The sequence below is a fragment of the Pseudomonas sp. TR47 genome, assembly GCF_044143025.1.
GTDB lineage: Bacteria > Pseudomonadota > Gammaproteobacteria > Pseudomonadales > Pseudomonadaceae > Aquipseudomonas > Aquipseudomonas putida_E.
The window spans coordinates 56,877-167,944 of record NZ_JBHFCS010000005.1; the positions used below are offsets into that span (position 1 = coordinate 56,877).

The 111,068-nt window shown below is 62.4% G+C and carries 112 protein-coding genes and 1 tRNA gene (2 of these 113 cut by a window edge); 44 read left to right on the plus strand and 69 right to left on the minus strand.

Features of this window, described 5'->3' with window-relative positions; translation table 11 throughout:
• Positions 1–1,193, plus strand: partial view of a class I SAM-dependent rRNA methyltransferase gene (locus tag ACEWE8_RS07240; RefSeq protein WP_046787023.1) — the 3' portion only. It extends 4 nt beyond the left edge of the window; only the last 1,193 of its 1,197 coding nucleotides appear in the window; its start codon lies beyond the left edge, outside the window; its stop codon occupies positions 1,191–1,193.
• A gap of 39 nt (positions 1,194–1,232) precedes the next feature.
• On the opposite strand, the gene mgtE is transcribed toward ACEWE8_RS07240, so the two are convergent.
• Entirely contained in the window at positions 1,233–2,288 is a 1,056-nt protein-coding gene (gene mgtE, locus ACEWE8_RS07245) for a magnesium transporter (protein ID WP_046787022.1), read from the minus strand.
• Positions 2,289–2,767: 479 nt separating this feature from the next.
• Between mgtE and ilvD the strand changes: the two genes are divergently transcribed.
• Positions 2,768–4,609 carry a dihydroxy-acid dehydratase gene (ilvD, locus tag ACEWE8_RS07250; protein ID WP_046787021.1) on the plus strand — a complete coding sequence of 614 codons (1,842 nt, stop codon included), beginning with the start codon at positions 2,768–2,770 and terminating at the stop codon, positions 4,607–4,609.
• A gap of 164 nt (positions 4,610–4,773) precedes the next feature.
• On the opposite strand, the gene ACEWE8_RS07255 is transcribed toward ilvD, so the two are convergent.
• The gene (locus ACEWE8_RS07255) at positions 4,774–5,829 is read right to left on the minus strand and encodes a phosphorylcholine phosphatase (RefSeq protein WP_046787020.1); all 1,056 of its coding nucleotides are present in this window, start codon (positions 5,827–5,829) and stop codon (positions 4,774–4,776) included.
• Positions 5,830–6,070: 241 nt separating this feature from the next.
• Here ACEWE8_RS07255 and ACEWE8_RS07260 point away from each other — a divergent pair, with 241 nt between their 5' ends.
• Positions 6,071–7,462, plus strand: a complete 1,392-nt coding sequence (locus ACEWE8_RS07260; protein ID WP_046787019.1) for an L-cystine transporter — start codon at positions 6,071–6,073, stop codon at positions 7,460–7,462.
• Between the two features lie 34 nt (positions 7,463–7,496).
• On the opposite strand, the gene ACEWE8_RS07265 is transcribed toward ACEWE8_RS07260, so the two are convergent.
• Positions 7,497–8,012 (minus strand): dihydrofolate reductase, encoded by a 516-nt coding sequence (locus ACEWE8_RS07265; RefSeq protein ID WP_046787018.1) that lies wholly within the window; start codon positions 8,010–8,012, stop codon positions 7,497–7,499.
• A gap of 56 nt (positions 8,013–8,068) precedes the next feature.
• Here ACEWE8_RS07265 and ACEWE8_RS07270 point away from each other — a divergent pair, with 56 nt between their 5' ends.
• Entirely contained in the window at positions 8,069–9,460 is a 1,392-nt protein-coding gene (locus ACEWE8_RS07270) for a DUF2868 domain-containing protein (protein ID WP_046787017.1), read from the plus strand.
• On the plus strand, positions 9,453–10,817 hold the full coding sequence (locus tag ACEWE8_RS07275; RefSeq protein WP_046787016.1) for a GTPase/DUF3482 domain-containing protein: 1,365 nt from the start codon (positions 9,453–9,455) through the stop codon (positions 10,815–10,817). Before ACEWE8_RS07270 ends, ACEWE8_RS07275 begins: the two co-directional genes overlap by 8 nt.
• Positions 10,818–10,891: 74 nt before the next feature.
• On the opposite strand, the gene ACEWE8_RS07280 is transcribed toward ACEWE8_RS07275, so the two are convergent.
• From ACEWE8_RS07280 to ACEWE8_RS07300, 5 genes are all read right to left on the minus strand, one after another.
• Positions 10,892–11,917 (minus strand): putative 2-aminoethylphosphonate ABC transporter substrate-binding protein, encoded by a 1,026-nt coding sequence (locus ACEWE8_RS07280; protein ID WP_046787015.1) that lies wholly within the window; start codon positions 11,915–11,917, stop codon positions 10,892–10,894.
• Between the two features lie 30 nt (positions 11,918–11,947).
• Positions 11,948–13,672 carry a putative 2-aminoethylphosphonate ABC transporter permease subunit gene (locus ACEWE8_RS07285; protein ID WP_046787014.1) on the minus strand — a complete coding sequence of 575 codons (1,725 nt, stop codon included), beginning with the start codon at positions 13,670–13,672 and terminating at the stop codon, positions 11,948–11,950.
• Between the two features lies 1 nt (position 13,673).
• Positions 13,674–14,732: a putative 2-aminoethylphosphonate ABC transporter ATP-binding protein gene (locus ACEWE8_RS07290; protein WP_046787013.1), complete on the minus strand. Its 1,059-nt coding sequence runs from the start codon at positions 14,730–14,732 to the stop codon at positions 13,674–13,676.
• A gap of 117 nt (positions 14,733–14,849) precedes the next feature.
• Positions 14,850–15,719, minus strand: coding sequence for a LysR substrate-binding domain-containing protein (locus ACEWE8_RS07295; protein WP_046787012.1), 870 nt, complete (start codon positions 15,717–15,719; stop codon positions 14,850–14,852).
• A gap of 100 nt (positions 15,720–15,819) precedes the next feature.
• Positions 15,820–18,072, minus strand: a complete 2,253-nt coding sequence (locus ACEWE8_RS07300; RefSeq protein WP_046787011.1) for a heavy metal translocating P-type ATPase — start codon at positions 18,070–18,072, stop codon at positions 15,820–15,822.
• Positions 18,073–18,154: 82 nt separating this feature from the next.
• Between ACEWE8_RS07300 and cadR the strand changes: the two genes are divergently transcribed.
• Positions 18,155–18,598: a cadmium resistance transcriptional regulator CadR gene (gene cadR / locus ACEWE8_RS07305; protein ID WP_046787010.1), complete on the plus strand. Its 444-nt coding sequence runs from the start codon at positions 18,155–18,157 to the stop codon at positions 18,596–18,598.
• A 41-nt stretch (positions 18,599–18,639) separates the two neighbouring features.
• On the opposite strand, the gene ACEWE8_RS07310 is transcribed toward cadR, so the two are convergent.
• The 3 genes from ACEWE8_RS07310 to ACEWE8_RS07320 are packed head-to-tail and all read right to left on the minus strand — an operon-like array spanning position 18,640 to position 21,269.
• On the minus strand, positions 18,640–19,611 hold the full coding sequence (locus tag ACEWE8_RS07310; protein WP_046787009.1) for a thymidylate synthase: 972 nt from the start codon (positions 19,609–19,611) through the stop codon (positions 18,640–18,642).
• A gap of 49 nt (positions 19,612–19,660) precedes the next feature.
• Positions 19,661–20,470, minus strand: a complete 810-nt coding sequence (gene lgt, locus ACEWE8_RS07315) for a prolipoprotein diacylglyceryl transferase (protein WP_046787008.1) — start codon at positions 20,468–20,470, stop codon at positions 19,661–19,663.
• 16 nt (positions 20,471–20,486) lie between these two features.
• The gene (locus ACEWE8_RS07320) at positions 20,487–21,269 is read right to left on the minus strand and encodes a sulfite exporter TauE/SafE family protein (RefSeq protein WP_046787007.1); all 783 of its coding nucleotides are present in this window, start codon (positions 21,267–21,269) and stop codon (positions 20,487–20,489) included.
• Between the two features lie 129 nt (positions 21,270–21,398).
• Between ACEWE8_RS07320 and ACEWE8_RS07325 the strand changes: the two genes are divergently transcribed.
• A complete protein-coding gene (locus ACEWE8_RS07325) occupies positions 21,399–22,145 on the plus strand; it encodes an NRDE family protein (protein WP_046787006.1) in 747 nt (248 codons plus the stop codon).
• Between the two features lie 110 nt (positions 22,146–22,255).
• Here ACEWE8_RS07325 and ptsP read toward each other — a convergent pair whose 3' ends face one another.
• Both ptsP and ACEWE8_RS07335 read right to left on the minus strand, forming a co-directional pair.
• Positions 22,256–24,535: a phosphoenolpyruvate--protein phosphotransferase gene (gene ptsP / locus ACEWE8_RS07330; protein ID WP_046787005.1), complete on the minus strand. Its 2,280-nt coding sequence runs from the start codon at positions 24,533–24,535 to the stop codon at positions 22,256–22,258.
• A gap of 22 nt (positions 24,536–24,557) precedes the next feature.
• A complete protein-coding gene (locus ACEWE8_RS07335; protein ID WP_003249017.1) occupies positions 24,558–25,037 on the minus strand; it encodes an RNA pyrophosphohydrolase in 480 nt (159 codons plus the stop codon).
• A gap of 141 nt (positions 25,038–25,178) precedes the next feature.
• Here ACEWE8_RS07335 and ACEWE8_RS07340 point away from each other — a divergent pair, with 141 nt between their 5' ends.
• Positions 25,179–25,835 (plus strand): HAD family phosphatase, encoded by a 657-nt coding sequence (locus ACEWE8_RS07340; RefSeq protein ID WP_046787004.1) that lies wholly within the window; start codon positions 25,179–25,181, stop codon positions 25,833–25,835.
• Between the two features lie 34 nt (positions 25,836–25,869).
• Here the strand turns inward: ACEWE8_RS07340 and ACEWE8_RS07345 are convergent, their stop codons facing one another.
• Together ACEWE8_RS07345 and ilvA are read right to left on the minus strand one after the other, a co-directional pair.
• A complete protein-coding gene (locus ACEWE8_RS07345; RefSeq protein ID WP_046787003.1) occupies positions 25,870–26,295 on the minus strand; it encodes a DUF2269 family protein in 426 nt (141 codons plus the stop codon).
• Between the two features lie 38 nt (positions 26,296–26,333).
• Positions 26,334–27,848, minus strand: a complete 1,515-nt coding sequence (gene ilvA / locus ACEWE8_RS07350) for a threonine ammonia-lyase, biosynthetic (protein WP_046787002.1) — start codon at positions 27,846–27,848, stop codon at positions 26,334–26,336.
• A gap of 134 nt (positions 27,849–27,982) precedes the next feature.
• Here ilvA and rpiA point away from each other — a divergent pair, with 134 nt between their 5' ends.
• On the plus strand, positions 27,983–28,657 hold the full coding sequence (rpiA, locus tag ACEWE8_RS07355; protein WP_012312262.1) for a ribose-5-phosphate isomerase RpiA: 675 nt from the start codon (positions 27,983–27,985) through the stop codon (positions 28,655–28,657).
• A gap of 93 nt (positions 28,658–28,750) precedes the next feature.
• Here rpiA and ACEWE8_RS07360 read toward each other — a convergent pair whose 3' ends face one another.
• From ACEWE8_RS07360 to ACEWE8_RS07375, 4 genes are all read right to left on the minus strand, one after another.
• Entirely contained in the window at positions 28,751–29,662 is a 912-nt protein-coding gene (locus tag ACEWE8_RS07360) for an SdiA-regulated domain-containing protein (protein ID WP_046787001.1), read from the minus strand.
• Between the two features lie 89 nt (positions 29,663–29,751).
• The gene (locus tag ACEWE8_RS07365; RefSeq protein ID WP_046787000.1) at positions 29,752–30,672 is read right to left on the minus strand and encodes an SdiA-regulated domain-containing protein; all 921 of its coding nucleotides are present in this window, start codon (positions 30,670–30,672) and stop codon (positions 29,752–29,754) included.
• A gap of 106 nt (positions 30,673–30,778) precedes the next feature.
• Complete coding sequence (locus tag ACEWE8_RS07370) at positions 30,779–31,444, minus strand: fumarylacetoacetate hydrolase family protein (RefSeq protein ID WP_012312259.1); 666 nt, start codon at positions 31,442–31,444, stop codon at positions 30,779–30,781.
• 24 nt (positions 31,445–31,468) lie between these two features.
• Positions 31,469–32,866 carry an FAD-binding oxidoreductase gene (locus ACEWE8_RS07375; RefSeq protein WP_046786999.1) on the minus strand — a complete coding sequence of 466 codons (1,398 nt, stop codon included), beginning with the start codon at positions 32,864–32,866 and terminating at the stop codon, positions 31,469–31,471.
• A 171-nt stretch (positions 32,867–33,037) separates the two neighbouring features.
• On the opposite strand from ACEWE8_RS07375, the gene serA reads away from it, so the two are divergent.
• Entirely contained in the window at positions 33,038–34,267 is a 1,230-nt protein-coding gene (serA, locus tag ACEWE8_RS07380) for a phosphoglycerate dehydrogenase (protein ID WP_039602651.1), read from the plus strand.
• A gap of 127 nt (positions 34,268–34,394) precedes the next feature.
• On the opposite strand, the gene ACEWE8_RS07385 is transcribed toward serA, so the two are convergent.
• The gene (locus tag ACEWE8_RS07385; protein ID WP_046786998.1) at positions 34,395–34,871 is read right to left on the minus strand and encodes a DUF4399 domain-containing protein; all 477 of its coding nucleotides are present in this window, start codon (positions 34,869–34,871) and stop codon (positions 34,395–34,397) included.
• Between the two features lie 197 nt (positions 34,872–35,068).
• Here ACEWE8_RS07385 and ACEWE8_RS07390 point away from each other — a divergent pair, with 197 nt between their 5' ends.
• On the plus strand, positions 35,069–35,557 hold the full coding sequence (locus ACEWE8_RS07390; RefSeq protein ID WP_046786997.1) for an ABC transporter substrate-binding protein: 489 nt from the start codon (positions 35,069–35,071) through the stop codon (positions 35,555–35,557).
• A 59-nt stretch (positions 35,558–35,616) separates the two neighbouring features.
• Here ACEWE8_RS07390 and ACEWE8_RS07395 read toward each other — a convergent pair whose 3' ends face one another.
• Positions 35,617–36,120, minus strand: a complete 504-nt coding sequence (locus ACEWE8_RS07395) for a DUF523 domain-containing protein (RefSeq protein WP_046786996.1) — start codon at positions 36,118–36,120, stop codon at positions 35,617–35,619.
• On the minus strand, positions 36,107–36,739 hold the full coding sequence (locus ACEWE8_RS07400; RefSeq protein ID WP_046787080.1) for a 2OG-Fe(II) oxygenase: 633 nt from the start codon (positions 36,737–36,739) through the stop codon (positions 36,107–36,109). Before ACEWE8_RS07400 ends, ACEWE8_RS07395 begins: the two co-directional genes overlap by 14 nt.
• 113 nt (positions 36,740–36,852) lie before the next feature.
• On the opposite strand from ACEWE8_RS07400, the gene ACEWE8_RS07405 reads away from it, so the two are divergent.
• Positions 36,853–37,605 carry a DUF2059 domain-containing protein gene (locus ACEWE8_RS07405; RefSeq protein ID WP_046786995.1) on the plus strand — a complete coding sequence of 251 codons (753 nt, stop codon included), beginning with the start codon at positions 36,853–36,855 and terminating at the stop codon, positions 37,603–37,605.
• On the opposite strand, the gene ACEWE8_RS07410 is transcribed toward ACEWE8_RS07405, so the two are convergent.
• Positions 37,606–38,532: an alpha/beta hydrolase gene (locus ACEWE8_RS07410; RefSeq protein ID WP_046786994.1), complete on the minus strand. Its 927-nt coding sequence runs from the start codon at positions 38,530–38,532 to the stop codon at positions 37,606–37,608.
• 120 nt (positions 38,533–38,652) lie between these two features.
• Here ACEWE8_RS07410 and ACEWE8_RS07415 point away from each other — a divergent pair, with 120 nt between their 5' ends.
• Positions 38,653–39,222 carry a DUF6436 domain-containing protein gene (locus ACEWE8_RS07415; RefSeq protein ID WP_046786993.1) on the plus strand — a complete coding sequence of 190 codons (570 nt, stop codon included), beginning with the start codon at positions 38,653–38,655 and terminating at the stop codon, positions 39,220–39,222.
• Here the strand turns inward: ACEWE8_RS07415 and ACEWE8_RS07420 are convergent.
• A complete protein-coding gene (locus ACEWE8_RS07420) occupies positions 39,201–39,767 on the minus strand; it encodes a sugar O-acetyltransferase (protein WP_046786992.1) in 567 nt (188 codons plus the stop codon). The two genes, ACEWE8_RS07415 and ACEWE8_RS07420, sit on opposite strands and share 22 nt — an antisense overlap.
• A gap of 86 nt (positions 39,768–39,853) precedes the next feature.
• Here ACEWE8_RS07420 and ACEWE8_RS07425 point away from each other — a divergent pair, with 86 nt between their 5' ends.
• A complete protein-coding gene (locus ACEWE8_RS07425) occupies positions 39,854–42,217 on the plus strand; it encodes a penicillin acylase family protein (RefSeq protein WP_046786991.1) in 2,364 nt (787 codons plus the stop codon).
• 237 nt (positions 42,218–42,454) lie between these two features.
• Here the strand turns inward: ACEWE8_RS07425 and ACEWE8_RS07430 are convergent, their stop codons facing one another.
• The 18 genes from ACEWE8_RS07430 to ACEWE8_RS07515 form a co-directional block, all read right to left on the minus strand.
• Positions 42,455–43,240, minus strand: a complete 786-nt coding sequence (locus tag ACEWE8_RS07430; protein WP_046786990.1) for a MetQ/NlpA family ABC transporter substrate-binding protein — start codon at positions 43,238–43,240, stop codon at positions 42,455–42,457.
• 176 nt (positions 43,241–43,416) lie between these two features.
• A complete protein-coding gene (locus tag ACEWE8_RS07435) occupies positions 43,417–44,247 on the minus strand; it encodes a sigma 54-interacting transcriptional regulator (protein ID WP_046786989.1) in 831 nt (276 codons plus the stop codon).
• A gap of 63 nt (positions 44,248–44,310) precedes the next feature.
• Positions 44,311–44,892 carry an alpha/beta hydrolase gene (locus ACEWE8_RS07440; protein WP_046786988.1) on the minus strand — a complete coding sequence of 194 codons (582 nt, stop codon included), beginning with the start codon at positions 44,890–44,892 and terminating at the stop codon, positions 44,311–44,313.
• A gap of 206 nt (positions 44,893–45,098) precedes the next feature.
• A complete protein-coding gene (locus ACEWE8_RS07445) occupies positions 45,099–46,088 on the minus strand; it encodes a sulfate/molybdate ABC transporter ATP-binding protein (RefSeq protein WP_046786987.1) in 990 nt (329 codons plus the stop codon).
• Between the two features lie 3 nt (positions 46,089–46,091).
• The gene (gene cysW / locus ACEWE8_RS07450; RefSeq protein ID WP_046786986.1) at positions 46,092–46,964 is read right to left on the minus strand and encodes a sulfate ABC transporter permease subunit CysW; all 873 of its coding nucleotides are present in this window, start codon (positions 46,962–46,964) and stop codon (positions 46,092–46,094) included.
• A gap of 11 nt (positions 46,965–46,975) precedes the next feature.
• Positions 46,976–47,794, minus strand: a complete 819-nt coding sequence (cysT, locus tag ACEWE8_RS07455; RefSeq protein WP_046786985.1) for a sulfate ABC transporter permease subunit CysT — start codon at positions 47,792–47,794, stop codon at positions 46,976–46,978.
• 167 nt (positions 47,795–47,961) lie between these two features.
• Positions 47,962–48,969: a sulfate ABC transporter substrate-binding protein gene (locus ACEWE8_RS07460; RefSeq protein WP_046786984.1), complete on the minus strand. Its 1,008-nt coding sequence runs from the start codon at positions 48,967–48,969 to the stop codon at positions 47,962–47,964.
• Between the two features lie 48 nt (positions 48,970–49,017).
• Positions 49,018–49,200, minus strand: coding sequence for a sulfur starvation response protein OscA (gene oscA, locus ACEWE8_RS07465; RefSeq protein ID WP_046786983.1), 183 nt, complete (start codon positions 49,198–49,200; stop codon positions 49,018–49,020).
• A gap of 185 nt (positions 49,201–49,385) precedes the next feature.
• On the minus strand, positions 49,386–52,439 hold the full coding sequence (locus tag ACEWE8_RS07470) for an efflux RND transporter permease subunit (RefSeq protein WP_046786982.1): 3,054 nt from the start codon (positions 52,437–52,439) through the stop codon (positions 49,386–49,388).
• The gene (locus ACEWE8_RS07475; protein WP_046786981.1) at positions 52,436–53,503 is read right to left on the minus strand and encodes an efflux RND transporter periplasmic adaptor subunit; all 1,068 of its coding nucleotides are present in this window, start codon (positions 53,501–53,503) and stop codon (positions 52,436–52,438) included. The genes ACEWE8_RS07470 and ACEWE8_RS07475 overlap by 4 nt, the downstream gene beginning before the upstream one ends.
• Complete coding sequence (locus ACEWE8_RS07480) at positions 53,500–54,588, minus strand: efflux RND transporter periplasmic adaptor subunit (protein ID WP_046786980.1); 1,089 nt, start codon at positions 54,586–54,588, stop codon at positions 53,500–53,502. Before ACEWE8_RS07480 ends, ACEWE8_RS07475 begins: the two co-directional genes overlap by 4 nt.
• A gap of 207 nt (positions 54,589–54,795) precedes the next feature.
• Positions 54,796–55,689, minus strand: a complete 894-nt coding sequence (locus tag ACEWE8_RS07485) for an ABC transporter permease subunit (protein WP_046786979.1) — start codon at positions 55,687–55,689, stop codon at positions 54,796–54,798.
• On the minus strand, positions 55,686–56,567 hold the full coding sequence (locus ACEWE8_RS07490) for an ABC transporter permease subunit (protein WP_172655290.1): 882 nt from the start codon (positions 56,565–56,567) through the stop codon (positions 55,686–55,688). The genes ACEWE8_RS07485 and ACEWE8_RS07490 overlap by 4 nt, the downstream gene beginning before the upstream one ends.
• A 35-nt stretch (positions 56,568–56,602) precedes the next feature.
• Positions 56,603–57,745 (minus strand): polyamine ABC transporter ATP-binding protein, encoded by a 1,143-nt coding sequence (gene potA, locus ACEWE8_RS07495; RefSeq protein ID WP_012312231.1) that lies wholly within the window; start codon positions 57,743–57,745, stop codon positions 56,603–56,605.
• Positions 57,746–57,805: 60 nt separating this feature from the next.
• Entirely contained in the window at positions 57,806–58,900 is a 1,095-nt protein-coding gene (locus tag ACEWE8_RS07500; protein ID WP_046787079.1) for a polyamine ABC transporter substrate-binding protein, read from the minus strand.
• A 160-nt stretch (positions 58,901–59,060) separates the two neighbouring features.
• Entirely contained in the window at positions 59,061–60,158 is a 1,098-nt protein-coding gene (locus ACEWE8_RS07505) for a polyamine ABC transporter substrate-binding protein (protein ID WP_046786978.1), read from the minus strand.
• A gap of 170 nt (positions 60,159–60,328) precedes the next feature.
• Positions 60,329–61,690: an aspartate aminotransferase family protein gene (locus tag ACEWE8_RS07510; RefSeq protein WP_367903849.1), complete on the minus strand. Its 1,362-nt coding sequence runs from the start codon at positions 61,688–61,690 to the stop codon at positions 60,329–60,331.
• A 49-nt stretch (positions 61,691–61,739) separates the two neighbouring features.
• Entirely contained in the window at positions 61,740–63,098 is a 1,359-nt protein-coding gene (locus ACEWE8_RS07515; protein WP_012312227.1) for a glutamine synthetase family protein, read from the minus strand.
• 41 nt (positions 63,099–63,139) lie between these two features.
• On the opposite strand from ACEWE8_RS07515, the gene ACEWE8_RS07520 reads away from it, so the two are divergent.
• The gene (locus tag ACEWE8_RS07520) at positions 63,140–63,400 is read left to right on the plus strand and encodes a hypothetical protein (protein ID WP_046786976.1); all 261 of its coding nucleotides are present in this window, start codon (positions 63,140–63,142) and stop codon (positions 63,398–63,400) included.
• A 272-nt stretch (positions 63,401–63,672) separates the two neighbouring features.
• Positions 63,673–65,049, plus strand: coding sequence for a glutamine synthetase family protein (locus tag ACEWE8_RS07525; protein WP_012312226.1), 1,377 nt, complete (start codon positions 63,673–63,675; stop codon positions 65,047–65,049).
• A 63-nt stretch (positions 65,050–65,112) separates the two neighbouring features.
• Here ACEWE8_RS07525 and argA read toward each other — a convergent pair whose 3' ends face one another.
• On the minus strand, positions 65,113–66,411 hold the full coding sequence (gene argA, locus ACEWE8_RS07530; RefSeq protein WP_012312225.1) for an amino-acid N-acetyltransferase: 1,299 nt from the start codon (positions 66,409–66,411) through the stop codon (positions 65,113–65,115).
• Positions 66,412–66,536: 125 nt separating this feature from the next.
• Positions 66,537–67,679 (minus strand): acetylornithine deacetylase, encoded by a 1,143-nt coding sequence (argE, locus tag ACEWE8_RS07535; protein WP_046786975.1) that lies wholly within the window; start codon positions 67,677–67,679, stop codon positions 66,537–66,539.
• 114 nt (positions 67,680–67,793) lie between these two features.
• Here argE and ACEWE8_RS07540 point away from each other — a divergent pair, with 114 nt between their 5' ends.
• Complete coding sequence (locus tag ACEWE8_RS07540) at positions 67,794–69,170, plus strand: inorganic triphosphatase (protein ID WP_046786974.1); 1,377 nt, start codon at positions 67,794–67,796, stop codon at positions 69,168–69,170.
• A 95-nt stretch (positions 69,171–69,265) separates the two neighbouring features.
• Here ACEWE8_RS07540 and ACEWE8_RS07545 read toward each other — a convergent pair whose 3' ends face one another.
• A complete protein-coding gene (locus ACEWE8_RS07545; RefSeq protein ID WP_046786973.1) occupies positions 69,266–69,736 on the minus strand; it encodes an Lrp/AsnC family transcriptional regulator in 471 nt (156 codons plus the stop codon).
• A 126-nt stretch (positions 69,737–69,862) separates the two neighbouring features.
• On the opposite strand from ACEWE8_RS07545, the gene ACEWE8_RS07550 reads away from it, so the two are divergent.
• The 6 genes from ACEWE8_RS07550 (at position 69,863) to ACEWE8_RS07575 (ending at position 72,566) form a co-directional block, all read left to right on the plus strand.
• Entirely contained in the window at positions 69,863–70,225 is a 363-nt protein-coding gene (locus ACEWE8_RS07550) for a hypothetical protein (RefSeq protein WP_069974020.1), read from the plus strand.
• A tRNA-Arg gene (locus ACEWE8_RS07555) sits at positions 70,216–70,292 on the plus strand. Before ACEWE8_RS07550 ends, ACEWE8_RS07555 begins: the two co-directional genes overlap by 10 nt.
• Before the next feature lie 210 nt (positions 70,293–70,502).
• On the plus strand, positions 70,503–71,012 hold the full coding sequence (locus ACEWE8_RS07560; protein ID WP_046786971.1) for a hypothetical protein: 510 nt from the start codon (positions 70,503–70,505) through the stop codon (positions 71,010–71,012).
• A gap of 11 nt (positions 71,013–71,023) precedes the next feature.
• Positions 71,024–71,554 carry a DUF5384 family protein gene (locus tag ACEWE8_RS07565; protein WP_046786970.1) on the plus strand — a complete coding sequence of 177 codons (531 nt, stop codon included), beginning with the start codon at positions 71,024–71,026 and terminating at the stop codon, positions 71,552–71,554.
• Between the two features lie 58 nt (positions 71,555–71,612).
• Positions 71,613–71,936, plus strand: a complete 324-nt coding sequence (locus tag ACEWE8_RS07570; RefSeq protein WP_046786969.1) for a hypothetical protein — start codon at positions 71,613–71,615, stop codon at positions 71,934–71,936.
• A gap of 192 nt (positions 71,937–72,128) precedes the next feature.
• Positions 72,129–72,566, plus strand: a complete 438-nt coding sequence (locus ACEWE8_RS07575; RefSeq protein ID WP_012312219.1) for a CBS domain-containing protein — start codon at positions 72,129–72,131, stop codon at positions 72,564–72,566.
• 6 nt (positions 72,567–72,572) lie between these two features.
• On the opposite strand, the gene ACEWE8_RS07580 is transcribed toward ACEWE8_RS07575, so the two are convergent.
• From ACEWE8_RS07580 to ACEWE8_RS07590, 3 genes are all read right to left on the minus strand, one after another.
• Entirely contained in the window at positions 72,573–73,211 is a 639-nt protein-coding gene (locus ACEWE8_RS07580; protein WP_046786968.1) for a hypothetical protein, read from the minus strand.
• Positions 73,212–73,281: 70 nt separating this feature from the next.
• Positions 73,282–73,524, minus strand: a complete 243-nt coding sequence (locus ACEWE8_RS07585) for a DUF2789 domain-containing protein (RefSeq protein WP_012312217.1) — start codon at positions 73,522–73,524, stop codon at positions 73,282–73,284.
• Positions 73,525–73,585: 61 nt separating this feature from the next.
• Positions 73,586–74,044: an aminoacyl-tRNA deacylase gene (locus ACEWE8_RS07590; protein WP_039601719.1), complete on the minus strand. Its 459-nt coding sequence runs from the start codon at positions 74,042–74,044 to the stop codon at positions 73,586–73,588.
• 96 nt (positions 74,045–74,140) lie between these two features.
• Between ACEWE8_RS07590 and ACEWE8_RS07595 the strand changes: the two genes are divergently transcribed.
• On the plus strand, positions 74,141–75,490 hold the full coding sequence (locus tag ACEWE8_RS07595) for a nodulation protein NfeD (protein ID WP_046786967.1): 1,350 nt from the start codon (positions 74,141–74,143) through the stop codon (positions 75,488–75,490).
• Between the two features lie 2 nt (positions 75,491–75,492).
• Positions 75,493–76,245, plus strand: coding sequence for a slipin family protein (locus ACEWE8_RS07600; protein ID WP_012312214.1), 753 nt, complete (start codon positions 75,493–75,495; stop codon positions 76,243–76,245).
• Positions 76,246–76,273: 28 nt separating this feature from the next.
• Here the strand turns inward: ACEWE8_RS07600 and ACEWE8_RS07605 are convergent, their stop codons facing one another.
• Positions 76,274–76,906, minus strand: a complete 633-nt coding sequence (locus tag ACEWE8_RS07605; protein ID WP_012312213.1) for a LysE family transporter — start codon at positions 76,904–76,906, stop codon at positions 76,274–76,276.
• A 180-nt stretch (positions 76,907–77,086) separates the two neighbouring features.
• Entirely contained in the window at positions 77,087–78,997 is a 1,911-nt protein-coding gene (locus ACEWE8_RS07610; protein WP_046786966.1) for an ATP-binding cassette domain-containing protein, read from the minus strand.
• Positions 78,998–79,047: 50 nt separating this feature from the next.
• Here ACEWE8_RS07610 and ACEWE8_RS07615 point away from each other — a divergent pair, with 50 nt between their 5' ends.
• The gene (locus ACEWE8_RS07615; protein ID WP_046786965.1) at positions 79,048–79,530 is read left to right on the plus strand and encodes a TIGR02444 family protein; all 483 of its coding nucleotides are present in this window, start codon (positions 79,048–79,050) and stop codon (positions 79,528–79,530) included.
• Here the strand turns inward: ACEWE8_RS07615 and ACEWE8_RS07620 are convergent.
• Entirely contained in the window at positions 79,506–80,579 is a 1,074-nt protein-coding gene (locus ACEWE8_RS07620; protein ID WP_395589239.1) for an AlgP family protein, read from the minus strand. The genes ACEWE8_RS07615 and ACEWE8_RS07620 overlap by 25 nt on opposite strands.
• 224 nt (positions 80,580–80,803) lie before the next feature.
• Here ACEWE8_RS07620 and ACEWE8_RS07625 point away from each other — a divergent pair, with 224 nt between their 5' ends.
• Positions 80,804–81,469: an FKBP-type peptidyl-prolyl cis-trans isomerase gene (locus tag ACEWE8_RS07625; protein WP_046786963.1), complete on the plus strand. Its 666-nt coding sequence runs from the start codon at positions 80,804–80,806 to the stop codon at positions 81,467–81,469.
• Positions 81,470–81,478: 9 nt separating this feature from the next.
• Here the strand turns inward: ACEWE8_RS07625 and ACEWE8_RS07630 are convergent, their stop codons facing one another.
• From ACEWE8_RS07630 to ACEWE8_RS07660, 7 genes are all read right to left on the minus strand, one after another.
• Positions 81,479–81,949, minus strand: coding sequence for an Rsd/AlgQ family anti-sigma factor (locus ACEWE8_RS07630; RefSeq protein ID WP_046786962.1), 471 nt, complete (start codon positions 81,947–81,949; stop codon positions 81,479–81,481).
• 230 nt (positions 81,950–82,179) lie between these two features.
• Positions 82,180–82,686: a disulfide bond formation protein B gene (locus tag ACEWE8_RS07635; RefSeq protein WP_046786961.1), complete on the minus strand. Its 507-nt coding sequence runs from the start codon at positions 82,684–82,686 to the stop codon at positions 82,180–82,182.
• A gap of 223 nt (positions 82,687–82,909) precedes the next feature.
• Positions 82,910–84,148: a heme biosynthesis protein HemY gene (locus ACEWE8_RS07640; protein ID WP_046786960.1), complete on the minus strand. Its 1,239-nt coding sequence runs from the start codon at positions 84,146–84,148 to the stop codon at positions 82,910–82,912.
• Positions 84,145–85,245, minus strand: a complete 1,101-nt coding sequence (locus ACEWE8_RS07645; RefSeq protein WP_046786959.1) for a uroporphyrinogen-III C-methyltransferase — start codon at positions 85,243–85,245, stop codon at positions 84,145–84,147. Before ACEWE8_RS07645 ends, ACEWE8_RS07640 begins: the two co-directional genes overlap by 4 nt.
• A 45-nt stretch (positions 85,246–85,290) precedes the next feature.
• Positions 85,291–86,058 (minus strand): uroporphyrinogen-III synthase, encoded by a 768-nt coding sequence (locus ACEWE8_RS07650; RefSeq protein WP_046786958.1) that lies wholly within the window; start codon positions 86,056–86,058, stop codon positions 85,291–85,293.
• Positions 86,055–86,996 (minus strand): hydroxymethylbilane synthase, encoded by a 942-nt coding sequence (gene hemC, locus ACEWE8_RS07655; RefSeq protein WP_046786957.1) that lies wholly within the window; start codon positions 86,994–86,996, stop codon positions 86,055–86,057. Before hemC ends, ACEWE8_RS07650 begins: the two co-directional genes overlap by 4 nt.
• Before the next feature lie 133 nt (positions 86,997–87,129).
• Positions 87,130–87,873, minus strand: coding sequence for a LytTR family DNA-binding domain-containing protein (locus ACEWE8_RS07660; RefSeq protein WP_046786956.1), 744 nt, complete (start codon positions 87,871–87,873; stop codon positions 87,130–87,132).
• 309 nt (positions 87,874–88,182) lie between these two features.
• Between ACEWE8_RS07660 and argH the strand changes: the two genes are divergently transcribed.
• Positions 88,183–89,577, plus strand: coding sequence for an argininosuccinate lyase (argH, locus tag ACEWE8_RS07665; protein WP_395589240.1), 1,395 nt, complete (start codon positions 88,183–88,185; stop codon positions 89,575–89,577).
• A 131-nt stretch (positions 89,578–89,708) separates the two neighbouring features.
• Here the strand turns inward: argH and ACEWE8_RS07670 are convergent, their stop codons facing one another.
• Complete coding sequence (locus tag ACEWE8_RS07670) at positions 89,709–90,371, minus strand: glutathione S-transferase (RefSeq protein WP_046786955.1); 663 nt, start codon at positions 90,369–90,371, stop codon at positions 89,709–89,711.
• A gap of 148 nt (positions 90,372–90,519) precedes the next feature.
• Between ACEWE8_RS07670 and ACEWE8_RS07675 the strand changes: the two genes are divergently transcribed.
• The 3 genes from ACEWE8_RS07675 (at position 90,520) to ACEWE8_RS07685 (ending at position 94,145) form a co-directional block, all read left to right on the plus strand.
• Positions 90,520–90,819, plus strand: a complete 300-nt coding sequence (locus ACEWE8_RS07675; protein ID WP_046786954.1) for a hypothetical protein — start codon at positions 90,520–90,522, stop codon at positions 90,817–90,819.
• 69 nt (positions 90,820–90,888) lie between these two features.
• Entirely contained in the window at positions 90,889–91,134 is a 246-nt protein-coding gene (locus tag ACEWE8_RS07680; RefSeq protein ID WP_012312198.1) for a TIGR02647 family protein, read from the plus strand.
• A 146-nt stretch (positions 91,135–91,280) separates the two neighbouring features.
• Positions 91,281–94,145: a class I adenylate cyclase gene (locus ACEWE8_RS07685; protein ID WP_046786953.1), complete on the plus strand. Its 2,865-nt coding sequence runs from the start codon at positions 91,281–91,283 to the stop codon at positions 94,143–94,145.
• 4 nt (positions 94,146–94,149) lie between these two features.
• Here the strand turns inward: ACEWE8_RS07685 and rnk are convergent, their stop codons facing one another.
• The 3 genes from rnk to cyaY all read right to left on the minus strand — a co-directional run bounded on the left by rnk (position 94,150) and on the right by cyaY (position 95,241).
• Positions 94,150–94,560: a nucleoside diphosphate kinase regulator gene (gene rnk, locus ACEWE8_RS07690; RefSeq protein ID WP_012312196.1), complete on the minus strand. Its 411-nt coding sequence runs from the start codon at positions 94,558–94,560 to the stop codon at positions 94,150–94,152.
• 134 nt (positions 94,561–94,694) lie between these two features.
• Positions 94,695–94,907, minus strand: a complete 213-nt coding sequence (locus ACEWE8_RS07695) for a DUF1289 domain-containing protein (protein ID WP_039601412.1) — start codon at positions 94,905–94,907, stop codon at positions 94,695–94,697.
• A 1-nt stretch (position 94,908) separates the two neighbouring features.
• Positions 94,909–95,241, minus strand: a complete 333-nt coding sequence (cyaY, locus tag ACEWE8_RS07700; protein WP_012312194.1) for an iron donor protein CyaY — start codon at positions 95,239–95,241, stop codon at positions 94,909–94,911.
• A gap of 252 nt (positions 95,242–95,493) precedes the next feature.
• Between cyaY and ACEWE8_RS07705 the strand changes: the two genes are divergently transcribed.
• The 6 genes from ACEWE8_RS07705 to ACEWE8_RS07730 are packed head-to-tail and all read left to right on the plus strand — an operon-like array spanning position 95,494 to position 100,104.
• The gene (locus tag ACEWE8_RS07705; RefSeq protein ID WP_012312193.1) at positions 95,494–95,697 is read left to right on the plus strand and encodes a lipoprotein; all 204 of its coding nucleotides are present in this window, start codon (positions 95,494–95,496) and stop codon (positions 95,695–95,697) included.
• A gap of 9 nt (positions 95,698–95,706) precedes the next feature.
• Positions 95,707–96,954, plus strand: coding sequence for a diaminopimelate decarboxylase (lysA, locus tag ACEWE8_RS07710; protein ID WP_046786952.1), 1,248 nt, complete (start codon positions 95,707–95,709; stop codon positions 96,952–96,954).
• Positions 96,955–96,958: 4 nt separating this feature from the next.
• Complete coding sequence (dapF, locus tag ACEWE8_RS07715; protein ID WP_046786951.1) at positions 96,959–97,789, plus strand: diaminopimelate epimerase; 831 nt, start codon at positions 96,959–96,961, stop codon at positions 97,787–97,789.
• 13 nt (positions 97,790–97,802) lie between these two features.
• On the plus strand, positions 97,803–98,513 hold the full coding sequence (locus ACEWE8_RS07720; RefSeq protein WP_046786950.1) for a DUF484 family protein: 711 nt from the start codon (positions 97,803–97,805) through the stop codon (positions 98,511–98,513).
• Positions 98,513–99,412 carry a tyrosine recombinase XerC gene (gene xerC / locus ACEWE8_RS07725; RefSeq protein WP_012312189.1) on the plus strand — a complete coding sequence of 300 codons (900 nt, stop codon included), beginning with the start codon at positions 98,513–98,515 and terminating at the stop codon, positions 99,410–99,412. Before ACEWE8_RS07720 ends, xerC begins: the two co-directional genes overlap by 1 nt.
• Positions 99,409–100,104 (plus strand): HAD family hydrolase, encoded by a 696-nt coding sequence (locus ACEWE8_RS07730; RefSeq protein WP_046786949.1) that lies wholly within the window; start codon positions 99,409–99,411, stop codon positions 100,102–100,104. The genes xerC and ACEWE8_RS07730 overlap by 4 nt, the downstream gene beginning before the upstream one ends.
• An 80-nt stretch (positions 100,105–100,184) precedes the next feature.
• Here the strand turns inward: ACEWE8_RS07730 and sutA are convergent, their stop codons facing one another.
• The 3 genes from sutA to glnK form a co-directional block, all read right to left on the minus strand.
• A complete protein-coding gene (gene sutA, locus ACEWE8_RS07735; protein ID WP_046786948.1) occupies positions 100,185–100,514 on the minus strand; it encodes a transcriptional regulator SutA in 330 nt (109 codons plus the stop codon).
• Positions 100,515–100,943: 429 nt separating this feature from the next.
• On the minus strand, positions 100,944–102,278 hold the full coding sequence (locus ACEWE8_RS07740) for an ammonium transporter (protein WP_046786947.1): 1,335 nt from the start codon (positions 102,276–102,278) through the stop codon (positions 100,944–100,946).
• A 48-nt stretch (positions 102,279–102,326) separates the two neighbouring features.
• The gene (gene glnK / locus ACEWE8_RS07745) at positions 102,327–102,665 is read right to left on the minus strand and encodes a P-II family nitrogen regulator (protein WP_002555808.1); all 339 of its coding nucleotides are present in this window, start codon (positions 102,663–102,665) and stop codon (positions 102,327–102,329) included.
• A 365-nt stretch (positions 102,666–103,030) separates the two neighbouring features.
• Here glnK and ACEWE8_RS07750 point away from each other — a divergent pair, with 365 nt between their 5' ends.
• Positions 103,031–103,294, plus strand: coding sequence for an accessory factor UbiK family protein (locus tag ACEWE8_RS07750; RefSeq protein WP_012312185.1), 264 nt, complete (start codon positions 103,031–103,033; stop codon positions 103,292–103,294).
• A 20-nt stretch (positions 103,295–103,314) separates the two neighbouring features.
• On the opposite strand, the gene ACEWE8_RS07755 is transcribed toward ACEWE8_RS07750, so the two are convergent.
• The 4 genes from ACEWE8_RS07755 to flgA form a co-directional block, all read right to left on the minus strand.
• Positions 103,315–105,342, minus strand: coding sequence for a DUF4034 domain-containing protein (locus tag ACEWE8_RS07755; RefSeq protein ID WP_046786946.1), 2,028 nt, complete (start codon positions 105,340–105,342; stop codon positions 103,315–103,317).
• Between the two features lie 187 nt (positions 105,343–105,529).
• Positions 105,530–105,961: a flagellar export chaperone FlgN gene (gene flgN / locus ACEWE8_RS07760; RefSeq protein WP_046786945.1), complete on the minus strand. Its 432-nt coding sequence runs from the start codon at positions 105,959–105,961 to the stop codon at positions 105,530–105,532.
• Between the two features lie 39 nt (positions 105,962–106,000).
• Positions 106,001–106,297, minus strand: coding sequence for a flagellar biosynthesis anti-sigma factor FlgM (gene flgM / locus ACEWE8_RS07765; RefSeq protein ID WP_196997316.1), 297 nt, complete (start codon positions 106,295–106,297; stop codon positions 106,001–106,003).
• 85 nt (positions 106,298–106,382) lie between these two features.
• A complete protein-coding gene (gene flgA / locus ACEWE8_RS07770; RefSeq protein WP_223255141.1) occupies positions 106,383–107,093 on the minus strand; it encodes a flagellar basal body P-ring formation chaperone FlgA in 711 nt (236 codons plus the stop codon).
• Positions 107,094–107,255: 162 nt separating this feature from the next.
• Here flgA and flgB point away from each other — a divergent pair, with 162 nt between their 5' ends.
• The 6 genes in view from flgB to flgG are tightly spaced (at most 31 nt apart) and all read left to right on the plus strand, a layout consistent with a single transcriptional unit that may run on beyond the window.
• On the plus strand, positions 107,256–107,666 hold the full coding sequence (flgB, locus tag ACEWE8_RS07775; RefSeq protein WP_046786944.1) for a flagellar basal body rod protein FlgB: 411 nt from the start codon (positions 107,256–107,258) through the stop codon (positions 107,664–107,666).
• Between the two features lie 15 nt (positions 107,667–107,681).
• Positions 107,682–108,089: a flagellar basal body rod protein FlgC gene (gene flgC / locus ACEWE8_RS07780; protein ID WP_046786943.1), complete on the plus strand. Its 408-nt coding sequence runs from the start codon at positions 107,682–107,684 to the stop codon at positions 108,087–108,089.
• 2 nt (positions 108,090–108,091) lie between these two features.
• Positions 108,092–108,778 (plus strand): flagellar hook assembly protein FlgD, encoded by a 687-nt coding sequence (locus tag ACEWE8_RS07785; protein ID WP_395589241.1) that lies wholly within the window; start codon positions 108,092–108,094, stop codon positions 108,776–108,778.
• Positions 108,779–108,800: 22 nt separating this feature from the next.
• The gene (gene flgE, locus ACEWE8_RS07790) at positions 108,801–109,949 is read left to right on the plus strand and encodes a flagellar hook protein FlgE (RefSeq protein ID WP_046786941.1); all 1,149 of its coding nucleotides are present in this window, start codon (positions 108,801–108,803) and stop codon (positions 109,947–109,949) included.
• Between the two features lie 4 nt (positions 109,950–109,953).
• Entirely contained in the window at positions 109,954–110,709 is a 756-nt protein-coding gene (locus ACEWE8_RS07795) for a flagellar basal body rod protein FlgF (protein ID WP_046786940.1), read from the plus strand.
• A 31-nt stretch (positions 110,710–110,740) separates the two neighbouring features.
• Positions 110,741–111,068, plus strand: partial view of a flagellar basal-body rod protein FlgG gene (gene flgG, locus ACEWE8_RS07800; protein ID WP_046786939.1) — the start only. Its footprint extends 455 nt past the window's final position; 328 of the gene's 783 nt are visible here — the first part of the coding sequence; its start codon is at positions 110,741–110,743; its stop codon lies beyond the right edge, outside the window.

The window sequence follows — 111,068 nt, forward strand, 5'->3', positions numbered from 1 at the left end:
CCCTGCCCAGCCTTCGCCTCAAAGCCAATGCCGACCGCCGCCTGCGCGCCGGCCACCTGTGGGTCTACAGCAACGAAGTCGATGTCACCGCGACGCCGCTGCAGGGCTTTCAGGCCGGCCAACAGGCGATCCTCGAGGCCGCCAACGGCAAGCCGCTGGGTATCGTGGCGCTGAGCCCGAACAACCTGATCTGCGCCCGCCTGCTGTCACGCGATGCCAAGCTGCCGCTGGACAAGTCGCTGCTGGTACACCGCCTCAACGTCGCCCTGTCCCTGCGCCAGCGCCTGTTCGACCAGCCGTGCTACCGCCTGGTCTATGGTGATTCCGACCTGCTGCCGGGCCTGGTGGTCGACCGCTTCTTCGACATTCTCGTGGTGCAACTGGCCTCGGCCACCATGGAACTGCACAAGGACGACGTGATCGCCGCCCTGGTCCAGGTCCTCAAGCCCAGCGGCATCCTGTTCAAGAACGATTCCGCCGCCCGTGACGCCGAAGGCTTGCAGCGTTACGTCGAAACCGTCTACGGCGAAGTGCCGGACTGGGTCCCGCTGGAAGAAAACGGCGTGAAGTTCGAAGCGCCGGTACGCGAAGGCCAGAAGACCGGCTGGTTCTATGACCACCGCATGAACCGCGCGCGCCTGGCGCCCTACGTCAAAGGCAAGCGTGTGCTCGACCTGTTCAGCTACATCGGTGGTTGGGGCGTGCAGGCCGGCGCATTCGGCGCCAGCGAAGTGTTCTGCGTGGATGCCTCGGGCTTTGCACTGGATGGCGTGGAGCGTAACGCCGCGCTCAATGGCATCAGCGAAAAACTGACCTGCATCGAAGGCGACGTGTTCGAGGCACTGCGCGAACTGAAGGCCGCTGAAGAGCGCTTCGATGTGATCATTGCCGACCCACCCGCGTTCATCAAGCGCAAGAAAGACCTGAAAAACGGCGAAGCCGCCTACCGCCGCCTCAACGAACAGGCCATGCGCATGCTGACCAAGGACGGCATCCTGGTCAGTGCTTCGTGCTCGATGCACCTGCCCGAAGACGACCTGAACAACATCCTGCTGACCAGCGCCCGCCACCTGGACCGCAACCTGCAAATGCTCGAACGCGGCGGCCAGGGCCCGGACCACCCGGTTCACCCGGCCATCGCTGAAACCCGCTATATCAAGAGCATTACCTGCCGGTTGCTGCCCAACAGCTGATTCACGTCCAAGGGGCCGCGCTGCGGCCCCTTGGGTGCCTCAGATGCCCAGCACGTAAGAAGCAATACCGAAATACACCAGCACCCCTGCCGCATCGGCGATAGAAGTCACCAGCGGCCCGCTGGCAGTGGCCGGGTCGAGCTTGAGCCTGGTGAACATGAAGGGCAGGCTCATGCCAATCAGGCTGCCCAGCAGGACGATCACCAGCATGCTGCTGGCAACGATCAAGGCGACATCCGCCCCTCCGCGCAGCGCCCCCAGCGATGCCACCGCCACTGCCATGGTGCCGCCCAGCGCCAGCGCCACAGCGCATTCACGTGCCAGCATGCGCAACCAGTCGCGCATCACCACCTCACCCGTTGCCAAGCCACGCACCATCAATGTTGCCGACTGCGCGCCCGCGTTGCCACCGCTGTCCACCAACAGCGGCAGGAAGAACACCAGGACGATATGCGCGGCAATGGTTTCCTCGAATGCCGCGATCCCCGCCCCCGAAAACAGATTGCCGAACACCAGCAGCACCAGCCACAGCACCCGCTTGCGGTACAGCAGGCTGACAGTGGCGTCCCTGAGATTGCCCACGTGGTTGGTGATGGATGCGCCCTTGTGGAAGTCCTCGGTAGCCTCTTCGACGACCACATCGAGTGCGTCATCGCAGGTCACCAGGCCGACCAAACGGCCGGCCTCATCCAGCACCGGCACCGCCAGCAGGTCGTGCTCGCGGATCAACCGCGCCACTTCCTCCTGGCGGGTCGAGGTACAGACGCAGATGACCTTGCGCACCATGAGCTGCTCGATCGGCTGTTCACGCGCCGCAAGGATAAGCTCGCGCAGGGAAAGCGAACCCAGCAGGTTGCGTTTCTCGTCGAGCACATAGGACTGATAGATGGTTTCGGCATCTGCGGCCTCGCGGCGCAGCATGTCGATCGCCTGGCTGGCAGTGAGGCCGGCATCCAGACACGAATACTCGCTGGTCATCAGGTAACCGGCTGTGCCCTCGGGGTAGCCTTCAGGATGAAGCAGGCCATCACGACGCGCCTGTGCAGCCTGACGCAGGTCGAACGGGGAAACGACGAAATCGGAAGTGTGTTGCATGAGATTCTCCAGGCGCCGACGCAGGCACCCGTAAACCTCAGCCACACGAGCTCAAGCCTTCGGAAGCCCTGGCGACGGCGCGCTCAGTGCCAATTTGCAGGTTCTGTATGAACTGAAACTGGGAAGGTCCATTGAGGTGTTGTCTCGTGATACCGCACATGCGGCGCGGCGGATAATAAGCAGCCAATGCGCACCTGTCAGCTGCGCACCGGGCTTTTCAGATCGGTCCTACAAAGTGCCGGTCATGCTCCCCAAGCCACCGCCCAGACACATCGCCATTCCCTCGCCGCGCCAGCGGTGTAGAATCGGGCTATTCATCGCCAGTCATCCCCGGCGGGTTTATGAGCTCTGGTCGAGCACGCGGCGATCCCGTTGTGTCTTCGGCCCCATCCGTGCCAGTGGCAACCGGCCTAAGGCGCATAGGAAAAGAGAAGCTCACTCCCCTTTTTGTGACCTGATTAAGCCGCCAGGAGTGCTTCATGCCTGATTATCGTTCCAAGACTTCCACCCAAGGCCGCAACATGGCCGGCGCCCGTGCCCTGTGGCGCGCCACCGGGATGAAGGACGAAGATTTCAAGAAACCGATCATCGCCATCGCCAACTCGTTCACCCAGTTCGTCCCGGGCCATGTGCACCTGAAGGACCTGGGCCAGCTGGTCGCCCGCGAGATCGAACGCGCCGGTGGCGTGGCCAAAGAGTTCAACACCATTGCGGTCGATGACGGCATCGCCATGGGCCATGACGGCATGCTGTACTCCCTGCCCAGCCGCGAGATCATCGCCGACGCCGTGGAATACATGGTCAACGCCCACTGCGCCGACGCCATCGTGTGCATTTCCAACTGCGACAAGATCACCCCCGGCATGCTGATGGCCGCCCTGCGCCTGAACATCCCGGTGATCTTCGTGTCCGGCGGCCCGATGGAAGCGGGCAAGACCAAACTGGCCAGCCACGGCCTGGACCTGGTCGACGCCATGGTCATTGCTGCAGACTCCTCGGCCTCCGACGAAAAGGTTGCCGAGTACGAGCGCAGCGCCTGCCCGACCTGCGGTTCCTGCTCCGGCATGTTCACCGCCAACTCCATGAACTGCCTGACCGAAGCACTCGGCCTGGCCTTGCCTGGCAACGGTTCGACCCTGGCCACCCACGCCGACCGTGAGCAGCTGTTCCTCACCGCCGGCCGTACGATCGTCGAGTTGTGCAAGCGCTACTACGGCGAGAACGACGAGTCGGTCCTGCCGCGCAGCATCGCCAACTTCAAGGCGTTCGAAAACGCCATGATGCTCGACATCGCCATGGGCGGTTCGACCAACACCATCCTGCACCTGCTGGCCGCAGCGCAGGAAGGCGAGGTGGCATTCGACCTGCGTGACATCGACCGCCTGTCGCGCAAAGTGCCGCAGCTGTGCAAAGTGGCGCCGAACATCCAGAAGTACCACATGGAAGACGTCCACCGCGCCGGCGGCATCTTCAGCATCCTCGGTTCGCTGGCCCGCGGCGGCCTGCTGCACACCGACCTGCCTACGGTACACAGCCGCAGCATGGAAGAGGCCATCGCCAAGTGGGATATCACCCAGACCGACGATGAGGCGGTGCACACCTTCTTCAAAGCCGGCCCGGCGGGTATTCCGACCCAGACGGCCTTCAGCCAGTCGACCCGTTGGGAAACCCTGGACGACGACCGTGAAAACGGCTGCATCCGCAGCTTCGAACATGCCTACTCACAGGAAGGCGGCCTGGCCGTGCTGTACGGCAACATCGCCCTGGACGGCTGCGTGGTGAAAACCGCAGGTGTCGATGAGTCGATCCACGTGTTCGAAGGCAACGCAAAGATCTTCGAAAGCCAGGACAGCGCGGTGCGCGGCATCCTCGCCGACGAAGTGAAGGCCGGTGACATCGTCATCATCCGCTACGAAGGCCCGAAAGGCGGCCCGGGCATGCAAGAAATGCTCTACCCGACTTCGTACCTGAAATCCAAAGGCCTGGGCAAAGCTTGCGCGTTGCTCACCGATGGCCGCTTCTCGGGTGGTACTTCGGGCCTGTCGATCGGCCATGCCTCGCCAGAAGCCGCCGCTGGTGGCGCCATCGGCCTGGTACGTGACGGCGACAAGGTATTGATCGACATCCCCAACCGTTCGATCAACCTGCAGGTCAGTGATGAAGAGCTGGCTGCACGCCGCGTGGAGCAGGACAAGAAAGGCTGGAAACCGGCCGAAGTGCGCCCACGCAAGGTGACCACCGCGCTGAAAGCCTACGCCCTGCTGGCGACCAGTGCCGACAAGGGTGCTGTGCGCAACAAGGCGATGCTTGAAGGGCTGTGAGGCCTTGATGACGTGAAGAAACCGGCGCCCTGAGCGCTAGTGCCAGGTAGGCAAGTGCTTTGGGGCCGCTTTGCGGCCCATCGCCGGCAAGCCGGCTCCCACATGTACAGCGCAGACCTCAGGAACTGCGCGGTCCATGTGGGCCTGCACAGGCACCCAGTGGCCTACTGAATCTGCTCCGGCGTGACGATCACCCAGTTCTTGTCCGCTGTCACCGGCAACCCCGCCTTGGCCTGGGCCACCGCGTTCCTGGCGATCATCCCGTTCAACTGGTCCATGTATTTGGCCTTGCGGTTTATCCACAGGTGGATACCGCCCTTGCCAATGTCCACACCATGAAACTGCATGTAGCCATCACTGGTCGGGGTATCACCGCCCACCAGCACCGGCTTCTTCCACTCATCGATATAGGTGAGGATCGCCGCCTGCTTACCTGCCATCCACGTTGCTGGCGTCCACAGGTAAGGGGTCAGTTCCAGGCCAGCGTTGGCCGTCGCATCATACTTGCCTTCACTGATCTGCTTGCGTGCGGTGGTCAAGTGACCGCTGGTGCGGTCCTTTAGCAACAGGCTGACGCCTATGACGTTCTGCGGCTTCACGTTGTAGCCGTACTTGGGGTCGGACGCGACCATGCGTACCAGCTCTTCGGAGGCTGCTGAAATGACATACACCTCGATGCCATTTTCCATCAGTTTGGTGTACAGCTCGGCCTGGCCGGTGAAGACCTTGGGTGGCTGCACCTCGATGGCTTTTACCTTATCCCCTTCAAAGTAGGTGGCAGGGATAGGCGTGGCAGAAGCCATCAGCTCATCGACCTGCACTTTCAGCTCCTTGAGGGTGAAGCCCGAAAACACCTGGGCCACCCACGGGTAGCAGACCATGTCGTCGATTTCGCACAGGCGGTAGTAGTAACTGAACAGGCTTTCCTTGTGCTCGGCGGTGTCTTTAAACGGGATCAGCTTGAGTGATGGGTCGAGCTTTTCGCGGGTCAGCAGGCCCTTGTTCTCCATGAACGGCAGCAAGGCTTCTTCAAGGTCGTAGCGGTAGCTGGTGTTGTCCATGTCGAACACCGCGTAATTTCCCTTGTTGGCATTGGCGGCAATCATCGCGTCGAGCTGCTTGGCCGCCTCAGTTGGCCAGTGCTTAAGCTCAGTGGCTCCGCTTTCGATACTGAACAGCAGGGACAAACCGATGGCCAAGGCTTTCGGAGCAAACTTCATGTACGAATCTCCTGAATTGATCGGGAAAAACTAGACCACCCACTCACCCGAGCCCCCCTCCACTGCGACGCTCATACAATTGTAAACGTCGTGTTCATTGCTATTTGCGACCACCTGTTATTCCATAAACGACTAAGCAAATTACCTTTGGGTATAAATTCGTTTGTTTTCAGGCTGTTAGCATTTCCGTTCGCAATCGCTCACAGAGGCGATGCCTCTTCTGCTTTTTCCTGGAGCTTCAATGAACCTGCCGCTGTCTCTCAACCTGCTGGTGTTCCTGGCCTTGCTGCTGGGCCTGGCGCAAACTCGCCATACCGACTGGAGCCTGGCCAAGAAAGTCCTGCTCGGCCTGGCATTGGGTGTGGGCTTCGGCCTGGTGCTGCACACCCTCTACGGTGCTGGCCACCCGGTACTGAAAGCCACCATCGGCTGGCTGGATCTGGTCGGCAACGGCTATGTCGGCTTGCTGCAGATGATCGTCATGCCGCTGATCTTCGCCTCGATCCTCAGCGCCGTGGCCCGCCTGCACAACGCCTCCGCGCTTGGCCGCATCAGCGTCCTGACCATCGGCACACTGCTGCTGACCACTGCCATCGCTGCGCTGATCGGTATCGCCCTGACCAATCTGTTCGGCCTGAGCGCCGAGGGGCTGGTGGCAGGCGTACAGGAAAGCGCACGCCTGCAGGCCATCCACAGTGACTATGCCGGCAAGGTCGCCGACCTCAACATCCCGCAACTGCTGCTTTCGTTCATCCCAAGCAATCCGGTAGGCGACCTGGCACGGGCCAAGCCGACCTCGATCATCAGCGTGGTGATCTTCGCAGTGTTCGTCGGGCTGGCCGCGCTGCAGCTGATCAAGGATGACTCCGAGAAGGGCGCACGCGCCCTCTCGGCCATCGATACCCTGCAGGCTTGGGTAATGCGCCTGGTGCGCCTGGTGATGAAGCTGACCCCGTACGGCGTGCTGGCGCTGATGACCAAAGTGGTGGCCAGCTCTAACCTGGACGACATCCTCAAGCTCGGCAGTTTCGTCGTCGTGTCGTACATCGGCCTGGGCCTGATGTTCGTGGTGCACGGCATCATCCTGGCCGCAACCGGCGTCAGCCCGCTGCGCTTCTTGCGCAAGGTATGGCCGGTGCTGACCTTCGCCTTCACCAGCCGCTCCAGCGCGGCGAGCATCCCGTTGAACATCGAGGCGCAGACCCGTCGCCTGGGCGTACCACAGTCGATCGCCAGCTTCAGCGCCTCGTTCGGTGCAACCATTGGCCAGAATGGCTGCGCCGGGCTCTACCCTGCCATGTTGGCGGTGATGGTGGCCCCGGCAGTGGGTATCGACACCTTCGACCCGCTGTGGATCGCGACCTTGGTGGCCATCGTGACCTTGAGTTCCGCTGGCGTTGCCGGCGTGGGCGGCGGTGCGACCTTCGCAGCGCTGATCGTGCTGCCAGCGATGGGGCTGCCGGTCGAGCTGGTGGCACTGCTGATTTCGGTTGAGCCGCTGATCGACATGGGCCGAACGGCCTTGAACGTGAACGGCTCGATGACGGCGGGCGTGGTGACCAGCCAGTTGTTGAAAGAAACCGACAAGGATGTGCTGGCCGGCGAAGAGCATGCCGAGCTGAGCCAATCCTGATATAGACGGGGCTGCGTGCGCAGCCCCAACCACTTCAAGACTTGTCCCACACCTCGAAGTGGTACGCAGGCTTGTCCGCTTCTGCCTGCGGCTCACTCGATGCCAGCTGCCACTGCGCCTTGTCGAACTCCGGGAACCACGCATCCCCTTGCGGCGAAAGCTCCACCCGGGTCAGATACATACGGCTCACCAAGCCCTTTTCCAGGGCCTGAGCGTACAACTGCGCCCCGCCGATCAGCATCAGTTCGTCAACACCCTGCTCACGTGCCCACTGCTCAGCGCGCTCCAGCGCATCTTCGAGCGAAGCGAACACTTCGGCGCCGGCCAGCACCAAGCCGGCCTGACGGCTGACCACGATGTTCAGGCGCCCCGGCAGCGGCCTGCCCAGCGAGTCCCAGGTCTTGCGGCCCATGATGATCGGCTTGCCCAGGGTGGTGGCCTTGAAATATTTGAAATCCCCCGGCAAGTGCCAGGGCATGGTGTTGTCGATGCCGATGACGCGGTTCTCGGCGAGGGCCGCAATCAGGCTGAGGGGGAGTGAAGTAGTCATGCCGGCGAGGATAGCAAACCCATGGTGGGTTATGCTTGCGCCCTGAACCGTGTGCAATGGAATACCCTGTGACTGGACATACTCCACTGGACAAGCGCTGGCTCACCGAAGCGGTGCGCCTGCGCGAGGAACACGCCGGCCCCCTGGAGGATCAGGAAGCCAACCGCCACGCCCGCCAGCAGGGCGGCGACCTGGCAGCCCGCATCGAAGCGCGCGCACTGTTCCTGGCCGAACGGGATGGCATGACCACTGCCCTGCAGCACTGGAAACAAGGCGCACGCCTGGCCCTGCTGGCGTTGCTGCTGTTGGCCATACTCAGCGGCGCGGGCCTTGCCTTTGCCGCCCTCGGCGATGGCCTGCGCCCGGTCAACGTGTTCTGGGCGCTGGGCAGCCTGCTCGGGCTCAACCTGCTGATGCTTCTGGGCTGGGCCGCCGGGCTGGCCTTGAGTGGCGAACATGGCGCCAGCCTCGGACGGCTGTGGCTCTGGCTGAGCGAACGCTTCGCGCGCGACGCCAAGGCCGTACACCTGGCGCCAGCACTGCTGGTGCTACTGCAGCGCCAGCGCCTCAACCGCTGGTTGCTTGGCCTGCTCGTGCACAGCTTGTGGCTGGCGGCCATGCTCAGTGCGCTGACACTACTGCTGGTGTTGCTTGCCACCCGGCGCTACGGCTTCGTCTGGGAAACCACCCTGCTCGCCCCCGAGCCCTTCATCACCCTTACCCAAACGCTTGGTGCCCTGCCCTCATTGCTCGGCTTTGCCGTGCCGGACGAGGGCATGATCCGCGCCAGCGGCGACACCCAGCTTGCCGTTGATATCGCCCGCCAGGCCTGGGCCAGCTGGCTGCTGGGCGTAGTGTTGGTTTATGGCCTGCTGCCGCGCCTGCTGTTGGCTGGCTTGTGCCTTTGGCGCTGGTACCAAGGTCGCCGACGCCTGGCCCTGGACCTCAGCCTGCCCGGCTATGCCCAACTGCGCGATGCACTGATGCCCCGCAGCGAACGGATTGGTGTGCAGGACAGCGCCCCCGAAGCGTTGCCACAGTTCCAGGCAGGTCAACTGGAAGCCGGCAGCAGTGGAGCCTTGCTGGTCGGCCTCGAACTGGACGACCAGCGCCCATGGCCGCCTGCGCTGGCCAAAGGGGTTACCGACGCCGGCGTACTCGACAGCCGTGAATCGCGCAACCGGCTGCTCGAGCAACTGAGCCGCTTCCCTCCGGCACGCCTGGCCATCGCCTGCGACCCCCGCCGCTCACCTGACCGCGGCAGCCTGGCACTTCTGGCAGAGTTGGCACGCAATGCCGGTGCCACGCGCATCTGGTTGTTGCAGGCTGCCCCAGGCCAGGTCCTGGACGCCGAGCGCCTGGGGGACTGGCATGAAGCCCTCGACCGCCTGGGCCTGCCCCACGCCGACACCGCCCCCATGAGCTGGCTGGAGCATGGCCATGACTGAGCCCCTGAAACTGGCCGTGGTCGGCCACACCAATGTCGGCAAGACCTCGCTGCTGCGCACCCTGACCCGCGATGTCGGCTTCGGTGAGGTGTCTCATCGCCCGAGCACCACCCGCCACGTCGAGGGCGCGCGCCTTTCGGTGGACGGTGAGCCGCTGCTTGAGCTCTACGATACCCCCGGGCTGGAAGATGCCATTGCCTTGCTCGACTACCTGGAACGCCTCGAACGGCCGGGCGAGCGCCTGGACGGCCCGGCACGGCTGGAGCGCTTTCTGCAGGGCAGCGAAGCACGCCAGCGCTTCGAGCAGGAAGCCAAGGTGCTGCGCCAGTTGCTGGCAAGCAATGCCGGCCTGTATGTGATCGACGCGCGCGAGCCGGTGCTGGCCAAATACCGCGACGAACTGGAGGTGCTGGCCAGTTGCGGCAAGCCATTGCTGCCGGTGCTCAACTTCGTCGCCACCAGCCAGCATCGCGAACCTGAATGGCGCGAGGCCCTGGCCCGCCTCGGGCTGCATGCGCTGGTAAGGTTCGACAGCGTTGCGCCCCCTGAAGACGGCGAGCGCCGCCTTTACGAGAGCTTGGCATTGCTGCTGGAAGACGCCCGCCCCGCCCTGCAGCGGCTGATCGACGACCAGCAGGCACAGCGGCTGGCCCGCCAGCACAGCGGTAAACGGCTGATCGCTGAGCTGCTGCTCGACTGCGCTGCGTGTCGGCGCAGCGTCGAAGCTGAACCAGCGGCTGAAGCCAAGGCCATCGAGGCCTTGCGCCAGGAGGTGCGCCAGCGAGAACAGCGCTGCGTCGAAGCGCTTCTGAAGCTCTACGGTTTCCGTCGCGAAGATGCCAATGCCGGTGACCTGCCGCTGTTGAACGGGCGCTGGGGCGATGACCTGTTCAACCCCGAAACCTTGAAGCTATTGGGCGTACGCCTTGGCAGCGGCGTGGCGGCAGGGGCTGCGGCCGGCGCGGGGGTCGACTTGCTGGTCGGTGGCCTTACGCTCGGTGCTGCCGCCTTGGCCGGAGCCATTGCCGGCGGAGCCCTGCAGACTGCACGCAACTATGGCGCACGGTTGATGGGCAAACTGAAGGGCCAGCGCGAGCTGACGGTGGACGATACGGTGTTGCGGCTATTGGCGTTGCGTCAGCAACAGTTGATGGCAGCACTGGATAGCCGCGGGCATGCAGCACAGAACAGTATTCGCCTGAATGAGCCGGACGAGAAAACCTGGCGTGAAGGCAAGCTTCCCGAGGCGCTGAGCAAAGCGCGGGCGCATCCGCAGTGGTCGACGCTCAATCCGGGAGCGCGAGTGAACCAGACTGAGCGGCAGGAACAGCTGGAAGCACTGGTATTGCAGATTTGAGCTATCCGTTCCAGCCTGATCGCGGGTAAACCCGCGCCCTCAGGTTTGGCGTTGCCAACCTGAGGGCGCAGGCCTTACTGCTGCGCCACCTTCTCCGACTTGCCGTCATAACGCTTGCGCCACTCGGCCAGGATCTGGTCGCGGTTCTTCGAAGCCCAGGCAAAGTCGTTCTTGATCAGGCGCTGCTCGTAGTCCGCAGGCAGCTCGGTTTGCGGTTTGGCAATGCCCGGGGCAGCAAGTACAGCGAAGTTCTCTTTGTACAGTTCCATGGCCGCAGGGCTTGCCGAGAAATCCGCCAGCCGCTTGGCGGCATCAGCCTTTGGTGAACCTTTGATCACTGCAGTCGCCTCGATCTCCCAACCCAGGCCTTCCTTGGGCAGTACGATATCCAGAGGCGCGCCCTGGCGCTTAAGCTGCACCGCCGGGTACTCGAAGGAGATACCGATCGGGAACTCCCCTGCCGCAGCCAGCTTGCAAGGCTTGGAGCCGGAATGGACGTACTGGCCGATGTTCTGGTGCAGCGCGTCCATATAGGCCCAGCCCTGAGGCTCGCCAAAGGTCTGCAGCCACGCGCTCACATCCAGGAAACCGGTACCGGACGACGCCGGGTTCGGCATCACGATCTTGCCCTTGTACTCCGGCTTGGTCAGGTCCTGCCAGCTCACCGGTTTGCTCAGGCCCTGCTTCTGGGCCTCGATGGTATTGAAGCAGATCGTCGCGGCCCAAACGTCCATGCCGACCCACGCCGGAGGGTTGGCGGCGTCACGGTAGTTGGCGGAGATCTTGCCCAGGTCTTTCGGTGCATAGGCTTCGAGCATGCCGTTCTGGTCGAGGATGGCCAGGCTGGAAGCCGCCAGCCCCCACACCGCATCGGCCTGCGGGCGCTCTTTCTCGGCCAGCAGCTTGGCAGTGATGATGCCGGTGGAGTCACGCACCCACTTGATTTCGATGTCCGGGTTGGCCTTTTCGAAGGCCTGCTTGTAGGTCTTGAGCTGCTCGGCTTCCAAGGCGGTGTAGACGGTCAGCTGCGTAGTGGCGGCCGAAGCCTGCAGGCTGAATACAGCGGTCACGGCAGCGGCAAGTGCGAGGGGCTTGAACATGATGCGTTTCCTGTCAGTGTGGGCAGTCGGTCAATGGCCGGGAGCGCGCTGGCGCCAGGCCTGTGAGCGGCGCAGCAGGCCGCGGGAAGCGCCGGCCAGCAGCAGCGATGCAGCCGCACTGGTCAGCAGGATCAAGGTCGACATGGCGGCAGCGCCGCCGACATTGCCGGCATCGTCCATGTTCAGCACGGCGACGGCGGCCAGGATGGTGTCGGGGCTGTAAAGGAAGATTGCCGCCGATACCGTGGTCATGGCCGAGACGAACAGATAACGGATGATGTCCAGCAGTGCGGGCAGGCAGATCGGCACGGTCACCCGCACGAAGTGCTTGTACAACGGCGCCTTGAGCGACAGCGCGGCGGCCTCGAACTCGCCATCGAGCTGGCGCAACGCCGTGGTTGCGGTCATCTGCGCAGTGGTCAGGTAGTGGGCGATGGTGCACACCACCAACAGCCCCATGCCGCCGTAGAACACGTGCAGTGGGTTGCCATTGAGGTTGAAGAAGAAGACATAGCCCAGGCCCAGCACCAACCCCGGTACCGCCATGGGGATGAAGCTGAGCAGGCGCAGGGCCTGGTTGAGCAAACGCTGGCCCTGGGTTTTCTCCATCAGGTAGGCACCGGCAAAGATCACCATGCTGCCGATCAGCGCGGTGCCGATGGCCATGGTCACACTGTTGCGATAGGCCAGCCAGCCACCGCCGGCGGTGTCTTCGAACATGTAGTGCTTGAACGACAAGGTCAGGTTGTAGGGCCAGAAGGTCACCAGTGACGAGTACACCGCCATGCCGATCACGCCCACCAGCACCGTGCATACCAGCATGACGATCACCAGATAACAGGCATCACGCCCGGGCGACGGCTTGGGTTCGAATACCTGGGCACGACCACTCATGGCCTCGCCCTGACGGCGACGCAGCCAGGCATCGACCGCAAAGCTCAGCAATGCCGGCACCAGCAGCACCATGCCGATCAATGCACCCCGGCCGAACTGCTGCTGGCCGACGACCGCCTTGTAGGCCTCGAGCGCCAGCACCTGGTAGTCGCCACCGACAACCACCGGTACACCGAAATCGGTGATGGTCAGGGTGAACACCAGGCAGAACGCCGCGAACACCGCCTGGCGCGTTGCCGGCCAGGTAATGCTGCGAAACGCCCGCGACGCCCCGGCCCCCATGCTGGAGGCGGCATCGAACAACCGTGCATCGGCCAGCGACAAGGCCGACAGCAGGATCATCAGCGCATGCGGGAAGGTGTAGATGGCCTCCCCCAGGACAATGCCCCAGAAGCCATAGATGTTGTCACTGAGCAACCCGCGCAGCAGGCCTTGGTTACCGAACAGGTAGACCAGGGCAATCGCCGGCAACATCGACGGTGCCAGCAGTGGCAGCAGCGAGATACCCCGCCACAGCCCCTTGGCCGGGATCAGCGTGCGCTGCAAGGCATAAGCGAACAGGTATGCCAGGGGGACCACGATCGCGGCAACCGTGAAGGCAACCGACAAGCTGTTGCCAAGCAGCCAGTGGAAGTTGTCGCTGGCAAACAGTTCACGGGCCGCCAGCAGACCGCCACCCTGGCCGGCATCGCCGCTGAAGCCGCGCCAGAAGATCGCCAGCAACGGCATCAGCACCGCCAGCAACAGCAAGGCCAGCAGCAGGCACTTGCCACCGACGACGAACAGCCGATCACCGAATGCAACATCATTGCGCGCTGTGTGCTTGGGCTGGGCCAGCGGCAAAGGCATGGGCGCGGCCATCTCAGGCAAACACCTGCAGGCTCTGCGGCGGCAGGGCCACCCAGATGTCCTGCGAGCCCAAGTGTGGCATGGCTTCTGGCGCCAGTTCGGCGAGCAGCGGATGGCCCGGCAGGGCCTTGAATTCAAAGCTCATGCGGCAGCGGTTGCCGAGGAATGTGATTTCGCGGACCTTGGCCGGGAACAGGTTTTCTTCATGCACCACCGGGTTGACAGTGATGGCCTCCGGGCGGCAGAACAACCGGCCGCTGCTGGCCCGCGGCGCACCCGCTGCCAGGCGCATGCTCATGGCGCCCACCTGGGCATGGCTGTCGCCAGTACGCTGAAACGGCAGCCAGTTGCCCTGGCCAACGAACTCGGCAACGAACGGCGTGGACGGCTGATCGTAGATTTCCTGAGGGGTGGCGTACTGCTCGACCTGGCCGTTGTTCATCACCGCAATGCGGTCGGCCATCAGCATGGCTTCGTCCTGGTTGTGGGTGACCATCAGCGTGGTGATACCCAGTTGACGCTGCAGCTGTCGAAGTTCGGTACACAGGTGCTCACGCACACGCGCATCCAGCGCCGACATAGGCTCGTCGAGCAACAGCAGCGAAGGCGACGGGGCCAGGGCACGGGCCAACGCAACCCGCTGCTGTTGCCCCCCGGACAATTGCCCGGGGTATTTCTTTTCACTGCCGGCCAGGCCTACCAGGTCCAGCATCTCGGCTACGCGCTGACGGCTTTCTTCACGGCCACTGCGGTTCAGGCCATAGGCAATGTTGGCTTCGACGGTGAGGTTGGGGAACAGCGCGTAAGATTGAAAGAGGATGCCGTAGTCACGCGCCTGTGGGGGCAATTCGCTGATGTCACGCTCACCGATGTACAACTCGCCACGGTCTTGGCGTTCCAGCCCTGCGATGCAGCGCAGCAGGGTGGTCTTGCCGCAGCCGGAAGGGCCGAGCAGGCAAACCAGCTCGCCGGCGGCGATGTCCAGGGAGACATCGTTCAACGCCGTGAAGGCGCCGAAACGCTTGTGGATACCGCGCACTTTCATTTGTGCGCCCGGGGTGGCGTGGTTCATGGCAAAGCCTCATCGAGCAGATGTGGCCATGCTAGAAAGGCTGTGCGAAGGTTCTGTGGCGGCGAGGCAAAAGCGGGCGATAGTGGTATAGGCAGATTTTGTAGTGACGTTGCAGGTTCAGAACTGCGACCCCACCACTTCCTGCGCCACCCCGAGGAAGGCTGCCGGCAACCGGGCCTGGCGTCTTTCCTTAAGGCAGTACAGGTACTCATGCATCACCGGCGCGTCTTCCAGTGTCAGCACCCGCAGCTCCGAGTTGTGCGGCACCTCGTGCCGGGCAATCACGCTGATGCCGATATTGCGCAGCACCGCCTCACGGATCGACTCGCGGCTGCCGATTTCCAGCACCGCTTCGGCCTTCACTCCAGCGCCGTGCATCATTTCTTCGGTGAGTTTGCGCGTGGTCGAACCTTTCTCGCGCATCAGCAGGCATTGCCCTGCCACCACCTCGATAGACACCACCTGACGCTGCGCCAGCGGGTGATTGCGGTGCACCGCCACCACCAGCGGGTCAGTGCCCAGCACGCGCCTCACCAGGCGAGCATCCTCCACCAACTGTGACGAGGCGGCGAGATCGACGCGGTAGTCCTCCAGCATCTCCAGCACCTGCTGCGAATTACCGATCTCCACGGCCACCCCCACCTGTGGCAAGCGCTCACGGAAGATCTTCACCAGATCGAGGATGTAATACGGCGCGGTGGCAGCGATGCGCAGGTTGCCTTGGGCATGGCCGCTGTTGCGCAGCTCGAACTCGATGTCGGCTTCCTGTTGCAGCAGCGCCTTGACCATCGGCAGCAGGCGCACACCCTCCTCGCTCAGCACCAGGCGCCGGCCGCCGCGGTAGAACAGCTCCACCGCGTACTGGCTTTCGAGGTTGCGGATCTGGGTGGTCACCGTCGGCTGGCTGAGGCCAAGCTTCTTCGCCGCCAGGGTGATGCTGCCCAGGCGGGCCACCATGTAGAAGGCTTTGAGCTCGGCACTCAGCATTGCTGGGCTCCGCAGCCGCAAAAGCAGCCGTAAGCAGAGGCAGCGCTGTGTAGTTTCATAAGTCTCGATTCCACCTCGATCAGCTTGTAGCTTGCGGCTGCTACTTGCGCAAAAGGCGCAGGCCGTTGAACACCACCAGCAGGCTTACGCCCATGTCGGCGAACACCGCCATCCACAGCGTGGCCATGCCGGCAAAGGTGATTGCCAGGAAGATGGCCTTGATGCCCAACGCCAGCACGATGTTCTGCTTAAGGATCGCCGCACTTTGCCGCGACAGCCTGACGAAGGCCGGGATTTTGCGCAAGTCGTCATCCATCAGCGCCACATCGGCGGTCTCGATGGCGGTGTCGGTACCGGCAGCCGCCATGGCGAAACCGATCTCGGCACGGGCCAGCGCCGGCGCATCGTTGATGCCATCACCGACCATGCCAACCCGGTGCCCCTGGGCGTAGAGCTGCTCGATCGTGCTCAGCTTGTCGGCAGGGAGCAGGTTGCCTTCGGCGCGGTCGATACCGACCTGGGCAGCGATGGCCTGTGCGGTATGGGGATTGTCGCCGGTAAGCATGACAGTCTTGATGCCCAGCGCGTGCAGCTCGGCGATGGCCTCACGGCTGCTGTCCTTGACCGTGTCGGCAACGGCAAACAGCGCCAGCGGGCCAGAGCGGTCGAGCAACAGCACCACGGTCCTGCCTTGGCGCTCGAGTTGGTCCAACTGTGCTTCGAGCTGCGGTGAGCACAAGCCCAGCTCTTCGACCAGACGATGGTTGCCCAGGTGATAGGTTTCGCCATCGATGTCACCACGCACACCGCGCCCCGCCAAGGCAGCGAACGCGCTGACCTCACTCAGGGCCAGCCCCTGCGCCCTGGCCAACTGGGCGATGGCAGCCGATACCGGGTGGTCTGAGCGCTCGGCCAGGCTTGCCGCCAGTGCCTGGGCGCGGCCTTCGAACAATGGCTCTAGCACCTTGGTATCGGTCTGCACCGGCTTGCCGTGGGTGAGAGTTCCAGTCTTGTCCAGGGCCAGGAAGTCCAGCTTGCGGCCCCCTTCCAGGTACACACCCCCCTTGATCAGGATGCCCTTGCGCGCCGCAGCCGCCAGGCCACTGACAATGGTCACCGGGGTGGAAATCACCAGGGCACATGGGCAGGCCACCACCAACAGCACCAAGGCGCGGTAGACCCAGTCGAACCAGGCGCCGGCCATGAACAGCGGCGGGATGAGCGCTACGGCCAAAGCCAGGGCGAACACCACAGGCGTGTAGATGCGCGAGAAGGTATCGACGAAACGCTGGGTAGGCGCTCGAGCGCCCTGCGCCTGCTCCACGGCCTTGATGATACGGGCCAATGTGGAATGCCCTGCCACTGCAGTTACCCGGTACTCCAGAGCGCCGGCCTGGTTGATGGTGCCGGCGAACAGCTTGTCGCCAGGGGCCTTGTCCACAGGCAGGCTCTCGCCGGTGATCGGTGCCTGATCGACGCTGGATTGCCCACTGACCACTTCACCGTCCAGGCCGATACGCTCACCGGGGCGTACCCGCACGAGCGCACCGATCGACACGTGGCGCACCTCGGCCTCACGCCATTGGCCGTCGGCCTGCTGCACCGTGGCCATGTCCGGCGTAAGCTGCATCAGGCCACTGATGGCATGGCGCGCACGGTCAAGTGAACGTGCCTCGATCAGTTCGGCGATGGTGAACAGCACCATGACCATGGCCGCCTCAGGCCACTGGCCGATCAGCACGGCACCGGTCACGGCAATGCTCATCAGCGCGTTGATGTTCAGGTTGCGGTTTTTAAGGGCAATCCAGCCCTTCTTGTAGGTGCCCAGGCCACAGCCAAGGATCGCTGCCAGCGCCAGCGCGGCTACCACCCACTCGGGCGCCAGCGCGCTGAAATGGATGATTTCGGCGGCGATCGCCGCGATGCCGGACAATGCCAATGGCCACCAGCGAGTCTTGGCTGGCGCGGGTGCGATCACGCCACCCTCATCCTCTACAGCCAGCGGTTCTGCCTTCATGCCCAGGCTTTCGATGGCCCGCTCGATCTCAGCAGTGCCATCCAAGGTATGGCGCACGCCCAGCACGCGGTTGATCAGGTTGAACTCCAGCTGCTCGATGCCGGCCAGCTTGCCGAGCTTGTCCTGGATCAAGGTCTGTTCTGTCGGGCAGTCCATGGCTTGTATGCGAAAACGGCTGAGCCGGGCCTGGGCACTGGCCTTTTCGCTCAATTGCACAAACGCAGGCGCCGCACTGGAACCGCAGCAACTGTGCGCATGTGCGTCGTGGCAATGGCTTTTACCGGCGTTGACGTGGTCATGGTCATGCACGTGTTCGTGGCTGACAGGCTGGTTCATGGGGTCATCCTTAGTGAGCACCTGTTGCCAAGTGAACACCCTGTAGCCACTATAGGGTCAAGCCACCTGATGGAGAATCGCCATGAAAATCGGAGAACTGGCCAAAGCCACCGACTGTGCGGTGGAGACCATTCGTTATTACGAGCGTGAGCAGCTACTGCCAGAGCCAGCGCGTACCGACGGTAATTACCGGCTGTACACCCAGGCCCATGTCGAGCGGCTGACCTTTATCCGCAACTGCCGCACCCTGGACATGACCCTGGACGAAATACGCAGCCTTTTGCGCCTGCGCGATAGCCCGGCGGGCTCATGTGGCACCGTCAATGCGTTGATAGACGAACATATCGAACACGTGCAGGCACGGATCGATGGCCTGGTGGCATTGCAGGAGCAACTGGTGGAGTTACGCAGACGGTGCAGTGCGCAGGGAGAGGAATGCGCGATCTTGCAGCGTTTGGAGGTGAACGGAGCAGTATCCGTGCCGGATACCGAGCCTTCGCACGTGGGGCGTAGCCACGGGCATTGAAGCCGCTGGGGCTGCTGCGCAGCCCTGGGCATTTGCGTGAATCAGACCGCCATCGGCGCCGTCATCGGTGCATGGTGCTCATAGCCTTCCAGGCTGAAATCGCTCGGTTCGATCTTCTCCAGCCACTCCGGCTCGTACTTGCCCGTCTCGGCGAACGCAGGCACGCGGTCGCTGATCACCAGCTTCGGCGCTTCCAGCGGCTCGCGCTTGAGTTGCTCGTTAAGCATGTCCAGATGGTTTTCGTACACATGGGCATCGCCAATGAAGTACGTGAACCAGCGCGGCGTGTAGCCCGTCAGGCGGCCGAACAGCGACAGCAGCGCCGCACCTTCGGTGAGGTTGAACGGTGTGCCCAGGCCCAAGTCATTGGAGCGGATGTAGAGCGTCAGGGAGATTTCCCTGGTCTGGACATTGGGGTGGAACTGGTACAGCAGGTGGCACGGCGGCAGCGCCATTTCGTCCAGCTGCGCGCAGTTCCAGCCATGGAACAGGATGCGCCGGCTGCCTGGGTCGTTGGCTATGGTGTCCAGGCACTGACGCACTTGGTCGATGGCCTTGTACAGCACGACGAACGCCTGGCCATCTTCCTCGTCCTGGGCAATCCTGCGAAAGCCCGCTTTTTCGGCCATTTCGATCGCTGCCGGGTTGCTCAGCGGGATGCGCTTGTAGCCCGGCCACTGGCGCCACTGCACACCGTAAATCTCGCCGAGGTCGTCATGGCCCTGGCGGAACGGGTTGGCCAGCCACTGGGCGTTCTCGTTGGCGTTCCGATCCCACACCTTGCAGCCCAGTTCGCGGAATTCACCCGCGTTCTTCACGCCACGCAGGAAGCCGACCATCTCGCCGATGGCAGACTTGAATGCCAGCTTGCGCGTGGTGATGGCCGGAAAGCCCTTTTGCAGATCGAAGCGCAGCATGGCGCCCGGCAGGCTGATGGTGCGGATGCCCGTGCGGTTTTCCTGCAGAGTGCCGTTTTCGATGACGTCACGGACCAGGTCCAGATACTGTTTCATGGCTTACCTGTAGCAAGAACGGCAGGGGGATCGCCCCTGCCGTTGGGAATCAGATGGCGGGTTTCGCCGTGGGTTTGCGATTATAAGCCCACCAGATCAATCCGAGGCCGGCCAGAATCATCGGGATGCAGAGTATCTGACCCATGGTCAGCCAGCCCCAGGCAATGTAGCCCAGCTGGGCATCCGGCACGCGGACGAATTCGACGATGAAGCGGAAGATGCCGTAGAACAGGGCGAACATCCCGGAAACCGCCATGGTCGGGCGCGGCTTGCGCGAGAACAGCCAAAGGATCGCGAACAACGCCACGCCTTCCAGGGCGAACTGGTACAGCTGCGATGGGTGGCGCGGCAGTTGGGCCGGGTCGCTGAACGGCGGGAAGATCATCGCCCACGGCACGTCGGTCGGCTTGCCCCACAGTTCGGCGTTGATGAAGTTGCCGATACGCCCTGCCCCCAGGCCAATCGGCACCAGCGGTGCGACGAAGTCCATCAGTTCGAAGAATGACTTGTTGTTGCGCTTGCCGAACCACAAGGCCGCCAGCATCACGCCGATGAAGCCGCCGTGGAACGACATGCCACCCTTCCATACCTCGAAGATCAACGTCGGGTTGGCCAGGTAGGCGTGCAGGTCGTAGAACAGCACATAACCCAAGCGCCCGCCGACGATCACCCCCATCGACAACCAGAACACCAGGTCAGAGAGCTTTTCACGCGACCAGGTGGGGTCGAAACGGTTGAGCCGGCGCGAGGCGAGCAGCCACGCGCCACCAATGCCGATCAGGTACATCAGGCCGTACCAATGGATTTTCAGCGGCCCGAGCGCAACGGCCACGGGGTCTATCTGCGGGTAAGGCAGCATGGATATTCCTCTGGTTTCAAATCAAAAAGCTCAGGCCTACGCAAAACAGCAGCGCGGCGAACAAGCGCTTGAGCAGGCGGGGCGACAACTTGTGCGCCAGCCGCGCGCCGAAGCGGGCGAAAAACATGCTGGTCACGGCAATGCCGACCAGCGCTGGCAGGTACACGAAGCCCACGCTATGGGCTGGCAGATGCTCATCGTGCCAACCCAGCCACATGAAACTCAGGGCGCTGGCCACGGCAATCGGCAGGCCGCAGGCCGAAGACGTGGCCACCGCCTGCTGCATCGGCAGGCTGCGCCAGGTCAGGAATGGCACGGTCAACGACCCACCGCCGATGCCGAAGATCGCCGAGGCCCAACCGATCACGCCACCGGCACCGATCAGTGCGGGCTTGCCAGGAATGCCGCGGCTGGCCTTGGGCTTGAGGTCCAGTGCCATCTGCGCGGCAATGATCAGCGCGAATACGCCGATGATCTTCTGCAACAGCGGGCCCTGGATAAGCGAAGCCGTCTTCGCGCCCACCCCGGCGCCCAGCAGGATACCCACGGTCATCCAGGCGAAGATCGGCCACTGCACCGCGCCCCGACGATGGTGCTCGCGCACGGCATTGATCGATGTGAAGACGATGGTTGCCAGCGAGGTACCGACTGCCAGGTGAGTGAGCACCGAAGCGTCGAAGCCCTGCAGGGTGAAGCTGAACACCAGCACCGGCACGATGATGATGCCGCCGCCCACGCCGAACAGCCCGGCCAGCACGCCGGCACAGGCGCCCAGAAGCAGATAGAGTGCGAACTCCATTCGTCGTCCCCGAAAAAACAATCCGGCATGGTAACGGAAGCCGGGCTCGGGGCTCTAGTGAACTCTGTGACAGGATGGATCGGCGCCGCCGCAGTGGGTAGAGTGGCAAAAAACCCAGAGGCCCAACCTATGTGCCTGATCGTATTCGCCTGGCGGCCAGGGCATGCCCTGCCGCTGATCGTGGCGGCCAACCGCGACGAGTTCTATGCCCGGCCCACGCAGGCGCTGGCAGCCTGGGAAGATGCGCCCGGCGTGCATGCAGGGCGTGACCTGGAGGCCGGTGGTACCTGGCTGGGCGTGGGGCCGCAGGGGCGGTTCGCCGCGCTGACCAACATTCGCGACCCAGGGCAGCCGTTGGGCCCCCGCTCACGCGGCGAGCTGGTGGCGGCATACCTGCAGGGTGAACTTGGGGTCGAGGCCTATCTGGACCAGGTCGCCAGCCGCAGCAAGCAGTATTCGGGGTTCAACCTGCTGGTGGGCGATGGTGTGCGCCTGGGGTATCTGCACGCTCGAGACGCGGCGCCGCGCTTGCTGGCGGCTGGGGTGTATGGGCTTTCCAATGCCGGGCTGGATACGCCGTGGCCCAAGCTGGTCAAGGCGCGCGACGGGCTGGAACGGTTACTGGATTCAGCGGACCCGCAGCGTTTGATGGCATTGCTGGCCGATGGTGAGACGGCGCCTGAGGCAGAGCTGCCGGAAACTGGCGTGGGCGTGGCGACCGAGAAGCTGCTGTCGAGTGTGTTCATTGCCAGCCAGAATTATGGGACGCGGGCCAGTACGGTGCTGATCGTGGATGATCAGGGTGCAAGACGGCTTGTCGAGCGCAGTTTCGGGCCTTTTGGGGGGCACTTGGGGGAGGTTGAGCTTCGGGTTTGAGGGCCATGGGGCTGCTTTGCAGCCCTTTCGCGACACAAGGCCGCTCCTACCAGGGTCGCGTCGCCTGAGCGGCCTTGTGTCGCGAAAGGGCCGCAAAGCGGCCCCAGAATTCACAGGGTCTTGTTGGCCTCTGGCCCGATCATCCGCGCCAGCCCCAGGTTCTTCAGCGCCAATTGCAACGAGCTGTGGATAACCTGCGGGTTGTCATGGCTCAGGGCATCGGCCAGCAGCTCCTTGGCCTTGCTCATGTTTATCTGGCGCAGCATCCACTTCACCTTCGGCAGGTTGGTGGCGTTCATCGACAAGCTGTCGAAGCCCATGGCCATCAACAGGACCGCTGCTGCCGGGTCACCGGCCATCTCGCCGCAGATACTGACTGGCTTGCCCTCGCCATGGGCATCACGCACCACGGTGTTCAAGGCTTGCAGCACTGCCGGGTGCAGGTAGTCGTACAGGTCGGCAACCCGCGGGTTGTTGCGGTCTACTGCCAGCAGGTACTGGGTCAGGTCGTTGGAGCCTACCGAAAGGAAATCCACCTGACGCGCCAGCTCCTTGGTCTGGTAAACCGCGGCCGGGATCTCGACCATCACGCCAACCGGTGGCATCGGCACGTCCGTGCCTTCGTCACGCACCTCGCCCCAGGCGCGGTGAATCAGGTGCAGCGCCTCTTCCAGTTCGTGAATGCCGGAGATCATCGGCAGCAGAATGCGCAGGTTGTTCAGGCCTTCGCTGGCTTTGAGCATGGCGCGGGTCTGGACCAGGAAGATTTCCGGGTGGTCGAGGGTCACGCGGATGCCACGCCACCCCAGGAACGGGTTTTCTTCCTTGATCGGGAAGTAGGACAGCGCCTTGTCCCCGCCGATGTCGAGGGTACGCATGGTCACCGGCAGCGGGTGAAACGCCGCCAACTGCTCGCGATAGATGGCCAACTGCTCTTTTTCGCTGGGGAAGCGCTGGTTGATCATGAACGGCACTTCTGTGCGGTACAGGCCCACCCCTTCGGCGCCCCGCTGCTGGGCACGGGCCACGTCGGCAAGCAGGCCGGTGTTGACCCACAGCGGCATGCGATGACCGTCCGGGGTGATGCAAGGCAGTTCGCGCAACGCATCCAGGCCCTGGGCCAGCTGACGCTCTTCTTCGACCACCTCACTGTATTGCTTGCGCAGCACGTCGCTGGGGTTGGTGAACACCTCGCCCTTGTAGCCATCGACGATCAGCTCGATACCATCGACCTTGGAATACGGCAGGTCGACCAGGCCCATCACCGTCGGGATACCCATGGCACGGGCCAGGATGGCGACGTGGGAGTTGCCCGAGCCCAGCACCGAGACCAGGCCCACCAGCTTGCCTTCCGGCACCTCACCCAGCATCGCCGGGGTCAGCTCCTCGCTGACCAGGATGGTGTTGTCGGCATACACCAGCGATTGCGAACGGGCTTGCTGGAGGTAGGCCAGCAGACGGCGACCGAGGTCTTTCACGTCCGAGGCGCGCTCGCGCAGGTAGTCGTCGTCCATCAGCTCGAACCGGCTGACGTGCTCGCCGACCACCTGGCGCAGGGCGCCCTGGGCCCACTGGCCAGTCTTGATGACGTCAGTCACCTCACCGCCGAGGGCTGCGTCCTCAAGCATCATCAGGTACACGTCGAACAGCGCGCGTTCTTCCGGGCGCAACTGGGTGGCCAGCTTGGCCGAAAGCTTGCGCATGTCGGCGCGCACGCCCTCAAGGGCGTTGTGGAACAGTTTGAGTTCAGCGTCGATGTCTTCGACCGTCTTGTCCGGCACCACCTCAAGGTCGGCAGGCGGCAACATGACCACGGCTCGGCCGACGGCAGCGCCCGGCGAGCCTGGTACGCCGACGAAGCGCGCTTCCTGGATGCCCTTGCCCTGGCGGCCCAGGCCACGAATCGAGCCGGTGGCCTCGGCGTGAGCGATAACCCCGGCGAGTTGAGCGCTCATGGTGACCAGGAAGGCTTCTTCACCCTCGTCGAACTGGCGGCGTTCTTTTTGCTGAATGACCAGCACGCCGACCACACGACGGTGGTGGATGATCGGTGCACCCAGGAAGGACGCGAAACGCTCCTCGCCTGTTTCAGCGAAGTAGCGGTAACGTGGGTGATCAGCGGCGTTTTCCAGGTTCAGCGGCTCTTCCCGGGTACCGACCAGACCAACCAGGCCTTCGTTGGGGGCCATGCTGACCTTGCCGATGGATCGCTTGTTGAGGCCTTCGCTGGCCATCAGCACGAAGCGGTTGGTTTCCGGGTCGAGCAGGTAGACCGAGCAGACCTGGCTGCCCATGGCCTCCTTGACGCGCAAGACAATGATCCCCAACGCCGTCTTGAGATCTTTGGCGGAGTTCACTTCCTGGACGATCTTGCGCAGCGTATTGAGCATGGCTCGGGGTCGAACTCCGTCGTCAGTCGCGCGTCAAAAGACGCGGTGCTAGCTCTTTCAGGGCGCGGCGATACACTTCACGCTTGAAGGTCACCACCTGGCCCAGCGGGTACCAATAGCTGACCCAGCGCCAGCCATCGAATTCAGGCTTGCCGGTCAGGTCCATCCGCACCCGTTGCTCATTGCTCACCAGGCGCAGCAAAAACCATTTCTGCTTCTGGCCGATACACAGCGGTTGGCTGTGGGTACGTACCAGACGCTGGGGTAAACGATAACGCAACCAGCCGCGGGTGCAGGCAAGAATTTCCACATCATCGCGTTCAAGGCCAACTTCTTCGTTCAGCTCGCGGTACAGGGCATCTTCCGGCGTCTCGTCAGGGTTGATACCACCCTGAGGGAATTGCCAGGCATCCTGGTTGATCCGCCGAGCCCATAGCACCTGCCCGGCATCATTCGTGAGAATGATCCCGACATTTGGGCGAAAACCATCCGGGTCGATCACGGCAGCAACCTCGCAAACGCATGTCACCGCATTGTTCCACAAAGCCTGCGAGCGCAGCAACGCGCCCGCCACGCTTATGTGCAGCGAGGTGAAAACTCCGTATTCTGCGGGCCTTCCCTATGGCTGACGCGAGTAACCGCAATGCGCCTGGCTTTATTCGACCTGGACAATACCCTCCTCGGTGGCGACAGTGACCACGCGTGGGGTGATTACCTGTGCGAACGGGGGATTCTTGACCCGATCGCGTACAAACAACGCAACGATGCCTTCTACCAGGAGTACCTGAACGGCACCCTCGACCTGCAGGCCTACCTGGCCTTTTCCATGGAAATCCTCGCAGCCACCGAACCCGCCCAGCTCGACCAATGGCACCGCGAGTTCATGCGCGACTGCATCGAGCCGATCATCCTGCCCAAGGCCCTGGCCCTGCTGCAGCAACACCGTGAGGCAGGCGACCAACTGGTGATCATCACCGCCACCAACCGTTTCGTCACCGCGCCGATTGCCCGCCGTCTGGGCGTTCGCACGCTATTGGCGACCGAATGCGAAACACGCGATGGCCGCTATACCGGGCGCAGTACCGATATACCGTGCTTCCGTGAAGGCAAGGTGACGAGGCTGGAACGCTGGATGCTGGAGAACGGGTTCGACCTGCAAGACAGCTACTTCTATAGCGACTCGATGAATGACTTGCCGCTGTTGCAGCAGGTTTCACATGCTGTAGCGGTGGACCCGGACCCTAACCTGCAGGCTGAGGCTGAGCGGCGCGGGTGGCCGGTGATTTCGCTTAGGGACTGAGCCTTTTTGGGGCTGCAGAGCGGCCCGGCCAGCTTCAGACCGGCTTGGCGCCCATCAACCCGGCGATGGACAGGAAGCAGACACCGCTGAAGACCGCCAGGGCCAGGGTAAACCGCATACCCACCGCCTCAGCCTTGCGCAGCCGGTTCAGACGCACCAGCAGCCACCACGCGGCGAACGCACCGAGGGTATAGATGACGCTGGACGCCAGCACCCAGGTCTGCCCCAGCGGCCAACCCACCAGGTGAACCAGCCACCAACCGGTGAACGGCATGCTCAGCAGGCTCACGCCCATCACCAGCCAGACGAACACCAAAGGCCGACGCAGCAGCTTGCCATAAGCCTGGGCGTCGCCTTGACGTCGGGCGCGCACGGTCCAGATCGCCAAGCCCAGTGCGCCCAGCAATAACAGGGCGGTGGCAATGAGGTGCAGGGCCTTGAGGGTGGTCAGGTGTTCCATGTCTTCACATCCTTGGAGGGTTAGCCAAGCTTAGTCGCTCAACCCAGGAACAGCCGGTAAGCGGGATTGTCGGTCTCATCCCAGTACGGATACCCAATCTTGGCCAGCGCCGCCGGCACCAGGTGGCGTTCGTCCTCCGGCACCTGCAACCCCGCCACCACACGCCCGTCGGCGGCGCCGTGGTTGCGGTAGTGGAACATCGAGATGTTCCAGCGCCCGCCCAGCTTGTTGAGGAAGTTGAACAGCGCCCCCGGCCGCTCAGGGAACTCGAAGCGCAGCACGATCTCGTCGCGTGCACCGGCCGAATGGCCACCCACCATGTGGCGGATGTGCATCTTGGCCAGCTCGTTGTCAGTCAGGTCGGTAACAGGGAAACCCTGCTCGGTCAGTTGCTGCACCAACGCAGCGCGTGGGTCGTTCTCCGGATGGGTCTGCACGCCAACGAAGATATGGGCTTCGTCGGATGTGTGCTTGCGGTAGTTGAATTCGGTGATCTGGCGCTTGCCGATGGCCTCGCAGAACGCCTTGAAGCTGCCCGGCCGCTCGGGGATGGTCACGGCGATGATCGCTTCACGCTTCTCGCCCAGCTCGGCACGCTCGGCGACGTGACGCAGGCGGTCGAAGTTGACGTTGGCGCCCGAGTCGATAGCCACCAGCGTTTGCCCGCTGACGCCGTTGAGCTCCACATATTTCTTGATGCCAGCGACACCCAAGGCACCTGCAGGTTCGGTGATCGAGCGGGTATCGTCGTAGATATCCTTGATTGCTGCACAGATCTCGTCAGTGTTGACGGTGATCACTTCATCCACATGCAAGCGGCAGATGTCGAAGGTATGCTGACCGATCTGGGCCACGGCCACGCCATCGGCGAACAGCCCAACCTGCGGCAGCACCACGCGCTCGCCAGCGGCCATGGCTGCCTGCAGGCAATTGGAGTCATCCGGTTCGACGCCAATCACCTTGATTTCCGGGCGCAGGTATTTCACGTAGGCGGCGATGCCGGCGATCAGCCCACCGCCGCCCACCGGCACGAAGATCGCATCCAGCCGGCCTGGGTGCTGGCGCAGGATTTCCATGGCCACGGTGCCTTGCCCGGCAATGGTGTGCGGGTCGTCATAAGGGTGGATATAGACGAAGCCCTTCTCATCGACCAGTTTCAGCGAGTAGGCCAGCGCCTCGGGGAACGAATCGCCATGCAATACCACCTTGCCGCCACGCGAGCGTACGCCTTCGATCTTGATCTCCGGGGTGGTCTTGGGCATCACGATGGTGGCCTTGATGCCCAGCTCGCGGGCTGCCAGGGCCAGCCCCTGTGCATGGTTGCCGGCCGAGGCGGTGACCACGCCGCGGGCCAGTTCTTCCGGGCTCAGTTGCGCCAGCTTGTTGTACGCCCCACGGATCTTGAAGGAGAACACCGGCTGCAGGTCTTCACGCTTGAGCAGAATCTGGTTGCCCAGGCGCTTGCTCAGTTGCCCGGCGCTGTGCAGCGGGGTTTCGACAGCGACGTCGTAGACGCGCGAGGTGAGGATCTTCTTGACGTACTGTTCGAGCATCGGGAAAGCATCACTGGCCGCGGGACAAGGGCTGCGAGTCTACCCCAGCGCTACGTCGGGCGACCACAGCAAAGCCGCCCGAGCCGTTATACTAGCCTCCTTTCATTACCGCCCTGCCCCTTTCCGGAGCCCGCATGACCCAGGACCAACTCAAACAGGCCGTCGCCCAGGCCGCTGTCGACTTCATTCTGCCCAAGCTGGATGAAAAGAGCGTCGTCGGCGTCGGCACCGGTTCGACTGCCAACTTTTTCATTGACGCCCTGGCCCAGCACAAGACGGCGTTCGACGGCGCGGTCGCCAGCTCCGAGGCCACGGCACAGCGTCTGAAGGGCCATGGCATCCCGGTCTATGAGCTGAACAGCGTCAGCGAGCTGGAGTTCTATGTCGACGGCGCCGACGAGAGCGATGCACACCTGAACCTGATCAAAGGCGGTGGCGCGGCACTGACGCGCGAAAAAATCGTCGCGGCCGTGGCCAAGACCTTCATCTGCATCGCCGATGCCAGCAAGCTGGTGCCGGTGCTGGGCGCCTTCCCGCTGCCGGTCGAGGTGATCCCGATGGCCCGCAGCCACGTGGCGCGCCAACTGGTCAAGCTGGGTGGCGACCCGGTGTACCGTGAGGGTGTGGTCACCGATAACGGCAACGTGATCCTGGATGTGTACAACCTGCAGATCACCAACCCCGTAGAGCTGGAGGCGCAGATCAATGCGATCGTCGGCGTGGTGACCAATGGCCTGTTTGCCGCACGGCCGGCAGACCTGCTGTTGCTGGGCACCCCGGAAGGCGTGAAGAGCCTGAAAGCCGAGTGATGCCATTGCCGGCAAGCTGGCTCCCCCAGGCAATCCACAGCAGTGGTGACCGCGTGGGAGGCGGCTTGCCGGCAATTACGCTCAAAAGCCCAATCAATCCGTGGGCTGTTTGAACACATAGAACAGGTTCGGCTCACTGACCAGATAAATGGTCCCCGCTTCATCCATGGCAATCCCCTCCGCCTGCGGCACCGTCTGCTTGAGCCCCTGGTACCCCTTGCGCAGCGACAGCGTGCTCAACGGTTTACCTTTCACATCCAGCTCCAGCACCAGGCGTGATTCATCCGACAACGCCAGCAGATGCCCGCTGCGCTCGTCGAACTGCAGGCTGGAAAGATCCCTCACGAACAGCCGCGCATCGCGCTTGCGGTCCTGCACCACATGCACTGCATAGGGCTGCTCCGGGTTTTCATGGGGAAACCCGTGAATTTCGTAGATCACCATCGGGTCTCGCTCCTTGGCCACGAACAGGCGTTTGCCCGCCGAGTCGTAGGCCAGCCCCTCGAACCCCTTGTTGCCGTTCAGGCCGATACCAAGGCTCAACTGCTCGGCATCGTGGGCATCCAGGAACATCGTGTCGTCCTCAAGGCGCACGCGAATCAGCCGTTGCTGGCGCTCATCGGTGATCACGTAACTGTTGGGCCCTACGTATTCGACCGCCTCGGGGTCGCCGAAACCGGTCAACGGCACCCGCCGCAGGATACGACCGTCGAGGGACAACTCGATCAGTTCGGAGCGCTTGTTGGTCACCGTGAACAGGGTCTTGCGGTCGGGGTCGTAAGTCAGTGCCGAAACATCATCGTCCAGCCCGTCTATAGGCTGCGCCTCGGTCACTACCCGATAGCGATCCAGGCCCATGCTTTGCTCAGCGGGCTGCCACCAGGTCTTGAAGTTGAACCAGCCACGCTCGAGCAAACGGAACTGCTGCTCCGCCACGCCCAGCAAGAGCACGGCGAGCAGGCCAATGACAGCCAGGACCAGGGGCATACGAACATAGCGACGCATAGGGCAGACTCGGTTTGAGGATGACGAATCTAACCACGAACAACTGAAGTAAAGCTTAATGCCAGCATGCGAAAAATCTGAAATGGCCGTCAGTTTTTCTTGAACCGATAGAACAGCGCCGGCTCACTGACCATGTACAGGTTGCCCTGGTCGTCCATCGCCACCCCTTCAGCACGCGGAATGGTGTCCTTGAGGCCGTTGAAACCGCCCAGCAAGGTCATGAAACTCACCTGCTGACCTTGCTCGTCGAGCTCCAGCAGCATGTTGGAGTCCGCCGACAGCACCAACAGATGGCCCGTACGCGGGTCGACACCCAAGCCTGAGAGGTTGCGCAGGTCGAGTTCGTTGCTGGCCAGCGGCTGCTTGTCACCTTTGAGCGGGCTGCGCCCATCGGTGCTCCAGGTATACAGCTTTGGCGGCCGCTCCTCGCCGATCACCAGACGCTGGCGCATCGGGTCCCATGCCACGGCTTCGAAGCCCTTGTTGCTTTTCACCGACTCGCCCAGGTCGTGGCTCTGAAAATCTGCATGGTTCAGCGACTTGGTTTGTGCGTCCACCTTGACCACGGTCAGGTCGTGCAGACGTTCATCGGTAATGGCCAAGCGGCCATCTTCCAGCACGGCAACCCCTTCGGGGTTGTTCCACCCCTGCAAGGGGATCTGCCTCAGCACATCACCATCCAGGCTCAGCTCGACCAGGAACGGGTTCTTGCCCATGACCACAAACAACGTGCGGGTATGCGGATTGAACGCTACGTCCGAGGCTTCATCATCTTCCATGCCCGGCATAGGCTTGGCATCGATATCGACCTTATAGTCCGGCAACCAGACGCTTTCGCTACGCTCGGCGCTGCTCTCGAAGCCTTCCTGGACCCACAGTCGGCCACGGTCATCCCAGTGCATCGCCACGGCCACGCCATAGCCGATCACCGCAGCCACAGCCAGGCCGAACGGCCAGCGCAGGTAGAAGCGACGCTTGGTGGATACGGGAGCGCTGGAAGACAGGGCCATACAGAGTATTCCTGGGTAAATAGGCGGAGATTCGCGCATTATCCAGATAGGTTGTGAAAAAAACGGTAAATCGCGTCGCCCGCTTCGCGGGCGACACAGTCTCTGCTCAGAGTACCCGGCTTTCGAAGCGGCTCACGCCCGGCAACTCCAGCACCAGCTCATCACCCACTTCGAAGGGGCCGACGCCAGCCGGGGTACCGGTCAGGATCACATCCCCCGGCAGCAGCGAAAAGTGCGAGGCCATGTGCTGGATGATCGGCACGATCGGGTTGAGCATCATCGCGCTGTTACCGTCCTGGCGAACGTCACCATTGATGGTCAGGCGCACCGGGATGTCGGCCAGGTCTTCGAACGTGCCGGCAGCGACGAAAGGCGGCAGTACGCAGGCACCGTCGAAGCTCTTGCAGGTCTCCCACGGCATGCCCTTTTCCTTGAGCTTGGCCTGCACGTCACGCAGGGTCAGGTCCAGTGCCGGGGCAAAGCCGGAGATGGCATCCAGCACTTCCTCTTCAGATGGATGTGCCGACAGCGGCTTGCCCAGCAACACCGCGATTTCGGCTTCGTAATGCACCGAACCACGGTCGGTAGGAATCTTGAAACCACCCTCCAGCGGCACCACGCAACTGCCCGGCTTGATGAACAGCAACGGCTCGGTCGGAATGGGATTGCCCAGTTCCTTGGCGTGCTCGGCATAGTTGCGGCCAACGCACACCACCTTGCCCAGCGGGAAGTGGATACGGGTGCCGTCTACGTACTGGTGCTGGTAACTCATGGCCGACTCCTTTGATTACTGCTTTTATTCAGGAGCGAAGATCTTACCCGGATTCATGATGCCGTTAGGGTCGAAGACGGCCTTTATCGCCTTCATGCAGGCGATTTCCTGTGGTGAGCGGCTATAGCCAAGGTAATCGCGCTTGGTCATGCCCACACCGTGCTCGGCGGAGATCGAGCCGTTATAGCGCTGGACGATCTCGAACACCCACTTGTTGACCTTGGTGCATGAAGCGAAGAAATCGTCTTTGCTCATGGACTCGGGCTTGAGGATGTTCAGGTGCAGGTTGCCGTCGCCGATGTGCCCGTACCAGACCACCTCATAGTCGGGATAGTGCTCGCTGACGATGGCATCGATGTCGCGCAGGAACGCCGGCACCTTGGAAACCGTGACAGAGATATCGTTCTTGTACGGCGTCCAGTGGGAGATGGTTTCGGACAGGTACTCGCGCAGCTTCCAGAGGTTTCTCAACTGAGCTTCGCTCTGGCTCATAACCCCGTCCAGTACCCAGCCTTGCTCGACGCAGTGCTCGAAGGTGGCCAGCGCATCGTTGGCCACCTCCTCGGTACTGGCCTCGAACTCCAGCAGGGCATAGAACGGGCAGTCGGTGGCGAACGGCGCAGGCACATCGCCACGTGCCATGATCTTGGCCAGGCCCTTGTCGGAAAAGAACTCGAATGCCGTGAGGTCAAGCTTGCCCTGGAAGGCATGCAACACCGGCATGATCGAATCGAAGTCCGGCGTGCCCAGCACCATCGCAGTGAGGTTGCGCGGGGCGCGGTCCAGGCGCATGGTGGCCTCGACCACGAAGCCCAGGGTACCTTCGGCGCCGATGAACAACTGGCGCAGGTCATAGCCCGTGGCGTTCTTGATGAGGTCCTTGTTCAGCTCGAGCAGCTCGCCCTTGCCAGTGACAACTTTCAGGCCGGCAACCCAGTTACGGGTCATGCCGTAGCGAATGACCTTGATGCCGCCGGCGTTTGTGCCGATGTTGCCGCCGATCTGGCTGGAGCCACTCGAGGCGAAATCCACCGGGTAATAAAGCCCCTGTTCTTCGGCGAATGCCTGCAGCTGGCGAGTGATGACCCCTGGCTGGCAGACCACCGTGCGGTCGAAGGCATTGAAATCGAGAATCTGGTTCATGTAGTCGAAGGCGACTACCACTTCACCATTGGCTGCCACCGCACCGGCGGAGAGCCCGGTCCGACCGCCGGAAGGCACCAGCGCCACCTGATGGCGATTGGCCCAGCCAACGATGGCCTGAACCTGTTCCACGCTTTTGGGGAACACGATGGCAGTGGGCGCGGGCGGAAAATGCTTGGTCCAATCCTTGCCGTACGTTTCCAGGGAAGCGGCATCGGTCAGGACCTTGCCAGGGTCTACCAAGGTCATCAGTTCATCAATTACCGCGGGGTGCGTCATCGCCGGAACTCTCGACTTATTCATAGTCACCCTGAGTACTCTTCACCTGTCGGGATAAGCTCAGATTGTGTCGCGTATGCTAGCATAGCGCCCCCGCTGTTCGTGCTAAGGCCCGCGCTGCGCCTAGCATCATTTCTCGCCATTTTTTCTCCGGGATACAGGTTTACGCAGATGAGCAAGACTTCTCTCGACAAGAGCAAGATCAGGTTCCTTCTTCTTGAAGGTGTGCACCAGAACGCGGTGGATACCCTCAAGGCCGCCGGGTACACCAACATCGAGTACCTCACTGGCTCGCTGCCGGAAGCAGAACTCAAGGAAAAGATCGCTGATGCCCACTTCATCGGCATCCGTTCGCGTACCCAGCTGACCGAAGAGATCTTCGACTGTGCCAAGAAACTGGTCGCCGTCGGTTGCTTCTGCATCGGCACCAACCAGGTCGACCTGGACGCTGCACGCGAGCGCGGCATTGCCGTGTTCAACGCGCCATACTCCAACACCCGTTCGGTGGCGGAACTGGTACTGGCCGAAGCCATCCTGCTGTTGCGCGGCATCCCCGAGAAAAACGCCTCCTGCCACCGTGGCGGCTGGATCAAGAGCGCGGCCAACTCGTTCGAAATCCGCGGCAAGAAGCTGGGCATCGTCGGCTATGGCTCGATCGGTACCCAGCTGTCGGTACTGGCCGAGAGCCTGGGCATGCAGGTCTACTTCTACGACCCGCTGACCAAGCTGCCGCTGGGCAACGCCGTACAAGTCACCAGCCTGCACGAACTGCTGGGCCTGGCCGACATCGTCTCGCTGCACGTGCCTGAGCTGCCATCCACTCAGTGGATGATCGGTGAGAAAGAAATCCGCGCGATGAAGAAGGGCTCGATCCTGATCAACGCCGCCCGTGGCACCGTGGTAGAACTGGACCACCTGGCCGCAGCCATCAAGGACAAGCACCTGATCGGCGCCGCCATCGACGTGTTCCCGGTCGAGCCGCGCTCCAACGACGAAGAGTTCGAAAGCCCGCTGCGCGGCCTGGACAACGTGATCCTGACCCCGCACATCGGCGGCTCCACCGCCGAGGCCCAGGCCAACATCGGCCTGGAAGTGGCCGAGAAACTGGTCAAGTACAGCGACAACGGCACCTCGGTATCGTCGGTCAACTTCCCTGAAGTCGCCCTGCCGGCACACCCGGGCAAGCACCGCCTGCTGCACATCCACGAAAACATTCCGGGCGTGCTCAGCGAGATCAACAAAGTCTTTGCCGAGAACGGTATCAACATCTCCGGTCAGTTCCTGCAGACCAACGAGAAAGTGGGTTACGTGGTAATCGACGTTGACGCCGAGTACTCGGACCTTGCGCAAGAGAAGCTGCAGCACGTCAAGGGCACCATCCGCTCGCGCGTACTGTTCTGAGCTTGATTGCGGTATGAAAAAGGGAGGCCTTGGTGGCCTCCCTTTTTTGTTTCGCCAACAAGCCAGCTCACCCAACGATGCCAGTGGGGATCGACTTGCCAGCTTAAGGGCTGCGTGATGGCTCGGCTTACTTCACTTCAACCGTGATCTTCTTCGACTCAACGCTTGGCTTGAACGGCACGTGATACTGGTCACCCAGTACCAGCTGCAGGGTATGCTTGCCCGGCGTCAGGGTAAGAGTGGTTTCGGTCTGGGCCTTGCCGAAGTGCAGCACCTGCGGGCCGGCTGGCAACGCCGCGCCGCCTTCCGGCATCAGGCTGGTCGGCAGTGGCTGATCGGCTGCAGGCTCCTTGTCCACATCCACCAGCAGGTGGTGGTGGCCCGTGTGCGGGGTCTGGTCACCCGCAGGCTTGAGCCCCATGCCTTCGATGCCAAACTTGACGGTAAAGGTCTTGTCGACCGTTGCGCCATCGGCGGGGGAAACGATGAAGACCTTGGCATCCTTGGGCGGCTCCTGGCTCTTCAGCGCATCCGCAGCGCTGGCCAGTACCGAGGCCCCCATCAGCAGACCGGCTACGGCAGCACGCGAAAATAGGCTGTTCATTCACTTCTCCTGTGATTCACTCATTGGCCGCCACCTGCAAACGAACGGCAGCGGAAGCTCACCATAGCCCACAAAGAGAAAAAATTCAGTTAGGGTTAAACATCGCCAAGGCTTCAAGGTCATAGGCTGCGCTCGACCACGACGAGGAAGAAAGTCGTGGCGACAGTTATTCATTTGCCAAAGAAAAGGGGCATTAGATGCGTTCGACCATGGGTGTACTGCTGGCAGTACTGATCACGCCATTGGCTCAAGCCGAGCTGATAGACGAAATCGCCGACCGGGGCGAACTGCGCATTGCCGTACAGGCCGACAACTCGCCGTATGCCTTCAAGGAAAACGAGCATCTGACGGGCTTTGAAATCGAATTCGGTCAAGAGCTGGCCAAACAACTGGACCTGCGTGTCGAGTTCATTGAAACGCCTGTGGCCGAGATACTGCCGGGTGTTGAAAGTGGCAAATACGACATCACCCTGACCCCATCGGACAATGCTCCCAAGGCCGATACGCCGTTTGATCTGAGCCAGCCTTTTGGCGAGAGGAAACTGGTCATCCCGTTCCAGAAAGACAACCCGGCGTTCGAGAGCGCGGTGAACAACGCGCTGCAGCGCCTCAAGGACAGCGGCCGTACAGCGGAGCTTGAGCAGAAGTGGTTCAAGGGTGTGCCGGAGACGGCTACCGGGCAGTGAGTCATTTATTGCCTGCACCAGCCTTTACGCGGGTAACCCCGCGAAAGGCCAGCACCAGACTACGCTGACAGCCCAGCCAGCGCTCGCTGGGCCTCTTCCAGCTCCAGCTCACTGAACACCAGTACCCCCTCCCGCTGCAGCAGTGCAGTGGTAACCCCTTGCCCCGGCACCTTCACCCCTGCGAACGTGCCATCGTAGGTCAAGCGGTTGCCACACGAAGGGCTGCCCGCCTTGAGCACCGCGACCCGGATGCCATGCCGACGCACCAGTGCCAGCGCCTGGTGCGCACCGGCAAGAAATGCCGCGCTTACGTCCTCGCCCTTCACCGTCAGCACCTGCGCTGCCCCATCGAGCACATCGCCACCCTGCCCGCCCGGGATCTCCGCGGGCGGGCGCGGTGTGGGCAGGCCACCGGCCACCTCCGGGCACAACGGCACCACACGCCCTTCAGCCTGCCAGCGCTGCAACAGATCAGGATGGCCGCTGGCCCGCCCGTCATAACGCACCGGCTGCCCCAGCAGGCAGGCGCTGACCAGTACCTTGGGCGGGTCAGAACGGGTCATTGCCACGGCGCCGGAACCAACCCGTCAACGAAAGCCGCTCACGCCCCGCTGGCAAGACTTCGTGAGGTACTTCACCCGACAGAAACACCACCAGGCAGCCGGCCACGGGCTGCACGTCATGCTCGACAGCGTCAGCCAGGAACATGCGCAACTGGCCACCATCCTGCGGCTGCCAGTCTTCGTTGAGGTAGAGCACAGCCGAGACCATGCGCCGGTCGTCGTCGCGAAAACGGTCCAGGTGGCGACGGTAGAACGCACCTGCCGGGTACAGGGCGAAGTGACACTCGAAGTCTTCAAGGCCCAGGAACAGGCCCTGGTTGATGGCCAGGCGCAGCTGGTCCATGGCTTCCAGGTATTTGTCGCAAGCCTCGGCCTGCCCCGGGTCGATCCACTGGATCTGGTCCCCACGGATCGCCTCGCGCACCTCCTGGGCCACACCGCGCCCCACCCCGGCAGGGTTGAGCTGGCCTTCGGCATCACGGCGCCGACACTCGGCCGCAAGCGCACGCACCAGCTCAGCCGGCAGGAAAAGGGCCTGCTGCGACCAGCCATGGGTGGCCAGATCGTCAACGACGGCCGCAAGCATCGGGTGTTCAGGGGAGATATGCATGGCGCGCATCATATCCATTAGCCCTGCACTCGCACAGCGCCACTTGGCCGAGAAACACTCCGCTATCTCGACAAACCGGCGCCGAGCCAAGGACAATAGCCACCTGCCGACAGGAGTCCTGAATGCGCCGTCTGTTTTCCCTGATTCTGCTGATGATCTGCACCATGCCGGTCTGGGCAGACAGCCTCGATCAGCTGTACAAGGCCGCCGGCTGGCCCGACCAGCGCGCCCATTTCAATGATGCCGTGAGCGCTGCCCAGCAGCGCTATCGCAACAGCCTGCCGCCTGCGGTTTACCAGGCGCTGGTCAGTAACAGCAATCAGCGCTTCCAGGCCGAGGCCATGGACCGCCGTGCCCAGGCGCAATTGCGCAGCGCCCTGCCCGACCCTGCACCGGCGCTGGCCTTTTTCCAGTCACCGCTGGGGCGCAAGATCGTCGCCGCCGAACTGCTGGCCACGCGCAAGGACCAGTTGGCCAAGCACGCCAAGGGCTTGCCGAAAATTCAGGCCAGCGACAACCGTCTGCTGATCATCGGGCACCTGGCTCAGGCCCTTCCGGCCCGCGAAGCCGGTGCCGAGGTTAGCCTGGCGATAGCCGGTGTGGCGGCCGACAGCCTCAGCTCGATGATCCCCGGCCTGTTCGGCGGTGGCCAGGCCCAGGGCCTGCTCGATGGCCAGCGCCAGCGGCTGATGAACCAGATTGGCGAAGACCTCAACAACACGTTGCTTTACGTCTACCGCGACCTGTCCGACGCCGAGCTGGAAGAGTTCGCCACCTTCGCCGAGTCCCCCCAAGGCAAAGCGTACTACCAGGCCGCCGTGGCAGCCGTGCGCGCCGGCCTGGCAGTCGGCCAGAGCGGCGCGAACCTCAAGTGATCAGCCCAAGCGCTGGTCGATGAAGTCGAAATAGCGCTGGCGGATGCCCGGCAGTTCGTTGGCCAGGTGGTGACGGGCTTCGGGCAGCAGCAGGATCTGTGGCTCAGCAAACTTGGCCTTGAGCACTTCGAGGTTGTAGGGCCAGTCCACTGTGCCATCGGCCTGCCCCTGCACGATCAACGGCCGCCGCGGGCTGCACGGCGCGGCCTCGATCCGCTTGACCCAGGCCATCAGCGCGCCGACCCAGGCTGTCGGCAGGCGCCGAGGCTGCAGCGGGTCGGCCTCCAGGAACGGCAGGAACGTCGGGTCGTTGCTGTTTTCGCTGAAGCGCCGCTCAATGCCATTGACGAAGTGACGCAACACCCGATAACTGAGTTTCGACCACAGCCAGGCGCGCGGGCGCACGAGCGGCGCAAGCAGGATCACCTGGCCATCAACCGGGCTCTGTACCCCCTGATGCAACAGATGATCGACGGCGATGGCACCGCCAGTGCTTTGCCCGCACAGGTGCCACGGGTGCGGTAAAGCAAGGCCGCGCGCCTGCTCGAACAGGGCATCGAGCACCTGCTGATAGAGTGCGAAATCAGTGATGCTGGCGCGCTCGCCACTGGACAGGCCATGGCCAGGCAGGTCGCAGCTGATCACTGCATAACCCTGTTTCAGTGCCCATTCGATCACGTGGCGGTAGAGGCCCATGTGGTCGTAATAGCCATGCAGCACAAACACTGTCGCCACGGGCTGCGATGGTAGCCAGACCTGCCCCACCAGTTCGAAACCCGCTGCCTGAAAACCGCCCAGCCAGCTCTGCGCCGGCAGGTTCAGGCCGTAGAAACGCTGATAATCCTGCGCCTGAACGGACAAGGGTTGGCGTTTGCCAAGGGGCGCGAGGCTGGCGCGCAGGCGGTCGGGGTGAAAAGCGGCAGGCATCGGGTACATCCACAGCGAAGCGAGTATTGATCCGGGATATTCAGCTCTTGGCTGCGCCGTGGCAAGCTTGGCCACTTTTTCAATCAACAAGACCGCTCCTCCAAGGGCTGCGGATGGGCCATGAAAACTCGAACGATCAAGCCGATACTTTCAGCCATTGCGCTACTGTCATGCGCCGCCGTGCTCTGGTGGGCATACGACAGCTTTCAGTCCCGCTACCTGCGCCCGTTCGAAAGCCAGACCACGCTGTTCGACGGCAGCCAGCTGCGCCTGCCCGCAGAGCTCGCCGGCCCCGGCCTGGTTCGCGTAGTGCACTTCTGGGACCCGACCTGCCCGTGCAATGTCGGCAACCAGCAGCACCTGGGTGACCTGGTCAGCCATTTCGCAGACAAGGGCGTGGCCTTCCACGTCGTGCAAAAGCCGGGCAGCCATGGCCAGCTGCCGGCAAGCCTCACCCGCCTGCAGCCCATCGCCCACCTGCCGGGCAGCGAAAACCTGCCCGCCTCTCCGGCCGTAGCGATCTGGGACCGCCAAGGCAACCTCGCGTACTTCGGCCCCTACAGCGAAGGCGCGGTGTGCAACGCCAGCAACAGCTTCATCGAGCCGATCCTCAAGGCCCTGCTCGATGGCCGCCACGTCACCGCATCGAACACGCTGGCCGTCGGCTGCTATTGCCCTTGGGCCGGCTGACGCACGCGCGCCGGGTTACCGACCACCACCGCGCCTGCCGGCACATCGCGGGTCACCACACTGCCCGCACCAACCACTGCGTTATCGCCAATGGTCACCCCAGGCAGGATGATTGCCGCACCACCGATCCACACATTGTTGCCGATGGTCACCGGCCGTCCGCTCTCCAGCCCGGTACGCCGCAGTTCAGGGTCGAGCGGGTGATCGGCGGTGTAGATCTGCACCGCCGGGCCAACCTGGCAATCATCGCCGATACGTACCGGCAGCACGTCCAGGATCACGCAGTTGAAATTCATGAAGGTATTGCTGCCGACACTGATGTTGTAGCCGTAGTCGCAATAGAACGGCGGGCGGATGACCGTGCCTTCGCCCACATGGCCGAAGTGCTCGGCAAGCAGGCCGTTGCGGGCTTCGTTAAGCAACTCGAAGCTGGTGTTGTAGCGCTGCATCCAGTGCTTGCTGGCGATTTGCTCAGCCTGTAGTTCGGGGCAGCCGGCGTGGTAGGGCTGGCCGCTGAGCATTTTCTGTTTTTCGCTGAGGGACATGGAAACTCCTGTCGAGGGCTATGCTCTTTGCGCGAATCCGCCGAAGATCGGACCACAATTCCCGCTCGAATGCACAAGGAGCTTCAATGAAGCGCAGCCTGACCCTTTTGGCCGTGGTAGTGGCCGTGGCCGCCGGTGCCGGTTACTGGTACGTGCACGGCAAACTGCCGCAGCGTGACGGCGAGGTAGCGGTAGCCGGCCTGCAGGCCCCGGTCAGTGTGCGCTATGACACCCGCGGCGTGCCGCACCTGCAGGCGCAGAACGAAGCAGACTTGTACCGCGCCCTCGGCTACGTGCATGCCCAGGACCGATTGTTCCAGATGGAAATCATGCGCCGCCTGGCCCGCGGTGAACTGGCCGAGGTGCTGGGCGACAAGCTGCTGCCCACCGATACCCTGTTCCGCAGCCTGCGCATCCGTGATCAGGCGGCGCTGATGGTTCAGCGCCTGGACCACCAATCCCCCGCGTGGAAGGCCTTGCAAGCCTACCTCGATGGCATCAACGCCTGGCAGGCGAGCCACCCCAAACCCATGGAGTTTGACCTTATAGGCATAACGCCCAGGCCGTTCACCGCTGAAGATACCCTGAGCGTTGCCGGCTACCTGGCCTACAGTTTTGCCGCCGCGTTCCGCACCGAGCCTGCCTTGACCTACATCCGCGACCAGCTCGGGCCGCAGTACCTGAAGATTTTCGACCTCGACTGGCAACCTGAAGGCGCGCTGGGGACCCCGCTGGCGGCGCAGGACTGGCAGGGCCTTGAAGCCCTCGCCCGCCTCAGCCACCAAGCCCTTGGCGATGCCGGCATTCCCCAATTCGAAGGCAGCAATGCCTGGGCAGTGGCCGGCGGCCGTACCCGCAGCGGCAAGCCGCTGCTGGCCGGCGACCCGCACATCAGCTTCGCGGTGCCGGCCGTCTGGTACGAGGCCGAGCTGTCGGCGCCAGGGTTCAACCTGTACGGCTACTTCCAGGCGCTGAACCCGTTCGCGCTGCTCGGTCACAATCGCGACTTCGGCTGGAGCCTGACCATGTTCCAGAACGACGATGTCGACCTGATTGCGGAAAAGACCAACCCGGCCAACAGCGATCAGGTCATGGTCGAGGGCCAGTGGCGAACACTGGAAAAGACTGAGCAGAAAATCGCCGTCAAAGGCGAGCAGCCGGTCAGCATCAGCCTGCGCCGCTCACCCCACGGGCCGATCGTCAACGACGTGCTGGGCGCGACCGCCGGCACGACGCCAATCGCGATGTGGTGGGCCTTCCTGGAAACCGAGAATCCGATCCTCGAAGGCTTCTATCAGCTCAACCGTGCCGACTCCCTTGCCAAGATGCGCGAGGCGGCGGCCAAGGTTCAGGCACCAGGGCTCAACTTCGTCTGGGCCAGTGCAGGTGGCGATATCGGTTGGTGGGCTGCGGCGCAACTGCCGATCCGCCCGGATGGCGTCAACCCGTCGTTCATCCTCGATGGCGCGAGCCACCAGGCCGACAAGCTGGGTTTCTACCCTTTCAGCGTCAACCCACAGCAGGAAAACCCGGCCAGCGGTTACATCGTTTCAGCGAACTACCAGCCGCCAGCGGCGGTGCCGATACCGGGCTACTACAACTTGCCGGACCGGGGCCGCCAGCTGGACCGCCACCTGGCAAACCCGCAAATGAAATGGGATACCGAGAACAGCCAGGCGCTGCAACTGGACACCGCCAACGACTATGGCCCACGTACCCTGGCGCCCCTGCTTGCGACCCTGCGCGAGATCGCCCAGGGCGATGAGGAAAAGGAGCTGGTAGAGCAACTGGCCGCCTGGCGCGGAGATCACCCGCTGGACTCGACCAGCGCCACACTGTTCAACCAGTTTCTCTACCAGTTGGCACATGCCGCGATGCATGACGAACTGGGCGATACCTGGTTCCCGGTGCTCATCAGTACCCGCACCATCGACTCTGCACTGCCCCGCTTGGCGGCGGACGCGCAATCACCGTGGTGGAACACGCGCGGCGCCAACCAACGTACCGACCGCAGCGCCATCGTGCGCATCGCCTGGCAGCAAACCCTCGGGCACCTGCGCGCAACCTTTGGCAAAGACCCGGCCAGCTGGCAATGGGGCAAGGCGCATACCCTGACGCACAACCATCCACTGGGTGTTAAAAAGCCGTTGAACCTGCTGTTCAACGTCGGCCCGTTTGCCGCGCCGGGTACCCATGAGGTGCCCAACAACCTGTCGGCGAAAATCGGGCCTGCGCCGTGGCCGGTGACGTATGGACCTTCGACGCGGCGGTTGATCGACTTCGCCGACGCAGGGCAGGCGTTGACCAGCAACCCGGTCGGGCAGAGTGGTGTGCCGTTCGATCGGCACTATTCGGATCAGGCTGAAGGCTATATCGAGGGGCAGTATCAGCGCGCCCAAATGGGGGTGATACCGGCCCACACTACCTTGCGTCTGGTACCCACAGAGTGATGGAAACTTTTCTTCGGGTCGGCTTCTCCAACAGCTTCAGACTGCGATCCGCACGGCCATCACACTACAAGGACGATAACGATGAAAAGCCCCTGCCCGACTGACTCCAACGAACAACTGCTGTGGCTGCTGGCATTGAGCCGGGCATTGGGTAGCCAACGCTGAGCGTTGTGCCCCCCCAAAAAAACGCCGACGCGAATGCGTCGGCGTTTTTCATGCAAGGGTCAAGCAGGCGAATCAGAACGCCGGCAGCACCGCACCGCTGTACTTTTTGGCGATGAATTCCTTGACCTCAGGGCTGGTCAGGGCCTTGGCCAGCTTCTGCATAGCCTCGCTGTTCTTGTTGTCCGGGCGGGCCACCAGGAAGTTCACGTACGGCGAGTCGCTACCCTCGATCACCAACGCATCCTTGGCCGGGTTCAGGCCAGCTTCCAGCGCGTAGTTGGTGTTGATCATGTCCAGGTCGACCTGGTCCAGCACACGCGCCAGCATGGCCGACTCAAGCTCCTTGAACTTCAGGTTCTTCGGGTTCTCGGCAATGTCTTTCGGAGTGGCCAGGGCGTTTTTTGGGTCTTTCAGGGTGATCAGGCCAGCCTTCTGCAGCAGGATCAGGGCACGGCCACTGTTGCTGCCTTCGTTAGGAATGGCAACGGTGGCGCCATCCTTCAGTTCGGACAGGTTCTTGATCTTCTTCGAGTAGCCACCGAACGGTTCGACATGCACGCCGATCACGGTTTCCAGATGGGTGCCTTTACCTTCGTTGAAGCTCTTCAGGTAAGGCAGCGTCTGGAAGTAGTTGGCGTCCAGGCGCTTCTGGTCTACCTGTACGTTGGGCTGTACGTAGTCAGTGAAGACCTTGATCTGCAGGTCCACGCCTTCCTTGGCCAAGGTCGGCTTGATCAGCTCCAGAATTTCGGCGTGGGGCACAGGGGTCGCGGCAACCACCAGTTTCTCGGCGGCGGCAGCCAGGCCGGAGAACGACAGGGCAGCGGCCAGGGCAGTGGTCAGCAGGGTCTTCTTCATGGTGGTCCTTGTTTTGTTTCTGGGCCATCGTTGATGGCAAAGTCAGATGCCCAACCGTTTCATCAGCGGGCGTGAGGCGCAAGATACCGAGATTTTTTATTCCGCAACAATACCTTTTAATTAGCTGCTTATTCCAAAAGCAAATTGCCATTACCCACTTTGTTTATGAGCAACGTCTAGCGCGGGGTGTTCGGCAGGTCGAGGTCCTCTGGCTGAATCTCTTCACTATCATTCACCAGCAGGGCGAAGTGGATGATGTTTTCCAGTTCGCGGGTATTGCCGGGCCACGCGTGGGCTTGGAGCAGTTGCTGGGCCGCTTCACTGATTAACGGCACAGGGCGCTGCAGGCGTGCGCAGTAGATACCTACGAAATACTCAGCCAACGGCAGGATATCGCCGCAGCGCTCACGCAACGGAGGCAGCTCCAGCGAGCCCTCACGCAAGTACTGGTACAAGCGTTCATTGAACCTGCCAGCTTTGACCACCCGGGCCAGGTCAATGCTCGTCGCAGCCACCAGGCGTACGTCCACCGGTTGCGGCAGCTGCGCGCCGACGCGGATGACTTCACGGGTTTCCAGCGCGGCCAGCAGCTTGCCCTGAATCGCCAACGGCAAGTCGGCGATTTCATCCAGGTACAACGTGCCGCCATTGGCCGATCCGAACCAGCCCGCCCGGCTGCTGGCGGTACCTCCATGGGTGCCGGCGCTGTAGCCGAACAGCTCAGCATCGGCGTAGGTATGGCTGATGGCCGCGCAGTTTACCGAGACGAACAGCCCACCACGGTCACTGGCCCGGTGGATTTGCCGAGCCAGCAACTCCTTGCCGGTACCGGTCTCACCGCGGATCAGCACCGGCAAGGCTTGCGGTGCCAGGCGGTCCAGCGCCTGGCGCAACAACTGCGAGCGTGGGTCGATGAACACCAGCGCCTTGGCACGAATGCTAAGTGGGCTCTTGTCCAGCTCAGGGAACGTCAGCAGCGGCTGGCCAAACGGGTTTTGAAAAGTCATGACTAACTCCCGCCCAAACCTCTGCGGGCCGGGCGTCAGGCAAACGATAAACAGTGGTGGCGATCAGGCGCGACGCAGCGCGCGCTGTTCGACACGGCTTTGCAGGCGATACAGGAAGGCAAACCCCTGCTCCCAGCGTTCATGCCCGGATTTGACGTTGATATGCCCTGCATTGGTCAGCAACCCCGCTTCTGCGCCCCAAGCCTGAGCCAGGTACAGCGCGCGCGGCACGCTCACGGCAGGGTCGTTGTCGGAGCTGACCACCTGGCTGGGAAATGGCAGGGCCTGCAACGGCATCGGCGCAAAGTTGCGCAGGGCGGGCGAGCAGGTCGGCCGCTCGACATCTGCCGGGGCAACCAACAGCGCGCCGCGTACGCGCCGCAGCAAGGCCGGGTTGGCCTGGGCAGCCCAATGGGCGACCGTGATGCAGCCCAGGCTGTGGGCAATGAGAATCACCGGCGAGCGTTCAGCAGCGATTGCCTGCTCCAACGCCTGCACCCAGTCCTGGCGCTGCGGGGTGAGCCAGTCGTGCTGCTCTACCCGCGCGCTGTTGGGCAAGGTGCGCTGCCAGTGACTCTGCCAATGATTGTCTGGCGATCCTTGCCAACCCGGCACAATCAGGTAGCGAACGGACTCATTGTGCATGGGATGCCTCCTGTGAATTTGCGTGCTTGGAGGCAAGTATAGGGAAGGGTTTACATTCTTAAAGGAATAAGAAGATATTTACTAATAACCAAAAATCAAAACGAGCCTGCCAGTCGTTTAGCATTATTGGGGCCGCTTTGCGGCCCCGAATCGCTTAACTGACAGGCATCAGGACCTTGTCCGGGTTTTTCACCCGCTAAAGCAACTCAGATATCCGCCACCTTCTGCCAGACCTTTGGCCTGAAGAACAGCGTCTCACCTCGCGCCAGCCCGGTCAGGCTGTCGTGATCCTTGACCACCTCGGCCTCGATCAGCTCGCTCTGCCCTTGCACCTTCAAGGTCACCCGGGTAGTCGCGCCCAATGGGCGGATATCACGTACCTCGGCGGCATGGTGCCCTTCCGTTTCATGGCGTGACAGCGACACCTCGTGCGGGCGGAACAGCACATGATGCCCCTCGCTCAACGCCAGGCGGTTGGAGTCGCCGAGGAAGTGGTAGACGAAGTCGTTGGCAGGCTTCTCATACACTTCCCCCGGGGAGCCGATCTGCTCGATCACCCCCTTGTTCATCACCACGATGCGATCGGCCACTTCCATGGCCTCTTCCTGGTCGTGGGTGACGAACACCGAAGTCAGGTTGATGTCCTCGTGCAAACGCGCCAGCCAGCGGCGCAACTCCTTGCGCACCTTGGCATCGAGGGCACCGAACGGCTCATCAAGCAGCAGCACCTTGGGCTCCACCGCCAAAGCGCGGGACAGGGCGATACGCTGGCGCTGGCCACCGGAAAGCTGTTCAGGGTAGCGGTCCGCCAGCCAGTCCAGCTGCACCATGTTCAGCAGCTCATGAACCTTCTCGGCAATCTTGCTCTCGCTCGGGCGCTCGCCCTTGGGCTTCATGCGCAGGCCGAAGGCAACGTTGTCGAACACGCTCATGTGGCGGAACAGCGCGTAGTGCTGGAACACGAAACCAACGTTGCGATCACGTACATCGTGGCCGGAGACGTCTTCGCCGTGGAACACGATGTTGCCGTCATCCGGCGTTTCCAGGCCGGCGATGATGCGCAGCAGGGTGGTCTTGCCACAGCCAGAGGGGCCGAGCAGGGCCACCAGCTCACCGCTGTGGATATCCAGGTTGATGTTGTCCAGGACCTGGAAGCTATTGAAGCGCTTGCTGACGTTACGAACTTCGATCGACATGACTTATTCCTCCGCTGCGCTATGGCGCAGGCGGTTAATACGGTTCTCGCTCCACTGCTTGAGCAGCAGGATGAAGAGCGCCAGGATCAGCAACAGGCTGGCCACACTGAAGGCCGCGACGTGGTTGTACTCGTTGTAGAGGATCTCCACATGCAGCGGCAAAGTATTGGTGACGCCACGGATATGGCCCGAGACCACCGATACCGCACCGAACTCGCCCATGGCCCTCGCAGTACACAGCACCACACCGTAGATCAGGCCCCACTTGATGTTCGGCAGGGTCACGTGCCAGAACATCTGCCAGCCATTGGCACCGAGCAGGCGCGCAGCCTCTTCTTCCTGGGTACCCTGCTCCTGCATCAGCGGGATCAGCTCACGGGCAACGAAGGGTACGGTGACGAAGATGGTCGCCAGCACGATGCCCGGCAAAGCGAAGACGATCTGGATATCGTGGTCCTGCAGCCAAGGCCCGAAAAAGCCTTGGGCGCCGAACATCAGCACGTAGACAAGGCCGGCGATCACCGGCGATACCGAGAACGGCAGGTCGATCAGGGTGACCAGGATGCTCTTGCCACGGAAGGTGTACTTGCTCACGCACCAGGCGGCGCTGACGCCGAATACCAGGTTCAGCGGCACCGAGATGACGACGGCGAGCAGCGTCAGCTTCAGCGCCGACAAGGCATCAGGCTCGAAGATCGCCTCGAAGAAGGTACCGAAACCGTTCTTCAGCGCCTGCGATACCACGATCACCAGCGGCAGCAGCAGAAACAGTGCGAACACCAGCCAGCCAAGGCCGATCAGGATGCGCCGCGACGTGGCGCTGCCGCGACGTGCGGCATTGGCGGCGGCGTTAGTGCTCAGGGATGAACTGGACATGCCGGCCTCCTTCAAGGGGTTTCGATGCGGCGCTGCAGCAGGTTGATCAGCAGCAGCAGGATGAAGGAAACCACCAGCATCAGCACGCCGATGGCAGTCGCGCCGGTGTAGTCGTATTGGTCGAGCTTGACCATGATCAGCAGCGGCAGGATCTCGGTCTTCATCGGCATGTTGCCGGCAATGAAAATCACCGAACCGTACTCGCCCACGCCACGGGCAAAGGCCAGGGCAAATCCAGTGAGCCAGGCAGGCAACAGGGCCGGTGCCAGCACGTGCCGGAACACCTGCAGTGGTTTCGCGCCCAGGCAGGCAGCAGCCTCTTCGACTTCCCGCGGGATGTCCGCCAGCACCGGTTGCACGGTACGCACCACGAACGGCAGGGTGACGAAGGTCAGCGCCAGGGTGATGCCCAGAGGGGTGTAGGCGATCTTGAAGCCCAGGTCGGTGGCGAACTGACCGACCCAGCCCCCAGGTGCGTACAAGGCCGTCAGGGCGATGCCTGCAACGGCGGTGGGCAGCGCAAACGGCAGGTCGATCATCGCATCGATGATCTTGCGCCCAGGGAAGGAATAGCGCACCAGCACCCAAGCCAGCAGGGTACCGATGACACCGTTGATGAGGGCGGCGAACAGGGCGGTGCCGAAACTCAGCTTGAGCGCGGCGATCACACGCGGCGCACTGATGATGTTCCAGAACTGCTCCCAGGTAAGCTGCGCGGCATGCACGAACATGGCGGCCAGCGGTATCAGCACGATCAGGCTGAGATACACCAAGGTGTAGCCCAGTGTCAGCCCGAAGCCGGGTATGACGGGGGAAATACGACGTGACATAAAGATCCCTGGTTTAACGCACCAAGCCCGGCGGATGTGCCAGGCGGGTGCAGGCTTGTGAATCCTGGGGCTGCTGCGCAGCCCTTACGCGACGCAAGGCCACGCTCTACCTGAGCGGCCTTGTGTCGCGAAAGGGCCGCAAGGCGGCCCCGCTTCTCCATGGCCGTTTACTGAGCCTGATAGATCTGGTCGAACACCCCGCCATCATTGAAGAATTTGGGCTGTGCTGTCTTCCAGCCACCGAAGTCCTTGTCGATGGTTACAAGATCCAGCTTCGGAAATTGCTTGCCGAACTCGGCAGCGACCTTCGCGTCACGTGGGCGGTAAAAGTTTTCGGCAGCGATTCTCTGGCCAGCCGGGCTGTACAGGTGCTTGAGGTACTCCTCGGCGATCTGTTCATTACCCTTCTTCTGAGCGTTCTTGTCGACCACCGCCACAGGCGGTTCGGCCAGGATCGACAGCGAAGGCACGACGATCTCGAATTTGTCGCCACCGCCGTCCTCCTTCAGCGCCAGGAAAGCTTCGTTTTCCCAAGCCAGCAGAACATCACCCTGGCCGTTGTTGACGAACGTGATGGTCGAGCCACGGGCACCGGTATCCAGAACCGGCACGTGCTTGAACAGCTCCTGCACGTATTCCTTGGCTTTGGCTTCGCTACCACCTTGCTTCAGGCCATAGGCCCAAGCGGCGAGGAAGTTCCAGCGAGCGCCACCGGAGGTTTTAGGGTTGGGGGTAATGACCGCAACGTCCTTCTTGATCAGGTCACCCCAGTCCTTGATGCCTTTCGGGTTGCCTTTGCGCACCAGGAACACGATGGTCGAGGTGTACGGGGTGCTGGCGTCCGGCAGGCGCTTCTGCCAGTCCTGCGGCAGGGTCTTGCCCAACTTGGCGATCTCGTCGATGTCACCCGCCAGGGCCAGGGTCACCACGTCGGCGCGCAAGCCGTCGATTACCGCGCGGCCCTGCTTGCCCGAGCCGCCATGGGACTGCTGGATCTTCACCTTGTCGTCCGGGTGTGACAGCTGCCAGTGCTTGATGAATTCAGCATTGTATTGCTGATACAGCTCACGGGTCGGGTCGTAGGACACGTTCAGCAGTTCGTAGTCCTTGGCGATGGCGGAACCGGCAAAAACGGCACTGGCCAAGGCGGCGAGCGCATAACGGCGGATGGACATGGTGAAGCTCCCGATTGGCATTTTTCTAGTTTTGAGTGAAGTGCGGTATCAGCCGGGCTTGTTGCCGGGCTGTTGCAGGCGGAACTTCTCTTTACGCTCGATCTGCACAACCTGACCGTTGTGCACGGTAATCTCCACCGCACCGAAACGCAGATCGCGCAGAGCGCTCTGGATCTCACGCACAATGGTGGCTTCGTCCTGACCGTCAATGCTGCGCACAGATGCACTCATGCTCGCTCTCCTGTGAGTGAGGTGCCGGGCAGAGGTTTTTGAAGGGGGTATGCGCCTGGCTTGAGAGCAATAGTAGAGAGGCGCTGATATTCTTAAAAATACTGTTTAAGAATTTTTATATAACCAGAATTATTATTCGCTGAGTTCGCTAAAGGGCCGCACTGCGGCCCCAGCTTTCTGCAGGACTAACTGGATTGCTTCTGAGGCTCGCGGATCTTGTACCAGGCCACATAGAGCGCCGGCAGGAACAGCAGCGTCAGCAGCGTCGCAACGATGATCCCACCAATCATGGCGTAGGCCATCGGCCCCCAGAACACCTCGCGGGCAATCGGAATCATGCCCAGGCTCGCCGCCGCAGCGGTCAGCAGGATCGGCCGGCGCCGATGGTTGGTGGCTTCCACCACCGCGTCCCAGTGCGAAAAGCCTTGCGCCACGAACTCATCGATCTGCGTTACCAGGATCACCGAGTTACGGATGATGATACCTGCCAGCGCCAGGATGCCGAGGATCGCCACAAAGCCCATTGGCGTCCCCGTAGGCACCAGCGCCAGCACCACGCCGATCAGCCCAAGCGGCGCCACGCTGACCACCAGGAACAACTTCTGCACGCTGTGCAGTTGGATCATCAGGAACGTTGCCATCAGGAACAGCATCAGTGGGATCACCTTGCGGATAGGCCCTTGCGCCTTGGCGCTCTCCTCCACCGTACCGCCAGTGGCCACTTCGAAGCCCACCGGCAGCTTGCTGGCGAACTCGTCAATCTCCGGCTTCAGCTGGGCCACCAGATCGGTGGGCTGGATGTCGCCGTTGACCGAGGCCTTGATGGTGATGGTCGGCTTGCGGTCGCGGCGCCATACCAGCGGCTGCTCCAGCTCGTAGCGCACGGTGGCGAACGAAAGCAGCGGAATCGAGGTGCCGCCAGGGGTGAGTATCTGCAGGTTCTGCAGGGTATCAGGCGAACCCCGCTCGCTGTCCTCAGCCCGCGCAACCACATTGACCAGGTAAATGCTGTCATTGACCTGGGTGATCTGCACACCGCTGACGATGCTGTTCATCACATTGGCCACATCTTCGGACGACAGCCCCAGCTGACGCGCCTTGTCCTGGGCGATTTCCACGCGCAACACTTTACCCGGCTCGTTCCAGTCGTAGATCATCTCGCCGATGTGCTCGTTCTGGTCCAGCAGGGTAGCCAGGTCGATGGCATGCCGGCGCACCTGATCGATGTCGGCGCCGCTGATCCGATACTGGATTGGCCGGCCCACTGGCGGGCCCATCTCCAGCGACTGGACGTTGCTGCCAATGCCCACGAACTCTTCGTGCAGTATCTTCTGCAAGCGCTTCATCATGCCCTGGCGCTCTTCGAAACCCTTGCTGACAATGACCAACTGTGCGTAGTAGGGGTTCTGCAACTGCTGGTCGAGGGGCAGGTAGAAACGGATAGCGCCCTGGCCAATGTAAGTGCTCCAGTGCACCAGGTCCGGGTCGTCCTTGATCCGCGCCTCGAAACGGTCCACCACCTTGCGCGTCTGCTCGATCGAAGCGTTTTGCGGCAAGTTGAGGTCGACAAGGATTTCCGGGCGGTCCGAGGACGGGAAGAACTGGTTCTGCACGAAACGCTCGCAGAAGATCGCCAAAGCAAACAACAGTACCGTGCCGATGATGGTCAGCCAGCGGTTGCGCATGCACCACAGCAGGCCACCCTCGAACGCTCGTCCTACTCGCCCGGTCTGCTCCTTGTGAGCCTTGAGCTTGCTGCTCAGGATATGCACGCCCAGTACCGGCGCGAAGAACACGGCCACCACCCACGACACGATCAACGCCACGGCGATTACCGCGAACAGTGTGTAGGTGTACTCACCCGCCGAGCTGGCATTGAGCCCAATGGGCACGAAGCCGGCAACGGTCACCAAGGTGCCGGTGAGCATGGGGAATGCGGTAGAGGTATAGGCGAACGTAGCTGCCTGCTCCTTGGTCTCGCCCATCTCCAGCCGCGTGACCATGACCTCCACGGTGATCATCGCATCATCCACCAGCAGGCCGAGGGCGATGATCAGCGCGCCCAGCGAGATCCGCTGCATGGTGATACCGCTGTACTCCATGAACACGAACACCATCGCCAGCACCAACGGGATCGAGCACGCCACCACCAACCCAGCACGCACACCGAGGCTGATAAAGCTCACCGCCAATACGATCACCACCGCTTCGAACAGCGCGCTAGTGAAGCCGCCGACTGCCTGCTTTACCACCACCGCCTGGTCTGACACGGTGTGCACACCTACCCCGACCGGCAAGTCGGTGATCACGCTGTCCATTTTTTTCTTCAGCGCCGCACCGAATACCTGCATGTTGCCACCGGCTTTCATGCCGATGGCCAGGCCGATTGCGGTCTGGCCGTTGAAGCGGAACATTGGCGTCGGCGGGTCGACGTAGCCGCGCTCGATATCAGCGATATCGGCCAGGCGGAAGAAGCGGTCGTTGATCCTGAGGTTGACGGTTTGCAGGTCTTTCTCGGAAGCGAACTGCCCGGTGGTACGCACCGAAATGCGCTCTGGCCCCGCCTCGATCACCCCGGCAGGCGTTACCGCGTTCTGTGATTGCAGGGCCTGCATGACCTGGCGCTGGTCGATGCCCAGCGCCGCCAGTTTGCGGGTCGAGAAGTTCAGGTACAGCACTTCGTCCTGGGTACCGATCAGTTCGATCTTGCCGATGTTGGGCACTTCGCGCACTTCAGCGCGGGCCTGTTCAACGTAGTCGCGCAGCTGGCGCAGGGTCAGCCCATCAGAGGTAAAGGCGTAGACCGAGCCGAATACGTCACCGAACTCGTCGTTGAAGGCAGGCCCCTGAATACCCTGCGGAAACTGGCCGCGGATGTCCTGGATCTTCTTGCGCACCTGGTACCAGATTTCCGGGATGTCCTTGGCTTTGGTGGTGTCGCGCAGGTACACGTAAACGGTGGACTCACCCGGCCGGGTGTAGCTTTTGGTGTAGTCGAGGGAATCCAGCTCTTCGAGCTTTTTCTCGATGCGGTCGGTGACCTGGTAGAGGGTTTCGTCCTGGGTCGCACCTGGCCAGCGGGTCTGGATGACCATGGTTTTGATGGTGAATGACGGGTCTTCCTCACGCCCGAGGTTGAAGTACGAAAATATCCCCATCAGCAGGCCAACGAACATCAGATACCACACGAATGACTGGTGCTTGAGCGCCCATTCGGAGAGGTTGAAGCTTCCTTTCATTGCGCATCCTCGTCGAAGGTGACCTTCTGGCCAGGCTTGAGGCTGTTCACACCCGCGGTAACGACGCGCTCACCGGGCTGTAAGCCCGACGTCAGGACGATGCTGTCGGCGGTGCGGTCGATCAACACCACGTCACGGGTGGCAACAGTCTTCTGCTGCGTGTCGATCACCCATACCTGGGTCTTGCCGTCACGCTCCAGCAAAGCACTCAAGGGCAGCTCGCTACGCGGCCTCACCTCCGAGCTCAGGGTCACGCTGATGGCGGTGCCAAGGTGGAACGCCGGCGGCGTGCTGGCCAGGGTCAGGCGGGCCCGCCGGGTACGGGTGGTGGCGTCGGCCTGGGGCTCCAGCTCGCGCAGGCTGGCTGTGGTATTGATGGTCGGGTCGAGTTGCGAGGCAACGGTAAAAGTCAGGCCTTTGCTCAACTGCTCGGCCAGGCCGATCGGCAGGTCGATCACCGCTTCCTTCACATCCGGCCGGGCCAGGGTCACCACGGCTTGCCCTGCGGTAACGGTTTGCCCGGCTTCGGCCTGCCACGCGGTGATCACCGCGGCGTGATCGGTGCGCAGGGTGCTGTAGTCGAGTTGGTCACGAGCCTGGCTGAGCGCAGAGCGCGCCTGCTCGAGCGCTGCGCTGGTGGTTTTCAGGTTAGTCTGGGCGATATCCAGCTGGGCCTGGGCGCCAACGCCGCGGTCGTACAACTGCTGTTGGCGACGGGCATCGGCCTGGGCGTTGATCCATTGCGCCTGCACCTTGGCCAAGTCGCCTTCGGCGGCGCGCAGCTGGTTCTGCTGGTCGGTCGGGTCGAGCGTGGCCAGGGTGTCACCCGCCTTCACCTGGGCGCCCACGTCCAACCAGCGCCGGGCAATGCGCCCGGAAATCCGGAAACCCAAGGTGCTTTCGAAACGCGCCTGGATACTGCCAGCGAAACGGCCCAACTGCGATTGCACCTGGGGTTCGACCTTGACCGACAGTACGGGCCGAATCGGCACTGATGCCTCTTCCTCGTTACTGCAGCCGGCCAGCAGTATGCCGGCCGACAGCATCAGCAGCAGGCGCTTCATAGCTCGCCCCCTTGGGCCTTGGCGTCGACCTTCAGCACCTGCATGCCGGGGTGCAGCAGTTGCCCGCCTTTGACCACCACGGTTTCGCCACCCTTCAGGCCACTGGCGACCACGATCTTGCCGGTGAGGTAACGGCTGACTTCGACTTTGCGCAATTCCACCTTGTCACCCTCGCCCACCACCCACACGGCGGGGTCATGCAGGGCCTTGGTCAGCGCCGACCAAGGCAGTTCAACGCTGGGCCGGCCCTGAGCATTGGTGGTGGCGGTCACCGGGGCGCCCAGTTGCATACCTGCTGGCACGTCTTTCAGGCCTACCTTGACCTGCACCGTGCCGCTTTGCGCCGATACCGTGGGGGTGATTTCGCGCACGAAGCCATGCGCCTGGACCTTGGGGTCGTCCAGCAGGCTGACGATCACCCCTGCATCGCTGGGCGGTGCCACCAGCAGCGATTCGTAGACGTTGAACACTGCATCGCGGTCGCCATCGGTGGCCAGGCTGAAGATCGGCATGGTCGCCTGGACCACTTGACCGACCTCGGCCTGGCGCTCGGTGATCACCCCATCAGCCTCCGACACCAATGCGGTGTAGCCCAGTTGCTCTTGGGCATTGGCCAGTTGCGCCTGGGCTGCCTTGAGCGCGCTCTGGTTGCTGCGCAGCGATGCTTCGGCCGAGTCGTATTCGCTCTGGCTGGTGTAGCCCTTGGGCAAGAGTTTTTGCTGGCGGACGAAGGCCGCGCTGGTCTGGGTGACGCGCGCCTGAGCAGCGAACACCTCGGCCTTGGCCGAATCGACATTGTTCTGCAGGTCTTTGGGGTCCAGCCGGGCCAGCACCTGATTGGCCTTCACGTGGTCGCCCACGTCAACGCTGCGCGAGATGATCTTGCCACCCACGCGAAACGAGAGATCAGTCTGCACACGCGCCTGCACATCACCGGTCAGGGTGACCCTGGCGGCGAAGTCAGTGGGTTGGACTTGCAATACACCGACCCGTGGCAAAACCTCGGGAGCCTCTTCCTTGCTGCAACCTGTGAGCAGGCCAAGCAGCCCCAAGCCTACGACCAACAGTGAACGCGTCACCCTCATGCAGGCTCCTGGCTTGCGCGCAAATGATTCGTGGGATGCGACTGTTAGCGTAGATCAGGGTTCAGAAAAAACACTGATCAAAGTCAGTTGGGCGGTCATGGCGACAATGCGGGCCCTGAAACAAGCAAGCCCGCTTCCACTGGATCGATGCAGCCCTCGCGGCGTGCAACCTACCTGTGGAAGCGGGCTTGCCCGCGACTACCGCGCTCAGGCCGACGCTGCGGCTGCCGTCGTGCGTTTGACCTGCGGCTGCGACACGCTGGCCGCAGCACCCTCCTCGATCGCCTGCTGGATCGCCTTGCGGCGATGCTCTTCGGCGCGGCGGCTGAAGTACCAGACCATGAAGGTCACCAATGACACCGACAGCAGGATCAGGCTGGCCACGGCGTTGATCTCCGGCTTCACGCCCAGGCGCACAGCGGAGAACACTTCCATCGGCAAGGTGGTCGAACCAGGCCCGGACACGAAGCTGGCCAGTACCAGGTCATCCAGCGACAGGGCGAACGACATCATGCCGCCCGCCGCCAGCGACGGCGCAATCATCGGGATGGTGATCAGGAAGAACACCTTCCACGGCTTGGCGCCCAGGTCCATGGCCGCTTCTTCGATCGACAGGTCCAGCTCGCGCAGGCGCGCCGACACCACTACCGCCACATAGGCCGCGCAGAACGTGGTGTGGGCGATCCAGATGGTGACCACGCCCCGTTCCTGCGGCCAGCCGATCGTCTGCGCCATGGCCACGAACAGCAGCAAAAGCGACAGACCGGTGATCACTTCAGGCATCACCAGCGGTGCAGTGACCAGGCCACCGAACAGCGTGCGGCCCTTGAAGCGGGTGACCCGGGTCAGCACGAAGGCTGCCAGGGTACCCAAAGCCACCGCCGCCACCGCCGTGTAGCAGGCGATCTCCAGCGAGCGCATCACCGACCCCATGAGCTGGGTGTTGTCGAGCAGGCCGACGTACCACTTGATCGACCAGCCGCCCCACACCGTTACCAGCTTGGAGGCGTTGAACGAATAGATCACCAGGATCAGCATCGGCAGGTAGATGAACAGCAAGCCGAGCACCAGCATCAGCTTGGAGAAACTGAAGCGCTTCATGCCCTGCCCTCCATTTCTTTGGCCTGGCTACGGTTGAACAGCAGGATCGGTACGATCAGGATCGCCAGCATCACCACCGCCAGGGCAGAGGCCACCGGCCAGTCACGGTTGTTGAAGAACTCTTGCCACAGCACCTTACCGATCATCAGGGTTTCCGGGCCGCCCAGCAGTTCCGGAATGACGAACTCGCCCACCACCGGGATGAACACCAGCATGCAGCCGGCGATAATGCCGTTTTTCGACAGCGGCACGGTGATCTTCCAGAAGCTGTTGAAGGTGCTCGAACCCAGGTCCGATGCGGCTTCGAGCAGGCTCTGGTCGTGCTTTACCAGGTTGGCGAACAGCGGCAGGATCATGAACGGCAGGTACGAATAGACCACGCCGATGTACACCGCCAGGTTGGTGTTGAGGATCTGCAACGGCTGGTCGATCAGCCCGGTCCACATCAGGAACCCGTTGAGCAGGCCGTTGTTGCTGAGGATGCCCATCCAGGCATAGACGCGGATCAGGATCGCGGTCCAGGTCGGCATCATGATCAGCAGCAACAGCACGGTCTGGGTTTCCTTGCGTGCGTTGGCAATCGAATAGGCCATCGGGTAGCCGATCAGCAAACACAGCACGGTGCTGATGAAGGCCATCTTCAGCGAGCCCAGATAGGCCGAGATGTACAGCTCATCCTCAGTCAACAGGCCATAGTTGGCTAGGTTGATTACCAGCTGCACCTTGTCTTCGACGTAGCTGTAGATCTCGGTATACGGCGGGATCGCCACGTCGGCTTCGGCAAAGCTGATCTTCAGCACGATGAAGAACGGCAGCATGAAGAACAGGAACAGCCAGATGAACGGCACGCCGATCACCAGGTGCCGCCCCTCGGGGATAAGGCGCTGGAAGGCTCGCTTGAGCTTGCGCAGTTTCATGACCGCAGTACCACGCCGCTGTCGTCTTCCCACCAGACGTACACTTCATCGCCCCAGGTCGGGCGGGTGCCCTGGCGCTCGGCGTTGGCGACGAAAGACTGGACCACTTTGCCGCTGGGCAGCTCGACGTAGAACACCGAGTGGCCGCCCAGGTAGGCGATGTCATGGACCTTGCCGCGCGACCAGTTGTGCTCGAAATCCGGCTGCTCGGTAGTCACCAGCATTTTTTCCGGGCGCAGGGCGTAGGTGATGTGCTTGTCTTCAACCGAAGTGGACACACCGTGGCCAACGTAGATCTTGCGCTCGAGTTCCGGCGAGGCGATCAGCGCATGGCCTTCGGCATCGTCGATCACTTCGGCCTCGAACAGGTTGACGTTACCGATGAACTCGCACACCAGGCGGCTGGTGGGCGTCTCATAGATATCCACAGGCGAACCGATCTGGGCAATCCAGCCCAGGTGCATGATGGCAATGCGCTGGGCCATGGTCATGGCCTCTTCCTGATCGTGGGTCACCATCACGCAGGTCACGCCCACGCGCTCGATGATCTCGACCAGTTCCAGCTGCATCTGCGAGCGCAGCTTCTTGTCCAGCGCGCCCATTGGCTCATCGAGCAGCAACAGCTTGGGGCGCTTGGCCAGCGAACGGGCCAAGGCCACACGCTGACGCTGACCACCGGAGAGCTGGTGCGGCTTGCGCTTGGCGTACTGGGTCATGTGCACCAGCTTGAGCATCTCGGCCACGCGGGCGTCGATCTCGGCCTTGGGCATCCGGTCCTGCTGCAAGCCGAAGGCGATGTTCTGCGCCACGGTCATGTGCGGGAACAGCGCGTAGGACTGGAACATCATGTTGATCGGCCGCTCGTAGGGCGGCATGTCGGTGATGTCTACGCCATCGAGGAAAATACGCCCTTCAGTCGGGCGCTCGAAACCGGCCAGCATACGCAGCAAGGTCGACTTGCCCGAACCGGAGCCACCGAGCAGGGCGAAAATTTCGCCCTTGCGGATCTCCAGCGACACATCGTCCACCGCTACCGTTTCGTCGAATTTTTTTGTGACCCGGTCGATCTTGACCAACACCTGCTTGGGTTGCTGGCCACCCTCGAGGGCTTTCTTATAGGCACCGGAGGCAACTGCCATGAGTGAAACTCCCAACAAGATTTGTGTGCCCGCCCCTGCTTTGGCGGCGGGCCTGGATTGTTACTTGCCCGACTTGACCTTGGTCCAGCTGCGGGTCATCAAACGTTGCACCTTCGGTGGCAACTCACTGTTGACGAACATCTTGTCCAGCACTTCCTGCGGTGGGTAAACCGCGGCGTCAGTCCTCACGGCCTGGTCCATCAGGTCGCCAGCCTTGGGGTTCGGGTTGGCGTAACCGACGTAATCACTGACCTGGGCGATAACCTCAGGCTTCAGCAAATAGTTGATGAAGGCGTGAGCCTCTTTGACGTTCCTGGCGTCCTTGGGGACCGCCAGCACGTCGAACCAGAGGTTGCCGCCTTCCTTGGGAATCGCGTAGGCCAGGTTCACGCCCTTCTTCGCTTCTTCAGCGCGGGCCTTGGCCTGGAACACATCGCCGGAAAAACCTGCCGCGACGCAGATGTCGCCGTTGGCCAGGTCCGTGATGTACTTGGACGAGTGGAAGTAGGTTACGTACGGGCGTACCGCCAGCAGCTTCTGCTCGGCCTTCTCGTAGTCCTTGGGGTTGGTGCTGTTGGGGTCCAGCCCCATGTAGTTGAGCACCGCCGGCAGCATTTCATCCGCCGAATCCAGGAACGCCACGCCGCATTGGGAGAGCTTCTTCATGTTCTCGGGCTCGAACAGCACGGCCCAGGAATCGATGGTGTCCACGCCCAGTGCCGCCTTGACCTTGTCGACGTTGTAGCCGATGCCATTGGTGCCCCACAGGTAAGGCACGGCGTACTGGTTGCCTGGGTCGTTCTTTTCCAGGCGCTTCATCAACGCCGGGTCCAGGTTGGAATAATTGGGCAGCAGGTTCTTGTCGAGCTTCTGGAACGCGCCCGCCTTGATCTGCTTGCCGAGGAAATGGTTGGACGGCACTACCACGTCATAACCGGTGTTGCCGGCCAGCAGCTTGCCTTCCAGGGTTTCGTTGGAGTCGAACACGTCCTGCACAGGTTTGATACCCGTGGCTTTCTCGAAGTCTTCGAGCGTGGTCGGGCCAATGTAGTCGGACCAGTTGTAGAAGTGCACCGTAGGCGCCGCTTGGACGCTGCATGCCAGCGTCAGGCCCGCTCCAGCCATCAAGGCTTTGCGTAATACAGAAATAGACAAGTGGGTGGTCCTCACAATCAGTGCCTTGGTAACGGCGCAGCGCTGCCGCGCACGCAAAACCGGCGCGCAACTTACCCTCGCAGCCACGATGCCGCAATCATCAATTGCCATTCACCGGCTCTGGGCCGGAAAACCCCGGCCCAGAGGTCTTGCATCGGGCTTACTTGCCCGACTTGATCCTGGTCCAGCTGCGGGTGATCAGACGCTGGGCAGCAGCTTCTGGCGCGGCGATCGCGTACAGGTGCTTTTTCACGTCGGCAGGTGGATAGATGCTCGGGTCGCTGGTGATGTCCTTGTCCACCAACGGGGTCGCAGCAGCGTTACCGTTCGGGAAACGTACGGCGTTGGTGATCTCGGCCATGATTTCCGGCTGCATCAGGAAGTCCATGAACTTGTAGGCGGCGTCCTTGTGCTCGGCATCCTTGGGGATGGCGACCATGTCGTAGAAGGTGCCAGCGCCTTCTTTCGGGATGATGTAGTCGACCTTGACCTTGTCGCCGGCTTCGTGTGCGCGGGCTTTGGATTGCTCCAGGTCACCCGAGTACCCGACGGCCACGCAGATGTTGCCGTTGGCCATGTCGCCGATGTATTTGGACGAGTGGAAGTAGGTGATCGAAGGACGAATCTTCAGGAACAGGTCCTCGGCCTTCTTCAGGTCTTCTTTCTTGGTGCTGTCGCTAGGCAGGCCCAGATAGTGCAGCGCGGCTGGCAGCATTTCGGTCGGGGCGTCGAGGAAGCTCACGCCACAGCTCTTGAGCTTCTCGATGTTCTCAGGCTTGAACACGACGTCCCACGAATCGATCTTGTCGACGCCCAGCGCGGCCTTGACCTTCTCCGGGTTGTAGCCGATGCCGATCGAGCCCCACATGTAAGGGAAGGCGTGCTTGTTGCCTTTGTCGCTGGCGTCACCGACGGCCTTGAGCAGGTCTTCGTCGAGGTTCTTCCAGTTCGGCAGCTTGGAGCGGTCGAGCTCTTCGTAGACCCCCGCCTTGATCTGCTTGGCCAGGAAGTTGTTGGACGGCACGACCACGTCATAGCCGGACTTGCCCGCCAGCAGCTTGGCTTCCAGGGTTTCGTTGCTGTCGAAGACGTCGTACTTGACCTTGATGCCTGTCTGTTTTTCGAACTTCGCGATGGTGTCCGGAGCGATGTAGTCCGACCAGTTGTAGACGTTCAGCACCTTGTCTTCAGCCTGTACAGCGGTGGCCATGGCACCCATCAGGGCGGCGGCCAGCAACGTCTTGCCCATTTTCTTCATGCGTCATGCTCCAGAATTTTTTATTTAGCCATCTGTTCAGCAGCCAGAACCTACCGTGCAGAGCGCCGGGCGACTGAAACAGCCGCTAGTCTGGCAAGTTACAAGGCGCTGTTTCAAGGAAACCATCCCCTTGTAACGACTTAATGTCACATCGCTAGCCTAGCAGGCGCTCAACGGATCGCTTCGAGGGTCAGGTCCAGGCACTTGCGCGCCTTTTCCACCAGCTCGTCCACCTCTGCATGGCTGATCACCAAGGGTGGAGCGATGATCATGGTGTCACCCACCGCGCGCATGATCAGGCCGTTGTCGAAGCAGAAATTGCGGCAGACCATGCCCACACCCTTGCCTTCGTAACGGCTACGGGAGGCCTTGTCCTTGACCAGCTCGATCGCGCCGAGCAGGCCCAGGCCGCGTACCTCGCCCACCAGCGGGTGGTCCTGCAGCTCACGCAGACGTTTCTGCAAGTAGGGTGCCACTTGCGTACGGACCTTCTCGACGATCTTCTCGTCGCGCAGGATGCGCAGGTTTTCCAGGCCTACCGCAGCCGCCACCGGGTGGCCGGAATAGGTGAAGCCGTGGTTGAAGTCTCCGCCTTCGCTGAGCACCTTGGCCACCTTGTCACGCACGATCACACCGCCCATGGGGATGTAACCGGAAGTAAGGCCTTTGGCGATGGTCATCAGGTCCGGCTTGAGGTCGTAGTAGTCTGAGCCGAACCACTCGCCGGTACGGCCAAAACCGCAGATCACTTCGTCAGCGACGAACAGGATGTCGTACTTGGCGAGGATCTCCTTGACCTTCGGCCAGTAGGTTTCTGGCGGGATGATCACGCCGCCGGCACCCTGGATCGGCTCGGCGATGAAAGCTGCGACGTTGTCCTCGCCCACTTCCAGAATCTTATTTTCCAGTTGCTCGGCCGCCCACACCCCGAAGTCGTCCGGGCTCATGTCGCCGCCTTCACCGAACCAGTACGGTTGCGGGATATGCACGATGCCCGGGATCGGCAGGCCGCCCTGTTCGTGCATGCCGCTCATGCCGCCCAGGCTTGCACCGGCGACGGTCGAACCGTGGTAGCCGTTGATGCGGCCGATGATGGTCTGCTTCTGCGGCTTGCCCTTGAGCGCCCAGTAGTGGCGGACCATGCGCAGCACGGTGTCATTGCCTTCGGAGCCGGAGCCTGTGAAGAACACATGGGTCATGCCCTCGGGCGCCACGTCGGTGATGGCCTTGGCCAGCTCCAGCGCAGGCGGGTGGGCCGTCTGGAAGAACAGGTTGTAGTACGGCAGTTCGCGCATCTGTTTTTCGGCAGCCTGTACCAGCTCTTCACGGCCATAACCCACCGCGACGCACCACAGGCCGGCCATACCGTCGAGGATCTTGTGCCCCTCGCTGTCCCACAAATGCACACCCTGCGCCTTGGTAATGATGCGCGGCCCCTTTTCCTTCAGCTGCTTGTAGTCACTGAAAGGTGCAAGGTGGTGCTCGCCGCTCAGGGTTTGCCAGTCACGGGTTTGCGGGTTTTTGACGCTCATGTGCTTCTCCAGGGTCCACAGGCCGCCGGCGGGCGGCCTCAGGGGTTGATCACACAGCAAACAGCAGGAACTCACGCTCCCAAGAGCTGATGACGCGCTTGAAGTTCTCATGCTCGGCGCGCTTGGTGGCAACGTAGCCGGTGATGAATTTTTTGCCCAGGTACTGGGTCAGCGCGCGGCTGACTTCCATGCGTTCCAAGGCGTCCTCGATGGTCAGCGGCAGGCGCAGGTTGCGCCGCTCGTAGCCGCGCCCCTGCACCGGCGCACTGGCGGCAATGCCTTCGACCATACCGATGTAGCCGCACAGCAAGCTCGCAGCGATGGCCAGGTAAGGGTTGGCATCGGCGCCTGGCAGGCGGTTCTCGACGCGACGGTTCTGTGGGCCGGCATCCGGTACGCGCAGGCCGACGGTGCGGTTTTCCTCGCCCCACTCGACGTTTACCGGGGCCGAAGTGTCTGGCAGGAAGCGGCGGAACGAGTTGACGTTCGGGGCAAACAGCGGCAGCGCCTCGGGGATGAACTTCTGCAGGCCACCGATGTGGTGCAGGAACAGCTCGCTCATGCTGCCGTCTTCATTGCTGAAGATGTTCTTGCCGGTGACCGAATCGACCACGCTCTGGTGCAGGTGCATGGCGCTGCCCGGCTCGCCGGTCATGGGCTTGGCCATGAAGGTGGCGGCCACATTGTGCTTGAGCGCCGCTTCGCGCATGGTGCGCTTGAACACCAGGATCTGGTCGGCCAGGTGCAGGGCGTTGCCGTGACGGAAGTTGATCTCCATCTGCGCCGTGCCGTCTTCGTGAATCAGGGTGTCGAGGTCCAGTTGCTGCAGCTCGCACCAGTCGTAGACGTCCTCGAACAGCGGGTCGAATTCGTTGGCAGCCTCGATGGAGAACGACTGACGGCCGGTTTCCGGGCGGCCTGAACGACCTACCGGCGGCTGCAGCGGGAAGTCCGGGTCCTCGCTGCGCTTGGTCAGGTAGAACTCCATCTCTGGCGCGACGATCGGTTGCCAGCCCTTGTCGGCGTAAAGCTGCAGGACTTTCTTCAGTACGTTGCGCGGCGACAGCTCGACCGGGTTGCCCTTCTTGTCGTAGGTGTCGTGAATGACCTGGGCGGTAGGCTCGATGGCCCACGGCACGAGGAACACAGCGTTCTCATCGGGCCGGCAGATCATGTCGATGTCGGCCGGGTCGAGCAGTTCGTAATAGATGTCGTCATCGACGTAATCGCCGGTCACGGTCTGCAGCAACACGCTCTCGGGCAGGCGCATGCCTTTCTCGGCGATGAACTTGTTGGTCGGCGAGATCTTGCCGCGGGTGATGCCGGTCAGGTCACTGATCAGGCATTCGACTTCGGTGATCTTGTGCTCTTTCAACCAATCGGTGAGCTGGTCGAGGTTGTTACTCATAGATACCTCAGGAGGTAATGTGGTCCGCGCATTGATTCTGGATGGAGTGGGTTGCTAAAGCAAAAACCCCCACGCAGGAGCACAGTGGATACACTGGAAACAAGCGTGTCCGTAATGAGTTCGAAGGGCAGGAATACAAGAAAGGAAGCGAAACGGCGCTACGAGGGGTAGTCCAGAAGCGCAAAGCGTCAATTATTGCGGCCAGTGCGACCACCGCGCAATTGATGCGTGCCGGAACGGCAGGGATACCCGAGCGCACTGCACAGGCAGCGCTTTCAGGTCGCGACAAGCGGACCATGTGACCCTCGTATTATTGTGTTTTGGGTTGAGACCGAGCTTAGCCTTGTTCATTTTTTTACACAACACCTCCGTAAAAAATAAAACACGGCTTGTCGGAGATAGCCCTTTGTCAGGGAAATAGCGGATAATGGCACGCCCCGATATGCAGCAAATCTGCCGTCGATGTGCCATTTCAGGGCATCATGGGGTTGGCTTGACATCAGTAAGGCTTTTCGATTGACTGGTCCTGCAAGCCCCCCTTGATTGATATTTTTAACAACAAAGGTGTTGCATCATGTCGGTACCCCCGCGTGCCGTTCAGCTTAACGAAGCGAACGCGTTCCTTAAGGAACATCCTGAGGTTCTCTACGTTGACCTTCTGATTGCAGATATGAATGGTGTGGTGCGCGGTAAGCGCATAGAGCGCACCAGCCTCCACAAGGTTTACGAGAAAGGCATCAACCTGCCGGCCTCCCTCTTCGCCCTCGATATCAACGGGTCCACCGTCGAAAGCACCGGGCTTGGCCTGGACATCGGCGATGCTGACCGCATCTGCTATCCGATCCCGGACACGCTCTGCAACGAGCCGTGGCAGAAACGCCCGACCGCCCAGTTGCTGATGACCATGCACGAGCTTGAAGGCGAGCCGTTCTTCGCCGACCCTCGTGAAGTGTTGCGTCAGGTGGTGAGCAAGTTCGACGACCTGGGCCTGACCATCTGCGCCGCGTTCGAACTGGAGTTCTACCTGATCGACCAGGAGAACGTGAACGGCCGCCCGCAGCCACCACGCTCGCCGATCTCGGGCAAGCGCCCGCAGTCGACCCAGGTATACCTGATCGACGACCTCGACGAATACGCCGATTGCCTGCAGGACATCCTCGAAGGCGCCAAGGAACAAGGCATTCCGGCCGACGCCATCGTCAAGGAAAGCGCCCCGGCACAGTTCGAAGTCAACCTGCACCACGTCCCCGACCCGCTCAAGGCCTGTGATTATGCAGTGCTGCTCAAGCGCCTGATCAAGAACATCGCCTACGACCATGAAATGGACACCACGTTCATGGCCAAGCCCTATCCGGGCCAGGCAGGCAACGGCCTGCATGTACACATTTCCGTGCTGGACAAGGATGGCAACAACATCTTCACCAGCGAGGATCCCGAGCAGAACGCCGCGCTACGTCATGCTGTCGGCGGTGTGCTCGAGACCCTGCCTGCGTCGATGGCGTTCCTTTGCCCGAACGTCAACTCGTACCGTCGCTTTGGCGCCCAGTTCTACGTGCCGAACGCGCCGAGCTGGGGCCTGGACAACCGTACCGTGGCCCTGCGCGTGCCTACCGGTTCGCCCGACGCCGTACGCCTGGAACACCGCGTGGCCGGCGCCGACGCCAACCCGTACCTGATGATGGCCGCCGTACTGGCTGGTGTGCACCATGGCCTGACCAACAAGGTCGAGCCGGGTGAGCCGATCGAAGGCAACTCGTACGAGCAGCTGGAGCAGAGCCTGCCGAACAACCTGCGCGATGCCCTGCGCGAGCTGGACGACAGCGAGATCCTGAACAAGTACATCGATCCGAAGTACATCGACATCTTCGTCGCGTGCAAGGAGAGCGAGCTGGAGGAGTTCGAGCATTCGATCTCCGACCTCGAGTACAACTGGTATCTGCATACCGTGTAAATGAAAACGCCGCCCTCTGGGGCGGCGTTTTTCATGGGTTGGCAGGGCACTCGATTCCCTGGCTTACAGAGACTTTTCGAAAATCTTCGAATTGCGCTGGTAGTTGTACAGCGATGCTCGCGCCGACGGCAGCCGCTCTACCCCACTGGGGGCAAAACCACGCTCGCGGAACCAGTGCGCGGTCCGGGTGGTAAGCACGAACAGGGTATTCAACCCCAACGCCCGCGCCCGGCTCTCGATCCGCTCCAGCAGCTCATCACCGCGCCCGCCATGGCGGTACTCCGGGTTCACTGCCAGGCACGCCAGCTCACCAGCCTGGGAATCGGCAATCGGATACAGCGCCGCGCACGCGATGATCATGCCCTCGCGCTCGACCACGCTGAACTGCTCGATCTCACGCTCCAGCACTTCACGTGAGCGTCGCACCAGAATGCCCTGCTCTTCCAGCGGGCTGATCAGCTCCAGCAAACCACCCACATCCTCGATGGTCGCCTCGCGCACCACTTCGAACTGCTCCTGCGACACCAGCGTGCCGCCACCGCCGCGGGTGAACAGCTCGGTGAGCAGTGCGCCGTCCTCGGCATAGCTGACGATGTGGCTACGCGCCACACCGCCCTTGCAGGCCTCGGCGGCGGCATCGAGCAACTCGCCTTGGTAATCACTGCCCAGCCGCGCCAGGTGTGGTGCAACCTGCTGCGGGCGCAACTCACGCACCAGCTTGCCGCTCTCATCCAGCAGCCCGGGTTCGGCGCCGAACAGCAACAGCTTGTCGGCACCCAATTCGATGGCGGCGCGGGTGGCCACGTCTTCGCAGGCCAGGTTGAAGATCTCACCGGTCGGCGAATAGCCCAGCGGCGAAAGCAGCACAATCGAGCGCTCGTCGAGCAGGCGGCTGATGCCTTTGCGGTCGATGCGCCGTACTTCACCGGTGTGGTGGTAGTCCACCCCTTCGAGCACGCCGATAGGGCGGGCAGTCACCAGGTTGCCGCAGGCCACGCGCAGGCGTGAGCCCTGCATCGGCGAGGCGGCGATGTCCATCGACAGGCGCGCTTCGATGGCCAGGCGCAAGGCACCCACGGCGTCGATCACGCAGTCCAGGGTTGCGGCATCGGTGATGCGCAAACCGTGGTGATAGTGCGGGGTCAGGCCACGGGCGGCCAGCCGGCTCTCGATCTGCGGGCGCGAACCATGCACCAGCACCAGGCGCACGCCCAGGCTGTGCAGCAACACCAGGTCATGGACGATATTGCCGAAATTCGGGTGTTCCACCCCATCGCCGGGGAGCATGACCACAAAGGTGCAGTCGCGATGGGCATTGATGTACGGGGAGGCATGACGCAGCCAGTTGACGTAATCGGGCATGACAGGGCCTGTGGATAAAGTGGACGGAGAACGTTGGATCACACGGCGTTCAGGATCATCGTCGGAACAGGCTTGCGGTCACGCGCGGTCTCCTCTAGGCAAAGACGAATCAGCAGGATGGACGTTTAATTCAGGCAATAGTGCCGGATCAGGTCACGCAATAGACGCACGGTAGGTTCGATTCGTGACATTTCCAGGTATTCGCCCGGCTGGTGGGCACAGGCAATGTCGCCAGGGCCAAGAACGATGGTCTGGCAACCCAGTTGCTGAAGATAAGGCGCTTCGGTACCGAACGCCACCGCTTCGGCGCGATGGCCGGTCAAGCGCTCGGCCACCTGCACCAGTTCGGCATCGGCCGCCTGTTCGAACGGTGGCACCTCGGGGAACAGCGGCGCGTAGTCGATACGCACCTCATGGCGCTCGGCCACCGGCCGAAGCTTCTCACGGATGGCTGCACGCAACTGCTCTACATCCATGCCTGGCAGTGGGCGCAGGTCGAACTCCAGGGCACACTGGCCGCAGATACGGTTGGGGTTGTCGCCACCGTGGATGCAGCCAAAGTTCATGGTCGGCGTGGGCACGGTGAATTGCGGGTTGCGGTAGGTGTCCTGCCATTGCCGGCGCAGGCCCATCAGCTCACCCATCACCGCGTGCATGGCTTCCAGCGCGCTGTGGCCAAGGCTTGGGTCAGAGGAATGGCCGCTACGCCCGAGAATGTCGATGCGGTCCATGAGGATACCCTTGTGCATGCGGACCGGACGCAAGCCGGTCGGCTCACCGATGACCGCCGCACGGCCAAGCGGCTGACCCGCTTCGGCCAGGGCGCGGGCACCGGACATCGAGCTTTCTTCGTCGCAGGTGGCGAGGATCAGCAGCGGCTGCTTGAAGTCATGCTCCAGCAACGGAATCACCGCTTCGATGATCAAGGCGAAAAAACCCTTCATGTCGCAGCTGCCCAGGCCCACCCAGCGGCCATCGACCTCGGTCAGCTTGAGCGGGTCGCTCGTCCACAACTGCTCGTCATACGGCACGGTGTCGCTGTGGCCAGCCAGCACAAGCCCGCCCGGGCCAGTGCCACGGCTGGCCAACAGGTTGAACTTGCCTGGGCTGACCTGCTGGATGTCGCAACTGAACCCCAGGTCGCCCAACCAGCCTGCCAGCAGGTCGATGACCTGGCGGTTGGACTGGTCCAGGGCAGGTTGGGTGCAGCTGACCGAGGGCGCGGCGATCAAAGCGGCAAACTGGTCTTTCAGCGTGGGCAACGGCATGCGCGAACTCCTCGGAAGCATTGCCCATCATAGGGCCATCCGCCGTAAGGAATAAACCGTTGCCGGCACACTGCTGTAGACTGCACGGCAATCACGCCCCTCTTCGAGCCTGCGATGCACAAAGAAACCGAACTCAAGCTTCGCGCCAGCCGCGACACCCTGGCCGCACTGCGCGAGCACCCTCTGCTGAAAAAGCGCAACAAGTCCGGCTGGCAGACCCGCGAGCTGCTCAACCAGTACTTCGACACCCCTGAGCGCGACCTTTCTGCTGCGCGAGTGGCGCTGCGCCTGCGCCGCGACGGCGAGGTGATCATCCAGACCTTGAAGTGCCGTGGCCAAAGCGTCGCCGGCCTGTCCGAACGCAACGAATACGAGTGGCACCTGGACAAAGTCAAACTCGACCTGAAAAAGCTCGACGCCACCTGCTGGCCTGAGCAACTGGCCGAACTTGACAAAAAATCCATCAAACCGCTGTTCACCACCGACTTCACCCGCGAATTCGCTGAGATCGCCTGGGGCCGCGGCAAGAGCAAAGTAGTGATCGAGGCAGCGCTGGACCAGGGCTTCGTGATTGCCGGCAAGCGCAAGGAAGAGATCTGCGAGCTGGAGCTGGAACTGCGCGAAGGTGCCCCCGAGGCGTTGCTGGAGCTGGCCGCCGAGCTGGCCGCCAGCCTGCCCCTGATGCCGTGCGACATCAGCAAGGCCGAGCGCGGCTACCGCCTGCTGGAGCCGGACAGCTATGAGCTGGGCCTGCCAAGCACCGAACTGGACGCCGAAATGCCGGTCGACGATGCCTTCGCTGCCCTCGCCTGGCAACTGCTGGGCAGCAGCCAGCGCCTGGCCGAGCAATACCGCCACAATGGCCACTGGCGCCTGCTGCAGGACTGGGTGCAGTGCCTGGCAGAACTGCGTGCACTGGTCGCAAGCCTTGGCCAGGCCGCGCCGCGTGCCAGCACGCGTGACCTGCGCGCCAGCCTGGACGCGCTGCTGGAAGACTGGCGCCCGCTGGTACAGGCCGGCAATGACGACGAAGACATCCGTCGCGCCGCGCCAGAGCAGTTCCTCGAAGAGCTCGAGGACGTGCGCTGGGGCCAGTTCTCCCTGGAAACATCACGCTGGCTGCTGGCCCGCGCCTGGACCGCAGAGCGCAAGGGCCGTGGCGAACGCCAGGGCAAGGCGCAACTGGCCAGCTGGGTGGCACACCTGCTGGGCGAAGAAGGCCGTGCGCTGAAGCTACCGCTTTACACTCAACGCCCGGAAGACCTGGCAGAACAACTGCCGCGCATCGAACAGTTGCTGGCCTGGCTGCACCATGCGCGCCAGGTACTCGAGGCGCCGCAGATGGACCGCCTGTATGGCGACCTGAAAAAGCTGCATGAGCTGGCTGAACTGCCACTGGCCGAAGAGCCTGGCGAGCTGCTGGAGGCCCGCGTGGAACAAGCCCGTGCGATTGATCAGAGCCGTGGCTGGAAACATCTGCTCAAGGCCTGACATTCGCTTGTGCATCATCGCCGGCAAGCCCCACGATCGCCACGGCCCCCGAGAGCCGTGGTTGACGTGTAGGGGCCGGCTTGCCGGCGACAGCATCAGCGCATCAGCGGCAGGCTGGTGGTGGACTTGATCTCCGACAGCGCCACAATGGAATTCACCTCCTGAATCCCCGGTACGTTCGACAGCTTTTCGAAGAAGAACCGCTCGTAAGCCTCGATATCCTGCGTGACGATACGCAACAGGAAGTCTACTGACCCCATCAGCACATAACACTCCAGCACCTCTGGAAAGCCCCGGATCGCCTCGGTGAACTCGGTGAAGTTGGAGCGACCATGGGCGTTCAGTTTCACCTCGGCAAAGATCTGCGTGTTCAGGCCGACCTTCTTGCGATCGAGCAGGGTGACCTGCCCCCGGATGACCCCCTCTTCCTTGAGCCGCTGAATACGGCGCCAGCACGGCGACTGCGACAGCCCTACGCGCTCGGCAATCTGCGCGCTGGACAGTGACGCATCCTCCTGAAGAAGCTCGAGAATCCGCCGGTCATACGCATCCAGATCGCTTTGCATTAAAAATCCCCCAAGCTTATATTTTTCGAATCAAACAATTCGCCTGAATGGCTAATTCATCAAATAATAGCGAAAAAAAGCCGGCATCAACCTGCCAGAATTTCTCCCACCTTTGCGGAGACCAGCATGAACCCATTTGAACGCCCCCTGCCCCGAACCGATGCCTGGGCCGCCAGCAGTAGCCACAGCAACGTGTGCTATCGCCTGCAAGCCGAAGCCGAGCCGGATACCCTGTGCCGGGTACTCAACCTGTTCGCCCTGCAGTTTCTGACGCCGCACAGCGTGCAGGTCAGCCAGCAGGATGACTTGCTGGACATCGAAATAGGTATCGGCGGGCTGAGCAGGCATCGGGCCGAGGTGATTGCGCAAAAATTGCGCAATCTGGTGTGCGTCGCGCAAGTGCGCCTGGATCAGGAAAAATGGACAAAGATCAAGGCGATGGACGCAATCGAATCAGATGGGTATCATGCGTGCGCGTTGCACTCGTAGCTCAGCTGGATAGAGTACTGCCCTCCGAAGGCAGGGGTCGTGGGTTCGAATCCCGCCGAGTGCGCCATCTTGATAACGAAGCCCGCCATGCGCGGGCTTCGTCGTTTCTGCAAGGCCTCGCCCTTCAGTCCACCTTTATTCCCAACAGCGATAACCTCACGCTCCTTTAGCTCTCGTGGCTTTACCTCATTGAATTCATCTGATTACAATGATGGCATTATGCCTCATCCATGTAATGGATTGCGCTCGGTTACCCATACCCTCCAGGGACTTAGGAATGAAAATGCTGAAACACTGCCTGGCCTTTACCATCGCTGCGACGCTCGTAGGTTGCCAGGCGACCGGTGAGCAATACCAATCCGACGTGTTTGATGCCAGCCAGGTGAATACCCAGCAGGAAGCCAAGACCGTGAAAATCATCACGGTCTCGCCGACCAGGATCAAAGTCAGCAACGAGAAAAACAAAAAGGCCGCGATGATGGTTGGCGGTGTGCTGGGTGCACTAGGTGGCGCGGCCCTGGGTGCTGGCCACAACAAGGACACTGCGATCATCGGCGGCGTGGCCGGCGGCGGTGCTGGCGCCCTTGCAGGGTCATTTGTCAATGACACTTCGTTGGTGCCTGGCGTACTGATCGGCTACTCGGAAAACGGCAAGATCTACACTTCGGCCCAGGTCGGCCGCCCGTGCGATTACGAAGTGGGTGGCATCTCTCTGATGGTCATGACCATTTCCAACGAAACTCGCATCCAGCCGAATGCGACATGCCCAGATCCGAAAAAGAGCTGAGGCCTGAGAACATGAAGCACTTTGTTCTGGGTACCGCCCTTGCGCTGTCTGCCGCCACTGCCGCAGCGGGCCAGTTCGACCAGCTCTATCAGATCGAACAGCAGACCAAACAGTCCCAAGCTGCGCTGGAAGCCGAACGCCTACGCCAGGCAGCCGCTGCTCAACAGCGTGCCGAGGCTCGCGAAGCCGCAGCCCGCCAGCAGCGAGCCTCGTCTCAACGTGCGGCTGCGCAGCGTGCGGCCGAGCAACAGCAAGCGCAGGCTGTCGAACGCAAACGCGTTCAAGGCCGCGAAGAAGCCTATGAAGATGACTTGCGCGCACTGGAGCTGGAAGAACGACGTCTGGCCCTGCAAGCCAAAAAAGCCAAGGTCGCCCGCGCCAACGACTACATCGATGCCGAGCTGCGTGACAGTGCCGCACGCACCGACGTGATCCAGTCCAATGCCGACGCCGCACGCAACGTCACATCAGGGGCCAAGTCGCTGCTGGAAGATGCCGGCAAGGCTGAAGTGAAACGCGCTGGCAGTCTGTTCGGCGAATAACCATCAACAATGCCGTCCCGGTCAAACGACCGGGATCGCCCATTGTAGAGACCTCATCATGCTACGTCTGATCATGCTGGCTTCAGCCAGCCTGTTGCTTGGCGGTTGCCTGCAAGAAGAAACACCGTTTCCGACCGTGGACCTGCACGGTCGCCTGGAAGTCGACCATCCGATGACCACTTCGCGCCAGGCGCAGGGTATCGAGGGCGAATACTTCAAGCGCGTGCTGAGCGTGAACGGCCAGGATATGGCCTTCAACGATTTCGTCAAACAGTACTGCCCTGATAGCAACACGCGTAACGAAACCTGCCTCAAGGCCTTTCGCATCAAAAAGATCGATGATGTCAGTGGCGCCACAAGGTTCCTACCCAACGGCCTGTGATCAACCGCAAAATGACGCGCACCAAAAGGCTCAGGCACCTGCCTGAGCCTTTTTCGTTTGAGCAACCAGACCAGCACCGCCCATGACGTTTTTCAATCGACTCGATGCCGTTTCCTGCATTGCCGTGCAGGCCACCGTGCCGGATGCTTTAGTTACTCCAAGAGCTCGTTTTTTCCACCCGCAGAGGCCTGTATGAAGAACGTCGAACAAATCCTCAAGACCAAGTCCCAGCACCAGACCGTCTACACCATCGGCCCTGATGACTCGGTGCTCGACGCCCTGAAAATGCTGGCGGAGAAAAACGTCGGTGCGCTGCCGGTCGTGGAGAACAACCAGGTAGTGGGAATCGTCAGCGAGCGTGACTATGCCCGTAAGCTCGTGCTCAAGGGGCGCTCTTCGGCGGCCACGCCAGTGCGGGAAATCATGAGTGCACCTGTGGTCACGGTGGAGCCCAAGCAGAATCTTGAGTACTGCATGAACCTGATGACCAACCGCCACCTGCGCCACCTGCCAGTGGTCAGCAATGGCGAGCTGCTCGGGCTGCTGTCGATCGGCGACCTGGTCAAGGAAACCATCGCCGAACAGGCCAGCCTGATCCTGCAGCTGGAGCAGTACATCCGCGGCGAATGACCAGGCTCAGTGGTAGGCGCGCTCCAGTTCGTCCAACTGATGGTCGAAGCTGCGCAGGCGCGCCGACCAGGTATGCACCAGCACTTCAAGATCACGATTGAGTACTGCCGTGTTGCCTTGGCCACTGCTCAGGGGCTCGCACAGGTCGAGTTGGTAACGCTCGCGTGCCATGGCCGTGGCCACACTGGAGAGATCGCGGGCGTTGGCCAGCCAGTGATGCTGATGATCGTGGATCTCGCGGTCCAGCACCCGGCACTGGCGCTTGAGCGCATCCAGGCTTTGCTCCAGGGGTGTGCCCTTGAGCTCGCCCATCACTTCCTCGAAGGTGCGCCCCGAGTGCCAATAGCTGCCCCAGAAATACCGGTCGAAAACCGTCTCTACCCGGCGTAGCGCTACCTTGGTGTTCCAGATGGTGAGCAATGTTCGCCCCTGGATCACCTCGCGCTTGTTCAGGTGCAGTTGCTGCCAGGCGATCCACGTAAGGCCCAGCAACGCGACCGCCGCCGCGACTGCCGCCGCAGCGTACAGAAACTGCACAGCCTGGCTCATCTGGTGTGTATGGCGGATACCGTAGAAGTAACCGGCCGTCAGGGTGCCCAGGATGGTCACGGTGCACCAGAAACCTGGTGCGTAGGGATCTTTCATCGCGCATATCCCCTTATTGTTTTCCTGAGCATAGCAACGGCCGATCACTCGTCAGGTGCCGCTCGGCGCTTTATTTGCGGGGGCGGCGCAACGCTTCGTTGAGTTGATCGAAGGGCACTGCCCAATCGGAATCTTCAATGATGCTCTCCTTGAGAAAAGCGCGCTGGGAGTCGCTCCAGAACGGCGCATCCACTAGCTTGATCTCGTTTTTCAGCGGTGAATGGCTGGTGATGAACTGATCGATGCTCTGAGGGTCGTCGGGCAAGCCCAACTGCTTGAACAGCTCGGAAAAGTGGTGGGTAGGCGCTTCCATGTTTCCTCCTGGGTACCGGGCGGGCCGTCCACGACGCCAGCCCGGCATTGGTTTGAGAACATCAGCACAGCTCGCGTACTTCGGCTTGCGGCACCAGTTTCAGGTACTGCTCCATGCTCATGTGGATCAGGTGATCGTGGTCACCTGCCTCCAGGTAGACATCGCCCTGGCGGGTAAGACTCGAATCGAGCAGCATCTTTATCTGATAAGCGTCACCCATTGCCGGGATGGCGCCACGCTCGCAGTCACCGAACAAGCTCGGCAGGCCGCTTTCGCGGGTCAGTTGCCAGGCGCCAGACATGCGTACCTTGCTCATGTCCAGGTGCCGATTGGCAGGCAGCACCGCCATGATGTAGTTGCCATGGCGGTCGTCGAGCATGACCGACTTGGCAACCCGCTCGGCCGGCACACCAGCCGTACGCGCCGATTCCAGGCTGGTCGCCGAGTGGGGATGGGGAATGATGTCGTAGTCGCAGTTGGCCTGGTCCAGGCGCTGCTGCAGGGTCTTGGCCATTCGCATGATGCACCTCCGGTTTCGCCCCCATCTCCAATTTTAGGCCCTGCCTGGGCAGGCATGGCTAAACTTGGGGTATAGAAGCGAACAAGGTGACGACAGGTGATCGCTCGCTGCTGGCGCTGGTGGTTATTGGTGCTGATGCTTGGCCTCGCCCCGGGCAGCCAGGCCGCGCCTGGGGCGATCTGGGTGCTGAGCATCGATGATGCCATAGGGCCGGCCAGCGCCGACTATGTGGTGCGCGGCCTGGATCAGGCCAAGGAACAAGGCGCGCAACTGGTGGTGATCCGCATGGATACACCCGGCGGCCTGGACAGCGCCATGCGCCAGATCATCAAGGTCATCCTCGCCAGCCCCGTGCCGGTTGCGACCTTCGTTGCCCCAGGCGGTGCCCGTGCTGCCAGCGCTGGCACCTACATCCTGTATGCCAGCCACGTGGCGGCCATGGCGCCGGGGACCAACCTCGGCGCCGCCACCCCCGTGCAGATTGGCGGCCCTGCAGGTACACCAAAGGATGACAAGGCCAAGCCCGACGCCAATGAACAAGCCCTTGCGCGCAAGCAGGTGAACGATGCAGCCGCGTATATCCGCGGCCTGGCGCAGCTGCGCGGGCGCAACGCCGACTGGGCGGAAAAGGCTGTACGCGAAGCGGTAAGCCTGTCGGCCAGCGAAGCGCTCAAGCAGAAGGTGATCGACCACGTGGCCAACGACCTGCCTGACCTGCTGCGCCAGCTCGACGGCAAGACCCTGATCGCCGCTGACCAGCCGCGCCAGTTGCAGACCCGCGACGCCAACCTGGCCGAGCATCTGCCGGACTGGCGCACGCGCCTCTTGGCCGTGATCACCAACCCCAGCGTGGCACTGATCCTGATCATGATCGGCGTCTATGGCCTGCTGTTCGAGTTCATGAACCCTGGCTCCGGCGTGGGCGGCGTGGTCGGTGGCATCTGCCTGTTGCTGGCGCTGTATGCCCTGCAATTGCTACCGGTGAGCTTCGCCGGTGTCGCGCTGGTCATGCTCGGTATCGCCTTCATGATCGCCGAGGCGTTCCTGCCCAGTTTTGGTGTGGTCGGCTTTGGCGGCATCGTGGCGTTCGTGGTGGGCGCGGTCATCCTGATAGACACCGACGCCCCCGGCTTTGGCATTCCGCTGGCGTTGATCGCGAGCCTGGCGGTGCTCTCGGCATTGTTGATCGGTGGCGTGTTGGGCATGGCCCTCAAAGCTCGCAAGCGGGCCTTGGTCAGCGGTGATGCCGGCCTGGTCGGCAGCTTGGTGAGTGTCTCTCAGGTGGTGGCAGGCAATCCGTTCTGTGGCGCGGTAATGGCCCAGGGCGAACAATGGCAGGTCCAGTGCACTACGCCCTTGCAGCTCGGCCAGCAGGTGCGGGTCACCGCGCGTCATGGCGTGATGCTCGAAGTGAGCGCTGCTGCCCCTACAGCGCAAGGAGAATGACGATGTTCATGCAATTGGGTTTCGGCGCCCTGCTGATGCTGCTGGGCGTCCTGCTGCTGTCGGCGTTTCGCATCTTGCGCGAATACGAGCGCGGCGTGGTGTTCCAGCTGGGGCGCTTCTGGCAGGTCAAAGGCCCGGGGCTGATCCTGCTCATCCCCGTGATCCAGCAGATGGTTCGGGTGGACCTGCGCACCGTGGTGCTGGATGTGCCGCCGCAGGATGTGATCACCCGCGACAACGTGTCAGTGAAGGTCAATGCGGTGCTGTATTTCCGCGTGCTCGACCCTCAGAAGGCGATCATCCAGGTCGAAGACTTCCTGGTCGCCACCAGCCAGCTGGCGCAGACAACGCTACGTGCGGTGCTGGGCAAACATGAGCTGGACGAGTTGCTGGCCGAGCGCGAGCAGTTGAACCTGGATATTCGTCAAGTGCTGGACGCGCAAACCGATGCCTGGGGCATCAAGGTGGCCAACGTCGAGATCAAGCACGTCGACCTCAACGAATCGATGGTCCGCGCCATTGCCCGTCAGGCCGAAGCCGAGCGTGAACGCCGGGCCAAGGTCATCCACGCCGAAGGGGAACTGCAGGCGTCCGAGAAGTTGATGCAGGCCGCGCAGATGCTCAGCAAGGAGCCGGGGGCCATGCAGTTGCGCTATATGCAAACGCTGGGGTCGATTGCCGGCGACAAGACATCGACCATCGTGTTTCCGATGCCGTTGGACTTGCTCAAGGGGATGATGGACCGAGAGAAATGAGGGGCCTGCGCAAGGCCCCGCAAATCGGTCAGACAGGTGCGCGGCGCAAGGTCGCCAGGAACGTGGCAGCACCAATGAACAAGCCGGCGAATGTCCGGTTCAAGCGCTTCTGTTGCTTGGGGGTGCGCAACAGGCGCAGCACCCGTGAAGCCAAGCCGGTATAACCCGCCATCACCAGCATGTCGACGGTGACCATGGTGACCGTGATCGCCACGTATTGTGGCAACAGCGGAGCATGCGGGTTGATGAACTGCGGCAGTACAGCGAGCATGAACACCAGCGCCTTGGGGTTGCTGACGTTGACCAGGAAACCTCGGAACACCAGGCTCAACGGCTTGCCGATCGGACGCACGGCGGACTCATCGGTCATGTCCATCGGCAAAGCGCGCCATTGCTTGTAGGCCAGGTAGACCAGGTACGCGACGCCGAACCATTTGATGATGGTGAACGCTGTAGCGGAAGCGGCAAGGATGGCGCCGACACCCGCTGCGATGATGGCGATCTGCACGACCAGGCCAATCTGCAGGCCCAGCGCGTTCCAGTAGCCGCGCCAGAAACCATATTGCAGGCCGCTGGACATCGAGGCGATCGCCCCGGCCCCGGGTGAAAGGCTGATCACCCAACACGCGGCAAAGAAGCCCAACCACACTTCCATCGACATCACACACCTCGCTCGAACATATGTTGCAAAACGTTAACCTAAGGTTTTGGCGAAAAAATAACCAGCGAATTTTGCAGAGTTCAAAGGCAAGCCGGGTATTTCGGGTGTGCTGTAAATGCCCGGCCTGACATCCGCAAATCCTATAGCGATCTGGCCCTCAAGCCTGCGCCAACCCAGGCTTCAGGACAGCGCCTCAAGCTCGGCCTGCATGCTCTCCAACGTTTCCAGGGCTTGCATCCAGCCTTCCTCGAGTTCGCCTTCACGCTGCTTGAGCTTGCTCTGGCGGGCCAGCAGGTCGCGCAGTTCATCTTTGCGCGCCACCTCGTAGAGGCCGCTGTCGCCCAAGGCGGTTTCGATCTCGGCCAGTTGCGCATGCACCTGGTTGAGCTCGGCCTCCAGCTTGTCGGCAGCCTTCTTGTGCGGTGCCAGTTGCTGGCGCAAGGCAGCGGCGGCCTGGCGCTGGGCCTTCTTGTCGGTCTTGTCCGGGTTGGCCGGCGCGTTGCTCGCCGGTGCGCTGCGCTGCCGGTACTCGACCAGCCAACGGCTGTAGTCGTCCAGGTCGCCATCGAAGGTATCGACCTTGCCATCGGCCACCAGCAGGAAATCGTCGGTAGTGCTCTTGAGCAGGTGACGGTCGTGGGACACGACTACCACGGCACCGGCAAACTCCTGCAACGCCATGGTCAGCGCCAGGCGCATTTCCAGGTCCAGGTGGTTGGTCGGTTCGTCGAGCAGCAGCAGGTTTGGCCGCTCCCAGGCGATCAGGGCCAGCGCCAGGCGGGCTTTTTCGCCCCCGGAGAAATTCACCACCGGCTCGTCCACGCGGTCGCCATGGAAGTCGAACCCGCCGAGGAAGTCACGCAGGGTCTGCTCGCGCTCGGCCGGCGCAATGCGCTGCAAGTGCAACAGCGGGCTGGCCTTGTCGTCCAGCGAGTCCAGCTGATGCTGGGCGAAGTAACCGACTGCCAGGTTCTCACCCAGCACCAGGCGGCCCGACAGCGGCGCTAGTTCGCCGGCAAGGTTCTTGATCAGGGTCGACTTGCCGGCGCCGTTAGGGCCCAGCAGGCCGATGCGCGCACCGGGCACCAGCTGCAGCTTGACCTTGTCGAGGATCGCCTTGTCGCCATAGCCCAGACAGCCTTCGGAAAGGCTCAGCAGCGGGCTGGAAATCTTCTGCGATTCACGGAAAACGAAGTCGAACGGCGAATCGACGTGCGCCGCCGACAGCTCTTCCATGCGCTCCAGGGCCTTGATCCGGCTCTGCGCCTGGCGGGCCTTGGTGGCTTGGGCCTTGAAGCGGGCAATGTACTTTTCCATGTGCGCACGCTGGGCCTGTTGCTTCTCGTAGGCTTGCTGCTGCTGCGCCAGGCGCTCGGCACGGGTGCGTTCGAAGGCGGTATAGCCACCCTTGTACAGGTTCAGCTTGCGCTGCTCGACGTGCAATACATGGTCGACAACAGCATCCAGGAAATCGCGGTCGTGGGAAATCAGCAACAGCGTGCCCGGGTAGCCCTTGAGCCAGTCTTCGAGCCACAGGATCGCATCGAGGTCCAGGTGGTTGGTCGGTTCGTCGAGCAGCAGCAGGTCGGATGGGCACATCAGGGCCTGGGCCAGGTTCAGGCGCATCCGCCAGCCACCGGAGAAGTCGCCGACGCGGCGGTCCATCTGCTCGTTGGTAAAACCAAGACCGGCCAGCAATTTGCGCGCACGGGCATCGGCGGTATAGCCGTCAGCGCTTTCCAGCTCACTGTGCAGGCGTGCCAGGGCCGTGCCGTCGTGGGCCGTCTCGGCCACGGCGAGCTCGGCCTGGACCTTGCGCAGGCGCGCGTCGCCATCTAGCACATAGTCCACGGCCAGGCGATCGAGCGTATCGACCTCCTGACGCATGTGGGCGATGCGCCAGTCACCCGGCAGCTGGCAGTCGCCACCATCAGGCGACAGCTCACCGCGCAGCAAGGCGAACAGGCTGGATTTTCCGGCGCCGTTAGCGCCGATCAGGCCGGCCTTGTGACCGGCGTGCAGGGTCATCTCGGCGCCTTCTAGCAAGCGCTGCGGACCACGCTGTAAAGTGAGGTTGGATAGTCTGATCATGATGGTCGCGGAGTCTACCAGCTTCCTCGACCCGGAGCGTAAGTGGAATCATGTACACCGACCTGTGGAATTACGCCCTGGCCCTGTATGCCCGGCCGGGAGTCGAAGCGGCTTGCCTGAGCGTTCAGGCCCAGGGGGGCGATGTGTGCCTGCTGCTGTGCGCAAGCTGGCTGCAAACCCGAGGTGTCGCCGTAGAAGCCGGGCGAATCGACGCTTTGCGCGCCATTGCCGAGCCTTGGCAAACTGAAGTGGTAACGCCGCTACGCAGTTTGCGCCAGCAATGGCGGACGGCCGCACAGCATGACCTGCACCTGGAGGCGTTGCGTGAGTACGTAAAGGGCTTGGAACTGCAGGCGGAGAAGCGCTTGCTGCAACGCCTTGAGGAATGCGCAAGGCAATGGCCCACGGGCTCGCTTGAGCCCGCAGACGATTGGCTGGCCAGGCTGGCGCCCGACCAGGTCCGTGGCCACGACTCGCTGGCTCAGCTGCGAGTCGCCGCCACAGGGCTTCAGGAGGCCGAAGACGGCGTCTGAGACGAGGTGCTTGCCGGTGCCGAGGACGGCGCCGGGGTAGCGGGGCCTGCCGAGTTGGTCACCGCAGGCGTAGCCGGCTTGGCTTCAGCCGGTTTGCTGGCGACCGGCTTGGCAGCGGCAGGTTTGGCCGCAGCCTTGGCCGGAGCTTTGGCGGCTGGCTTGGCGGCTGGCTTGGCGGCTGGCTTGGCGGCTGGCTTGGCGGCTGGCTTGGCTGCAGGCTTGGCTGCAGGCTTGGCTGCAGGCTTGGCGGCAGCTTTCGCAGCGGGCTTGGCTGCAGTGGTTTTAGCCGGCGCTTTGGCCGCGGCCGGTTTAGCCGCAGCCCCTTTGGAAGCGGCTGGTTTGGCGGCAGGCTTGGCAGCAGCGGTTTTGGCCGGGGCCTTGGTGGTAGCTGGCTTGGCCGCAGCAGCGCGCGATGGCGCCTTGGCTGCAGCCACTTTGGCAGCGGCCGGTTTGGCTGCAGGTTTAGCCGCAGCCTTGGCCGGGGCTTTTACGGCAGCAGGCTTGGCAGCAGCGCGCGACGGCGCCTTGGCAGCGGCGGCCTTGGCAGGCGCTTTTGCGGCAGCTTTGGCGGCCGGCCTTGCTGCAGGTTTGGCCGCTGCTCTGGCAGGCGCTTTTGCAGTGGCTGGCTTAGCCGATTTGGCTGCCACAGCCCGCTGGTCCAGTGCCTTGCCAGCAGCCTCACGCACCTTGCCTACCCCCTGGGCCAGCTTCAGGCTTTCCTGGGCATCGCGTTTGAGTTGCTGAATATAAGTACGGGTTTGCGTCTGACGCTCTTTGAGCGAGTCGAGCAACGACTCAAGTTCACCAATGGCTTTCTGGGCTTTGCCCTGGGCCTTGGCTTTACCTGCCTTGGCCGCGTCCTGCAACTTCAGGCGACCGTTGTGCAGTTTTTCCTGGGCCTTGCCGCGCTGCTTTTCCAACTTTGCCAGCAGTTTTTCCGCATCAGCCAGCGCTTGCGAGCAGGCATCTTCCAAGTGTTCGAGCAAGCTGCCCGAAAGTTGCTGGAGCAGGTGTAACGGCGTACTTACAGGCTTCTTCTTGGCCGACATGGTTTACCTCCTGGCTGACGAGTTTGCGGCTAATACTATGCTTGTGCTGCTACCGCCGCTAGGGCATGTTGACAGTATCGTTGGCGCCGCGTTGCATGCCTGGGCAAAGTTGTTGTCTTGCAGCTGCGTGAAAGTGTAGTTGCTTAGCAAATCGTTGCCGACATTTACGCAAATCGAAGCAACAAGGCTGGCATACTTCGCAGCTCTTGAGCTCGGAGTTGACCATGCCTCGTTATCTTCTTATCGGCCTGTGCCTGGCGGCTCCTATCGCACTCGCCGCCCCCGAAACGGCTCCTGCCAGCGATCACGACGTGGCCTACAGCCTGGGCGCAAGCCTTGGAGAGCGACTGCGCCAGGAAGTGCCTGGATTGCAGCTGGAGGCGTTGGTTGAAGGCCTTCGCCAGTCCTATCAGAACCAGCCCCTCAAACTCGACAAGGCTCGCATGCAAGCCATTCTTCAGCAGCATGAAGAACAGGCGAACAACGCCGCCGTGCAAGCCGAAGTGGAAAAACTGCAAGCTATCGAGGCGCGTTTCATGGCCAATGAACGCGCACGCGCCGGTGTGCATGAGCTGCCTGAGGGCGTGCTCTACAGTGAACTGAAAAGTGGTATCGGCGCGCAGCCCAACCCCAAGGGCAAGGTGCAAGTACGCTATGTAGGCAAGTTGCCTGACGGCACGGTGTTCGATCAGAACCTGCAGCCACAGTGGTTCAGCCTGGACTCGGTCATCGAAGGGTGGCAGGTGGCGTTGCCACACATGAAAGCAGGAGCGAAATGGCGCCTGGTGATCCCCTCGGCACAAGCCTACGGTGCCGAGGGCGCGGGTGATCTGATCGCGCCCTATACACCTCTGGTGTTCGAAATCGAGCTGCTGGCGGTCGGCGGCTGACGTCGACCCTCAGGCCTGGACCGCGTCTTCTTCCTTGTGCGCGTTGTGCAACACCTCGATCAGGCAGTCTTCGAGCTCGAAGCGTTCGTGCAGCAGGCTGCCGAGCTTGCCGAGTTTATCGGCGAAGCGCTCAGTGTCCTTGCAATCACCTTTCTCGCAATGGTCATTGAAAGCCAGCGCAATCTGGGTAATGTCATTGATCCGCGGGTTGATCTCTTCAGCCAGCTTCAGCGCTTTCTGGTCACCAAACGCCTTGGCCTCGGTGACCAGTTGTTCACTGACCTCGAAATGCCAGGCTGACACGTAATCGACAAGCACCGCACAAAAGTCGCGGCTCTTGTCCTTGTCCGCAAATGCCGGCTTGGCATCGCGCAAGGCACCGAAGGCCTGAACCAACTCCTCCCGCTCCTTGAGCCAGGTGTCGATCAGCTTGTGAACCCCACCCCAGCGTTCCTGGGCGTTCTGACAACTATCGAGCATGGCGATCTCTTCCCTTCTGGGTAGATGCCGCTGCACCTCGCACCCCGATCGTGCGGTACAAAGGTGACATCAGCAGGACGGCATCGAGCAGTTGTGTTTTTGGTATGCGTGCTGGGAGATTATTCCCGCGCGTGCTGCCCTTCAAGGTACGCAGCAGACAAAGTTCATACAAGTGTTTAATACCCTGGGGTATCACCACTGGTCGTGCCGGCTACCGCAGCCGCGCCAACTCAAGCTTTGCCCAGTGTGCGGAAACGATACGCCAGCAGGCAGGTCAAGGGCAGCACTGCCAGCAGCAAGAAGGCCAACAGGCTCCATTCGGGCAAGGTCAGGTCAAGAAAGCTCCAGGTCAACGAGCTGCAATCGGGGCCGCCGAGCAAGAGTTGACGGGCCGCTTCACGCCAGGAGCTTTCCACTACATGCCAGAAAGGCGCCGGGCACTCGTGGCTTGTACCAATTTCCCCTTGTATCCAGACATGCCTGGCCGCCAGCAGGGCCCCGGCTGCCGAACAGCCCAGGGCTGCTCGCGCATACTGGCACACAGCGGCAACGCCCGACGCATGCACAGCCGCACACAGGCAGATCATGGCATACACACCCAACAGAAACCGCTGGCTGAAGCACAGCGGGCAAGGCACCAGACCGAGGGTGCGCTCCAGGTAAAAGGACGCGACCAGCACCGCCAACGAGGCAAGGCAGGCCGGTAGAAAAAACGTGCGCAAGCGGGCCGGCAACATGAAAGGTGGTGGTCCCGGGGCAAATTGAGTGGCTTGGAACGGTAGAGGAAAGATGTGCTTTGTTTCAAGGCACTACAGGGGAGATAAGTCACTGAGGGGTAGAAGAAATTTCCACTCGCATTGTGGGAAATTTCTTGCGAAGCGTATTACAGAAGAAAACAGGTATCGCGAGACTCACCAGCCACCCCATGAGCCCGCCCTCAGTGCGGGCTCATGGGGCCTCTCAGGCGCGCACGGCCTCGGGCAATGGCAGGGCCAACAACCGCTCATCAAGCAGGCCCAGGCCTTCCTGGAACAGCTGGTTACTGCGTTCGGTCTCACCAAGGCCAGCCAGCAGCCGGGCCAGTTCGGCGCAGGTTTCCGGGTTGCGCTCCATGCGCAAGCTGCTTTCCAGGTAATCGCGCGCCTTGCCCCAAAGGCGGTTCTGCAAGCAAAGGCGTCCAAGCGTCAGCAACAGGCTCGGGTCCTGGGGATGCGCCTTGAGCCAGCCCTCGGCTGTTTGCAGTTGACGCGCCGGATCATCGCCGCGCACCAGGCCATACAGGCGCGCCAGGTGGCTTTCGTAGTCACGTTTGAGGGCAGCGCGTAGTACCTGTTCGGCTTCGCCTTGAGCGCCCACCTGGCGCAGTTGTTCGGCATAAGCCAGCACCAACCGGGGCTCCTGACGCTGGGCCGCAGTCAGCTGTTGCCAGGCGCGCTCCAACGACTGACGGGCGCTTTGCTCATCGTCGCCACGGGTCGCCGCAAGCCCCAGGTTCTGACCCCAGGCACGCTGTTCCAGTGCAGCGAGTTCCTCGGCCGGCAGCACTTTGCCCTTGCGCAAGTCGGGCAACAGGCGAATCAACGCCGACCAGTCGCCGCGCTCCAGATACAGGCGCTGCAACAAGCGCAAGACCTGATTGTTGTGCGGGTGCCGCTCCTGCATGGCCAGCAGGGCTTCCAGGGCGCCATCGCTTTCGCCACGGTCCATCTGCAATTGCGCATGAGCCAGGGCGACCGCCAGTTCCGCCTGGGGCTGACGCTCCAGTGCACGCTCGAGCAGGTTGTCCCTGTCTTCCGTTCGCCCCTGTTCATTGGCCGCACGCGCGGCACCGAGGTAATACAGCAATGGCTGGCGTTCGGCCTCGGCAGCGCGGTGCAAGTGACGTTGGGCGCTGGCCCAACGACCCTCGGCGAGGTCCAGCTGGCCCTGCTCGATTGCGATGCGAATGCGGCGGCTGCGGTTGCGTCGCGACCAGGGGTTGACCACACCACTGGACGTCAGCACCAGCCCAACCAGATAGCGCAGCAGCCACAACAGTGCGAGCACGGCAACCAGCGCCGCGAGCGCCGCCCACAGCCCGGACTGGTAACGGAAGCCACCGTAGGAAATCAATACGTAGCCGCTGTGCTTGGCCACCGCGATGCCCAGTGCCGCAGCGATCACGATCGCCAGCACGGCCAGCAGGTACACACGTTTCATGGCTTGCTCCCCTCACCCTCGGCAGGCAGATGGCGGCGCTGGATATACGCCTGCACCGCAGCCAGGCTTTCGCTCAGGTCCGGGGTAACCACCGACACCGGTTGCTCGGCCAGCGCATTGAGGCTTTCGAGCATGGCCTTGCTCTGCGGGTTGTCAGCGTTGAAATTGGCCACCAGCACACTGCGCGCATCATCCAGCGCCTGGGTGTAGACCTTGGCGTCGCCATTGAGCGCAGCCCACTGGGCTTGCTCGATGGTCAGGCTCAGGGCCAGGCGCAACTGGTTGAGCGACTGCCCGGCCAGCAACGGACGGACGTTGTCGTCGGCGTTGAAATCGATCTGGAAGTACTTGGAAATCTCCGCCCACCACTGCGCCAGGCGGCTGGCGCCATCGCCATCGGCGGTCAAAGCACCGAGGGCATCGGCATCGCTGTCGAATTCCGGCGACTGGGCGTTGAGCTGCTGCACCAACTCCCGCTGGGCAGCCAGCTTCAGATACAAACCGGTACGGTCCGGCTGCTGGGTGCTGTTGAGCGTTGCCAGGCTACGCGCCAACTGCTCGCGCGCGGCAAACGAGCCAGGGTCGCTCTGCTCGCGCAGGATTTCGTCGGCGCCTTCGACCAGGGCCTTGGCGCTGGTGATGTCCTGCAGGGCCGAAAGCCGCAGGGTGGCCAGGCGCAACAGGTGCTCGGCCTCGGCCAGGCGCCATTCCTTGCGGCTTTCGCCAAGCACGGTTTCAAGCCGCTGGCTCAAGCGCTGCTGGTCACCCTGCAACTGCGCCACCAGGCGGCGGCGGTCTTCCAGTTCGCTGGCTGCCGGCAGGCTGGCCAACTGGGCACTGATCTGTTGCTCGCGCTGCTGCAGTGCAGCGGCACGCTGGCTAAGCGCCTCGAGGTGCTCACCCTGGCTCAGCTCACTGCCTTGCAGATGCCGCACCTGCCAGACACCCCACCCGCCCACTGCGACCCCAGCGGCACCCACCAACAATGCCAGCAAGGCCAGGCCTGTGCCGGAACGTTTGGCAGGTGGGGGGGTGACGGGTTGCGTCGGCTCCTGCGCCGACGGCTGATCATTGTGGGACAAGACAGTTTCGCTCACGTATCCATCCTTTGCATGGGGGCGCGTCGCTCTGAGCTTAGCGCCTTAAGAGGCAGGTGCAGCGCTGCGCTGCACGGCTGCCAGCAAGGCCGTGGCACTCGCGCCACGGCAATCCACAATCTGTTGTGCCCCTGCGGCCCTGGCCTGCTCGGCCACCCTGGGGCTCGGCACGAACAATGGCAAGCGCGCCACACGCGGCCAATCGGCAGCGGCCATCCGTTGCAGGTGTTCAAGACCCTGCCCACTGCTGACCACCACGCCGTTCAGGCGTTCCGCTTCGATGCGACCCACCAGCGTGCCCGCCGGATACACCGGCAGGCAACGACGATACAGTTCCAGATAATCGACACTAGCACCTTGCTCTGCAAGACGCTCGGCCAGCAGTTCGCGACCCCCTACACCACGCACGATCAGGACACGTGGCGCAGGCCCCGCCATAGCCTCGCGCAAGGCCGGGAGCGTGAGCAAGGCTTCGCTGTCGTCACCCTGTGCAGGGTAAGTCACCGTCAGCCCCGCAGACTGCAACACCGCCGCCGTGGCTTCACCTACAGTGAACCATCCGGCTGAAGGGGGCTGCAGCCCTGCTTGTGCGAGTTGCGCAAGCAGCAACCTGGCTGCAGGTTTACTGACCACGATCATGGCCTGGCACTGCCCTAGCCCGGCAAGCTGCTGGCGCTGCCGGGCGTCCGGTTGCACTGGCTCGATCGCCAGCAAGGGCAGGCAGGCGCTGGCAATGCCGGCAGCTGCCAGCGTCTGCGCCAGCGCCGCGCAGTCCTCTTCAGGACGGGTCAGCAACAGGCGCCAGGGGCTCACGGGTGCCCGGCCTCACCGTAGACTTCCTTGAGAATGGCCGCGGCACCTTGGCCCAGCAGGTCTTCGGCCACCTGCACCCCCAACGTTTCGGCGGATGCCCGCGGTGCACGGGCGTCAGCCACCAACAGGGTCCCTCCGCTGGGCTGGCCAACCAGCCCGCGCAGCCATAGTTGCTCGCCTTCGAGCACGGCATAGCAGGCAATCGGTACCTGGCAGCCGCCGTTCAAGTGCTTGTTCAACGCTCGTTCGGCCACCACACGGTCAGCGGTATCGGCGTGGTGCAAAGGCGCCAACAGCGCATGGATCTCGCTGTCTGCGCTACGGCATTCGATGCCCACCGCGCCCTGGCCACCGGCCGGCAGGCTGTCGTCGACGCTGATGCTGGCGGTGATGCGCTCTTCGAAGCCCAGGCGGATCAGGCCCGCCGCGGCAAGGATGATGGCGTCGTACTCACCGGCATCGAGCTTGGCCAGGCGAGTGTTGACGTTGCCGCGCAGAAAGCGGATTTGCAGGTCAGGGCGGCGCGCCAGCAACTGGGCCTGACGGCGCAGGCTGGAGGTGCCGACGATGCTACCGGCAGGCAGAGCCTCAAGGCTGGGAAAATGGTTGGAAACGAAGGCATCGCGCGGGTCTTCACGTTCACAGATGCAGTACAGGCCCAGGCCTTCGGGGAAGTCCATGGGTACGTCCTTCATCGAATGCACGGCGATGTCGGCCTCATTGTCCAGCAGGGCGGTTTCCAGCTCCTTGACGAACAGGCCTTTGCCGCCGATCTTCGCCAGCGGCGCGTCGAGCAGTTTGTCGCCGCGGCTGACCATGGGCACCAGAGTCACCAGAAGGCCAGGGTGCGCCTGTTCGAGGCGGGCTTTGACGTATTCGGCCTGCCACAGGGCCAAGGCACTTTTACGGGTGGCAATGCGGATTTCGCGAGTGGACATGGAACGCCCCAATACTTAGGAATGCCGCCGATGATAACAGCTCCGTCGGTATCGCTAGCAGATGTGGGTCACGATCCAGTTTTGCCTTGTGCGCCCTCATCGCCGTTTGCCGGAGATGAGGGCCCTGCAGGGCTCAGAGCGCCTGCATCATCTTGCGTACGCCAGCCACATGCCGGCGGCTGACAGTCAAGGCATCACCATCCAGGCCTTTGAGGAACAGTTGAAAATGCCCAAGCGGCGTGCGCTGCAAGCGTTCGATGCGCTCGCGGGCTACCAGGGCGTTGCGGTGGATACGCACGAAGCGTTCGCCGAACTCATCTTCCAGGGCCTTGAGTGGCTCATCAAGCAGCACTTCACCTGCTTCATGGCGCAACGTCACATATTTGTGGTCGGCGATGAAATAGATCACCTGCGGCAAAGGGATCAGCTCGATGCCCTTGCGCGTACGCGCGCTGATATGGCTGCGCGGGCCACCCCCTTCACTGCCCGGCCGGGTCAGCGCCGCCAACTGCGTACGGCTGGGTTTCTCAGCCTTGCGCAAGGCATCGCGCAGGGCATGGGGATGGATCGGTTTGGTTACATGGCTGAGGGTGCTGTCCGTGAAAGCCTCTGCGCCGTATTCATCGTCACCGGTGCAGAACACCACCGACGGTGGCGCTTCGCGCTCGCACAGGCGGGCCGCGACCTGCAGGCCATCGAGGCCCGGCATGCCGATGTCCAGCAGGACCACATCGGGCTTGAGGCTTTCGATCAGGGCCAGGGCCTCCTCGCCGTTGGTGGCGCTGGGCTCCAGCACGGTGTACCCCTCCAGTTCCCCGAATAACCGCGTCAAGCGTTCACGGGCTTGGGGTTCGTCATCAACGATCAGGACATTCATAATTGCTCTGGATTCCTGAGTGAGTCTCGCACAGGTATAGCGTAGACAGTTGCAGGTCGAGCGACACTGCGGTCACGCTCTAGACCAATACGATGGCCAAAGATTCACTGCGCCGGCAGATTCGCTGCCAGTCCTTTGTCCAACTGTAGACGGTCCGTGGAACACTGCCGTTCAATCGTTGAATATCGTCTTCGCCTGTATTGAGCGCTGTTTTCTGCAGATTTCTGTCGACCGGCGTCCTTCGGCCACAAGCCCAACCCTGCTATTATCGGCGCCACTTTTTCGTTCACGCCTTCAACGAGTGAATCCATGAGCACCGACAAGACCAATCAGTCCTGGGGCGGCCGCTTCAGTGAACCCGTCGACGCCTTCGTCGCCCGCTTCACCGCCTCGGTCGATTTCGACAAGCGCCTGTACCGCCACGACATCATGGGTTCGATCGCCCACGCCACCATGCTGGCGCAGGTCGGTGTACTCAGCGATGCCGAGCGCGAAACCATCATCGATGGCCTGAACACCATCCAGGGTGAAATCGAGGCCGGCAATTTCGACTGGCGCGTCGACCTCGAAGACGTGCACATGAACATCGAAGCACGCCTGACCGACCGCATCGGCATCACCGGCAAGAAGCTGCACACCGGCCGTAGCCGCAACGACCAGGTCGCCACCGACATCCGCCTGTGGCTGCGCGACGAGATCGACCTGATTCTGGCCGAGATCACCCGCCTGCAGCAGGGCCTGCTGGAACAGGCCGAGCGTGAAGCCGAAACCATCATGCCGGGCTTCACCCACCTGCAGACCGCTCAGCCAGTCACCTTCGGCCACCACCTGCTGGCCTGGTTCGAAATGCTCAGCCGTGACTACGAGCGCCTGGTCGACTGCCGCAAGCGCGCCAACCGCATGCCTCTGGGCAGCGCTGCGCTGGCTGGCACCACCTACCCGATCGACCGCGAGCTGACCTGCAAGCTATTGGGCTTCGAAGCCGTTGCCGGCAACTCGCTGGATGGCGTTTCGGACCGTGATTTCGCCATCGAATTCTGCGCTGCCGCCAGCGTGGCGATGATGCACCTGTCGCGCTTCTCCGAAGAGCTGGTGCTGTGGACCAGCGCCCAGTTCCAGTTCGTCGATCTGCCCGACCGTTTCTGCACTGGCAGCTCGATCATGCCGCAGAAGAAGAACCCGGACGTGCCGGAGCTGGTGCGTGGCAAGAGCGGCCGTGTGTTCGGCGCCCTGACCGGCCTGCTGACCTTGATGAAAGGCCAGCCGCTGGCCTACAACAAGGACAACCAGGAAGACAAGGAGCCGCTGTTCGACGCCGCCGATACCCTGCGCGATTCGCTGCGTGCCTTTGCCGACATGATCCCAGCCATCAAGCCACGCCACGCGATCATGCGCGAAGCGGCCCTGCGCGGCTTCTCTACCGCCACCGACCTGGCCGACTACCTGGTGCGCCGCGGCCTGCCGTTCCGTGATTGCCACGAAATCGTCGGCCATGCCGTGAAGTATGGCGTCGACACCGGCAAGGACCTGGCCGAGATGAGCCTGGACGAACTGCGCCAGTTCAGCGACCAGATCGAGCAGGATGTGTTCGCCGTGCTGACCCTGGAAGGCTCGGTGAATGCCCGCGACCACATTGGCGGCACTGCGCCGGCGCAGGTGCGCGCTGCCGTTGTACGTGGCAAGGCGCTGCTGGCTTCGCGCTAAGCGCCATTGCGAGGGCTTGGCCCTCGATCGCCGGCAAGCCGGCTCCCACTCGACCGCATCGGCTTCAAGCCCTGTGCAGTACCAGTAGGAGCCGGCTTGCCGGCGATTGGGCTGCAAGGCAGCCCTGGTCTTCAGCGCTTACCGCTGCGAATCATCTCCATGAAGGCCGGCATCGCCGCCTCCTTGTCTGCCACGATTCGCGCCATGTGCGGGTTTTCGTGCATTTTCTGCAGCAGCGCCTTGGCCTCAGGGAAGTCGGCGAGGAAGTCGACGTTCAGCACCTTCTTGCCTACTGCACAAGCCAGGTCGACCGAGAAGCAGAACATCAGGTCGGCAATCGTCAGTTGTTCACCGGCTACATAGGGTGCAAAACGGCCATTGCGCTTCAACGTGGCGAACCCCGCCAGCAGATCCGCACGCGCGCGCTCCTTGATCAATGGCTCTACCGCCGCGCCAAAGAACGACTCGGCATAGCAGGTACGGGCCGGCAGCTCGATGTACAGCTCGATCTCCTTGAGCAGCTCGCGCACCTTGGCCTGCTCGAACGGGTCGGCTGGCAGCAGCGCCTTACCCGGCTGGGTCTGCTCGATATAGTCGAGAATCACACCGGTTTCGCTGAGCAAGCCGTGTTCGGTCTGCAGCACCGGCACTTTGCCGCGCGGGCTGACGTCCAGCGCCTGAGCCGTCTGACCACCATAGAAGGTGACCTCTTCGAACGGCAGGCCCTTTTCCAGCAGGGCCAGCTTGACCATGTTGTAGTAGTTGCTGACCGAGAATCCGTGAAGCTTGAGCATGGGGTAACAGCCTCCAGGCCGTAGGGGGTTGGCCGGGCTTTTATAGCTCGTTACGCCAGTGCCTGACCAGCGTCATGCACCCGGTCGATGACCGGGCATTGCCGACGCGGGCATGGCACACTGTGTGCCCAATCACAGGAGTAGCGCCATGAGCGAGCCCACCGACATCGACAATGACGACGAAGCCTTCGCCGAGGCGACGCTGACCCAGGCCATCGAAAACCAGATCGAAAGCGGCGAACCGCCGGCAGCCAAGGCTACGTTCAACAAGCTGAGCCTGGTCGGCTACGAGCGCGAAGACATCCTCAACCTCATGGCCCACGTGCTGGCCATCGAGATCGACAACATGCTCGACGAGGACCGTCCGTTCAACACCGAGTGGTACGAAACCGCCCTGCGCGCTCTGCCCGAGCTGCCACCTGAGGCAGATCAAGGCGAGGACGAATAACCCGGCTACACTCCAGGGTCAGGCACCGCTGGCGGTGCCGCCATCCTCGTCTGGAAGTCAGGAGTCGCCATGTCCTTCACCCCCGAACTGATTGCTGAACTGGAAGTCCTTGCCCTGTTCAACCTGGACAGCAGCCAGGAAGGCATCAAGATTCACGCCAATGCCTCCCCCGCGCTGGTCGCAGCAGCTCGACGCCTGCATGAAAAGCAATTGACCGATCAGCCCGATGGCGGTTACCTCACCAGCCTTGGGCATGACGCAGTCGAAAGCGTGCAACTGCTGCTGAACATTCTCAAGTCGCCCCAGCCGGCATAAACCTGCCCCGCCCCATCGCTGGCAAGCCGGCGATGGGGCCCGCCAAGGCGCAAGAAAAATGGCGTCAAAACTCCAACTGCCGCTTATCCGAGTGCATTACTCAGGCTAAACTCGCCAAAGCTCCCCCGGCCTGCCCTGAGTGTGCAATGACCCACCCCCACGAAATCCGCCCCGATATCGACGAAGGCATCGACCGCAAGGTGCTGGCGAAATTGCGTGCGCGGTTTCTGCAATTGAACACAGGCCGGCTACAGCGCGCAATGGATGGGCTTTCGACCCGCCAGCAACAGGTATTGACCCTGCTACCACTGCTGTTTCACGTCAACCACCCGCTGCTGCCTGGCTATGTTTCAGGTAGCACTCCGGCCGGCGTGTCGGGCTTCGAGCCCGATGCCAATCTGGTCGCCGAAGGCCAGCGCCTGGCGCGATCGTTCACGTACAAGACACGCCTGGGCAACCCCAACCGCCCGATCCACGGCCTGTTCCTGATGGGCAGCCTTGGCACGCTGGCCCAGGCTGAGCAAAGCGACATCGACCTGTGGGTCTGTCATGCCCCCGGCCTGGGTGACAGCCAGCTCGATGAACTGCGACGCAAATGCCAGTTGCTCGAAACCTGGGCCGCCAGCCTGGGCGCCGAAGCACACTGCTTCCTGATCGACCCGCAAAGCTTCGCCCAAGGCCTGCGCGACAGCCAGCTGAGCTCTGACGATTGTGGCACCACCCAGCACTACCTGCTGCTCGACGAGTTCTACCGCACGGCCATCTGGCTGGCCGGGCGCACACCGCTTTGGTGGCTGGTGCCGGCGTATGAAGAGCACAACTACAGCAGCTATACCGAAACCTTGCTGTCCAAGCGTTTCATCCGCAGCACCGATGCCCTCGATCTCGGCAACCTGGCCCACATCCCGGCCGGCGAATTCGTCGGCGCTGGCCTGTGGCAGCTGTTCAAAGGTATCGACTCACCTTACAAGTCACTGCTCAAGCTGTTGCTGACCGAGGCCTACGCCAGCGAACATCCAGCCGTGCGCTGCCTGAGCCTGGACTACAAGCAGGCGGTATTTGCCAACCACCTCGACCTCGACGCGCTCGATCCCTATGTAATGGTTTACCGGCGCATCGAACGCTACCTGCAGGCGCGCGGTGAAACCAGGCGGCTGGAGCTGGCAAGGCGCAGCCTTTACCTGAAGGTCAATAAGAAACTCAGCGGCCTGGACCGCGCACGAAGCAACGGCTGGCAGCGCCGGTTGCTCAAACGCCTGGTCGATGAGTGGGGTTGGGACGAGCGCCAACTGGCGTTGCTCGACAACCGCAGCCAATGGAAAGTGCGTCAGGTCGCCGTGGAGCGCCGCGAGCTGGTTGCTGAGCTGAACCATAGCTACCGCTTCCTCAGCCAGTTCGCGCAAAACAACAATGCCAGCAGCCGCGCCGACCAGCGCGACCTGAATGTGCTGGGCCGGCGCCTTTATGCCGCGTTCGAGCGCCGTGCCGGCAAGATAGAAGTGATCAACCCCGGCATTGCCCCGGACCTCGCCGAGGACACCCTGACCCTGGTCCAGTCGCCGAACCGCAAGGAACCGGGCAGCCATCACTGGGGCCTGTACAACGGTAACCTCAGTGTTCACGAATGGGAGCACTTCAGCCCGATCAAACGCTGCCGAGAGCTGATCGAGCTGCTGACCTGGGCACACCGCAACGGCGTCATCGACAGCACCACGCGCCTGGCGCTGCACCCCGGCGCCAGTGACCTGAACGAGTTCGAGCTGTTCAACCTGCTCGGCAGCCTGCAGCAGAGCATCCCTCTGCCATTGGAAACCGTCAGTGAAGTGCGCCTGTTGCAACCGAGCGTGGCCAACGAGATTCTGCTGCTGGTCAACGTCGGTGTCGATCCGTTGCAACACCATCGCGACTTGAACATCCTGATGACCACCGAGCGAACCGACTCGCTGAGCTACGCGGGCGTTCGCGAAAACCTGGTGCTGACCCTCGACCAGATTACCCTCAACAGCTGGAACGAAGTGTTGGTCCAGCGCTACGACGGCGAGCACGCCCTGGCACGTTGCCTGCGCGATTTCCTCAACAGCCTCGGCCAGCGCAGGCACCGGCCGCGCGTGCGGGTGCGCTGTTTCTGCCACAACCGCGCCCAGGCCATCAGCCAGCGGGTCGAGGAGATTTTCGACACGGTGCAGCTGTTGCTAGATCAGGGGCGCAACCACCGCTACCTGCTGCAGGTGGCGCAGCACACACACGTGCTGGAACTGCTGCCCGGCCAGGTCAGCCTGACCACCCTCGCAGAGCATGAGGCCGTACTCGAATGCCTGGGCGAAGAACGCAGCACCTACAGCCCGCTGTACCTGGATGCCAATGCCCTGCAGGACCACGACCTGCCACTGGTACTGGAAAACGCACGCCCCGGCTGCATCCAGGTGTTCTACCGCCTGCTCGAGGGCTGGGCCGACCTGTACGTGCTGGATGAGTACAATGCCCTGTGGCAGCAACGCCTGCCCTTGCACGACGAAAACCACCTGCTGCTGCCGCTGCAGCGCTTTCTGCGCTCGATGGTAATGCGCCACGACGCACGCGTGCCGCTGGACAACCTGCAGCAAGCACCATTGCAGACCCACTATGCGCAACTGCTGCCCTCGGGGCCGGGCAAGGCCCGCAGCATAGAGCCGCGGCCAACGCCAGACGACCTCAATGATCAGCCGTATTACGAGGTGCAGGCCATCCTCCAGGCCGGCACGGGCGATGACATGCATGTCACGCTCTATTGCAATCAGCAGGAGTTTTCCGAGCTTGACCATGGCGATGAGCTCTATACCGTGGTCGCCCGACAGATTCTCAGCCAGCGCCGCAGCGCCGGGCACTACCGCTGTTACATCACAGATCTTGACCTGTCCGAACTGCTCGATGACGAACGGGGCTCGACCGTCCTCTACCTGCGCTACAAGCGCGAGCTGGAGCAGGCTCTGAACGATGGCCTGGCGCAGTTGCAGGCAACCCTGGAGCCTTGAACCCTCAGAGGTCGAAATCGCCCGCAGCTTCAGGCTGGTACTCGACGGCCAGCAACTTGAGCTTGAGGGTCTTGCCCCCCGGCGCAGGCCAGTCGATCTGCTCGCCCACCGACAAGCCCAGCAGTGCGCAACCAATCGGCGCCAGGATCGATACCTTGCCTTCGCCGCCGGCATCCTTCGGATACACCAGGGTCAGGTGGTAGTCCTTGCCACTGGCTTCTTCGCGGCAGTGCACGCGCGAATTCATGGTCACAACACCAGCCGGCACCTCCTCGTGACCGACCACCTGCTCGGCGCGGTCCAGCTCGTCCTGCAGGGCGAGCACACCCGGGGTACTTTCGTCGAGGCTGTCGATCAGGCGCTCCAGACGCTGCACGTCCAATCGGGTAAGGATGAGGGAAGGCTTGGTGCTCATGATCCAGTCAGACTCCATTGAACAGTTGGTTTTCTAGGGGCAGATAAAGCAAAACCCCGCCCAGAGGGCGGGGTTTGATGAGTGCTTTGGCGTCACCGACGCATAACCCGACACTACCACAGCCGGGCAAATACTCAAGCCTGCGCGCGCAAGGCCTCGGCTTCGCGGCAAATCTGCCGGCGCCGTTCGTCGTCGGCCGAGCGCCACTCACGAATGTGCTCGACATGGCGATGGCAACCGGTGCAAACGCGCTGTTCATCCAGCCGGCACACGCTGATGCACGGCGACGGCACCGCTGGGCTGACGTTGCTGTAAAGCGGCTTGGCGGGCCGCGCCTGGGCGCTCATCTCAGATCTCGTCGAAGTCCAGCTTTTCGCCGGCCCGCTCCCAGACAATCCGCTCGAGCATCTCGCCCAGCAGCTCTTCGCTCTTCTCGCAGACCCACTTGCCGCTCTCTTCGTCGTAGTCGAAGTGGAAGCCACCGGAGCGGTCGGCCAGCCAAAGCTGACGCAGTGGCTCCTGGCGGCTGAAGATCAGCTGGCTGCCGTTGTCGAACTTGATGGTAAGGACGCCGGCGGAATTCTCCATGTCCAGGTCCAGGCCGCTCTCGTCGAACAGGTCTTCCAGGGCCTGTTGGGTGGCGTCGACCAGATCATGGAAACGCGCTTCGCTCAAACTCATTGCAGGAACCTCGAAATTGGCTGCGTTACAGGCAGGCCGGGCACGATACGGGCGCTTGGCGCCAGCCGCAAGCGGCGAGCTCCAAGCTGCAAGAAAAAGCACAGCGTACACCTGAGCGCTTTTTCTTGCCGCTTGCCGCTCGCCGCTTGTGGCTAATTTCTGCCCGCCCGGCGGACCGGCTCTTGCATAGGCAATCCGGCAGTCGCTCGGTATACTCGGACGCAATACTGCATATTTCAAAGGATTTCACCCATGAAGCGCCTGATTTCCTCGCTCGCGGCGCTGGTCGCGGTTGCCTGCCTCGTTTCGGCCTGCGGTCAGAAAGGCCCCCTGTACCTGCCAGAAGACGGCAAGGACGGCAAGGGCAGCCAGAAGTCGCATCAGCACCAGCACGCTCAGCCTGTCCAGCCACAGGATGAGCAGCCAATCGAGCCCGAGCAAACGCCAGAGCAGTAAGGAAATCAGATGAACGCTTTCAATTACCGCGACGGTGAACTGTTCGCGGAGGGCGTGGCCCTGTCGGCCATCGCCGAACGTTTCGGCACCCCCACCTACGTGTACTCGCGCGCCCACATCGAGGCCCAGTACCGCAGCTATACCGATGCCCTGCAAGGTATCGAGCACCTGGTGTGCTTCGCGGTCAAGGCCAACTCCAACCTTGGCGTGCTGAACGTTCTGGCTCGCATGGGCGCAGGCTTCGACATCGTTTCCGGCGGTGAGCTGGAGCGGGTACTGGCCGCCGGTGGGCGGGCTGACCGTGTGGTGTTCTCCGGCGTCGGCAAGACCCGCGAAGACATGCGCCGGGCGCTGGAAGTCGGCGTTCATTGCTTCAACGTCGAATCCACCGACGAACTGGAGCGCCTGCAGGTGGTTGCCGCCGAGATGGGCAAGGTTGCCCCGATCTCGCTGCGGGTCAACCCGGACGTCGATGCCGGCACCCACCCGTACATTTCCACCGGCCTCAAAGAGAACAAGTTCGGCATCGCCATCGCCGACGCCGAAGCCATCTACGTGCGTGCCGCGCAGCTGCCCAACCTGGAAGTGGTCGGTGTCGACTGCCACATCGGTTCGCAACTGACCACCGTAGAGCCCTTCCTCGACGCCCTCGACCGCCTGCTGGACCTGGTCGACCGCTTGGCCGATTGCGGCATCCACCTGCGCCACCTGGACCTGGGCGGCGGTGTTGGCGTGCGCTATCGCGACGAAGAGCCGCCACTGGTAGCCGATTACATCAAGGCCATCCGCGAGCGCGTCGGCGGTCGTGACCTGGCCCTGGTGTTCGAGCCAGGCCGCTACATCGTAGCCAACGCCGGTGCCCTGCTGACCCGCGTGGAATACCTCAAGCACACCGAACACAAAGACTTCGCCATCATCGATGCGGCGATGAACGACCTGATCCGCCCAGCCCTGTACCAGGCCTGGATGGGCGTCAGCGCGGTCACCCCACGTGAGGGCGAAGGCCGTGCCTACGACCTGGTCGGGCCAATCTGCGAGACCGGCGACTTCCTCGCCAAGGACCGCCAGTTGAACCTGGCCGAAGGTGACCTACTGGCCGTGCAGTCCGCGGGCGCCTATGGTTTCGTCATGAGCTCGAACTACAACACCCGTGGCCGTTGTGCGGAAATCCTGGTCGACGGCGATCAGGCTTTCGAAGTCCGCCGTCGCGAGACCATCGCCGAACTGTACGCTGGCGAAAGCCTGCTGCCGGAGTGACCCCATGCTTCTGCGTTTTACCAAGATGCATGGGCTGGGCAATGACTTCATGGTCCTGGACCTGGTCAGCCAGCACGCACACATCCAGCCCAAGCACGCCAAGCAATGGGGCGACCGCCACACCGGCATCGGCTTCGACCAGCTGCTGATCGTCGAGGCACCGAACAATCCGGAAGTGGATTTCCGCTACCGGATCTTCAATGCCGACGGTTCGGAAGTGGAGCAATGCGGCAACGGTGCGCGCTGCTTCGCACGGTTCGTGCTGGACAAACGCTTGACCGCGAAAAAGCGCATCCGCGTTGAAACCAAGGGCGGCATTATCGAGCTGGACGTGCAGAACGACGGCCAGGTGTGTGTCGACATGGGCCCGCCGCGCTTCATTCCCGCCGAAATCCCATTCGTCGCTGATGAGCAGGCGCTCAATTACCCGCTGGAAGTCGACGGCGAGTTGCACTCTATTGCTGCCGTGTCCATGGGTAACCCGCATGCCGTGCTGCGTGTCGATGACATACGTACTGCGCCGGTCCATGGCCTGGGCCCGAAAATCGAGAACCACCCACGCTTCCCGCAGCGGGTGAACGCCGGTTTCCTCCAGGTCGTTGACCGCCACCGCGCCAACCTGCGGGTATGGGAACGTGGCGCCGGCGAGACCCAGGCCTGCGGCACCGGTGCCTGTGCAGCAGCCGTGGCAGCCATCAGCCAGGGCTGGATGGACTCTCCGGTGTCCCTGGACCTGCCTGGTGGGCGCCTGCACATCGAGTGGGCCGGCCCCGGCACGTCCGTGTTGATGACTGGCCCAGCCGTACGCGTCTACGAAGGACAGGTTCGTCTCTAAGCGAGTAACCGCCATGACCGATCAGCCCAAGGTTGTACCCCAGCAGTCCAGTGAGCTCGATGCCGAAGCGGTGGTCGCCTACCTGCGCGCCCACCCGACCTTTTTCGCCGAACACGACGAACTGCTGGTCGAGCAACGTATCCCTCACCAACGTGGCGACAGCGTGTCGCTGGTGGAACGCCAGCTCAAACTGCTACGCGATCGCAACATCGAGATGCGCCATCGCCTGTCGCAACTGATGGACGTGGCCCGGGACAACGACCGGCTGTTCGACAAGACTCGCCGGCTGATCCTCGACCTGCTCGATGCCGGCAGCCTGGAAGAAGTGGTCATGGCGGTCGAAGACAGCCTGCGCCAGGAGTTCCAGGTCCCGTTCGTCAGCCTGATCCTGTTCGGTGACCATGCAGCGCCAGTCGGCCGTTGGGTCAGTAATGCCGAGGCCCAGCAGGCCATCGGCGGGCTGCTGGGCGGCGGCAAGACAGTCAGTGGCAACCTGCGTGAGCACGAACTGGCCTTCCTGTTCGGTGAGGAGCAGCACCATGAAGTGGGCTCCAGCGCCGTCGCTGCCCTGGAGTACCAAGGGTTGCACGGCGTGCTGGCAATAGGCAGCCGCGACCCGCAACACTACAAGAGCAGCGTCGGCACCCTGTTCCTTGGCTACATCGCCGAAGTGCTCGGCCGCGTGGTCCCGCGCGTTACCCAGCCCCTGCGCCCGGTGCGCTGATGGAACGCCAGCTGGAGGCTTATTGCGCCCACCTGCGCAACGAGCGCCAGGTGTCCGAACACACGCTGCTGGCCTACCGCCGCGACCTCGAAAAGGTCATCGAATACTGCAACACCCAAGGCATCGCGGGCTGGGGCGCCTTGCAGATCCAGCAACTGCGCCAACTGATCGCCCGCCAGCATCATCAGGGGCAGTCCTCGCGCAGCCTGGCGCGGCTACTGTCGGCGGTACGCGGGCTGTATCGCTACCTGAACCGTGAAGGCCTCTGCCAGCACGATCCCGCCAGCGGCCTGAGCGCGCCCAAGGGCGAGCGCCGGCTGCCCAAGGTGCTGGACACCGACCGTGCCCTGCAACTGCTCGACGGCGGCGTCGACGACGACTTCATCGCCCGCCGCGACCAGGCCATCCTCGAACTGTTCTATTCCTCTGGCCTGCGCCTGTCCGAGCTGACCAACCTCGACCTTGAGCACCTGGACCTTGCTGCCGGCCTGGTACAGGTGCTCGGCAAAGGTGGCAAGGCGCGCGTGCTGCCCGTCGGCCGCAAGGCGCGCGAGGCCATGCAGCAGTGGTTGCGGCTACGCGGCATCGGCGGCCCGCGTGACGGCGCCGTCTTCATCAGCCGCCAAGGCAATCGCCTGGGGCCACGGGCGATCCAGATGCGGGTCAAGGCAGCCGGTGAACGCGAACTGGGCCAGCACCTGCACCCGCACATGCTTCGCCATTCATTCGCCAGCCATGTGCTGGAATCGTCCCAGGACCTGCGGGCGGTGCAGGAAATGCTCGGCCATGCCGACATCAGCACCACGCAGATCTACACCCACCTGGACTTCCAGCACCTGGCCGCGGTGTACGACAGCGCCCACCCACGGGCCAAACGCAGCAAAGGCACAGACTCATGAGCATCAAGCTGATCACGTTCGACCTTGACGACACCCTGTGGGACACCGCGCCAGTGATTGCCAGCGCGGAAGTCGTGCTGCGCGACTGGCTGCAGGCCAACGCTCCAATACTTGGCGGCGTGCCGGTGGAACACCTGTTCGCCATCCGCGAACGTCTGGTGCAGGCCGAGCCGGGCCTCAAGCACCGTATCAGCGCCTTGCGCCGGCGCGTGCTGTTCCATGCGCTGGAAGAGGTGGGATACAGCGAAAAGCACGCTCAGGAACTGGCCAACGAAGGGTTTGAGGTGTTCTTGCATGCCCGGCATCAGGTCGAGGTGTTCCCCGAAGTGCAGCCGGTGCTGGAAATTCTGCGCCACCACTACACCCTGGGCGTGGTCACCAATGGCAATGCCGACGTACGCCGCCTGGGCCTGGCCGATTACTTCCGCTTCGCCCTGTGCGCCGAGGACCTAGGGATAGGCAAACCAGACCCGGCGCCCTTCATCGAAGCCCTGAAGCGTGGCGAAGTAGAGGCCAGTGCCGCCGTGCATGTTGGCGATCACCCCGGTGATGACATTGGCGGCGCCCAGCGCGCAGGCTTGCGTGCGGTGTGGTTCAACCCCCAGGGCAAGGCCTGGTTGGGGGAAGCGGCGCCGGATGCCGAAGTCCAGCGCCTGTCGCAGCTGCCCGACATACTCGCGCGCTGGCGCTGACAGGGGCCGCTTTGCGGCAGTGAAAACCGATAGCCACAAAAAAGCCCGCAGCGACGGCGGGCTTTTTGGTGTTCAGCCACTCAGATAGGGCGGCTGCCGTACTTGTTGTCCGGCTTCTTGGGCGGGTCGGCGACTACGTTGGCCTCGACTTCCTGCACCTTGCCACCGCGCGAAAGGAATTCTTCCATCGCCTTGGCCAGGGCATCACGCTCCTTTTGCTTGGCTTCCATGCTCGGCATCTCGTCTACCGAAACAGCCGCCTTGGATTTGCCCTTGGCTACCGGTGCCGGGCTGCTGTCATCATCGCCAGCGTCTTCGGCGCCATCGCCAGCCGCAGCGTCGAGGCTATCATCAGCCTCGTCTTCGTCGCCTACTTCGAGGTCATCATTTTCCAGATCGTCGTCGCTCATGTTCTACCTCATGACTTGCGAAAAGCAGGTTAGTTATAGACCAGTGCAGCCGTAGACCGGCAGCCACCAGTGAAAATTCAACTGGCCGTGGGTTGGCCACTGCCCTTGGGACGGCACTCCTGATGGGACGCCCCGCCCGGCAGGCCCTGCTCCTGGCAGGACCTGACAAAACCTTGCAGCCCTTGCTGGCCACACGCTATTGGCAAGCCTAGCAAAGGCTGACGAAGCGTGCGGACAACTCGTGCAACACCTCTCGGCGCGCATTCTAGCGCGCCCGTGGAAAAAGCAAAGCTCCATAAACGCCCTGCTTGTTGTAAGTTTTTGGCTTACGTCGCGAACGTGACTGATAAACCGTTTGCTCTGCGGGAAATGGCAAAAAACAGGCAAAAAAATGCCCGGCAAGCCGGGCAAGTTTTTCCAGCGTCGCAGTTACAGGTTGTAACCGCGTTCGTTGTGTTGAGCCAGGTCGAGGCCGACCGACTCTTCTTCTTCGTTGACCCGCAGGCCCATCACCACGTCCAGCACCTTGAGGATCACGTAGGTGACGATGGCGGTGTAGACCACGGTGAAAATCACGCCCTTGGCCTGGATCCAGACCTGCGCACCGATATCGGTGACCGCGCCGAAGCCGCCCAGGGCCGGTGCCGCGAACACACCGGTGAGGATGGCGCCGATGATGCCGCCGATGCCATGCACGCCGAAGGCATCCAGGGAGTCGTCATAACCCAGCTTGCGCTTGAGGGTGGTAGCGCAGAAGTAGCAGAGCACGCCAGACACCAGGCCAATCACCAGGGCGCCCATCGGGCCCACGGTGCCGGCAGCCGGGGTGATGGCAACCAGGCCGGCGACCACACCCGAGGCGATGCCCAGGGCGCTCGGTTTGCCGTGGCCGATCCACTCGGCGAACATCCAGCCCAACGCTGCAGCAGCGGTAGCGATCTGGGTCACCAGCATGGCCATGCCGGCAGTACCGTTGGCGGCTGCGGCGGAGCCGGCGTTGAAGCCGAACCAACCGATCCAGAGCATGGCTGCGCCCATCAGCGTGTAGCCCAGGTTGTGCGGGGCCATCGGGGTAGTCGGGTAGCCTTTGCGCTTGCCCAATACCAGGCAGCAGACCAGGCCGGCGATACCGGCGTTGATGTGCACCACGGTGCCGCCAGCGAAGTCGAGCACGCCCCAGTCCCACATCAGCGCGCCATCACCGCTCCAGACCATGTGCGCGATCGGTGCGTAGACCAGGGTGAACCAGATGCCCATGAACACCAGCATCGCCGAGAACTTCATGCGTTCGGCGAAGGCACCCACGATCAGCGCCGGGGTGATGATGGCGAAGGTCATCTGGAAGGTAATGAAGACCGCTTCAGGGAACAGTGCGGCAGCCGACGTCAGGCCGTCCGGCGTTACGCCGCTGAGGAACGCCTTGGAGAAGCCGCCGACGAAGGAATTGAAGTTGAGCACGCCCTTTTCCATACCAGTGGTATCGAAGGCCATGCTGTAGCCGTAAACGACCCAGAGAATGCTCATCAGGCCGGTGATGGCAAAGCACTGCATCATCACCGAGAGTACGTTCTTCGAACGCACCATACCGCCGTAGAACAGGGCCAGGCCCGGGATGGTCATGAACAGCACCAGCGCCGTGGCAGTCAGCATCCAGGCGGTGTCACCGGAGTTCAGTACTGGGGCGGCAGCCTCCTCTGCCAGGGCGAGGCCCGGCATTACGAGGGACAATAGGGCTCCTAGCCCTGCGATCTTACGCAGAGTCATGTTGTTTTCTCCTGGGGCGTTGGGTTTGGTGAGGCTTTTTTTGGGCGCTTAGATCGCGTCGGTATCGGTTTCGCCGGTACGGATGCGGATTGCCTGCTCCAGATTCACCACGAAGATCTTGCCGTCACCGATCTTGCCGGTGTTGGCAGCCTTGGTGATGGCTTCGATCACTCGATCGAGGTCCTTGTCGTCGATGGCGACGTCGATCTTCACCTTGGGCAGGAAGTCGACCACGTATTCCGCACCGCGATACAACTCGGTGTGACCCTTCTGCCGACCGAAGCCTTTGACTTCGGTGACGGTGATGCCCTGCACGCCGATTTCCGACAGTGACTCTCGCACGTCGTCCAGCTTGAACGGCTTGATGATGGCTGTGACTAGCTTCATGAAACTCTCTCCCGATTTGGTGGACTTGCCCCAGGAAAACAAACCCGTCTCAAGTCTAAGCGCAGCGGTTGGCTTTGTAACGCGTCGTCGGCATCCGGCTTCGCGTGCGCACTGCCTGGTCACAAGGAACTGCATCAGTGCATGGCTCGTACAGGTCTTTGCAGAAACCTTGCCAGTTCCGTTAAAGCGCCGAAAAACAGGCAGTTGCGTGGAAGAGTCAGGCTTGGCCAGTCGCCAGCATTGAAAAGATGCACCGTCTTGGTGCGCAGCATTGCACGGGACTGCTCGAAAAATGTGCAACGGAACGCAAAACGGACCCCGTGTTACACTGCCGGCCATTTCCCGTCAGCAGTGGACAGCCGATCATGCTCGCGCCCAAAGCCCTTCTCGATGCCCTGAGCGACCAGGCCTCGCGCCTGTTCAGTGGCGATACCGCCCAGCCCCGCGCCGAACTGGAAAGCCAGTTCAAGGTGCTGATGCAAGGTGCCTTCAGTAAGCTGGACCTGGTCAGCCGTGAAGAATTCGACAGCCAGATGGTCGTTTTGGCCCGCACCCGTGCGCGCCTGGAGGCCCTGGAGAAACAGGTCGCCGAGTTGGAAGCCCGCATGGCACCCGCGGCACAGGATTAAGCTCCGCGCCCGCCCTGCCCTTACGCGGGAGCCCGCAGCCGGCCGGGTGCCTGGCTGCTTGGCTTGGGCGGCAGCTCACTGGCATACAGGTCCCCTCGAAACAGCGTTGCACCGCACACCGTGAACAGCGTCCTGAACAGGTTGTGCGAGTTGCGAATCCGGGCCTGAATGCCCTCGATGGCCGAATCCCCCGGCTGCAGCGCGACCGCACGGTTGGCCCACTCGATGGCCGCGAAGCGGCTCGGCTTGCGCGTACCATGCCCGTGCATCCAGGCCAGGCCTAGCTCCGCGCTGGCACGCCCGGCTATCGCGCAATCAGGGTAGTGCACCAGGTCCAGCAGGTAGGCGACCGCCTCTGCGCGCTCCCGGGGGTCGCCGAACTGGCGCTGCAGAATGGCCAACTGCAAGCGGGCCTGGGCATCGAGCGCCTCGTTGCCTAGGCAATCGAGCAGCAAGCGCCTTACCGCCAGCATCGCGCTACGCTCGCTCAAGTTCTGGTCATTACGCATGCGTTGGCAGGCCAGGTCGTACTTGGCCATCTGGCTGCCTGCCTGCGCGGCACACAGCAGCCAATGCGCTGCTGCCCCAGAGTCTATGTAGTGTTCCGGCGTTCCCTCGAGCCGACCGCAATGCAGCGCGTAAAGCGCGGCTGCGGCATCGGGCAACTTGCACTCGGCACACTGCCTGTACAGAAAATAAGCGGCCTCGTAATACTTAGCGGCCCAAAGCAGGCGCGCTACCTCGAGTACATCAAAGCCCAGCCCCTCGCGGCCGCACTGTCGTTTAACCGCAGCGTTCAGCCAGGTGCGGGCCTGCTCGGCGCATTGCCTGAAACCCCACAACCCGAACTGGTGCCCCACGGACCGCAAAGCACAGGCCGCCGCTTGCCTGCGGTTTTCGCTTAACCGCTCGATGGCGATACGCAAGCTGTGCGCATCGTCTTGAACGCCATGGGTCACTACCAGGCAGACAAAGCTGTAGAACGGCTCACCAATGGCCGGTACGAAGCCGTGGTCGGGGTATAGCGCCACAGAAGCGACGAAGTCGTGCATCGCACCGGGGTAATCCTTTAGCGAAAAGCGGCGAAAAGCCCCTCGCCGGGCCATGAGCGTGGCGCGTTCCTTTGGCCTGAGCTCGCGTTGCATCCACCGCTCGAAGACTCGCTGCCAAGCCGCGACTTGCTGCACCTGATCGGCAGGAGGCAGCCGGAACTGATCCTCAAGTGCCAGCCAGCGGATTGCATTACGCAGGGTTTCAGGCCAGCCCCGGCACAAAGGGCCGCTGGCCACGGCATCAATGGCCTCATAACTACCGCCCCAACGGGGTGTGAGGTAGCTGGCATAGGCCTCGACCACCTCGAAGCAGCCAGGGAACCAGTTCAAGGCATGGCGCAGCCAGTAGTCCCGCGCAGACTCCTGCTCAGCGGGCAGGCGGGCACTCAGGCACGACGGCAGCACTTGCGGCAGCTCAACCAGCGGTGCCAGCCCATATTTGACCAGTAGCGGTGCCGCAGCCTCCTGCACTTCGACATCGGCATGGGCGCTGGGCCGAAAGCGCGCCGGCCGGCCATGAAACAGCTCCACCAGCCAGCCCGGTTCACGAAAGTGCGCACTGATCTGCAACATACCGATCGCCGCCGCTACAGGCTGCGCGCAACGCTCAATGGCCCGCAGGAAGTGCCCAGCGGCCATTTCGCAGGCCTGCTCGGCGGCCAGCCAGCGCGCTGCGGACACCTCATTGGCGGCAACCGTACCGCGAATACGGCAAGCGCGATTGAAGCAGTGAAAGCCCATGGCTACCTGGGGGTGATAAGCCTTGGGGCAAGCGTGGATCCAGGCTTTGAGGCGTTGTGTGAGGGCCTTGCTGCCTTCTACATCCCAGTCGACCAGCATGTGCCCCTGAACAGCCTCAAGGTAGGCCGGGCACTCCCCTGGGCGCGCTTGCCGCCACTGCGCCTGAAGGTTATCGAAGAAATGGTTGAGTTCAGCGAACTCCTTGGCCTTTACCCGCTCCAGGATCTGCTGGCGGGTGCGAATGAGCGTTTGCACGGGCAGTACCTCAAGTCCATTTGGAGGAGATGCATTGCCATCCCTTGGCAAGGCAGTAACGGTTGAACACTAAGCCATAGCTTTGCCGGGCGCAAAGTTATTGGATCCATTTCTGTCAGGTTGCGTGAAAAAGCAGGGAAACCTGGACCTAAAAACAACAACGCTGGCTTATTGCGCCCGCCGCGCATCACAACAAGCTGGATACCGGCAGCCCATTGGGGCCATACAGCCGGTCTGCGGTAATGCGGTCAAGGAAATCTAGGATCTGCTGATTGCCTTTGAGGCGAAGGCCCAAGGCTTCACCGTTCACCCTGTTTAGCGCCCGGGCGCGTAACGCCGACTGACGCAAACGCCGCCAGGCACTCAGGCAATCTGCGTCCCGGGCAGCCCGCAACGCCCCTTCCCGTCCAGGGCCATAGCCAAGCTTCAACTGCGCCGTCGCACGCATGGCCTCCAACTGCTCCAATCGCAGCAGAGCCGCCTGCTTGCCAGCGACCAGTTCGCGCAAGCGCTCGGCATCCACCCGCCCCTGTGCCAGGGCAAGACGTTCCTGCTCCAGTAACTGCAGCAGTTGCTCGACAACCCGTTGCTGCACATCCAAGTGCCTGCCCAAACTCATAGGCCACCCACTTTCAGAGCTGCTGCGCCGAAGGGCCGTTCATGTCGGCTCACTGTCGAGCATTTCCCTGAAGTCGGCCACCAGGCTGTCATAGATGGCCTGCGAGTCGACCTGCAGGCTGCCATCGGCGATGGACTGACGCAGGGCGGCGACCTTTTCCAGGTCAACATCCGCCGCAGGGTCGGTTGGGTTGAGGTCGCTGACCTGCGAGAGCTCTACAGCGTCTTCGGGCAGCGTATCCATTTCCTGCGAGGCAACGCGGGCTGTAGCGGCGCCCGCCAGGTTGGCATCGGTCGAGGGAAGGAGGTTGGTGAGCGGGGAACTTATGATTTTCACGATAGAGGCTTCGTTGGCTGTGGTTTGAACACTATCGGCATCCGTACGCGCCACCTTTGGCCGGCGATAGGTTTTTGACAAAAAATCAGTAGCGCAGCAGCAGTTCGTTCTTGCCAACGACCTGAGCATCGAGCATTCGGCCGTCGCCGCCCAGTACACGCACCCTGTTACCCAGGCCACCATTGTCCAAGGCCTTGCCATTGCGGCTGAGGGTGAACCCCGCCCCCTGCGCGCGCAACACCACGGGGCGGTTGCGCTCAACCAGCCAGCGCTCGCGAACCCCCTTGAGCGCAAGCACGGCGCCGCGCTCCACGCCACGAGCAGCTTGCCGGCCGACCACCTGCTCGGCGCGCAATGCACTGCCTTGGGGCAGATCTTGCAGCGGCCCGCGCCGGCTGATCAGCATATTGGCCTGGATGACCTCGCCTGCCTTGATCCTGCGTGCGCTCACGACATAGCTGCCTACGGCGCTGACCGTCACCTGCAGGTAGCCGAGCACGCCATCCTGACCTGCGCAACGCACGCCCATCGCTACACGCCCGACGGGCAGGCGGCGCGGGTGCACCAGGTAGGGTCGGGGTACGGCACAGGCACTGATTCGCGAGACCGGCTGGCCGATGTCCAGCAGCGTCAGGCGGCTACCCGCCGGCAGTCGCGGTTCGATCAGTTGCCTAACCCGAGCCTGCAGCGCATCGTCCTGAGCGAACGCGGCACTGGCCTGGGCCAGGCACAACAGCATCCCCAGCGACCGGCAGATACGCGCCAGGCCAGCACCTACGGTAAGTGGTCCGGTCATCGAGCCGATGCCTCTTGTAGAGTTTCAGGCGCAGCATTCTAGGCAGCTCTGCAACAACGCAAAGGTCGAATTGCTCGCCAAATAGCGGTCTGTTCCGGCCTTTGCCCCATGCTCATCCCCTCTACTCTGCACGCCGTTCAACAGATGGCACGGGCCGCAGGCATGATCGACAAACTCGACAACGAGCTGCGCTTTGCGCAAGACGCGATGAGCTTGCGCGCTGAGCGCCAGCAAGTGCTGGCCAACAATATCGCGAACGCCGACACGCCCAACTACCGCGCCCGGGACTTCGATTTCGCCACCGAACTGGCCAGCTCCCTGAACCAGGGCCGCTCGCGCAGCAGCATGTCCCTGGCCACCACCTCTGACCGTCATCTGCATGCCTCCAGCGGCAGCAGTTCGGTGCATGAACTGCTGTACCGCGTGCCAGACCAGCCAAGCCTTGACGGCAACACCGTGGATATGGACCGGGAGCGCGCACAGTTCGCCGACAACAGCGTCCGCTACCAAGCCAGCCTGACCTTCCTGAACAACCGCCTGCAGTCGCTCAAGAACGCGATGCAATCCGAATAACCCGGGGTAAACCGCATGTCCATGTTCAGTATTTTCGACATCGCCGGCTCGGCGCTCAGCGCACAGTCCGAGCGCATGAACGTGACCGCCAGCAACCTGGCCAACGCCGACACCACCAGCGGCCCGGACAACGAAGCCTATCGCGCCCGCCAGGTGGTATTCGAGACCCAGTACCAGGACGGCAGCGAAGTGGGCGGCGTGCGGGTGAGCCAGGTGATCGAGGACGGCTCGCCCATGCGCCAGGAGTACCGCCCCGGCGACCCGCTGGCCGACGAATCGGGCTACGTGACCATGCCCAACGTCGAGCCCGTAGGCGAGATGGTCAACATGATCTCCGCTTCGCGCTCCTACCAGGCCAACGTCGAAGTCATGGCCGCCAGCAAAGAATTGATGCTCAAGACCCTGACCCTTGGCGAGGCCTGACCATGACCAGCACCATCGCAAGTTCGGTCCTCTCGACCATGAACAGCACCAGCAGCACCAGCAGCACCAGCGACAGCACAGCCTCCAGCGCTGACGAGCTGCAAGACCAGTTCCTCACCCTGCTGACCACCCAGCTGCAGAACCAGGACCCCACCGACCCGCTGGACAACAGCGAGATGGTCACGCAGCTGGCGCAGATCAGCACCATCAGCAGCATCGAAGAAGTGACCAGCACCTTGGAGGGTATTTCCAGCCAGATCAGCGCATCGGAGACCCTGCAGGCCTCTGCTCTGGTCGGTAACGGCGTGCTGATCGAAGGCGACAGCATCCAGGTGGCCAGCGGCGTCGCCACCGCCTTCGGCGTCAGCCTGGGCAGCGATGCGGACAGCGTCACCATCAACATCTCGGACAGCAGCGGCAACGTGGTCGCCACGCTGGACGCAGGCGACATGAGCGCCGGTACTCAGGCCCTGTACTGGGACGGTGTGCAGGACGACGGCACGACTGCCGCCGATGGCAGTTACACCTTCACCGTGAGTGCGACCAGCGATGACGCCAGCGTGACCGCAACCGCACTGAAATACGCCCTGGTGACCGGTGTGACCACCGACAGCAGCGACGAGGTTGCGCTCGATCTGGGCGGCGTCAACGACAACGTCGGCCTCGGCGACATCAAGCTGGTGCTTTGAACCCTAATCACGGAGAACAACCATGGGCTTTTCCCAAGCGCTCAGCGGCCTGACCGCCGCATCCACCGACCTGGAGGTCGTCAGCAACAACATCTCCAACTCGCAGACCGTGGGGTTCAAGAGCTCTACGGTGCAGTTCGCCGACGTCTACTCAGGGGCCGATGTGGGCCTGGGTACAACGGTGTCCGGTGTCGTGCAGAATTTCGAGTCAGGCAGCCTGACCACCACGGACAACAGCCTGGACCTGGCCATCAATGGCGACGGTTTCTTCACCTTCACCGATGGCACGCAGACCGTCTACTCGCGTAACGGCCAGCTGACGCTGACAGCCGACGGCTACCTGGTGAACTCGGCCGGCGACCAGTTGCTTGGTGCCAATGGCGTGATCCAGATCCCCACCAGCGGTATGCAGGCCAGCGCCAGTACGGAACTGGATGCAGAGCTGAACCTTGATGCCAGCGAAGACATCATTACCGATACCTTCGATGCCACCGATGCATCGACCTATTCCTATTCGACCACGGCCACGGTCTACGACTCGCTCGGCAACAGCCACACCTCGACGCTGTACTTCAGCAAAACCGCCGAAAACACCTGGGACATCCACAGTGCCATCGATGGCAACCTGCTGAGCGAGAGCCAGACAGTTACCTTCAGCTCTAGCGGCCTGATCACCAGCGGCGAAACAGGCACCTATACCTACGACCCGGCCAACGGTGCGGCGACGATGTCCATCGCGTTGGACCTGACCGGTACCACGCAGTTCGGCAACGACTCCGAAGTATCGAGCATCTCCCAGGACGGCTATACCTCGGGCAGCCTGATCAGTTTCACCATCGATGACACCGGCACTGTGATCGCTACCTACTCCAACGATCAAACCCAGGAAATCGACCAGATCCAGTTGGCCAGCTTCTCCAACGAAAATGGTCTGCAGGCCAATGGCGACAACACCTGGATTGCCACCACCGCCTCGGGCCAAGCGCTGCTGGGCCTTGCCAGCAGCGGGTCGCTAGGCTCGATCCTCAGTGGCACCACCGAGGACTCCAACGTCGACCTTACCGCCGAGCTGGTAAACCTGATCATCGCCCAGCGTACCTTCCAGGCCAACGCCAAGTCGGTGACCGCCCAGAGCGAAGTGCTGCAGCAAGCCGTGAACATCGGTTCCTGACACCATGGACCGGATGCTCTTCACCGCCATGAGCGGGGCGAACCAGGCACTCGAGCAACAGGCGGTAGTCGCCAACAACCTGGCCAACATCGTCACGCCCGGTTTTCGTGCGCAACTGGTGCAGATGCAGTCTTCACCGGTGGCAGGCGAAGGCCTGCCGACGCGGGTTTCAGTCAGCGCCACTGGCGTGGGCGTGGACTGGTCCGAAGGCCCCATCACCCACACCGACCGCAACCTCGACGTGGCGCTGGGCGAAAACACGCTGCTCGCGGTGCAGACCGCCGATGGCCAGGAAGCCTACACCCGCCGTGGTGACCTGCAAGTGGACGGCAGCGGTGCCATGACCGTGGCAGGGCTGCCGGTGATGGGCGATGGCGGCCCCATCAGCGTGCCATTGGGCAGCGAAGTCAGCTTGGGTAGCGACGGCACCATCAGTGTTCGCGAACAGGGCATGGAGCCGCGTGGGCTGAGCCCGGTCGGCAAACTCAAGCTGGTGTCAGCCCTGCCAGGCACCCTGGAAGCGGGCAATGACGGGCTGCTGCGCCAGCCGGCCGACGCCAATGGCATCCATCAGCAGCTGGCGGCCGATGAAAGCCTGCGCGTCACCCCGGGCGCACTGGAGGGCAGCAACGTCAGCCCGACCGGCGCCATGGTGGCCATGATCGACAACGCCCGCCGCTATGAAATGCAGATGAAGGCCATCAGCGCCGCCGACGACAACGCCAAGAGCGCCAATCAGTTGCTCGCCTTGCAGGGCTGAGCCGGGCGCCGAATGAACAGGTAACCGACCGATGATCAGATCACTGTGGACGGCCAAGACCGGGCTTGAGGCCCAGCAAGGGCAGCTCGACGTCATTGCCAACAACCTGGCCAACGTCAGCACCAACGGCTTCAAACGCTCACGCGCCGTGTTCGAGGACCTCGTCTACCAGAACGTGCGCCAGCCGGGGGCTCAGAGCAGCACCGACACCCGGCTGCCTTCAGGTTTGCAGGTCGGCACCGGCGTGCGCCAGGTGGCCACCGAACGCCTGCACACCCAGGGCAACCTGGAAGAGACCAGCAGCTCCAAGGACCTGGCCATCAATGGCCTGGGTTTCTTCGAGGTCGACATGCCCGACG

Bases quoted from the DNA above. Each gene is read 5' to 3' on its own strand.
- mgtE (WP_046787022.1), bottom strand. From the start codon at position 2,288: ATGCAACACACTTCCGATTTCGTCGTTTCCCCGTTCGACCTGCGTCAG.
- ilvD (WP_046787021.1), top strand. From the start codon at position 2,768: ATGCCTGATTATCGTTCCAAGACTTCCACCCAAGGCCGCAACATGGCC.
- ACEWE8_RS07255 (WP_046787020.1), bottom strand. From the start codon at position 5,829: ATGAAGTTTGCTCCGAAAGCCTTGGCCATCGGTTTGTCCCTGCTGTTC.
- ACEWE8_RS07260 (WP_046787019.1), top strand. From the start codon at position 6,071: ATGAACCTGCCGCTGTCTCTCAACCTGCTGGTGTTCCTGGCCTTGCTG.
- ACEWE8_RS07265 (WP_046787018.1), bottom strand. From the start codon at position 8,012: ATGACTACTTCACTCCCCCTCAGCCTGATTGCGGCCCTCGCCGAGAAC.
- ACEWE8_RS07270 (WP_046787017.1), top strand. From the start codon at position 8,069: ATGGAATACCCTGTGACTGGACATACTCCACTGGACAAGCGCTGGCTC.
- ACEWE8_RS07275 (WP_046787016.1), top strand. From the start codon at position 9,453: ATGACTGAGCCCCTGAAACTGGCCGTGGTCGGCCACACCAATGTCGGC.
- ACEWE8_RS07280 (WP_046787015.1), bottom strand. From the start codon at position 11,917: ATGTTCAAGCCCCTCGCACTTGCCGCTGCCGTGACCGCTGTATTCAGC.
- ACEWE8_RS07285 (WP_046787014.1), bottom strand. From the start codon at position 13,672: ATGGCCGCGCCCATGCCTTTGCCGCTGGCCCAGCCCAAGCACACAGCG.
- ACEWE8_RS07290 (WP_046787013.1), bottom strand. From the start codon at position 14,732: ATGAACCACGCCACCCCGGGCGCACAAATGAAAGTGCGCGGTATCCAC.
- ACEWE8_RS07295 (WP_046787012.1), bottom strand. From the start codon at position 15,719: ATGCTGAGTGCCGAGCTCAAAGCCTTCTACATGGTGGCCCGCCTGGGC.
- ACEWE8_RS07300 (WP_046787011.1), bottom strand. From the start codon at position 18,072: ATGAACCAGCCTGTCAGCCACGAACACGTGCATGACCATGACCACGTC.
- cadR (WP_046787010.1), top strand. From the start codon at position 18,155: ATGAAAATCGGAGAACTGGCCAAAGCCACCGACTGTGCGGTGGAGACC.
- ACEWE8_RS07310 (WP_046787009.1), bottom strand. From the start codon at position 19,611: ATGAAACAGTATCTGGACCTGGTCCGTGACGTCATCGAAAACGGCACT.
- lgt (WP_046787008.1), bottom strand. From the start codon at position 20,470: ATGCTGCCTTACCCGCAGATAGACCCCGTGGCCGTTGCGCTCGGGCCG.
- ACEWE8_RS07320 (WP_046787007.1), bottom strand. From the start codon at position 21,269: ATGGAGTTCGCACTCTATCTGCTTCTGGGCGCCTGTGCCGGCGTGCTG.
- ACEWE8_RS07325 (WP_046787006.1), top strand. From the start codon at position 21,399: ATGTGCCTGATCGTATTCGCCTGGCGGCCAGGGCATGCCCTGCCGCTG.
- ptsP (WP_046787005.1), bottom strand. From the start codon at position 24,535: ATGCTCAATACGCTGCGCAAGATCGTCCAGGAAGTGAACTCCGCCAAA.
- ACEWE8_RS07340 (WP_046787004.1), top strand. From the start codon at position 25,179: ATGCGCCTGGCTTTATTCGACCTGGACAATACCCTCCTCGGTGGCGAC.
- ACEWE8_RS07345 (WP_046787003.1), bottom strand. From the start codon at position 26,295: ATGGAACACCTGACCACCCTCAAGGCCCTGCACCTCATTGCCACCGCC.
- ilvA (WP_046787002.1), bottom strand. From the start codon at position 27,848: ATGCTCGAACAGTACGTCAAGAAGATCCTCACCTCGCGCGTCTACGAC.
- rpiA (WP_012312262.1), top strand. From the start codon at position 27,983: ATGACCCAGGACCAACTCAAACAGGCCGTCGCCCAGGCCGCTGTCGAC.
- ACEWE8_RS07360 (WP_046787001.1), bottom strand. From the start codon at position 29,662: ATGCGTCGCTATGTTCGTATGCCCCTGGTCCTGGCTGTCATTGGCCTG.
- ACEWE8_RS07365 (WP_046787000.1), bottom strand. From the start codon at position 30,672: ATGGCCCTGTCTTCCAGCGCTCCCGTATCCACCAAGCGTCGCTTCTAC.
- ACEWE8_RS07370 (WP_012312259.1), bottom strand. From the start codon at position 31,444: ATGAGTTACCAGCACCAGTACGTAGACGGCACCCGTATCCACTTCCCG.
- ACEWE8_RS07375 (WP_046786999.1), bottom strand. From the start codon at position 32,866: ATGACGCACCCCGCGGTAATTGATGAACTGATGACCTTGGTAGACCCT.
- serA (WP_039602651.1), top strand. From the start codon at position 33,038: ATGAGCAAGACTTCTCTCGACAAGAGCAAGATCAGGTTCCTTCTTCTT.
- ACEWE8_RS07385 (WP_046786998.1), bottom strand. From the start codon at position 34,871: ATGAACAGCCTATTTTCGCGTGCTGCCGTAGCCGGTCTGCTGATGGGG.
- ACEWE8_RS07390 (WP_046786997.1), top strand. From the start codon at position 35,069: ATGCGTTCGACCATGGGTGTACTGCTGGCAGTACTGATCACGCCATTG.
- ACEWE8_RS07395 (WP_046786996.1), bottom strand. From the start codon at position 36,120: ATGACCCGTTCTGACCCGCCCAAGGTACTGGTCAGCGCCTGCCTGCTG.
- ACEWE8_RS07400 (WP_046787080.1), bottom strand. From the start codon at position 36,739: ATGCGCGCCATGCATATCTCCCCTGAACACCCGATGCTTGCGGCCGTC.
- ACEWE8_RS07405 (WP_046786995.1), top strand. From the start codon at position 36,853: ATGCGCCGTCTGTTTTCCCTGATTCTGCTGATGATCTGCACCATGCCG.
- ACEWE8_RS07410 (WP_046786994.1), bottom strand. From the start codon at position 38,532: ATGCCTGCCGCTTTTCACCCCGACCGCCTGCGCGCCAGCCTCGCGCCC.
- ACEWE8_RS07415 (WP_046786993.1), top strand. From the start codon at position 38,653: ATGAAAACTCGAACGATCAAGCCGATACTTTCAGCCATTGCGCTACTG.
- ACEWE8_RS07420 (WP_046786992.1), bottom strand. From the start codon at position 39,767: ATGTCCCTCAGCGAAAAACAGAAAATGCTCAGCGGCCAGCCCTACCAC.
- ACEWE8_RS07425 (WP_046786991.1), top strand. From the start codon at position 39,854: ATGAAGCGCAGCCTGACCCTTTTGGCCGTGGTAGTGGCCGTGGCCGCC.
- ACEWE8_RS07430 (WP_046786990.1), bottom strand. From the start codon at position 43,240: ATGAAGAAGACCCTGCTGACCACTGCCCTGGCCGCTGCCCTGTCGTTC.
- ACEWE8_RS07435 (WP_046786989.1), bottom strand. From the start codon at position 44,247: ATGACTTTTCAAAACCCGTTTGGCCAGCCGCTGCTGACGTTCCCTGAG.
- ACEWE8_RS07440 (WP_046786988.1), bottom strand. From the start codon at position 44,892: ATGCACAATGAGTCCGTTCGCTACCTGATTGTGCCGGGTTGGCAAGGA.
- ACEWE8_RS07445 (WP_046786987.1), bottom strand. From the start codon at position 46,088: ATGTCGATCGAAGTTCGTAACGTCAGCAAGCGCTTCAATAGCTTCCAG.
- cysW (WP_046786986.1), bottom strand. From the start codon at position 46,964: ATGTCCAGTTCATCCCTGAGCACTAACGCCGCCGCCAATGCCGCACGT.
- cysT (WP_046786985.1), bottom strand. From the start codon at position 47,794: ATGTCACGTCGTATTTCCCCCGTCATACCCGGCTTCGGGCTGACACTG.
- ACEWE8_RS07460 (WP_046786984.1), bottom strand. From the start codon at position 48,969: ATGTCCATCCGCCGTTATGCGCTCGCCGCCTTGGCCAGTGCCGTTTTT.
- oscA (WP_046786983.1), bottom strand. From the start codon at position 49,200: ATGAGTGCATCTGTGCGCAGCATTGACGGTCAGGACGAAGCCACCATT.
- ACEWE8_RS07470 (WP_046786982.1), bottom strand. From the start codon at position 52,439: ATGAAAGGAAGCTTCAACCTCTCCGAATGGGCGCTCAAGCACCAGTCA.
- ACEWE8_RS07475 (WP_046786981.1), bottom strand. From the start codon at position 53,503: ATGAAGCGCCTGCTGCTGATGCTGTCGGCCGGCATACTGCTGGCCGGC.
- ACEWE8_RS07480 (WP_046786980.1), bottom strand. From the start codon at position 54,588: ATGAGGGTGACGCGTTCACTGTTGGTCGTAGGCTTGGGGCTGCTTGGC.
- ACEWE8_RS07485 (WP_046786979.1), bottom strand. From the start codon at position 55,689: ATGAAGCGCTTCAGTTTCTCCAAGCTGATGCTGGTGCTCGGCTTGCTG.
- potA (WP_012312231.1), bottom strand. From the start codon at position 57,745: ATGGCAGTTGCCTCCGGTGCCTATAAGAAAGCCCTCGAGGGTGGCCAG.
- ACEWE8_RS07505 (WP_046786978.1), bottom strand. From the start codon at position 60,158: ATGAAGAAAATGGGCAAGACGTTGCTGGCCGCCGCCCTGATGGGTGCC.
- ACEWE8_RS07510 (WP_367903849.1), bottom strand. From the start codon at position 61,690: ATGAGCGTCAAAAACCCGCAAACCCGTGACTGGCAAACCCTGAGCGGC.
- ACEWE8_RS07515 (WP_012312227.1), bottom strand. From the start codon at position 63,098: ATGAGTAACAACCTCGACCAGCTCACCGATTGGTTGAAAGAGCACAAG.
- ACEWE8_RS07520 (WP_046786976.1), top strand. From the start codon at position 63,140: ATGGAGTGGGTTGCTAAAGCAAAAACCCCCACGCAGGAGCACAGTGGA.
- ACEWE8_RS07525 (WP_012312226.1), top strand. From the start codon at position 63,673: ATGTCGGTACCCCCGCGTGCCGTTCAGCTTAACGAAGCGAACGCGTTC.
- argA (WP_012312225.1), bottom strand. From the start codon at position 66,411: ATGCCCGATTACGTCAACTGGCTGCGTCATGCCTCCCCGTACATCAAT.
- argE (WP_046786975.1), bottom strand. From the start codon at position 67,679: ATGCCGTTGCCCACGCTGAAAGACCAGTTTGCCGCTTTGATCGCCGCG.
- ACEWE8_RS07540 (WP_046786974.1), top strand. From the start codon at position 67,794: ATGCACAAAGAAACCGAACTCAAGCTTCGCGCCAGCCGCGACACCCTG.
- ACEWE8_RS07545 (WP_046786973.1), bottom strand. From the start codon at position 69,736: ATGCAAAGCGATCTGGATGCGTATGACCGGCGGATTCTCGAGCTTCTT.
- ACEWE8_RS07550 (WP_069974020.1), top strand. From the start codon at position 69,863: ATGAACCCATTTGAACGCCCCCTGCCCCGAACCGATGCCTGGGCCGCC.
- ACEWE8_RS07560 (WP_046786971.1), top strand. From the start codon at position 70,503: ATGAAAATGCTGAAACACTGCCTGGCCTTTACCATCGCTGCGACGCTC.
- ACEWE8_RS07565 (WP_046786970.1), top strand. From the start codon at position 71,024: ATGAAGCACTTTGTTCTGGGTACCGCCCTTGCGCTGTCTGCCGCCACT.
- ACEWE8_RS07570 (WP_046786969.1), top strand. From the start codon at position 71,613: ATGCTACGTCTGATCATGCTGGCTTCAGCCAGCCTGTTGCTTGGCGGT.
- ACEWE8_RS07575 (WP_012312219.1), top strand. From the start codon at position 72,129: ATGAAGAACGTCGAACAAATCCTCAAGACCAAGTCCCAGCACCAGACC.
- ACEWE8_RS07580 (WP_046786968.1), bottom strand. From the start codon at position 73,211: ATGAAAGATCCCTACGCACCAGGTTTCTGGTGCACCGTGACCATCCTG.
- ACEWE8_RS07585 (WP_012312217.1), bottom strand. From the start codon at position 73,524: ATGGAAGCGCCTACCCACCACTTTTCCGAGCTGTTCAAGCAGTTGGGC.
- ACEWE8_RS07590 (WP_039601719.1), bottom strand. From the start codon at position 74,044: ATGCGAATGGCCAAGACCCTGCAGCAGCGCCTGGACCAGGCCAACTGC.
- ACEWE8_RS07600 (WP_012312214.1), top strand. From the start codon at position 75,493: ATGTTCATGCAATTGGGTTTCGGCGCCCTGCTGATGCTGCTGGGCGTC.
- ACEWE8_RS07605 (WP_012312213.1), bottom strand. From the start codon at position 76,906: ATGTCGATGGAAGTGTGGTTGGGCTTCTTTGCCGCGTGTTGGGTGATC.
- ACEWE8_RS07610 (WP_046786966.1), bottom strand. From the start codon at position 78,997: ATGATCAGACTATCCAACCTCACTTTACAGCGTGGTCCGCAGCGCTTG.
- ACEWE8_RS07615 (WP_046786965.1), top strand. From the start codon at position 79,048: ATGTACACCGACCTGTGGAATTACGCCCTGGCCCTGTATGCCCGGCCG.
- ACEWE8_RS07620 (WP_395589239.1), bottom strand. From the start codon at position 80,579: ATGTCGGCCAAGAAGAAGCCTGTAAGTACGCCGTTACACCTGCTCCAG.
- ACEWE8_RS07625 (WP_046786963.1), top strand. From the start codon at position 80,804: ATGCCTCGTTATCTTCTTATCGGCCTGTGCCTGGCGGCTCCTATCGCA.
- ACEWE8_RS07630 (WP_046786962.1), bottom strand. From the start codon at position 81,949: ATGCTCGATAGTTGTCAGAACGCCCAGGAACGCTGGGGTGGGGTTCAC.
- ACEWE8_RS07635 (WP_046786961.1), bottom strand. From the start codon at position 82,686: ATGTTGCCGGCCCGCTTGCGCACGTTTTTTCTACCGGCCTGCCTTGCC.
- ACEWE8_RS07640 (WP_046786960.1), bottom strand. From the start codon at position 84,148: ATGAAACGTGTGTACCTGCTGGCCGTGCTGGCGATCGTGATCGCTGCG.
- hemC (WP_046786957.1), bottom strand. From the start codon at position 86,996: ATGTCCACTCGCGAAATCCGCATTGCCACCCGTAAAAGTGCCTTGGCC.
- ACEWE8_RS07660 (WP_046786956.1), bottom strand. From the start codon at position 87,873: ATGAATGTCCTGATCGTTGATGACGAACCCCAAGCCCGTGAACGCTTG.
- argH (WP_395589240.1), top strand. From the start codon at position 88,183: ATGAGCACCGACAAGACCAATCAGTCCTGGGGCGGCCGCTTCAGTGAA.
- ACEWE8_RS07670 (WP_046786955.1), bottom strand. From the start codon at position 90,371: ATGCTCAAGCTTCACGGATTCTCGGTCAGCAACTACTACAACATGGTC.
- ACEWE8_RS07675 (WP_046786954.1), top strand. From the start codon at position 90,520: ATGAGCGAGCCCACCGACATCGACAATGACGACGAAGCCTTCGCCGAG.
- ACEWE8_RS07680 (WP_012312198.1), top strand. From the start codon at position 90,889: ATGTCCTTCACCCCCGAACTGATTGCTGAACTGGAAGTCCTTGCCCTG.
- ACEWE8_RS07685 (WP_046786953.1), top strand. From the start codon at position 91,281: ATGACCCACCCCCACGAAATCCGCCCCGATATCGACGAAGGCATCGAC.
- rnk (WP_012312196.1), bottom strand. From the start codon at position 94,560: ATGAGCACCAAGCCTTCCCTCATCCTTACCCGATTGGACGTGCAGCGT.
- ACEWE8_RS07695 (WP_039601412.1), bottom strand. From the start codon at position 94,907: ATGAGCGCCCAGGCGCGGCCCGCCAAGCCGCTTTACAGCAACGTCAGC.
- cyaY (WP_012312194.1), bottom strand. From the start codon at position 95,241: ATGAGTTTGAGCGAAGCGCGTTTCCATGATCTGGTCGACGCCACCCAA.
- ACEWE8_RS07705 (WP_012312193.1), top strand. From the start codon at position 95,494: ATGAAGCGCCTGATTTCCTCGCTCGCGGCGCTGGTCGCGGTTGCCTGC.
- lysA (WP_046786952.1), top strand. From the start codon at position 95,707: ATGAACGCTTTCAATTACCGCGACGGTGAACTGTTCGCGGAGGGCGTG.
- dapF (WP_046786951.1), top strand. From the start codon at position 96,959: ATGCTTCTGCGTTTTACCAAGATGCATGGGCTGGGCAATGACTTCATG.
- ACEWE8_RS07720 (WP_046786950.1), top strand. From the start codon at position 97,803: ATGACCGATCAGCCCAAGGTTGTACCCCAGCAGTCCAGTGAGCTCGAT.
- xerC (WP_012312189.1), top strand. From the start codon at position 98,513: ATGGAACGCCAGCTGGAGGCTTATTGCGCCCACCTGCGCAACGAGCGC.
- ACEWE8_RS07730 (WP_046786949.1), top strand. From the start codon at position 99,409: ATGAGCATCAAGCTGATCACGTTCGACCTTGACGACACCCTGTGGGAC.
- sutA (WP_046786948.1), bottom strand. From the start codon at position 100,514: ATGAGCGACGACGATCTGGAAAATGATGACCTCGAAGTAGGCGACGAA.
- ACEWE8_RS07740 (WP_046786947.1), bottom strand. From the start codon at position 102,278: ATGACTCTGCGTAAGATCGCAGGGCTAGGAGCCCTATTGTCCCTCGTA.
- glnK (WP_002555808.1), bottom strand. From the start codon at position 102,665: ATGAAGCTAGTCACAGCCATCATCAAGCCGTTCAAGCTGGACGACGTG.
- ACEWE8_RS07750 (WP_012312185.1), top strand. From the start codon at position 103,031: ATGCTCGCGCCCAAAGCCCTTCTCGATGCCCTGAGCGACCAGGCCTCG.
- flgN (WP_046786945.1), bottom strand. From the start codon at position 105,961: ATGAGTTTGGGCAGGCACTTGGATGTGCAGCAACGGGTTGTCGAGCAA.
- flgA (WP_223255141.1), bottom strand. From the start codon at position 107,093: ATGACCGGACCACTTACCGTAGGTGCTGGCCTGGCGCGTATCTGCCGG.
- flgB (WP_046786944.1), top strand. From the start codon at position 107,256: ATGATCGACAAACTCGACAACGAGCTGCGCTTTGCGCAAGACGCGATG.
- flgC (WP_046786943.1), top strand. From the start codon at position 107,682: ATGTCCATGTTCAGTATTTTCGACATCGCCGGCTCGGCGCTCAGCGCA.
- ACEWE8_RS07785 (WP_395589241.1), top strand. From the start codon at position 108,092: ATGACCAGCACCATCGCAAGTTCGGTCCTCTCGACCATGAACAGCACC.
- flgE (WP_046786941.1), top strand. From the start codon at position 108,801: ATGGGCTTTTCCCAAGCGCTCAGCGGCCTGACCGCCGCATCCACCGAC.
- ACEWE8_RS07795 (WP_046786940.1), top strand. From the start codon at position 109,954: ATGGACCGGATGCTCTTCACCGCCATGAGCGGGGCGAACCAGGCACTC.